At 71.9% G+C, this 115343-nt stretch carries 99 protein-coding genes and 1 riboswitch (2 of these 100 cut by a window edge); of the genes, 52 read left to right on the top strand and 47 right to left on the bottom strand.

The window, feature by feature from the left end; all coding sequences use genetic code 11:
* From KZC57_RS14425 to KZC57_RS14410, 4 genes are all read left to right on the top strand, one after another.
* Positions 1–117: the 3' portion of a branched-chain amino acid ABC transporter permease gene (locus KZC57_RS14425; RefSeq protein WP_101846949.1), read on the top strand. 744 nt of this gene lie to the left of the window's left edge; 117 of the gene's 861 nt are visible here — the last part of the coding sequence; its start codon lies off the left edge, out of view; the stop codon is at positions 115–117.
* A complete protein-coding gene (locus KZC57_RS14420) occupies positions 104–1876 on the top strand; it encodes an ATP-binding cassette domain-containing protein (RefSeq protein ID WP_060922469.1) in 1773 nt (590 codons plus the stop codon). Before KZC57_RS14425 ends, KZC57_RS14420 begins: the two co-directional genes overlap by 14 nt.
* Entirely contained in the window at positions 1873–2565 is a 693-nt protein-coding gene (locus tag KZC57_RS14415; RefSeq protein ID WP_071327384.1) for an ABC transporter ATP-binding protein, read from the top strand. Before KZC57_RS14420 ends, KZC57_RS14415 begins: the two co-directional genes overlap by 4 nt.
* Positions 2566–2676: 111 nt before the next feature.
* The gene (locus KZC57_RS14410; protein ID WP_082750076.1) at positions 2677–3327 is read left to right on the top strand and encodes an HAD-IA family hydrolase; all 651 of its coding nucleotides are present in this window, start codon (positions 2677–2679) and stop codon (positions 3325–3327) included.
* A gap of 34 nt (positions 3328–3361) precedes the next feature.
* On the opposite strand, the gene KZC57_RS14405 is transcribed toward KZC57_RS14410, so the two are convergent.
* Entirely contained in the window at positions 3362–4177 is an 816-nt protein-coding gene (locus KZC57_RS14405; protein WP_060922471.1) for an SDR family NAD(P)-dependent oxidoreductase, read from the bottom strand.
* 53 nt (positions 4178–4230) lie between these two features.
* Positions 4231–4980: an SDR family NAD(P)-dependent oxidoreductase gene (locus KZC57_RS14400; protein ID WP_247642044.1), complete on the bottom strand. Its 750-nt coding sequence runs from the start codon at positions 4978–4980 to the stop codon at positions 4231–4233.
* Positions 4981–5223: 243 nt separating this feature from the next.
* Between KZC57_RS14400 and KZC57_RS14395 the strand changes: the two genes are divergently transcribed.
* Genes KZC57_RS14395 through KZC57_RS14375 form a run of 5 tightly spaced genes read left to right on the top strand, consistent with a single transcriptional unit; the run spans position 5224 to position 9984 of the window.
* On the top strand, positions 5224–6678 hold the full coding sequence (locus tag KZC57_RS14395) for an APC family permease (protein ID WP_247642043.1): 1455 nt from the start codon (positions 5224–5226) through the stop codon (positions 6676–6678).
* Positions 6679–6717: 39 nt separating this feature from the next.
* Entirely contained in the window at positions 6718–7557 is an 840-nt protein-coding gene (locus KZC57_RS14390) for a molybdenum cofactor biosynthesis F family protein (RefSeq protein ID WP_247642042.1), read from the top strand.
* 1 nt (position 7558) lies between these two features.
* Positions 7559–9202, top strand: a complete 1644-nt coding sequence (locus KZC57_RS14385) for an amidohydrolase (protein ID WP_247642041.1) — start codon at positions 7559–7561, stop codon at positions 9200–9202.
* Positions 9203–9227: 25 nt separating this feature from the next.
* The gene (locus KZC57_RS14380) at positions 9228–9584 is read left to right on the top strand and encodes a YidH family protein (protein WP_025103854.1); all 357 of its coding nucleotides are present in this window, start codon (positions 9228–9230) and stop codon (positions 9582–9584) included.
* Positions 9585–9597: 13 nt separating this feature from the next.
* Positions 9598–9984 (top strand): DUF202 domain-containing protein, encoded by a 387-nt coding sequence (locus tag KZC57_RS14375; RefSeq protein ID WP_144880773.1) that lies wholly within the window; start codon positions 9598–9600, stop codon positions 9982–9984.
* A gap of 66 nt (positions 9985–10050) precedes the next feature.
* Here the strand turns inward: KZC57_RS14375 and KZC57_RS14370 are convergent, their stop codons facing one another.
* The 4 genes from KZC57_RS14370 to KZC57_RS14355 form a co-directional block, all read right to left on the bottom strand.
* Positions 10051–11541, bottom strand: coding sequence for an FAD-dependent oxidoreductase (locus KZC57_RS14370; protein WP_247642040.1), 1491 nt, complete (start codon positions 11539–11541; stop codon positions 10051–10053).
* 2 nt (positions 11542–11543) lie between these two features.
* Positions 11544–13022 (bottom strand): aldehyde dehydrogenase family protein, encoded by a 1479-nt coding sequence (locus KZC57_RS14365; protein ID WP_234024218.1) that lies wholly within the window; start codon positions 13020–13022, stop codon positions 11544–11546.
* Between the two features lie 48 nt (positions 13023–13070).
* Positions 13071–14699, bottom strand: a complete 1629-nt coding sequence (locus tag KZC57_RS14360) for an HNH endonuclease signature motif containing protein (RefSeq protein WP_247642039.1) — start codon at positions 14697–14699, stop codon at positions 13071–13073.
* A 163-nt stretch (positions 14700–14862) separates the two neighbouring features.
* Positions 14863–15300 (bottom strand): Lrp/AsnC family transcriptional regulator, encoded by a 438-nt coding sequence (locus KZC57_RS14355; RefSeq protein ID WP_071327392.1) that lies wholly within the window; start codon positions 15298–15300, stop codon positions 14863–14865.
* Between the two features lie 150 nt (positions 15301–15450).
* Between KZC57_RS14355 and KZC57_RS14350 the strand changes: the two genes are divergently transcribed.
* From KZC57_RS14350 to paaZ, 8 genes are all read left to right on the top strand, one after another.
* A complete protein-coding gene (locus KZC57_RS14350) occupies positions 15451–16563 on the top strand; it encodes a thiamine pyrophosphate-dependent enzyme (protein ID WP_247642038.1) in 1113 nt (370 codons plus the stop codon).
* Positions 16560–17588 (top strand): alpha-ketoacid dehydrogenase subunit beta, encoded by a 1029-nt coding sequence (locus KZC57_RS14345; RefSeq protein ID WP_247642037.1) that lies wholly within the window; start codon positions 16560–16562, stop codon positions 17586–17588. Before KZC57_RS14350 ends, KZC57_RS14345 begins: the two co-directional genes overlap by 4 nt.
* Complete coding sequence (locus KZC57_RS14340) at positions 17585–19003, top strand: dihydrolipoamide acetyltransferase family protein (protein WP_247642036.1); 1419 nt, start codon at positions 17585–17587, stop codon at positions 19001–19003. Before KZC57_RS14345 ends, KZC57_RS14340 begins: the two co-directional genes overlap by 4 nt.
* Positions 19004–19137: 134 nt before the next feature.
* Positions 19138–20457, top strand: coding sequence for an MFS transporter (locus tag KZC57_RS14335; RefSeq protein WP_247642035.1), 1320 nt, complete (start codon positions 19138–19140; stop codon positions 20455–20457).
* A gap of 119 nt (positions 20458–20576) precedes the next feature.
* Entirely contained in the window at positions 20577–21767 is a 1191-nt protein-coding gene (locus tag KZC57_RS14330) for an acetyl-CoA C-acyltransferase (RefSeq protein WP_105949416.1), read from the top strand.
* Entirely contained in the window at positions 21764–22510 is a 747-nt protein-coding gene (locus tag KZC57_RS14325) for an enoyl-CoA hydratase/isomerase family protein (protein ID WP_247642034.1), read from the top strand. The genes KZC57_RS14330 and KZC57_RS14325 overlap by 4 nt, the downstream gene beginning before the upstream one ends.
* Positions 22507–23382 (top strand): 3-hydroxyacyl-CoA dehydrogenase family protein, encoded by an 876-nt coding sequence (locus KZC57_RS14320; RefSeq protein WP_247642033.1) that lies wholly within the window; start codon positions 22507–22509, stop codon positions 23380–23382. Before KZC57_RS14325 ends, KZC57_RS14320 begins: the two co-directional genes overlap by 4 nt.
* Before the next feature lie 14 nt (positions 23383–23396).
* Entirely contained in the window at positions 23397–25478 is a 2082-nt protein-coding gene (gene paaZ / locus KZC57_RS14315) for a phenylacetic acid degradation bifunctional protein PaaZ (protein ID WP_247642032.1), read from the top strand.
* 85 nt (positions 25479–25563) lie between these two features.
* Here the strand turns inward: paaZ and KZC57_RS14310 are convergent, their stop codons facing one another.
* From KZC57_RS14310 to dhaK, 7 genes are all read right to left on the bottom strand, one after another.
* Complete coding sequence (locus KZC57_RS14310) at positions 25564–26172, bottom strand: TetR/AcrR family transcriptional regulator (protein ID WP_247642031.1); 609 nt, start codon at positions 26170–26172, stop codon at positions 25564–25566.
* Positions 26173–26235: 63 nt separating this feature from the next.
* Positions 26236–27552, bottom strand: coding sequence for a phenylacetate--CoA ligase PaaK (gene paaK, locus KZC57_RS14305; protein WP_060923120.1), 1317 nt, complete (start codon positions 27550–27552; stop codon positions 26236–26238).
* Between the two features lie 33 nt (positions 27553–27585).
* Positions 27586–28011: a hydroxyphenylacetyl-CoA thioesterase PaaI gene (paaI, locus tag KZC57_RS14300; protein WP_060923117.1), complete on the bottom strand. Its 426-nt coding sequence runs from the start codon at positions 28009–28011 to the stop codon at positions 27586–27588.
* Positions 28012–28117: 106 nt separating this feature from the next.
* Positions 28118–29425: a sensor domain-containing protein gene (locus tag KZC57_RS14295; RefSeq protein ID WP_247642030.1), complete on the bottom strand. Its 1308-nt coding sequence runs from the start codon at positions 29423–29425 to the stop codon at positions 28118–28120.
* Positions 29426–29596: 171 nt separating this feature from the next.
* On the bottom strand, positions 29597–32140 hold the full coding sequence (gene ptsP, locus KZC57_RS14290) for a phosphoenolpyruvate--protein phosphotransferase (protein WP_247642029.1): 2544 nt from the start codon (positions 32138–32140) through the stop codon (positions 29597–29599).
* Positions 32137–32778, bottom strand: a complete 642-nt coding sequence (gene dhaL, locus KZC57_RS14285; RefSeq protein ID WP_083371088.1) for a dihydroxyacetone kinase subunit DhaL — start codon at positions 32776–32778, stop codon at positions 32137–32139. The genes ptsP and dhaL overlap by 4 nt, the downstream gene beginning before the upstream one ends.
* Positions 32778–33770 (bottom strand): dihydroxyacetone kinase subunit DhaK, encoded by a 993-nt coding sequence (gene dhaK, locus KZC57_RS14280; RefSeq protein ID WP_060923637.1) that lies wholly within the window; start codon positions 33768–33770, stop codon positions 32778–32780. The genes dhaL and dhaK overlap by 1 nt, the downstream gene beginning before the upstream one ends.
* 148 nt (positions 33771–33918) lie before the next feature.
* On the opposite strand from dhaK, the gene KZC57_RS14275 reads away from it, so the two are divergent.
* Positions 33919–34686 (top strand): IclR family transcriptional regulator, encoded by a 768-nt coding sequence (locus tag KZC57_RS14275; protein WP_247642028.1) that lies wholly within the window; start codon positions 33919–33921, stop codon positions 34684–34686.
* 30 nt (positions 34687–34716) lie between these two features.
* Here KZC57_RS14275 and KZC57_RS14270 read toward each other — a convergent pair whose 3' ends face one another.
* On the bottom strand, positions 34717–36843 hold the full coding sequence (locus tag KZC57_RS14270; protein WP_247642027.1) for a RecQ family ATP-dependent DNA helicase: 2127 nt from the start codon (positions 36841–36843) through the stop codon (positions 34717–34719).
* 89 nt (positions 36844–36932) lie between these two features.
* Here KZC57_RS14270 and KZC57_RS14265 point away from each other — a divergent pair, with 89 nt between their 5' ends.
* The 8 genes from KZC57_RS14265 to KZC57_RS14230 all read left to right on the top strand — a co-directional run bounded on the left by KZC57_RS14265 (position 36933) and on the right by KZC57_RS14230 (position 43706).
* Positions 36933–37352: a hypothetical protein gene (locus KZC57_RS14265; RefSeq protein ID WP_060923570.1), complete on the top strand. Its 420-nt coding sequence runs from the start codon at positions 36933–36935 to the stop codon at positions 37350–37352.
* Positions 37353–37439: 87 nt separating this feature from the next.
* The gene (gene paaA / locus KZC57_RS14260) at positions 37440–38426 is read left to right on the top strand and encodes a 1,2-phenylacetyl-CoA epoxidase subunit PaaA (RefSeq protein ID WP_060923571.1); all 987 of its coding nucleotides are present in this window, start codon (positions 37440–37442) and stop codon (positions 38424–38426) included.
* The gene (paaB, locus tag KZC57_RS14255; protein ID WP_025103829.1) at positions 38426–38755 is read left to right on the top strand and encodes a 1,2-phenylacetyl-CoA epoxidase subunit PaaB; all 330 of its coding nucleotides are present in this window, start codon (positions 38426–38428) and stop codon (positions 38753–38755) included. Before paaA ends, paaB begins: the two co-directional genes overlap by 1 nt.
* Before the next feature lie 122 nt (positions 38756–38877).
* Entirely contained in the window at positions 38878–39660 is a 783-nt protein-coding gene (paaC, locus tag KZC57_RS14250; RefSeq protein ID WP_247642190.1) for a 1,2-phenylacetyl-CoA epoxidase subunit PaaC, read from the top strand.
* Complete coding sequence (gene paaD / locus KZC57_RS14245) at positions 39654–40157, top strand: 1,2-phenylacetyl-CoA epoxidase subunit PaaD (protein WP_247642026.1); 504 nt, start codon at positions 39654–39656, stop codon at positions 40155–40157. Before paaC ends, paaD begins: the two co-directional genes overlap by 7 nt.
* A complete protein-coding gene (gene paaE, locus KZC57_RS14240; RefSeq protein ID WP_247642025.1) occupies positions 40157–41320 on the top strand; it encodes a 1,2-phenylacetyl-CoA epoxidase subunit PaaE in 1164 nt (387 codons plus the stop codon). The genes paaD and paaE overlap by 1 nt, the downstream gene beginning before the upstream one ends.
* A 9-nt stretch (positions 41321–41329) precedes the next feature.
* The gene (locus tag KZC57_RS14235; RefSeq protein WP_247642024.1) at positions 41330–42100 is read left to right on the top strand and encodes an enoyl-CoA hydratase/isomerase family protein; all 771 of its coding nucleotides are present in this window, start codon (positions 41330–41332) and stop codon (positions 42098–42100) included.
* 67 nt (positions 42101–42167) lie between these two features.
* Positions 42168–43706 (top strand): ATP-dependent DNA ligase, encoded by a 1539-nt coding sequence (locus KZC57_RS14230; protein WP_247642023.1) that lies wholly within the window; start codon positions 42168–42170, stop codon positions 43704–43706.
* On the opposite strand, the gene KZC57_RS14225 is transcribed toward KZC57_RS14230, so the two are convergent.
* A complete protein-coding gene (locus KZC57_RS14225; protein ID WP_247642022.1) occupies positions 43707–44216 on the bottom strand; it encodes a phosphoribosyltransferase in 510 nt (169 codons plus the stop codon).
* Between the two features lie 160 nt (positions 44217–44376).
* Here KZC57_RS14225 and KZC57_RS14220 point away from each other — a divergent pair, with 160 nt between their 5' ends.
* Together KZC57_RS14220 and KZC57_RS14215 are read left to right on the top strand one after the other, a co-directional pair.
* Positions 44377–46104 carry a thiamine pyrophosphate-binding protein gene (locus KZC57_RS14220; protein ID WP_247642021.1) on the top strand — a complete coding sequence of 576 codons (1728 nt, stop codon included), beginning with the start codon at positions 44377–44379 and terminating at the stop codon, positions 46102–46104.
* Between the two features lie 25 nt (positions 46105–46129).
* Positions 46130–46978 (top strand): PhzF family phenazine biosynthesis protein, encoded by an 849-nt coding sequence (locus KZC57_RS14215; protein ID WP_144880754.1) that lies wholly within the window; start codon positions 46130–46132, stop codon positions 46976–46978.
* Between the two features lie 42 nt (positions 46979–47020).
* Here the strand turns inward: KZC57_RS14215 and KZC57_RS14210 are convergent, their stop codons facing one another.
* From KZC57_RS14210 to KZC57_RS14185, 6 genes are all read right to left on the bottom strand, one after another.
* Entirely contained in the window at positions 47021–47401 is a 381-nt protein-coding gene (locus tag KZC57_RS14210; protein ID WP_025103820.1) for a VOC family protein, read from the bottom strand.
* A gap of 76 nt (positions 47402–47477) precedes the next feature.
* The gene (locus KZC57_RS14205; RefSeq protein ID WP_247642020.1) at positions 47478–48104 is read right to left on the bottom strand and encodes a response regulator transcription factor; all 627 of its coding nucleotides are present in this window, start codon (positions 48102–48104) and stop codon (positions 47478–47480) included.
* Positions 48101–49228, bottom strand: a complete 1128-nt coding sequence (locus KZC57_RS14200; RefSeq protein WP_247642019.1) for a sensor histidine kinase — start codon at positions 49226–49228, stop codon at positions 48101–48103. The genes KZC57_RS14205 and KZC57_RS14200 overlap by 4 nt, the downstream gene beginning before the upstream one ends.
* Before the next feature lie 29 nt (positions 49229–49257).
* Positions 49258–50019: an ABC transporter permease gene (locus KZC57_RS14195; protein ID WP_247642018.1), complete on the bottom strand. Its 762-nt coding sequence runs from the start codon at positions 50017–50019 to the stop codon at positions 49258–49260.
* Position 50020: 1 nt separating this feature from the next.
* Positions 50021–50995: an ABC transporter ATP-binding protein gene (locus KZC57_RS14190; RefSeq protein ID WP_247642017.1), complete on the bottom strand. Its 975-nt coding sequence runs from the start codon at positions 50993–50995 to the stop codon at positions 50021–50023.
* Between the two features lie 80 nt (positions 50996–51075).
* A complete protein-coding gene (locus KZC57_RS14185; protein ID WP_144880750.1) occupies positions 51076–52938 on the bottom strand; it encodes an FAD-dependent monooxygenase in 1863 nt (620 codons plus the stop codon).
* A gap of 128 nt (positions 52939–53066) precedes the next feature.
* Here KZC57_RS14185 and KZC57_RS14180 point away from each other — a divergent pair, with 128 nt between their 5' ends.
* On the top strand, positions 53067–53774 hold the full coding sequence (locus tag KZC57_RS14180; protein ID WP_247642016.1) for an IclR family transcriptional regulator: 708 nt from the start codon (positions 53067–53069) through the stop codon (positions 53772–53774).
* A gap of 60 nt (positions 53775–53834) precedes the next feature.
* Here KZC57_RS14180 and KZC57_RS14175 read toward each other — a convergent pair whose 3' ends face one another.
* Positions 53835–55214 (bottom strand): MFS transporter, encoded by a 1380-nt coding sequence (locus KZC57_RS14175; RefSeq protein ID WP_144880748.1) that lies wholly within the window; start codon positions 55212–55214, stop codon positions 53835–53837.
* A 143-nt stretch (positions 55215–55357) separates the two neighbouring features.
* Here KZC57_RS14175 and KZC57_RS14170 point away from each other — a divergent pair, with 143 nt between their 5' ends.
* The 8 genes from KZC57_RS14170 to KZC57_RS14135 all read left to right on the top strand — a co-directional run bounded on the left by KZC57_RS14170 (position 55358) and on the right by KZC57_RS14135 (position 63860).
* Positions 55358–56830, top strand: coding sequence for a fumarylacetoacetate hydrolase family protein (locus KZC57_RS14170; protein ID WP_247642015.1), 1473 nt, complete (start codon positions 55358–55360; stop codon positions 56828–56830).
* Entirely contained in the window at positions 56827–57513 is a 687-nt protein-coding gene (locus tag KZC57_RS14165) for a GntR family transcriptional regulator (protein ID WP_105949397.1), read from the top strand. Before KZC57_RS14170 ends, KZC57_RS14165 begins: the two co-directional genes overlap by 4 nt.
* Positions 57510–59009: a 5-carboxymethyl-2-hydroxymuconate semialdehyde dehydrogenase gene (gene hpaE / locus KZC57_RS14160; RefSeq protein ID WP_247642014.1), complete on the top strand. Its 1500-nt coding sequence runs from the start codon at positions 57510–57512 to the stop codon at positions 59007–59009. The genes KZC57_RS14165 and hpaE overlap by 4 nt, the downstream gene beginning before the upstream one ends.
* A 30-nt stretch (positions 59010–59039) precedes the next feature.
* Complete coding sequence (hpaD, locus tag KZC57_RS14155; RefSeq protein ID WP_060922854.1) at positions 59040–60206, top strand: 3,4-dihydroxyphenylacetate 2,3-dioxygenase; 1167 nt, start codon at positions 59040–59042, stop codon at positions 60204–60206.
* A 9-nt stretch (positions 60207–60215) separates the two neighbouring features.
* A complete protein-coding gene (locus tag KZC57_RS14150) occupies positions 60216–61001 on the top strand; it encodes a fumarylacetoacetate hydrolase family protein (RefSeq protein ID WP_060922855.1) in 786 nt (261 codons plus the stop codon).
* Positions 60986–61789 (top strand): HpcH/HpaI aldolase/citrate lyase family protein, encoded by an 804-nt coding sequence (locus KZC57_RS14145; RefSeq protein ID WP_144880745.1) that lies wholly within the window; start codon positions 60986–60988, stop codon positions 61787–61789. The genes KZC57_RS14150 and KZC57_RS14145 overlap by 16 nt, the downstream gene beginning before the upstream one ends.
* Before the next feature lie 81 nt (positions 61790–61870).
* Positions 61871–63115: an MFS transporter gene (locus KZC57_RS14140; RefSeq protein WP_247642013.1), complete on the top strand. Its 1245-nt coding sequence runs from the start codon at positions 61871–61873 to the stop codon at positions 63113–63115.
* A 22-nt stretch (positions 63116–63137) separates the two neighbouring features.
* Positions 63138–63860 (top strand): DUF6882 domain-containing protein, encoded by a 723-nt coding sequence (locus KZC57_RS14135; protein ID WP_247642012.1) that lies wholly within the window; start codon positions 63138–63140, stop codon positions 63858–63860.
* Positions 63861–63940: 80 nt separating this feature from the next.
* Here KZC57_RS14135 and KZC57_RS14130 read toward each other — a convergent pair whose 3' ends face one another.
* Together KZC57_RS14130 and glyA are read right to left on the bottom strand one after the other, a co-directional pair.
* Complete coding sequence (locus tag KZC57_RS14130; RefSeq protein ID WP_247642011.1) at positions 63941–64819, bottom strand: bifunctional methylenetetrahydrofolate dehydrogenase/methenyltetrahydrofolate cyclohydrolase; 879 nt, start codon at positions 64817–64819, stop codon at positions 63941–63943.
* Positions 64816–66090 carry a serine hydroxymethyltransferase gene (glyA, locus tag KZC57_RS14125; RefSeq protein ID WP_025103803.1) on the bottom strand — a complete coding sequence of 425 codons (1275 nt, stop codon included), beginning with the start codon at positions 66088–66090 and terminating at the stop codon, positions 64816–64818. Before glyA ends, KZC57_RS14130 begins: the two co-directional genes overlap by 4 nt.
* 38 nt (positions 66091–66128) lie before the next feature.
* A riboswitch (ZMP/ZTP riboswitch) is annotated at positions 66129–66213 on the bottom strand.
* 117 nt (positions 66214–66330) lie between these two features.
* Between glyA and KZC57_RS14120 the strand changes: the two genes are divergently transcribed.
* From KZC57_RS14120 to KZC57_RS14095, 6 genes are all read left to right on the top strand, one after another.
* Positions 66331–67842, top strand: a complete 1512-nt coding sequence (locus KZC57_RS14120) for a family 20 glycosylhydrolase (protein WP_247642010.1) — start codon at positions 66331–66333, stop codon at positions 67840–67842.
* Positions 67839–69011: an N-acetylglucosamine-6-phosphate deacetylase gene (locus tag KZC57_RS14115; protein WP_247642009.1), complete on the top strand. Its 1173-nt coding sequence runs from the start codon at positions 67839–67841 to the stop codon at positions 69009–69011. The genes KZC57_RS14120 and KZC57_RS14115 overlap by 4 nt, the downstream gene beginning before the upstream one ends.
* A 505-nt stretch (positions 69012–69516) precedes the next feature.
* A complete protein-coding gene (locus KZC57_RS14110) occupies positions 69517–71574 on the top strand; it encodes a sigma-70 family RNA polymerase sigma factor (RefSeq protein ID WP_247642008.1) in 2058 nt (685 codons plus the stop codon).
* 9 nt (positions 71575–71583) lie between these two features.
* Positions 71584–71955: a YrdB family protein gene (locus KZC57_RS14105; RefSeq protein ID WP_060922849.1), complete on the top strand. Its 372-nt coding sequence runs from the start codon at positions 71584–71586 to the stop codon at positions 71953–71955.
* A gap of 10 nt (positions 71956–71965) precedes the next feature.
* Complete coding sequence (locus tag KZC57_RS14100) at positions 71966–73330, top strand: FAD-binding oxidoreductase (RefSeq protein WP_247642007.1); 1365 nt, start codon at positions 71966–71968, stop codon at positions 73328–73330.
* Positions 73323–73730, top strand: coding sequence for an NUDIX domain-containing protein (locus tag KZC57_RS14095; RefSeq protein WP_060922847.1), 408 nt, complete (start codon positions 73323–73325; stop codon positions 73728–73730). Before KZC57_RS14100 ends, KZC57_RS14095 begins: the two co-directional genes overlap by 8 nt.
* A 10-nt stretch (positions 73731–73740) precedes the next feature.
* On the opposite strand, the gene nagB is transcribed toward KZC57_RS14095, so the two are convergent.
* The 5 genes from nagB to KZC57_RS14070 form a co-directional block, all read right to left on the bottom strand.
* A complete protein-coding gene (gene nagB / locus KZC57_RS14090) occupies positions 73741–74520 on the bottom strand; it encodes a glucosamine-6-phosphate deaminase (protein WP_060922846.1) in 780 nt (259 codons plus the stop codon).
* Positions 74513–75478, bottom strand: a complete 966-nt coding sequence (locus KZC57_RS14085; RefSeq protein WP_105949387.1) for an ROK family protein — start codon at positions 75476–75478, stop codon at positions 74513–74515. Before KZC57_RS14085 ends, nagB begins: the two co-directional genes overlap by 8 nt.
* Before the next feature lie 31 nt (positions 75479–75509).
* The gene (locus KZC57_RS14080) at positions 75510–76697 is read right to left on the bottom strand and encodes an ROK family transcriptional regulator (RefSeq protein WP_060922844.1); all 1188 of its coding nucleotides are present in this window, start codon (positions 76695–76697) and stop codon (positions 75510–75512) included.
* A 79-nt stretch (positions 76698–76776) separates the two neighbouring features.
* A complete protein-coding gene (locus KZC57_RS14075; protein ID WP_247642006.1) occupies positions 76777–80046 on the bottom strand; it encodes a family 20 glycosylhydrolase in 3270 nt (1089 codons plus the stop codon).
* Positions 80037–81260, bottom strand: a complete 1224-nt coding sequence (locus tag KZC57_RS14070; RefSeq protein ID WP_247642005.1) for an alanine racemase — start codon at positions 81258–81260, stop codon at positions 80037–80039. The genes KZC57_RS14075 and KZC57_RS14070 overlap by 10 nt, the downstream gene beginning before the upstream one ends.
* Positions 81261–81285: 25 nt before the next feature.
* Between KZC57_RS14070 and KZC57_RS14065 the strand changes: the two genes are divergently transcribed.
* On the top strand, positions 81286–81690 hold the full coding sequence (locus tag KZC57_RS14065) for a RidA family protein (protein ID WP_025103791.1): 405 nt from the start codon (positions 81286–81288) through the stop codon (positions 81688–81690).
* 114 nt (positions 81691–81804) lie between these two features.
* Complete coding sequence (locus tag KZC57_RS14060; protein ID WP_247642004.1) at positions 81805–83292, top strand: L,D-transpeptidase family protein; 1488 nt, start codon at positions 81805–81807, stop codon at positions 83290–83292.
* Positions 83293–83377: 85 nt separating this feature from the next.
* Here the strand turns inward: KZC57_RS14060 and KZC57_RS14055 are convergent, their stop codons facing one another.
* On the bottom strand, positions 83378–85597 hold the full coding sequence (locus KZC57_RS14055) for an NADP-dependent isocitrate dehydrogenase (protein ID WP_060922842.1): 2220 nt from the start codon (positions 85595–85597) through the stop codon (positions 83378–83380).
* Between the two features lie 165 nt (positions 85598–85762).
* Here KZC57_RS14055 and KZC57_RS14050 point away from each other — a divergent pair, with 165 nt between their 5' ends.
* On the top strand, positions 85763–86221 hold the full coding sequence (locus KZC57_RS14050) for an N-acetyltransferase (RefSeq protein ID WP_060922841.1): 459 nt from the start codon (positions 85763–85765) through the stop codon (positions 86219–86221).
* 84 nt (positions 86222–86305) lie between these two features.
* Here KZC57_RS14050 and KZC57_RS14045 read toward each other — a convergent pair whose 3' ends face one another.
* The 8 genes from KZC57_RS14045 to KZC57_RS14010 all read right to left on the bottom strand — a co-directional run bounded on the left by KZC57_RS14045 (position 86306) and on the right by KZC57_RS14010 (position 97011).
* The gene (locus KZC57_RS14045) at positions 86306–87127 is read right to left on the bottom strand and encodes a hypothetical protein (RefSeq protein WP_247642003.1); all 822 of its coding nucleotides are present in this window, start codon (positions 87125–87127) and stop codon (positions 86306–86308) included.
* Between the two features lie 99 nt (positions 87128–87226).
* Positions 87227–89038 carry an ABC transporter ATP-binding protein gene (locus KZC57_RS14040; protein WP_060923216.1) on the bottom strand — a complete coding sequence of 604 codons (1812 nt, stop codon included), beginning with the start codon at positions 89036–89038 and terminating at the stop codon, positions 87227–87229.
* A complete protein-coding gene (locus KZC57_RS14035) occupies positions 89035–90981 on the bottom strand; it encodes an ABC transporter ATP-binding protein (protein WP_060923215.1) in 1947 nt (648 codons plus the stop codon). Before KZC57_RS14035 ends, KZC57_RS14040 begins: the two co-directional genes overlap by 4 nt.
* Positions 90982–91288: 307 nt before the next feature.
* The gene (locus tag KZC57_RS14030) at positions 91289–91786 is read right to left on the bottom strand and encodes a methylated-DNA--[protein]-cysteine S-methyltransferase (protein ID WP_105949384.1); all 498 of its coding nucleotides are present in this window, start codon (positions 91784–91786) and stop codon (positions 91289–91291) included.
* Positions 91783–93291: a DNA-3-methyladenine glycosylase 2 family protein gene (locus KZC57_RS14025; protein ID WP_247642002.1), complete on the bottom strand. Its 1509-nt coding sequence runs from the start codon at positions 93289–93291 to the stop codon at positions 91783–91785. Before KZC57_RS14025 ends, KZC57_RS14030 begins: the two co-directional genes overlap by 4 nt.
* A 144-nt stretch (positions 93292–93435) precedes the next feature.
* Positions 93436–95043, bottom strand: a complete 1608-nt coding sequence (gene purH, locus KZC57_RS14020; RefSeq protein ID WP_060923212.1) for a bifunctional phosphoribosylaminoimidazolecarboxamide formyltransferase/IMP cyclohydrolase — start codon at positions 95041–95043, stop codon at positions 93436–93438.
* A 32-nt stretch (positions 95044–95075) separates the two neighbouring features.
* Positions 95076–95663, bottom strand: a complete 588-nt coding sequence (gene purN, locus KZC57_RS14015) for a phosphoribosylglycinamide formyltransferase (RefSeq protein ID WP_060923211.1) — start codon at positions 95661–95663, stop codon at positions 95076–95078.
* Positions 95664–95724: 61 nt separating this feature from the next.
* Positions 95725–97011, bottom strand: a complete 1287-nt coding sequence (locus tag KZC57_RS14010) for a DUF6350 family protein (protein WP_247642001.1) — start codon at positions 97009–97011, stop codon at positions 95725–95727.
* Positions 97012–97102: 91 nt separating this feature from the next.
* On the opposite strand from KZC57_RS14010, the gene KZC57_RS14005 reads away from it, so the two are divergent.
* Positions 97103–98578, top strand: coding sequence for an NCS2 family permease (locus tag KZC57_RS14005; protein WP_247642000.1), 1476 nt, complete (start codon positions 97103–97105; stop codon positions 98576–98578).
* 130 nt (positions 98579–98708) lie between these two features.
* On the opposite strand, the gene sucD is transcribed toward KZC57_RS14005, so the two are convergent.
* Positions 98709–99611 carry a succinate--CoA ligase subunit alpha gene (gene sucD, locus KZC57_RS14000; protein ID WP_025103778.1) on the bottom strand — a complete coding sequence of 301 codons (903 nt, stop codon included), beginning with the start codon at positions 99609–99611 and terminating at the stop codon, positions 98709–98711.
* A gap of 18 nt (positions 99612–99629) precedes the next feature.
* Positions 99630–100796 (bottom strand): ADP-forming succinate--CoA ligase subunit beta, encoded by a 1167-nt coding sequence (sucC, locus tag KZC57_RS13995; RefSeq protein WP_025103777.1) that lies wholly within the window; start codon positions 100794–100796, stop codon positions 99630–99632.
* A gap of 173 nt (positions 100797–100969) precedes the next feature.
* Between sucC and KZC57_RS13990 the strand changes: the two genes are divergently transcribed.
* The 3 genes from KZC57_RS13990 to KZC57_RS13980 all read left to right on the top strand — a co-directional run bounded on the left by KZC57_RS13990 (position 100970) and on the right by KZC57_RS13980 (position 103348).
* A complete protein-coding gene (locus tag KZC57_RS13990) occupies positions 100970–101254 on the top strand; it encodes a hypothetical protein (RefSeq protein WP_060923023.1) in 285 nt (94 codons plus the stop codon).
* A gap of 125 nt (positions 101255–101379) precedes the next feature.
* The gene (locus tag KZC57_RS13985; RefSeq protein WP_060923022.1) at positions 101380–102045 is read left to right on the top strand and encodes a TetR/AcrR family transcriptional regulator; all 666 of its coding nucleotides are present in this window, start codon (positions 101380–101382) and stop codon (positions 102043–102045) included.
* Positions 102046–102112: 67 nt separating this feature from the next.
* Positions 102113–103348, top strand: a complete 1236-nt coding sequence (locus tag KZC57_RS13980) for an acyl-CoA dehydrogenase family protein (protein WP_105949379.1) — start codon at positions 102113–102115, stop codon at positions 103346–103348.
* Here KZC57_RS13980 and KZC57_RS13975 read toward each other — a convergent pair.
* Positions 103345–103896, bottom strand: coding sequence for a GNAT family N-acetyltransferase (locus KZC57_RS13975; RefSeq protein WP_060923020.1), 552 nt, complete (start codon positions 103894–103896; stop codon positions 103345–103347). The genes KZC57_RS13980 and KZC57_RS13975 overlap by 4 nt on opposite strands.
* Complete coding sequence (locus tag KZC57_RS13970) at positions 103896–104378, bottom strand: hypothetical protein (protein WP_060923019.1); 483 nt, start codon at positions 104376–104378, stop codon at positions 103896–103898. The genes KZC57_RS13975 and KZC57_RS13970 overlap by 1 nt, the downstream gene beginning before the upstream one ends.
* A 65-nt stretch (positions 104379–104443) precedes the next feature.
* On the opposite strand from KZC57_RS13970, the gene KZC57_RS13965 reads away from it, so the two are divergent.
* Both KZC57_RS13965 and KZC57_RS13960 read left to right on the top strand, forming a co-directional pair.
* Entirely contained in the window at positions 104444–105895 is a 1452-nt protein-coding gene (locus tag KZC57_RS13965; protein WP_247641999.1) for an NAD(P)/FAD-dependent oxidoreductase, read from the top strand.
* Between the two features lie 43 nt (positions 105896–105938).
* On the top strand, positions 105939–106982 hold the full coding sequence (locus KZC57_RS13960) for an ATP-dependent DNA ligase (protein WP_060923017.1): 1044 nt from the start codon (positions 105939–105941) through the stop codon (positions 106980–106982).
* Between the two features lie 7 nt (positions 106983–106989).
* On the opposite strand, the gene ligD is transcribed toward KZC57_RS13960, so the two are convergent.
* From ligD to KZC57_RS13935, 5 genes are all read right to left on the bottom strand, one after another.
* On the bottom strand, positions 106990–108060 hold the full coding sequence (gene ligD, locus KZC57_RS13955; RefSeq protein WP_060923016.1) for a non-homologous end-joining DNA ligase: 1071 nt from the start codon (positions 108058–108060) through the stop codon (positions 106990–106992).
* 63 nt (positions 108061–108123) lie between these two features.
* Complete coding sequence (locus tag KZC57_RS13950) at positions 108124–109263, bottom strand: SseB family protein (RefSeq protein WP_083371020.1); 1140 nt, start codon at positions 109261–109263, stop codon at positions 108124–108126.
* 44 nt (positions 109264–109307) lie between these two features.
* A complete protein-coding gene (locus KZC57_RS13945; RefSeq protein ID WP_247641998.1) occupies positions 109308–111761 on the bottom strand; it encodes an ATP-dependent helicase in 2454 nt (817 codons plus the stop codon).
* A gap of 84 nt (positions 111762–111845) precedes the next feature.
* Positions 111846–114986: a lamin tail domain-containing protein gene (locus KZC57_RS13940; protein WP_247641997.1), complete on the bottom strand. Its 3141-nt coding sequence runs from the start codon at positions 114984–114986 to the stop codon at positions 111846–111848.
* 133 nt (positions 114987–115119) lie between these two features.
* A protein-coding gene (locus tag KZC57_RS13935; protein WP_247641996.1) for an ABC transporter permease crosses the window boundary here: on the bottom strand, positions 115120–115343 show its 3' end. The gene runs 793 nt beyond the window's last position; only the last 224 of its 1017 coding nucleotides appear in the window; its start codon lies beyond the right edge, outside the window; it ends in the stop codon at positions 115120–115122.

Genomic DNA, 115343 nt, shown 5'->3' with positions numbered 1-115343 from the left:
GGACTCGTCGCGCAGATCGACGAAGTGGCGCTCGTGCGCAACTTCCTGCCGTTCCTGTTCATCGTCGTCCTGCTGCTGTGGACGCAACGCAAGGAGGTGTGGGATGCCGCTCGCTGACCGCCCCTGGTTCCGGATCACCTGGCCGTTCGCCGTCGCCCTGGTCGGCATCGGCGTGGGTGCGCTCCTCAGCGCCGCCCTTCCCGGCTACTTCGTCTTCCTCGCGATCAGCGCCGTCACGGCCGCGATCGCGATCCTCGGACTCGGCATCGTCACCGGCTCGGCCGGCATGATCGCCCTCTGCCAGCTCACGTTCGCCGCGGTCGGCGCGTGGATCGTCTCGCTGCTGAACGTGATGCAGGCGCCGGGCGGCTTCCTCGTCTGGCTCGTGCTCGGTGGCGTCGCGGCCGGTCTCGTGGGCATTCTCGTCGGGCTCCCCGCCCTGCGGCTGCGCGGGGTGAACCTCGCGGTGGTGACGCTCGGCTTCGCCGCGGCGGCCGACGTCACGCTCGTGCAGATCCAGTTCCCCGGCTCCGCGGACGGCATCGCGATCGAGCGCCCGGCACTGTTCGGGAGCGACCGGGAGTTCTTCTTCCTCTCCATCGTCGTGCTCGCCGTCTGCGGCCTGGCGGTGTTCTTCCTGCAGCGCGGCCGGTGGGGCGCGAGCTGGAAGGCCGTCGCGTTCTCCGAGCGGGGCACGGCCGCGGCCGGGCAGAGCGTGCGCACCGCGAAGCTCACGGCGTTCGCGGTGTCGGCGGCCCTCGGCGGCATCTCCGGCGGGCTGCTCGCCGGACAGGTGCAGCTCCCCTTCGCCTCGAGCTTCACGCCGCTGCAGTCCCTCGCCCTGTACGTGCTGGCGATCATGTCCGGCGCGCACCTCATCGACATGGCCATCTTCGGCGGACTGCTCTGGGTGCTCGTGCCGGAGCTGCTCAAGCGGTGGGGCGTGCCGCAGGACTGGGGCTTCGTCGTGTTCGGCGTGCTGGGAGTGCAGGCGCTCACGAGCGGCACGAACCTCGGCCAGGGCATCCGCAACCTCCTGTACCGACGGGCCGACCGGCGCACGGCCAGCGCGAAGCTCACGGCGCTCCCGCCGGACGCGGGAACCGATGCGGCGGCGATCACCACGACCACGACGGCCACCGTCGACGAGGCCGCCCTCGACGGCGCCCCGGTGCTCACGGTCGACGGTCTGACCGTGCAGTTCGGGGCGCTCAAGGCCCTCGACGACGTCTCGTTCACGGTGCCCGCCGCCTCGATCATGGGACTCATCGGTCCGAACGGCGCCGGGAAGTCGACCTTCGTCGACGCCATCAGCGGCTTCCTCCCCCAGCACGAGGGCCGCGTGCTCCTCGGCGACCGCGACCTCGCCGGGCTCTCCCCCACCCGGCGTGCGCGACTCGGACTGCGACGGACCTTCCAGCAGGACCGCGTCCCTCCGGCGCTGACCGTGGGCGGCTACGTGCGCTTCGTGGCCAGACGGCGGCTCGCCGCGGCGGACATCGACGAGGTCCTCGCGTTCTTCGGGTGCCCGCCCGCCCGGGCGCGCCTCTCGAGCGTCGACGTCGGCACCCGGCGGCTCGTGGAGGTCGCGGCGAACGTCGCCGCCCGCCCGCGACTGCTCATCCTCGACGAGCCCGCCGCCGGCCTCTCGCACGAGGAGCATCTGGCACTCGCGGCTCGCCTGCGCGAGCTCCCCGGGCGCTACGGCGTGGCCCTCATCATCATCGAGCACGACCTGGACCTCGTCCGCTCGGTGTGCCCGACCCTCACGGTCCTCGACTTCGGCCGCGTCCTGGCGAGCGGCCCGCAGGCGGAGGTCCTCGCGAACCCCGACGTCGTCAAGGCGTACATGGGAGAGACGGAGCTGCTGAAATGAGCGCACTGGTGCTCGACGGCGTCACGGTGAGCCGCGGCGCCGGGCCGGTCATCTCGGACGTCTCGCTGCGGGTCGCCGGCGGCGAGGTCCTGGCCCTGGTCGGCCCCAACGGGGCGGGCAAGACGAGCCTGATCGAGGCGGTGTCCGGCGTGACGCCGCACTCGTCCGGGTCGATCCTGCTGGACGGGGATCCGATCGACCGGCTCTCCCGCGTGGCGCGGGCCCGGCGCGGCATCGTGCACATCGAGCAGGGGCGGGCCGTGTTCCCGTCGCTGACCGTGCGCGAGAACCTCTCCCTCACGGCGCGCACCGCCGGGGAGATCGAGGCCGTGCTGGCGCAGTTCCCGGAGCTGGAGAAGCGCATCGACTCCCCCACGGCACTGCTGTCGGGTGGGGAGCAGCAGATGGTGGTGCTGGCACGGGCGTTCGCAGCGAAGCCCCGGGTGCTGCTCATCGACGAGATGTCCCTGGGCCTCGCGCCGGTGGTGTTCCTGCGCCTGATGCCGATCGTGTCGTCGATCGCGGAGTCCGGGGTGGCGGTGCTGCTGGTGGAGCAGTTCACGCAGCTCGCCCTCGGTCTCGCGCAGGAGGCGGTCGTCGTCGCCGGCGGCCGTGTGTCCTTCCAGGGCGCGCCGCAGGCCCTCCAAGACGACCCCGCCCTCCTCCACCGCGCCTACCTCGGGGGCTGATTCCCCGTCGACCCACCCCGTTGCGTTCATCCCGGCCCCTTGCGCGCGTTCGCAAGGGGCCGGGGCGCGCGAAAGGGGGTGGGTCGGCGGCGTGAGGGTTAGCCTGAGGGAGTGACCGAGATCCTCCACGCCCGCGCCGCCCTCCTCGACATGGACGGGACCCTCGTCGACTCGACCGCCGTCGTGGAGCGCCTCTGGCTCGCCTGGGCGGAGCCGCACGGGATCGACCCCGAGACCGTCCTGCGCACCGTCCACGGGCGCCAGGGTCACCAGAGCATGGCGATCCTGCTCCCCGAGCGCGACCACGCCATCAACCTCCGTGAGAACGAGGTCATGCTCGCGACCGAGGCCTCCGACGTGGACGGTGTGATCGGCATCCCGGGCGCCGAGGACCTGCTCGCCGCGCTGGAGCCGTTCCCGCACGCGGTGGTCACCTCGGCCAACGTCGCGCTCATGACCGCGCGGATGGGCCAGGCCGGGCTCACGGTCCCCGAGCTCGCCGTCACGGCGGAGAACGTCTCCGCCTCGAAGCCCGATCCGGAGGGCTTCCTCCTCGCCGCCCGCACGCTCGGCATCGACCCCGCGGACTGCGTCGTGTTCGAGGACTCCGGCGCCGGCATCCAGGCCGCCCACGCCGCGGGCATGCGCGTGATCGGCATCGGTCCGCACGCGGGAGCCCACGCCCCGACCGCACACGTCGACGACCTCACGCACGTCGCCGTGGTCCCGACCGACGACGGCTTCGAGCTCCGGATCAACTGATCTCGGGGCGACGGCCACCGCCCCTGACCCGGCGCTACATCCCGGCGTGGTCGAAGGCGATGGTCGGCACGTCGACCACGTGCGACCCGCCGTCCGCCACGATCACGGCGCCGGTGATGTAGGACGACTCCCCCGACCCGAGGAACCGCACGACGGAGGCGATCTCAGCGGGCCGCGCCGGGCGGCGCAGCGGCACGTCGGCGGTGACCGTCGCGTAGCCCTCCTCCCGGGAGCCGAGACCGGCGTGCGCCGCGAACTCGTCCATCTCCTCGTCGGCCATCGGCGTCTGCACCCACCCGGGGCAGATCGCGTTGACGCGCACGCCGTGGCGCCCGTAGTCGCGCGCGAGCGTCCGGGTGAGGCCGATGAGGGCGTGCTTGCCGACCGTGTATCCGGCCACCGACGGCCCCGCGAAGAGCCCGGCCAGCGAGGAGACGATCACCACCTGCCCCTTGGCCTCGATCAGCGCCGGCAGCGCTTCCCGCGCCATCACGAACGCGGTCGTGAGGTTGGCACGGATCGCGGCGTCCCAGCTCGCGTCGTCGGTCTCGGCGACCGGGGAGAACCCGTGTCCTCCGGCGTTCGCGACGAGGACGTCGATGCGGCCGAACCGCGCGAGGATCTCGGCGATCGCGGCCTGCGCCGACGCGGTGTCCGCCGCATCCGCGACGATCGGCAGCGCCCCGACGGCCCGCTCGACCTCGTGCAACGGCTCCGGCCGGCGACCCACCACGACGACGTGCGCCCCTTCGGCCGCGAAACGTTCCGCGACCGCCGCGCCGATGCCCGTGCCGCCTCCGGTGATGACGACGACGCGTCCGGAGACGCTCGATCCGACCACGGTTGCCATGTGTGCTCCTGTGTGTTCTGCGCGCGTGCGCGGTGGGGCCGGACGCGGGCGCGTCAGGCGGGGAATCCCGACCGGGCGGTGTACCCGAAGTCGCTGAGGAGGGTGGTGCCGTTGACCGCCCGGCTCCGCGGGGAGAGGAGGTAGGCGACGTGCGCGGCGACCTCGTCGGCGCTCTGCACGGGGAAGGCGGGCTCGTCGAACGCCGCGGCGCCGAGGTCGCCCCGGCTCATCGGCGTGTCGACGATGGACGGTGACACCGCGTTCACCCGCACCCCGGTACCCGCGAGGTCGACCGACAGCGCCCGCCCGAACTGGACGAGCGCGGCCTTCGAGGCGGCGTAGGGGGCCATGCCCGGGGTGGCCACGACAGCCGAGTCGCTCGCGAGCAGCACGACGGATCCGGCGGCGGACTCCCGGAGCGCCGGCATCGCGTGCTTGAGCACGAGGAACGCGCCGGTGACGTTCACGGCGAGGACGCGGTTCCACGCCTCCAGGGGGGTCTCCTCGATCGGCGTCCCGACCGGGCCGGAGATCCCGGCACAGCAGACCACCGCGTCGAGACCGCCCAGCGCGCGGACACCGGCGTCGACGGCGGCGGCCACCTGCTGTTCGTCCGTGACGTCGGCGGCGAGCAGCACCGGATCGATGCCGGCCTCCCCCGCCGCGTCCCGGAGCGCGGCGGCGTCCCGGTCGAGCAGCGCGACCCGCACCCCCTCGGCGGCGAGCGCCCGGGCGACGGCACGACCGATGCCGGAGGCAGCCCCCGTGACGAGGGCCGTCGTGCCGTCGAGCTGCAGGTCCATCGCATCCTCCGACCGCGGCCCGGCGCCGCGCGGCGCCGACGAGACAGCGGTGTCGTCCCGGTCATCCTGCTCCGCGGGGCGGAGGGCCCGCACGCTCGACGCCGGGGTGTGCGCGGTGGCACCATCGTCCTTCGCTCACGGTCAAGCGTCGGAACGGGGCGGCGAGCAGACTCGCTCTATCGACGATTCCCCTCGTCGTCGATGCCGTGTCCACACGGCCGTCACCCGAGCAAAGGAGCCGACGTGGCAGAGCAGACCTCCGCACCCACGACGCCGCACCACACCTCCCTCCGCCCCGGCGCCCTCGGCGTCGCCGGCATCGTCTTCCTCGTCCTGGCCGCCGTCGCGCCGCTGACCGGGATCGTCGTCGTCGCCTCGCTCGCCATCGCGCTGGGCAACGGCGGCGGCACCCCGATGTCGTTCTTCCTCGTCGCGGCCATCCTGCTGCTGTTCGCGATCGGCTACGCCCAGATGTCGAAGCAGCTGGTGAACGCCGGAGGCTTCTACGCCTTCGTCGTGAAGGGCCTCGGCCGCACCGGCGGACTCGTCGCGGGCCTCATCGCGACGCTCGGCTACAACTTCTTCGTCGTCGGCACGATCGGCACCAGCGGCTTCTTCATGCAGACGATCATCCGCGACCTCACCGGTCTGGACGTGCACTGGCTCGTCTGGGGCCTGCTGTCGATCGTCATCTGCTTCGTTCTCGCCCGGATCGGCGTCGACTTCAGCTCGAAGGTCCTCGGCGTGTGCCTCGTGCTCGAGGTGCTCATGCTCGTCGTGTTCGACGTCTCCGTGCTCGTGCAGACCGGCTACGACGTGGCGGCGTTCAGCCCGGAGGCCGTGTTCTCCGGCTCGCTGCCCATCGGCCTGCTCCTCGCCGCGACCGGCTTCCTCGGGTTCGAGGCCACCGCGCTCTTCAGCGAGGAGGCCAAGCAGCCGCTGCGCACCATCCCGCGGGCGACCTACACCTCGATCATCGCGATCGGCGTGATCCTCGGCGTCACGACCTGGGCCGTGGTGAGCGCGACCGGCGTCGCACAGGCGCAGGCCACCGCGCTGGAGCACCTGCCCACGGGCGACCTCATCTTCTCGCTCTCGCAGCAGTACCTGGGCGGCCCGCTCACGACCGTGATGATGGTGCTGCTCCTGGTGAGCCTGTTCGCGGCGATGCTCGCGTTCCACAACTCCGCCACCCGCTACCTGTACTCGCTGGGACGCGCGAAGATCCTCCCGCAGGCCCTCGCCCGCACCCGCCCGAACGGCGCCCCGCAGCTCGCGGGCATCGTGCAGGCCGGCTTCGCGGCGATCGTGGCGATCCTGTTCGCCCTCGCCGGTGCCGATCCCATCGTCACGCTCGTGCCCGCGATGCTCGGCTTCGGCACCCTCAGCGTGCTGATCCTGCAAGGACTCGCGGCGATCTCGATCGTCGTGTACTTCCGGCGCCGGAACGACCCTCGGTGGTGGAGCACGTTCATCGCTCCGGGCATCGGCTTCCTCGGCATCGCGGCCATCTCGATCCTGGCGATCGTGAACTTCAACATCGTCGCCGGCTCCGAGGAGCTCGCGATCCGTCTGATGCCGCTCCTGCTCGTGCTCGCCCTGATCGGCGGCATCGCCTACGCCGCCTACCTCCGCCGTGCGAAGCCCGCCGTCTACGACGGTCTCGCGACCGACCTGGAGCGGTTCAGCGACCGCTGACGCCCGCGCCGACCCCGTTCTCCGAAGGAAGGAAATCCCATGACGACCCTCAACCCCGCCGACACCTCCACCTGGCTGCCGCTGGAAGGACTCGCCCCCGGCTTCGACGCCAACAAGGCCACGCACAGCACCGCCCTGAGCGGTCGGGAGATCGCCGTCGTCGACGACCGCGGCACGCGCATCGTCCACCGCTTCGACGACTCGACGGTCGCCTGGGAGTACCAGCCCGGCGCCGAGGACCCCACGGAGGCCGCGTCCGACACCGACGACTACGAGGCGTTCGAGGTCGACGACGAGCTCTACTTCGTGCAGTTCCACCACCGCTACCTCCCGAACGAGGCCGTCTCGCTCGTCCTCGACCTGCGGCACGGACGCTCCCTCGCGGTGATCTCCGAGATCCTCCCCGCGCCCGAGCAGGGCCGCACCCGCGTGCAGCACCACTTCGCCCCCGGCACCATCGAGGGCGCCGACGTCACCGGCGCCGAGGCCGCCCCCACGACCACACTCATCGGCCGTCGGGTGGAGTGGGTCTACAGCGAGGAGCACGCCTACGAGCACGTGTACCTCTCCCCGCGCTGGTACTCGTGGCAGTGCCTGGCCGGTCCCGAGCGCGGGCTCGCCGACACCGACGAGAACAGCGTGTGGGAGGTGCGCCCCGGGATCTACGTCTTCGCGTGGCGCGAGAAGGTGATCCCGTGCGCCTCGGTCACGATCGCCGACCACCGCGACGTGAACGCGATCCGCTCCCACGGCGTGCTGTTCGGACTGGACGAGAGCGGTGAGGTGCCCACGCACTTCACGTTCGGCGCACACGGCCGCCTGCTGTCGACCACCCACCACACCCCGTCGCTCGAGCCCGCGACCTTCGGAGACGCCTGACATGACCGACGTCGCCGACCTCATCGTCACCGGTTCCGTGATCCGCACGTCGGACCGCGCCCGTCCGCGTGCCGAGGCCTTCGCCGTACGAGACGGACGGATCCTCGCCGTCGGCGACCGCGCCGACGTGGAGGCGTTCCGCGGCCGCCGCACGCGGCTGGTCGAGGTCGGCGACGCGGCGGTCTACCCCGGGTTCGTCGACGTGCACAACCACCACGCGCTCGCCGGACGGACCGAGCTCTTCGAACTGTCGCTCGCCCCCTCCCTCACGGTCGACGAGATCCTCGACCGGGTGCGGGAGAAGGCGCAGGCGCTGCCGGAGGACGCGTGGATCGTCGGCGGCGCCGTGGCCACGACCCTGCTTCCCACCCTCGCCAACACCGCCACGCGATTGCGTCTCGACGAGGCAGCGGGCGGACGGCCGGTGGCGCTCATGGAGGACTCCCGCCACAACCGCTGGGCCAGCACCCGGGCCCTGGAGCTGGCCGGCATCACGGCGGACAGCATCCCGACCTCCGGGGTGACGGTGCTCGACCCCGACGACGGCACCCCCACCGGCGTGCTCCTGGAAGCCGCCGGCATCCCGGTGCAGGAGGCGTACGACCGCAGCGGCGGACTCACCGCGGAGCAGCACGCGGCCGCCTCCCGTCGCGGGATCGAGCTGCTGAACTCGTTCGGGATCACGGCGTTCCAAGACGCGGGGGTCTCCGTCGACATCCTCGCCGCGCTCGCCGGACTCGACCGCGCCGACGAGCTGCACGCCTGGGTGGTCTCCTCGCTCCTCATCAACGACGAGATCTTCGGGTTCGACCCCATCGGCGCGCCCCTGCTCGACCGGGGCGAGGAATTCCGCACCCCGCACCATCGCCCGGACTTCGTGAAGATCTTCCTCGACGGCGTGCCGCCCGCCCGCACCGCCTCCTTCCTCGACCCGTATCCGGCGGATCCGGTGCACGGCGCGCACTTCCACGGCGAGACGACCATGACCCTCGACGAGCTCACCGACTGGCTCCGGGCCGTCGCGGCGCGCGGTCTCGGGGCCAAGGTGCACTGCACCGGCGACGGGTCGGCACGCCTCGTGCTGGACGCCGCCGAGCGCCTGCGCGCGGACGGATTCACGACGCCGGTGCAGATCGCGCATGGGCAGTTCCTCGCGGAGAGCGACATCCCCCGACTCGCGGCGCTGGACGTCTCCGCCGACATCTCCCCGTTCATCTGGTACCCGGGCGTCATCCCCCAGGCGCTGGCGGACGTGCTGGGAGAGCGTGCCGAGCACTCGCAGCCCAACCGCGCGCTCCTCGACGCCGGGGCCCTCGTGGCCGGCGGCTCGGACTGGCCGGTGAGCGAGTCGCCGAACACGCTCGAGGGCTTGCAGGGGCTCGTGACGCGGGCCGATCCGCTCGGCCGCGCCCCCGGCACGCTGTGGCCGGAGCAGGCGATCTCGGCCGAGGAAGCGCTGGAGGTCTTCACGATCAACGCCGCGACGGCGATGGGACTCGGCGCGGAGACCGGTTCCCTGACCCCCGGCAAGTCGGCCGACTTCGTGATCCTGGAACGGGATGCGATCGGCGGACCGGCGGAGGAGATCGTGCACACCGAGGTCGTCTCGACATGGTTCGCCGGGCGCGCGGTGCACGAGCGCTGAGCGCGCCGCGCCGTACGATGGGCGCATGCGCCGCTTCCCCGCCTCCGTCTACCGGGTCGGGGACGAGCCCGATCCCCGGTTCTCCCTCGCCAACGAGCGCACGTTCCTGGCGTGGACCCGAACCGGCCTGGCGCTGATCGCGGGTGGCGTCGCGCTCGAGGTCCTCGGCCTCGACCTGCACCCCGGGTTCCGGCTGGCCGCCTCGCTGCTGCTGATGATCGCCGGCACGGCCGTGGCGCCGCTCGCCTGGTTCGAGTGGATGCGGGCCGAACGCGCCCTCCGGCAGGGACGACCGCTGCCCGGCGCGCTGTCGGCGGTGGTGCTCGCGGTGGTCGTCGTGACGACGGGGCTGCTCGTCCTCGCCGGGGTGCTGTGGCGCTGAGCGAGGCCTGCCGATGACCGCCCCCGAGACCCCGGTGCCCGACACCTCGGCGCCCGATCTATACGACCCCGGGCTGCAGCCGGAGCGCACGGAACTGGCCTGGCGGCGCACGGCCCTCGCGATCGCGGTCGGCTCGCTGCTGTCGCTGCGGGTCTTTCCTCTCGTGCTGCCGAGCGGCGCCGAGGGGTGGGGCCTCGTGCCGGGCGTGCTGGGCGTCGGCACGGCGGCGCTGCTCTGGATCGCCGCTCGCCGTCGGCAGCGTCGGACGACCGCGGTACTCACCGCGCGGGCGCGCGGGCCGCTGCCGGGCGGCGCACTCCCGCTCGCGCTGACGGTGTTCGCGACCGGGTTCGGTCTCGTCGCCCTCGTGCTCGTGGCGGTGACGCTGCTCACGCACTGACACCCAGGAGCGCGGGGCGATCACGACAGATGCCGTGACCGCCCCGCCTCCCCTCGCCGCCCTCCCTCAGTCCGCGAGGAGGAACCGCGCGCCGCGTTCGCCGATCATGGCCGCGGGCGCGTTGGTGTTGCCGGTGGGCACGGTCGGCATGACCGAGGCGTCGATCACCCGGAGCCCCTCGATCCCGCGCACCCGGAGCTGCGGATCGACCACCGACTCCGGGTCGGAGCCCATGCGACAGGTGCCGACCTGGTGGTGATAGGTGATGGCGGTGCGGCGCACCCACTCCTCCACGTCGTCGTCCGCCACGTCCGGCCCGGGGTAGACCTCGACCGCTCCCCACTCCTCGGCGAGCGCGGGCTGCGTGCCGATCCGGCGGCACTGGCGCACCGAGGCCGCGAGGGCGTCGGCGTCTCGTTGATCCTCCAGCGCCGCCAGGTCGATGTGCGGCAGATCGTCGAGGCCGGGACCGGTGAGGAGCAGCTCGCCGCGGCTGTACGGCGTCACCAGGCCCGCCATGAGCGTGAACCCGTCGGTGCCCTTCGGCTCGAGCTCTCCCCACATCGGGACGGAGAAGTGGATGGGCTGCGTGTCCGGCTGCGCGAGGCCGTCGCGGCTGCGCCAGAACAGGTGGCTCTGCGTGACGGAGACCCCCGGCTGCGGCGGGCCGACGGGCTTCTTCTCGGTCGCGAAGACGACCGGCGACAGGAGGTGGTCGTGCAGGTTCTTGCCCACAGCGGGGGCGTCGAGCACGACGGGAATGCCGAGCGCACTCAGCTCGTCGGCGGGACCGATGCCCGAGCGGAGCAGGATGACAGGAGTGCCGAGTGCGCCCGCCGAGAGGATGACCTCGTCCGCGAACACCTCCTCGGTCTCGTCGCCCTCCCCCAGCCGGATACCGACCGCACGACCATCGCGCACGATCACGGAGTGGACCGCGCGGCCGGTGAGGATCGTCATCCGGTCGGCGACGGGCTGCGCGTACACGGTCCAGGTGTTGACGCGCCGTCCGTCCTTGATCGTGACCTGCTCCTGGGAGACCCCGTCGAGCGTGCCCCCGTTGTAGTTCGGGTTGCGCGGCAGCCCCTCCTCCACGGCGGCGTCGATGATCGAGGCCTGGATGGGCGCGAGCGCGTAGTCATCGGTCACGGGCAGCAGGTCGTTCTCGATCGCGTCGTAGATCGGCTCGACCTCGGCCCAGCCCCATCCGGTCGCGCCGGCCGCCTCCCACGCGTCGTAGTCGGAGGCCGCGCCGCGCACCCAGATCATGGCGTTCAGCGCGTGCGACCCACCGGTGACCTTGCCGCGAGGAAGATGCAGCCGACGACCGGCCGCGTGCGGCTGCGGCACAGTGAAGAAGTCCCAGTCCTCGGCGGAGTGCCACAGCTCGCCCGCCCGCGAGGGGTCGTGGATGGCCGGGTTCGTGTCGTAGCCGCCCGCCTCGACGAGCGTCACCGCGACACCGGCGTCGGTGAGACGCCGCGCGACGATGGCGCCCGACGTACCGGCCCCGACGACGATCGCGGAGCGCACCGCACCGTTGTTCGCCGCGGTCACGCTCACGCCTTCCGGCCGGGTCCGGAGACGACCTGGGTCACGGCGACGGACTTGAGCCCCTCGACGCCGAACTCCAGCCCGTAGCCCGAGCTCTTCACGCCGCCGAACGGCACCATCGGGTGCAGCCCGCCGTGCGAGTTGATCCACACCGTGCCGGACTGCATGCGCGCTGCGACGGCGCGGGCCTCCTCCGGGTCGCTCGCCCACACCGAGGCGCCGAGACCCACGTCGAGGGCGTTCGCGAGCGCGAAGGCCTCGTCGACGTCGCTGTACCGGATGACGGGGAGCGCGGGACCGAACTGCTCCTCCTGCACGAGCGCCGCGTCGTTGTCGATGTCGGCGACGATGGTGGGCCGGTAGAACAGCTCGCCGAGGTCGGCGGCCGGCTCTCCACCGGTGACGATCCGGGCGCCGCGGCTCCGCGCATCGTCGACGAGGCGACTGACGATGTCGAACTGCGGGCGGTTCTGCAGCGGCCCGAGCACGTTGCCCTCGTCGAGCCCGTTGCCCATCGGCACCTGCGCGGCGATGGCGGCGAGCGCGTCCACGACCTCGTCGTACACGGAGTCGTGCACGTAGAGGCGCTTCATGGCGGCGCAGGTCTGTCCGGTGTTGATGAACGCCCCCCAGAAGAGGTCTTCCGCGATCGCGGACGGGTCCGTGCCGGGGAGCACGATGCCCGCGTCGTTGCCGCCCAGTTCGAGCGTGAGGCGGGCGAGGTTGCCCGCGGAGCTCTCGATGATGCGGCGCCCGGTCGCGGTGGAGCCGGTGAACATGATCTTGGCGATGTCGGGGTGCGAGGAGAGGCGCGCACCCACCTCGCGGTCGCCGGACACGCCGATGAGGACGTCGGCGGGCAGCACGTCGTTCATCACGGCGAGCATCGCCAGGACGCTCAGCGGGGTGTACTCGCTGGGCTTCGCGACGACCGTGTTGCCCATGCGCAGCGACGGCCCGATCTGCCAAATGGTGATCATGAGCGGCCAGTTCCACGGCCCGATGGCGCCGACCACGCCGGCCGCTTTGTACACGAGCTCGGCGTGCAGCGTCTCGTCGTCGACGAGGACCTGCGGCTCCAGGACGGTGGTGGCGTTGGTGCGCAGCCAGGCCGAGCAGGCGCCGAGCTCGAACCGCGCGTTGGGGCCGTTCAGCGGCTTCCCCTGCTCCCGCGACAGGAGGTAGGCGAGCCCTTCGGCGTTCGCGTCGATGGCGTCGGCCGCGGCGAGGAGGAGCGCGCTCCGCTTCTCGTGTCCGAGCGCCTCCCACGCGGGCTGCGCGGCCTTCGCGCGGGCGATGGCGTCGTCGAGGTCGGAGACCGTGGCCACGGGCGCGCGTCCGATGACCTCCCGCGTCGCGGCGTCGGGGATCTCGCGCCCCTCGCCCTGCGGGGCCTGGATGCGGTCGAGCAGCGCCGCAGCGGCGGAGGCCGCGGAATCGGCTGGTCCGTGGTCGACGGCTACGGGAACGGCGGAATCGGACATCGGTGTCTCTCCTTCGAGCGGGTCACGGCGCGGACGCCGGTCTTCTTCTCATTCTCGGTCGGCCCTTCCCGCCGCACTTGTCGCGGAGCGCGCCGGAGATGTCCCCGCGCGAAGGATGCGCTCCCGCGCCGGTCCCGCGTGAGCGAATCGGGCCCCTGTGAGCGAATCGGCCGCCGTCCGGTCCGTGAAGCCGCGAAGCACCGGGCGCGGCATGCGCCATCGTCGCCGCGGATCCCACCACGCCGGCCCTCGCACCTGCGGCACTCCCCCGCGCATGCGGATCTGCCACCCCGAGGTGTCCAGGGTGCGGTGGTGATGCCAGCACAGCGCGACCCCGTTGTCGGTGTGCGTCGGGCCCCCGTGCGCGTGCTCCGTGACGTGGTGGATCTCGCACCAGGCGGCGGGGACGTGACACCCGGGGATGAGGCACTCGCCGTCCCGCACGCCGATCGCCCGGCGCTGCGCCGGGGTGAAGATCCGGTCGCTCGACCCGAGCCCGACGATCCTCCCGCCTGCCCCCAGCACGACCCGCTGGACCGTCCCTCCGCACGCCGTGTGTGCGGCCACCCGCGTCGACACCGGCGTCTCGACGCCCTCGACCCGCGCCCAGCCGCGCCCCGTGGCATAGTCCTCGGCGCCGACCGTGACCACGAGTGTCGGGGCCCCACCGCCCAGCCGTGGCATGTCGTCGTGCCGGGCCGCGATCCCCAGGGCCGCCGCGAGCGCGTCGTGCTGCTTCTGTGCCCGCGTGCGCCCGTCGACCATCCCGCCGGGATCGCCGGCCGGGAGCACGTCATCGTCCAGGGACATCGCAGTGTCCCGCCGCTCGGCATCGAGTTCCGCGGACGGGACGAAGTGCACGCCGGGAAGCGGCGGACCGTCGACCTTCGGGTTCAGGTACGCGTCCCAGATCCGCTGCAGCTGCCCCGCGACCTCGGGCAGCAGCGCTCCTCGGACCGGGATCACACCGTCCTTGGCGCGCCCCAGCACCACACCCCGCGCTCGCAGCGCGATGTCTTCCGCGGGCTCCGCGCCGTCGGGGTCGAGGTACTGCACGATCAGCTGCGCCCGCACCCGCAGATCCTCGGGCGTCGGCGCCGGACCGGGCTCGTTCTCGTCATCATCAGTGTTCTGGACGTCATAACTGTTCTCGTCGTCGTCGCTCTCCTCGCCACGAGCGACCTCCGCGAGATACGCGTCGGCCTCCCAGCGGTCGGCGAGGCGCACGCGAGGGCCAGCCTGCTCGATCGGCCCGGTCGCGGCCAGCAGCCCGGTCACGCCGATCGCCCCGTCGAGGAGCGCTTCACGCAGCGCCGGCCACCGCGCCGGCAGCCACTCCCCGGAGGAGAGATCGGCCTCGCGTCGCACCAACCGCGCAGCCTTCACCAGGCGCGCGGCGGACGCGCCGTCGGTGCGGAGCACACGCTGCAGCAGCTCGTTCATCGAGCGGCAGCCGAACCGTCCGCAGAACGCCGGTTCCCCGGACCCCGCCGGACGCGGATCGACGCTCGCCACCGCGTCGACGATCACGGCCTCCACGCGTCGCTGGATCTCGCCCGCGACCCGCAGCAGGTCCATCATCGCCCCGGCATCGAGAGCGCCTACGGTGCCGGACTGCAACACGGCGTCGAGAGCGACGACCGTGCCGTCGAGAACCGCTGCCGGGGTGCTTTCCATACGACGATTCAACAGAGGACCACCGACATTGCGAGGCCGGATTACCCCTGCTCAGAGCGATATTCCAGTACGCGCGAAGGACTCCTCCTGCACGCGAAGAGACGCGCAATCACCTCTCCACACCACTGCCGCACCCCAACGAACCCGTCGCGGGAGACGACCGTCACGCCCGGTCGAAATCCTCGAAGATCAGGATCGTCCGTGTCGAGCGGATCGACGGGATCGCCTGGATGTCCTCCAGCACGATGCGGCGCAGGTCGCGGGCGTCGTTGGCGCGCACGAGCAGCAGCACGTCGAAGTCGCCGCCGACGAGGGCCATGTGCTCGATCTCCGGGATCGCCCGGAGCCGCGCGCTCACCTCCTGCCACGTGGCCTGCTCGATCGCGAGCGTCACGTACGCGCTCGCATGATGCCCTAGCAGCACGGGATCGGTGCGCACGGTGTACCCCGTGATCACTCCGGCGTCGGTGAGGCGCTTGATGCGGGCATGCGCCCCCGCGCGGGAGATGTGCACCGCCTCGGCGATCGCGGTCATGGACGCCCGCGCATCCCGCCGCAGCTCCGCGAGGATCGCGCGATCCGTCTCGTCCAGCGCCGCCATGGCACCCCTCTCGCGTCCGGGAAATCCTGACATTTCGGAAGCCATTGTGGCATGTCCCGAGCAATCGTCCACGATCCCTCGACGGATCTTGGATGAGTGTCGCACGCGCGGCATGCTGTCCTCATCGAGTTCGGCAAGGAAGGCGGACGGATGCACCCCCACAACATGCTCCCGCGAGACACCGCGGTACGACTGATCGCCGAGGACGGGACCACCGTCCGCGACGAGACCTACGCGCTCCCCGCCGCCGACGTCCTGCTCGCGGCCTACCGCGGCCTCGTCGAAGGCCGTCGCATCAACGATCAGGCCGGCGCGCTCGTGCGCCAGGGCCGCCTCGCGGTCTACCCGTCGTCGCACGGCCAGGAGGCCTGCCAGGTGGCCGCGGCGATGGCACTCGGCGACACCGACTGGCTCTTCCCCACCTACCGCGACTCGGTCGCCGTGATCGCCCGCGGCGTCGCGCCTGCGGAGGCGATGGTGCTCCTCAAGGGTGACTGGCACTCGGGCTACGACGTGCGCGCGCACCGCGTCGCCCCGCAGGCCACCCCGCTGGCGACTCAACTCCTGCATGCGGTCGGCTTCGCGCAGGCGGCGAAGCACCGCGGCGAGGACACCGTGGTGCTCGCGCTCTGCGGCGACGGCGCGACGAGCGAGGGCGACTTCCACGAGGCGATGAACTTCGCGGCGGTGTTCCACGTGCCCGTCGTGTTCTTCGTCCAGAACAACGAGTTCGCGATCTCGGTCCCCCTCTCCCGGCAGACCGCCGCCCCCTCCCTCGCCCACAAGGCGGTCGGCTACGGCATGCCGGGGCAGCGCGTCGACGGCAACGACGTGGCCGCGGTCCTCGCGGTGCTCATGGAGGCCGTGGACCGCGCCCGCGCCGGTGGCGGCCCCTCCCTCGTCGAGGCGCACACCTACCGCATGCAGGCGCACACCAACGCCGACGACGACACCCGCTACCGCGAACGCGAGGAGGTGCAGGCCTGGCTCGCCCGCGATCCGCTGCTCCGCCTGCGCGCGCACCTCACTGCGACCGGCGCTCTGGACGACGAGGCAGAGTCGCGCTTCGCCGCGGGCGCGGAGGAGATCGCCGCCGCCATGCGCACCGCCCTGAACACCGACGCGGAGCTCGACCCGGAAGACCTCTTCCGCTTCGTGACCGCGACCCGTTCGCCGCAGCGTGAGGAGCAGTGGCAGCTCCTCCGGGACGAGATCGCCCGTTCCCTCCCCGCCGAGACGATGACGACCGGAGGCCCCCGATGACCATCGCCGAGCACGAGACGTCCGTCGCGACGGACGCCGGCACCACGACGACCATGACCATGGCCGCCGCTCTCAACCGCGCTCTCGCCGACGCCCTCGCCGCCGACTCTGACGTGGTCGTGTTCGGAGAGGACGTCGGAGCCCTGGGCGGCGTCTTCCGCATCACCGACGGACTCACCGCCCGCTTCGGCGAGGACCGCTGCTTCGACACCCCGCTCGCGGAGTCCGGCATCATCGGCACCGCCGTCGGCATGGCGATGAACGGGATGCGCCCCGTCGTCGAGATGCAGTTCGACGCCTTCGCCCTGCCCGCGTTCGAGCAGATCGTCAGCCACGTCGCGAAGCTCGGCAACCGCACCCGCGGCGGGATGCGCATGCCGCTCGTGATCCGCATCCCGTTCGGCGGCGGCATCGGGGGCGTGGAGCACCACTGCGACTCGTCCGAGGCGTACTACGCGCACACGCCCGGCCTCACCGTCGTGAGCCCGTCCACCCCGCAGGACGCCTACTCGCTGCTCCGGGCAGCCATCGCCTCGCCGGACCCGGTGGTCTTCCTCGAGCCCAAGAAGCTCTACTGGTCGAAGGGCGAGGTCGACACCGCGGTGACGGCGGAGATCGGCGCGGCGCGCATCGCCAGGGAGGGCTCCGACGTGACCCTCCTCGCGTACGGAGCCTCCGTGCCGCTCGCGCTGGAGGCGGCGGAGGTCGCCGCGGGCGAAGGGCGCAGCGTGCAGGTGGTCGACGTGCGCTCCCTCTCCCCCTTCGACGATGAGACGGTCACCGCGGCGGTGCGGTCCACGGGACGCGCGGTCGTCATCGCCGAGGCCCCGGGATTCGTCAGCGTCGCCTCCGAGATCCAGGCCCGGGTGTTCGAGCGCTGCTTCGAGTACCTGGAAGCCCCCGTGCGGCGGGTGACCGGGTTCGATACCCCGTACGCGCCGCCGAAGTTCGAGCACTGGTACCTGCCGGACGTCGATCGGGTGCTCGACGCGATCGACACGCTGCACTGGGAGGACGACGTATGAGCACCCCGGTGAAGACCGCGACCCGCGTGTTCCGCCTCCCCGACCTCGGCGAAGGACTCACCGAGGCCGGCCTCGTGCAGTGGCTGGTGGCCGTCGGCGACACGATCGCGACCGATCAGGCCATCGCCGAGGTCGAGACCGCGAAGAGCGTCGTCGAACTGCCCTCGCCGTTCGCGGGTGTCGTGACGGCGCTGCACGGCACGCCCGGCGACACCATCGACGTCGGCGCCCCGGTGCTGGAGGTCGCCGACCCCGGCAGCGAGGAGACCGCGTCCGCGCGGCAGGCCCCCGCCGCGCAGCCCGAGCACGAGGCGTACCGGCAGGAGGAGCGTGCGGGGTCGGGCAACGTCCTCATCGGATACGGCACCTCCGCGTCCGCCGCGACGGGTCGGCGACGTCGCCCCGCGGCACCACGCCCCACACCGGCACCCGCCTCGACAGCGCCCGCACCGGCGGCCCCCGCCGCGACCGCTCCGGAGTCGCCCGCACCGGCCTCCCGCGAGCCCGCGCGACCCGCGCCGGTCGCCGTGCGGTCGCCGCTCGTGCGGCGCCTCGCCCGCGACCTGGGCCTCGACGTGCACGCGATCTCCCCCACCGGAGCGGACGGGGCGATCACGCGCGCCGACGTGCTGCGCGCCGCCGTGGACCACGCGGTGGACGGCGTCGCCGCGGCCCCGACGCCGACCTCCGCGACCGCTCCCACCGGCGAGATCGACGGCCTCCCGGTTCGCAGTCGCGAGCGCCTGTCCCCGCTGCGCCGCACCGTGAGCGCCCGGCTCGCCCGCAGCCGCTCGGAGATCCCCGAGGCCACCGTGTGGGTCGACGTCGACGCCACCGAGCTCTGGAATCTCCGCGGGCAGATGGCTCCCGAGGGCGCGAAGGCCCCGTCGATCACGGCGCTGCTCGCGCGCTTCGTGCTGCTGGCACTGGAGGACTACCCGGTGCTCGCCTCCCGGCTCAGCGACGACGGCTCCGAGCTGATCTCGTTCGAGGGCGTGAACCTCGGCGTCGCGGCCGACACCGAACGCGGCCTCCTCGTCCCGGTCGTCCCGCACGCGCACCGGCTCACGGTCACCGACCTCGATGTCGCCCTGCGCGAGCTCGCGGCCACCGCGCGCACCGGCACGCTGCCGCCCGAGCGCCTCCGCGGATCGACCTTCACCCTCAACAACTACGGCGGGTTCGGCGTCGACGGCTCCGCGGCGATCATCAACCACCCCGACGTCGCGATCCTCGGCATCGGCCGGATCATCGAGCGCCCCTGGGTCGTGGACGGGGCGATCGTGCCGCGTCGCATCGTCCAGCTCTCGCTCGTGTTCGACCACCGGGTCTGCGACGGCGGGTATGCGGCCGGATTCCTCCGCCGCGTGGTGGAGCTCATCGAGCATCCGCTCCGCGCCTTCGGGCGGGTCTGAGGTCGACCCGGCCGGCGAACCCTCGTGGGCGGAGCGCCGATACGCTACGCTCGGCGATTACTGACCGATCATTTGGTAAGTCATCGCCGACGTACCCGCGTCGGCGCTCCCCCTCGCAGAACAACGGAGTTCGCATGACCTCAGCCACCGCAGCCGCCTCGTCGACCGGAAGGATGCCCGCCGAGGAGCGGCGCGTCCTCGCCGGCACCCTCGTGGGGACGTCGATCGAATGGTACGACTTCTTCATCTACGCCCAGGCGGCGGGCCTCGTGCTCGCCCCGCTCTTCCTCGCTCCCATCGCGGAGTCGAGTCCCGGGCTCGCTCAGGTGCTCTCCTTCGCGACCATCGGCATCTCGTTCCTGTTCCGCCCGCTCGGCGCGATCGTCGCCGGACACCTCGGCGACAAGCTCGGCCGGAAGAAGATGCTCGTCTTCACCCTCGTGATGATGGGGCTGTCCACCTCCCTCATCGGCCTGCTGCCGACGTACGCCGCCATCGGCGTCGCCGCCCCGATCCTCCTGATCCTCCTGCGCATCCTGCAGGGCTTCTCGGCCGGCGGCGAATGGGGCGGCGCGGCGCTCATGGCCGTCGAGCACGCCCCGACGGCGCGACGCGGCCTCTTCGGCGCGTTCCCGCAGATCGGCGTGCCGGTCGGCATGATCCTCGCCACCTTCACCCTCTGGGCGCTCACGAGCTCGATGTCCCCCGAGGCCTTCCTCGAGTGGGGCTGGCGCATCCCGTTCCTGCTCTCGATCGTGCTCATCGCGGTCGGCTACGTCATCCGTCGCGCGGTTGACGAGAGCCCCGTGTTCGAAGACCTGCGTCGCCGCCGCAAGGAGGCCTCGGCCCCGCTCGGACAGCTCTTCCGCACGCACACGAAGCAGGTCGTGCTCACGGCCGTCATCTTCATCGCGAACAACGCCGCGGGCTACCTGCTGATCGCCTTCTTCGCGACGTACGCCGTCACGGCTCTCGGCATGGAGCGCCCGCCGGTGCTGCTGGCGACCACGCTCGCCTCGTTCGGCTGGCTGATCTTCACGCTGTGGGGCGGCGCGCTGTCCGACCGCCTCGGCCGCATCCGCACGTTCCAGATCGGGTACGTCGCCCTCGCCGTGTGGGCGATCCCGATGTGGTTCCTCATCGACACCGCGAACATCGTCTGGTACTTCGTGGCCCTGTTCGTCATGACGTTCGCGCTCGGACTCTCGTACGGCCCGCAGGCGGCGCTGTACGCCGAGATGTTCCCCGCGAACGTGCGCTACTCGGGCGTCTCGATCGGCTACGCCCTCGGGGCCATCCTCGGCGGCGCGTTCGCACCGATGATCGCGGAGGCGCTGCTGAACCAGTTCCACGCCGCGTGGACGATCGGCGTGTACATCGCCGTCGCGTCGATCATCTCGCTCATCGGCGTCTCGCTGGTGAAGGAGACGAAGGGCGTGGATCTCAGCGTCTGACTCCTGGTCCGGGATCGCGGCCGGCCGTATGCCTGTGCCATAATTACCTTACGATCGGTCAGTAATTCACGACCGGCCGCTCCCGGACCACACCAGGACGACGAAGTCAGGAGATCCGCATGCCAGAGGCCTACCTCGTCGGAGGCGTCCGCACCCCCGTCGGCCGCTACGGCGGCACCCTCTCCGCCGTCCGTCCCGACGACCTCGCGGCGCTCGTCGTCGGCGAGGCCGTGCGCCGCGCCGGGCTCGACCCGGCGCGTACGGAGCTGGACGAGGTCATCCTCGGCGCCGCCAACCAGGCCGGAGAGGACAACCGGAACGTCGCCCGGATGGCGGTGCTCCTCGCCGGTCTCCCCGACACCGTGCCGGGCATCACGGTCAACCGCCTGTGCGCCTCCGGGATGTCCGCCGTCACCATGGCCGCGCAGGCGATCCGCGCGGGCGACGCCGATCTCCTCGTCGCCGGGGGCGTCGAGTCGATGACCCGCGCCCCCTGGGTGCAGGCCAAGCCGGAGAAGGCGTGGGCGAAGCCCGGAGCCGCGTTCGACACCTCGATCGGCTGGCGCTTCCCGAACCCGCACCTCATCGCGCGGGACAAGGCCACCTTCACGATGCCGGAGACGGCGGAGGAGGTGGCCCGCGTCGACGGCGTCACGCGCGCCGAGGCCGACGCCTTCGCCGTCCGCTCGCAGCAGCGCGCCGCCGCCGCGATCGCCGCCGGCCGCTTCGCCCCGGAGATCGTCGGCGTCCCGGTCCGCGACGGCGAGGTGCTCGTCGACGAGGGCCCGCGCCCGGATACCACCCTCGAGGTGCTCGCGCGCCTCCGTCCCGTCGTGGCCGGCGGAGAGGTCGTCACGGCCGGCAACTCCAGCGCCCTCAACGACGGCGCCTCGGCCGTGCTCGTGGCGAGCGCCGAAGCCGTCGAGCGCCACGGCCTGACGCCCCGCGCGCGGATCGTCGTCGGCACCTCCGCCGCCCTGGCGCCGGAGATCATGGGACTCGGACCGGTCCCCGCGACGGAGAAGGCGCTGCGCCGCTCGGGGCTCTCCCTCGACGCCATCGGCGCCGTGGAGCTCAACGAGGCGTTCGCCTCGCAGTCGCTCGCCTGCATCCGGCGGCTCGGCCTCGACGAGGACCGCGTGAACGCCGACGGCGGCGCCATCGCTCTCGGCCACCCGCTCGGCTCGTCCGGCTCGCGCCTGCTCGTGACGCTGATGGGACGCATGGAGCGCGAGGACTCCCGTTACGGCCTCGCCACGATGTGCGTCGGCGTCGGCCAGGGCGCGGCCGTGATCCTGGAGAAGGTGTGAGGGGCGCGGACGAGCCGCTGCTCGTCACCCGCACCGCGGACCGCGTCGTCGCGACCCTGAACCGTCCGCACAAGCGCAACGCGATCGACCAGGCCACGATCGACGCCCTGCACGCGCTGTGCGCCGAGCTGGAGGAGACGCCGCGCACGCTCATCCTCACCGGCGCCGACGGGGTGTTCGCGGCGGGCGCCGACATCGCCGAGCTTCGGGACCGTCTCGCCGACGACGCCCGTCGCGGCATCAACGCCCACGCGTTCGTCCGCGTCGCGGAGCTGCCGATGCCCGTGATCGCCGCGATCGACGGCTACGCGCTCGGCGGTGGCGCGGAACTCGCGTATGCCGCCGACATCCGCCTCGCGACGCCGACCCTGAAGATCGGCAACCCGGAGACCGGCCTGGGCATCCTCGCCGCCGCCGGAGCGAGCTGGCGGCTCAAGGAGATCGTGGGCGACGCCCGTGCCATCGAACTGCTGCTCACGGGGCGCACCGTGCACGCCGAGGAGGCCCTCCGCATCGGGCTCGTCTCCTCGCTGCACGAACCCGCCGATCTCCTCGGCGCCGCCCACGCGGTCGCCGACCGCATCGCCCGCAACGACGCCGCGGCGACCATCGCGACCAAGCGGGTGTTCCGGGCGCCGCGCGACCAGCACCCCGCGGTCGACCTCGAGGAGCAGGCCGCGCTGTTCGAGAGCCCGGAGAAGCACCGTCGCATGACCGCCTTCCTGGAACGGAGAGACCGATGAGCACGCCCTCCTCCCCCGAAGCCGCAGCCCCGGCCCGTGTCGGCGTGCTCGGCGGCGGACGCATGGGCGCCGGCATCGCCCACGCCTTCCTCCTCGCCGGATCGCCCGTGACCGTCGTCGAGCGGGACGACGCCGCGGCCGCGGCCGCCGCGGCCCGCGTGTACGGGTCGATCGAGGCCTCGCTCGCCCGCGGCACGGCGATCGAGACGGCCGAGGCCTACCGGGCGCGGTTCGCGACCGGGACCGACGCCGCCCTGTTCGCGGACTGCACCCTCGTCATCGAGGCCGTCCCGGAGGAGCTGTCGCTGAAGATCGACGCCCTCACCCGTGTCGAGCAGCACCTCGCGGACGATGCGGCGCTGGCGTCCAACACCTCGTCCATCTCGATCGACGAGCTCGCCGCGGTGCTCGACCGCCCGGCGCGCTTCCTCGGGATGCACTTCTTCAACCCGGTGCCCGCCTCGACCCTCGTGGAGGTGGTCCGTGGCGGCGCGACCGCGGAGACTCTCGTCGCGGACGCGGCCTCCTGGGTCCGCGCGCTGGGCAAGACGCCCATCGTCGTCGCCGACGCCCCGGGTTTCGCGTCCTCTCGCCTCGGCGTCGCCCTCGGCCTCGAGGCGATCCGGATGCTCGAGGACGGCGTCGCCTCCGCGGCCGACATCGACGCGGCCATGACCCTGGGCTACAAGCACCCGGTGGGACCGCTCCGGCTCACCGACATCGTCGGGCTGGACGTCCGGCTCGGCATCGCCGAGTACCTCGCGGCACAGCTCGGCCCGCGCTTCGAACCCCCGGCCGTGCTGCGCCGCCTCGTCGCCGAGGGGCACCTCGGCCGCAAGAGCGGTCGCGGCTTCTACGAATGGGACGACTGATGAAGGGAACCCCCATGACCGAGATCCTCCCCAGCTACGTGCAGGGCTCCTGGTGGACGCCCGCCTCCGACGCGGACGCCACCGCGGTGCGCGACGCCTCGACCGGGGAGACGGTGGCCCGCGTCTCCACCGCCGGTCTCGACCTCGGTGCGGCGCTCGACTTCGCCCGCACCACCGGTCAGGCGGCGCTCGGCGAGCTCACGTTCCACCAGCGCGCCGTCCTGCTCAAGCAGCTCGCGCTCGCGCTGACCGCCCGCAAGGAGGAACTGTACGCGCTCTCCAGCCGCACCGGCGCCACCGCGCAGGACTCCTGGGTCGACATCGACGGCGGCATCGGCGTGCTCTTCGCGTACTCCAGCAAGGGCCGCCGCGAGCTGCCGAACGCGAAGGTCTACGTCGACGGCGCCGTGGAGAACCTGTCGCGGGACGGCTCCTTCCTCGGTCGGCACATCTACACCCGGCTGCCCGGGGTGGCGGTGCAGATCAACGCTTTCAACTTCCCCGTGTGGGGCTCGCTGGAGAAGTTCGCGCCGGCCTTCCTCGCCGGTGTCCCCACGGTCGTGAAGCCCGCCACTCCCACCGGCTACCTCACCGAGGCCATGGTGCGGGTGATGGTCGAGTCCGGACTGCTGCCCGAGGGATCGTTGCAGCTCGTCTCCGGCAGCGTCCCGGACCTCTTCGAGCACCTCCGGCTGGGCGACCTCGTCGCGTTCACCGGTTCCGCGTCGACGGCGGAGCGGCTGCGGGCGCACGACGCGGTGCAGACCGGCGGAGTCCGCTTCACCAGCGAGACCGACTCGATCAACGCCTCGGTGCTCGGCACGGATGCGACCTCCGGCACTCCGGAGTTCGACGCCTACGTGAAGCAGCTCGTCGCGGAGATGACGTCGAAGGCCGGACAGAAGTGCACCGCGATCCGGCGGGCGATCGTGCCCGAGGACGCGGTGGACGACGTGATCGCCGCGGTGCGCGACCGGCTCGCCGCGCGGATCGTCGTGGGCGACCCGCGCGCCGAGGGCGTGACGATGGGACCGCTCGCCTCGACGGCCCAGCGCGACGAGGTGCTCCGGCAGGTGACGCGGCTCCGCGAGGGCGGCGGCGAGCTCGTGATCGGCTCCCCCGAGACGCCGACGGTCCGCCGTGCGGACGGCAGCGAGGGCCCCGCGGAGGACGGCGCGTTCGTGGCGCCGATGCTCCTGCGCTTCGCCGATGCGACCAGCCCCGCCGTGAACGAGATCGAGGCGTTCGGCCCCGTCTCCAGCATCCTCGGCTACCGCACGCTGGACGAGGCGGCGGCGCTCGTGGCCCGCGGCGGCGGCTCGCTTGTGACGAGTGTCGCGACGCACGACCCGGAGGTCGCGACGACGCTGGCCGCGGGGATCGCCGCGTACAACGGTCGCGTGCTCTTCCTCGACCGCGACGACGCCCGCAGCTCGACGGGCCACGGCTCCCCGCTCCCGAACCTCGTGCACGGCGGTCCCGGTCGCGCCGGCGGCGGAGAGGAGCTCGGCGGCATCCGGGCGGTGCTGCACCACATGCAGCGCACCGCGGTGCAGGGCTCCCCGGAGATGATGACCGCGCTCACCGGGGTCTGGCACCAGGGGGCCTCGGCCCGTCCGTTCGACACCGGCGACGGCGTGCACCCCTTCCGCAAGTCGCTGGCGGAGCTGCGCATCGGGGATCAGGTCGTCAGCCCCTCGCGCACCGTCACCCTCGACGACATCGAGACGTTCGCGGCGTTCACGGGCGACACGTTCTACGCGCACATGGACGAGGCGTCGGCGGCGGCGAACCCCTTCTTCCCCGGACGCGTGGCCCACGGCTACCTGCTGGTGTCGTGGGCGGCGGGGCTCTTCGTCGACCCGGCTCCCGGACCCGTGCTCGCGAACTCCGGGCTGGAGAACCTGCGCTTCGTGACGCCGGTCTCCCCTGGCGACGAGATCCGCGTCGAGCTCACCGCCAAGCAGATCACGCCGCGGGAGACCGACGAGTACGGCGAGGTGCGCTGGGACGCGGTCCTGAAGAACCAGGACGACGAGCTCGTCGCGACCTACGACGTCCTGACCCTCGTCGCGAAGGAGCTCACCCCCGCCTGACCCCGAGACCCCGGGTTCTCGTCGAGGCCCCGCCCTTCCCACGCGGAGAGGGCGGGGCCTCGGCGCGAAGACGGGGTTTCGCGAGTCAGGGGCGGCGGAGGCCGTCGAGGGCGATCGCGACGACGTCGTCGGCGAGACGGTCGGCGCCCTCGCGACCGCCGGGGCGGTACCACTCGACGATGGAGTTGATCATGCCGAACGTCAGGCGGGCGACGACGGCCGCGTCGATGTCGGAGCGCAGGGCCCCCTCGGCTTGCGCCTCCGCGACGAGGGCCGTGATGCGGCGGTCGAACGCCCGCCGCCGGGTGAGGGCGCGGCGCTCGACGTCCGTGTTCCCGCGCACGCGCAGCAGCAGCGTCACGGCGGGGAGCTGGTCCACGAGCACGTGGACGGCGCCGCGGAGCACGTGCTCCAGGCGGGCGACCGCATCGACGGCTCCCTCGCCCTCCGGAAGGGGCGCGTCGACCACGGCTTCGAGCCCGCCGAGAGCACTGTCGAGGGCCCGGTCGAGCATCTCGTCCTTCGACCCGAAGTGATGGTAGATCGCCGACTTCGACAGCCCGAGGCGCTCGGCGAGCATCCCGATCGAGGTCGCGTCGTAGCCGTGCTCGTTGAAGGCGGCCACCGCGACGGCGAGGATCCCCTGCTGGTCGTACCCGGGGCGGCCGCGCCGCGTGGTCTGCATCTCGGACATCCCCCTCAGTCTCGCACCGCCCGCGCCGCGCACCGCGGAAGACGGGTGCGAGACCCCCGCGTGTCAGCGCAGGTCGTAGACGCGCTTGTACTTGCCCTCGCTGCGCGGCAGCGCCCCGGGCTCCTCCAGCCGGACGGCGACCGACGAGCCGATGAACACCTTGATGCGCTGCACCAGCACCTGCGCCGCCGCCTCGCACGTCTCCACGGACAGGTCGGGGTGGCGCTCGATGCGCACCGTGAGGGCGTCCATCCGGCCCTCCTTCGTCAGCTCCAGGATGAAGTGCGGCGTGAGCTGCTCGATCCCGAGCACCAGCTCCTCGATCTGCGTCGGGAAGAGGTTGACGCCGCGCAGGATGATCATGTCGTCGTTGCGCCCGGTGACCTTCTCCATCCGCCGCATACCCGGACGCGCCGTGCCGGGGAGAAGGCGGGTGATGTCGCGCGTGCGGTAGCGGATGACGGGGAACGCCTCCTTGGTGAGCGAGGTGAAGACGAGCTCGCCCCGTTCGCCGTCCGGCAGAGCCTGCAGGCTGTCGCCGTCGATCACCTCCGGCAGGAAGTGGTCCTCCCACAGGTGCGGGCCGTCCTTGGTCTCGAGGCACTCGTTGCCGACGCCCGGCCCCATGACCTCGCTGAGCCCGAAGATGTCGAGGGCGTCGATGCCGAGCCGCTGCTCCAGCTCGTGCCGCATCTCATTGGTCCAGGGCTCCGCGCCGAGCACCGCCACCTGGAGCGAGGTGGACCGCGGGTCGATGCCCTGCGCCGCCATCGCGTCGGCGATCGTGAGCAGGTAGCTCGGGGTGCACAGGATCGCGTCCGGCTCGAAGTCGCGGATGAGCTGCACTTGGCGGGCGGTCTGTCCGCCCGACATCGGGATCACGGTGGCACCCAGGGCCTCGATGCCGGCATGCGCCCCGAGCCCGCCGGTGAACAGGCCGTACCCGTAGGCGTTGTGCACCTTCATGCCGCGCCGGATGCCGCTGGCGCGGAGCGACCGGGCCACCAGCGTCCCCCAGCGGTCGAGGTCGCCGCGCGTGTAGCCGACGACGGTCGGGCGGCCCGTGGTGCCGCTGGACGCGTGGATGCGGGCGACGTCGGCCATCGGCACCGCGAACATCCCGAACGGGTACGTCTCGCGCAGGTCGTCCTTGGTGGTGAAGGGCAGCCGGTGCACGTCGTCGAGCGTGCGGATGTCGTCGGGATGCACGCCCGCGTCGTCGAACTTCCGCGTGTAGAGCGGCACGTTGCGGTAGGCGTGCTGCACGGTCCACTGCAGGCGCTCGAGCTGGAGCTGCTCGATCTCGGCACGGCTCAGCCGCTCCTCGGGATCGAGCTCCTCAGTCGTCGGCGGGCGGAGGGCGGAGGCGGGGGCGGTCATCGTCGACACGGGGACTCCTCGGAACGGGTGGGATCAGAAGGTGCGGGAGGTGGTGCGGGAGCGGCCGCGGAACTCGGCGACGGCGTCGCCCTGCTCGTCCACGACCGTCACGTCGTAGAGGCCGGAGCGACCGGTGCGGGTGCGGCGGACGGCCGTCGCGGTGAGCGTCTGCCCCGCGACGGTGGGCTTGAGGAACGAGATGTCCGCACCAGCGGCGACGGTCACCCGATCGTCCTCGTTGCAGGCGATCGCGAAAGCGGTGTCGGCGAGCGCGAACACGAGGCCACCGTGGGTGATCTGGAAGCCGTTGGTCATGTCCTCACGGACGCGCATGGACACGACCGCGTGTCCCGGGTCGTCGCGTTCGACCACGAGCCCGAGCATCGCCGAGGCCCGGTCGCGTTCCATCATCGCCCGGTTCGGCCGCACGGCCTCCGCCGTATCCGTCGCCTCCGTCATCGCCGACCTCCTCGTCGTGCTGGGACGGGACCACCGCGTCCCGTCCGCCCATACTAACTGAACGATCGGTCAGTAACGCAAGGAGGTCGGGACGACGGTCGACGGTTCACCTGATCGTGAGCGGCGGCCAGAGGGTCGCGTCCTCCACGGTCACCCCGGTGATGACGGCCGCGGGGTCCGCCGCATCCCGATCGGCGCGGAAGCGGATGATGCCCCCGTCCCGCGTCGCTGACTGGTAGAAGTACTCCCCCGACGAGACGATGCGGATGAAGGTGCCCTCCGGGAATGCGGCAGTCGCCTCCGTCACCGGCGCGCCGATGCGGACTCCGCCCGTCGCGGGCAGGTCGGCACCGTCCGGCTCGACGTCGCCCTGCACGTTCGCGATGCCGGCGGTGATCCCCGCGAGCGTCGTGCCATCGTCCGTGAACTGCAGCAGAAGCGTGCTCGCGTCGTCCCCGCTCGTGAGGCGCACCAGCGTGTCCGTTCCGCCGGCGGCCTGCGCGGTCGTCCCCGGGACCGCCGCCAGCGCCTCCTCGCGAGACATACCCAGCTGGAGCGGTCCGACACCCGTCGCGGTCATCTCCCATTCGCTCCACGGGGCTGCGGGGTCGGCCGTCTCCGGCGTCGGCGTCGCGGGCGGCGTGGCGGTCAGCTTCTCCACGAAGGCGGTCTTCGCCTCCCCCGCGCGGTCACGCAGGAGCAGCGCCGCACGCTCGGCGTCGAACTCCGAACCGTCCCTGGCCGGCTGCCACAGGTGCACGATGACGTTCCCCACCGCGGCGAAGCCGTGGTGGGCCCGCCAGGCGCTCTGCCCCGAGCCCATCTCCAGGGTTCCGGCGAAGGCCCGGACGCCGTCCGTCTCCGGCGCCGCGACGGCCGCGAAGGTCCCCGCCCCCTGCGCATCGAACTGCGCGCACTGCTCGACGGTGTCGACCAGGTCGTCCATGCGCGACGCGGCGATGTCTTCCGACGGGAACTGCAGGATCTCCTGCTTCCCGCTCATGCCCGTGTCGTCCGCGTTCACCCACGGCACGGTTCGCGCGCCGATGCTGCCCATGGAGGCTTCCATGATCAGCAGCACGCAGACCGCCGGCGTGAACTCCGGGCCGCCGCCGTCGGAATACTGCAGCAGCGTGTCCTCGACCTCCGTCGCCGGAGGCGCGGAGGGAAGAAGACCGGCGACCTCGGCGGGCGTGAGGGCGAACGCGTCGAGCTCGTCCCCGACGAAGAGGAGGGGCCCGGAATAGGGATCGGGAGTGGGCGTCGGGGTCTCCGGCGCCCGTGATGCGGTCGCCGTGGGTGTCGCCTCGGGCGTCGCCGCGCACCCCGGGAGCACCACCAGCACTCCCGCCACCACCGCCGCGAGGAGCGCCGCTCCTCGCAGCTTCCATCCGCCGTGCACCGTCGCCGACATGAACCCTCCGCATGATCATGTGCGCCGTGAACACGGCGCCCCCTGACGGAAGAGTAGCGGTCGGGAGACGCCCAAAGCCCGCCCGCCCACGGTCGATATGCGAACGAGACAATAGTCATGCCACGGAAGGCATACAAGCCATGCCGATCGCAGCCGGAAGAGCCGTGCGGCTCAGCCGGCGCCGCCTCCGCCGAGCACGAGAGCTGCTGCCTGCCGTGCCTCTGCAGCGGTCGCTGCGCGGCTCGCACCGTCAGCCGCCCGACGGCACTCGTCCGGGCCCGCCGCGTCGAGCGCGGCCGCCACCCGCCCGAGTGCGCGAGGCGTCATCGACAGCGAGGTCGCGCCGAGCCCCACGAGCACGGGGGCGAGTGCCGGGTCACCGGCCGCCTCCCCGCAGATCCCGACCGGCTTGCCCGCCGCCCGTCCCGCTGCCCCGACCGTCCCGATCAGCCGCAGCACCGCCGGCTGCCAGGGATCGTTGAGATCGGCGAGCGCACTGGACAGCCGGTCCGCAGCCAGGGTGTACTGCGCGAGGTCGTTGGTCCCGAGACTCACGAAGTCCACGACCTCGAACAGCTCGGCGGCCAGCAGCGCCGCCGCCGGGGTCTCGATCATGATCCCCGCTCTGTCCAGGCCCGCGGCACGGCACCGTGCGGCGAAGTCCGCCGCCTCGTCGACCGTGGCGACCATCGGGGCCATGACCTCCACCTCGGCGGACTCCGTATCGGCGGCCCTGGCCAGCGCGTGCAGCTGGTCGTCGAGCAGGGCGGGCCGGCGACGGGAGAGGCGCAGACCCCGGACGCCGAGCGCCGGGTTGTCCTCGTCGTCGTCGTTCGCGAACGGCAAGGGCTTGTCGCTCCCCGCATCCAGCGTGCGCACGACGACCTTCCGCCCGGGGAACGCCCGCAGCACCCCGCGGTACGCCTCGACCTGCTCCTCGATGCTCGGCGCCTCCGTCCGGTCGAGGAAGCAGAACTCGGTGCGGAAGAGTCCGACCCCCTCGGCGTGCGCAGCGGCCGCGCTCCCGGCGTCCACGGCCCCTCCGACGTTGGCCAGGAGCGGTACGCGGGTCCCGTCCGCGAGACGGCCCCGTCCGTCGAAGGTCACCACGACCGCCGCGGCCCGCGCCTCAGCGATCTCCGCCTCGTCCGGGTCGACGTGGATCGTGCCGCGATCCCCGTCGACGAGGAGCATGGCCCCCTCCGGGATGCCGGTCGCCCCTGGCACTCCGACCACGGCCGGGAGCCCCAGCGCCCGCGCGATGATCGCCGTGTGCGACGTGGGTCCGCCGTCCGCGGTCACGAGAGCGACGCAGCTCCCGCCGTCCAGCGCTGCCGTGTCGGCGGGAGCGAGGTCGGTCGCGACGAGCACGAACGGCTCGTCTCGTTCGGGGACGCCTGGCATGTCCACCCGGAGGATCTCGGCGATCATGCGATCGCGGACGTCACGGATGTCGGCGGCGCGTTCCGCCATCCTTCCGCCGAGCGCCGCGAGCGCCGCCTCATGCGCCGCGGACGTCTCCCAGACCGCCCGCGCCGCCGTCCGCCCCTGTGCGCGCACGAGGGCGGTGGCTTCGGCGACGAGCTCCGGGTCCGAGGCGAGGAGCCGGGACGCGTCCAGGATCGCCCGCGCCTCTCCGCGGGCCCGTTCGGCGCGCGAGCGCAGCTGATCGGCGACGGCGACCGCCGCCCACTCGATCGTGGAGACCTCCGCCTCCCGACCCTCCGGCGGGACGACGGTCTCGGCATCCGGTTCCGGGAGTGCCGGCGCGAGGGACACCGCCCTCGCGGCCACACGTCCCGGGCTGACGCCGCGGCCCTGCAGCACGGATCCGGAGACGATCTCCGGCGTCGGCGCCGACTCGTGGTCGGCCCGGGCTCCCGCCTGGTCGTCGCCGGCGGTGGCGCGCGCGGGCGCGGTTCCGGGGCTGCCGGCGGCGCCCTCGTCCGTCTCGACGCCCTCGCCGAACCCGCCCTGGAAGAGCGACACCAGGCGGTCGATCGCCGCCTCCGCGTCGGCTCCCCGACCCGTGAGCTCGATCTCGGTCCCCTGACGTGCTCCGAGTGCGAGCAGCCGGGTCAGGCTCCCGGCCGCGGCTTCCGGGCCGTCCGGCAGCCGCCGCAGGCGCACGTCCGCGCCCGCCGCCGATTCCGCGATCAGGGCGGCGGGCCGGGCGTGGATGCCGAGAGGGTTGCGCACCCGCACACGACGGGACACCGTCTCCCCGGCCGGCTCCGACCCGTCAGGAGCGGGCTCCGCGGGCGACGTCTCGGTGTCTTCTGCCGTCGCATCGTCCGTCGGGCCGAGCTGACCTGTCTTCGCGGCGAGGGCCGACGCGGCTTCAGCGGCGACCGCATCGAGGTCGCCCCCGGCCGCCGCGGCCACGACCGCGGCGAGGAGCCCCTCGACGAACGGCGCGGGCGCGAGCCGCACCGGCACGTCGCTGCTGCGCAGTTCCAGCGCGAGCTCGGCGCTCAGCACGGCCGAACCGAGGTCCATGAGCACGAGCACGCCGTCGACCTCGCCGGCGAGCTCGTCGATCGCCGCCGAGACCGCGACGGCGTCCGTCCCCAGGATCGGCGCGCCGTTCGCGTCCACGCCAGCGCCGGCCGCCACGCGGACCTGCACGCCGCCGCCCGGCACCATCTGCAGGGCGAGTTCGAGTGCCGCCTCCCCGAGCCGGGCACTGTGGGAGACGGCGACGATCCCGATCATCCGGCGTCCGCGAGGGCCGCCGCGAGCGCCTCGAACAGGAGCGCGGTCGAGGCGGCACCGGGGTCGAGGTGACCGGCGCTGCGCTCACCGAGGTAGCTCGCTCTGCCCTTCCGGGCGACGAGGGGCACCGTGGCGTCACGACCGGCGGCCGCGGCGTCCGCAGCCGCCCTGGCCGCCGCCGCCGCGTCCGCTCCGCCGGCGAGGGCGGCATCGAAAGCGTCGACCGCGGGGGCCATCGCGTCGAACATCGTCTTGTCGCCGGCCTCGGGCTTGCCCCGCGCGACGATGCCCTCGAGCCCCGCCCGGAGCGCGGCGGCGAGCGCCGGTCCGTCCAGTGTCGTCACCGCACCGGCCGACATCCCCATGCGCAGGAAGAACGTGCCGTAGAGGGGGCCGCTCGCGCCGCCCACCGAGCTCACCAGCGTCATGCCGACGGTCTTGAGCAACTCGTCGATCGTCGCGGGCGTCGTCGCCGCGAGCTTCTCCCCGACCGCCGTGAAGCCCCGCGCCATGTTCGCGCCGTGGTCGGCGTCCCCGATCGCGGAGTCCAGTTCCGTGAGCCAGTCGCGCTGCGCGGTGACGGCCTCGCGGTACCGGGAGATCCAGTCGACGAGGACGTCGGTGCCGACGGCCGCCATCACGCGCCCCACCGCAGGCCGGGGGTGTTCACCGGGGCGTCCCACAGGCGCAGCAGCTCGTCGTCGGCCTTCAGCACCGTGACGGAGCACCCGGCCATGTCGAGGGAGGTGATGTAGTTGCCCACCAGGTTCCGCGCGATCTGCACGCCGGACTTCTCCAGCATCGCGGCGACCTCGCCGTACATGAGGTAGAGCTCGATCAGGGGCGTGGCGCCCATGCCGTTGAGCATCACGATCGCGGGTCCTGCCGCATCGAGGTCGCCGAGGATCGGCTCGACGAGCTGCCGGGCGATCTCCGACGCGGGGGCGAGCGGCTCACGGTGTCGGCCCGGCTCTCCGTGGATGCCGATGCCGATCTCCATCTGGTCGTCGGGGAGGTCGAACGTGGGCTTGCCCGCGGCGGGGACCGTGCAGCTGGTGAGGGCCATGCCCATGGAGCGCCCCTGACCGTTGATGCGCTTCGCGAGGTCGACCACGGCCGCGAGGTCGCGGCCCTCCTCCGCGGCTGCCCCCACGAGCTTCTCCAGCAGGACCGTGAGGCCGACGCCTCGGCGCCCCGCGGTGTAGAGCGAGTCCTGCACGGCCACGTCGTCGTCCACGACGACCGTGCCCACCTCGATCCCTTCCATGGCGGCGAGTTCGGCGGCCATCTCGAAGTTCAGCACGTCGCCCGTGTAGTTCTTGACGATGTGCAGCACGCCGGCGCCGCGGTCGACCGCCTGGGTGGCGACCTGAACGCGGTCGGGGGTGGGCGAGGTGAAGACCTCGCCGGCGACGGCCGCGTCGAGCATGCCGGTGCCGACGTAGCCGCCGTGCAGGGGCTCATGGCCGGATCCGCCGCCGGAGACGACGGCCACCTTGCCCTGCGCCTTCGGTGTCGCCCGGGTGATGACGTGGTTCTCCAGGTCGACCGAGAGTTCGGGGTGCGCGGCGGCGACGCCCTTCAGGGACTCGACGAGGACGTCCTCCGGGGCGTTGATGAGCTTCTTCATCCTGCGATCTCCTTTGATGCGGCGTGAGTCTCGAGCGAAAATCCGAAAAGGATTCGTCAATGTCGAATATGCTCGGAGCCTGCCGGGTTGTCAAGATCGATCCGGCGACCGGAAACCCGGCTCGACGACGACCGGAAGGAGGACGCGCATGATCCAGGCGATCGACCGCGCGGCGAAGATCCTCGACCTGCTCCAGGGCGCCCGCCACCTCGGCATCACGGACCTCTCCGCGGCCCTGGGCCTGCCGCCGTCGACCGTGCACGGCCTCGTGAAGTCGCTGCGCGCGCACGGCCTTGTCGCGAAGGAGCGCGGCGGACAGCGGTACATGCTCGGCCCCACCCTGCTGCGACTGAGCAACGTGTACCTCGACACCCTGGACGTGCGGGCGCGGGCGATGCGCTGGACGCAGGACCTGGCGCGGCGGACGGAGCTGTCCGTGCGTCTCGGCGCCCCGCACCTCACGGACGTCCTCGTCATCCATCACAACCTCCGCCCCGACGACAGCCCGCAGATGCTGGAGACGGGGATGGCGGTCCCCGCGCACGCCTCCGCGATGGGGAAGGTGCTGCTCGCGTACGACCAGGGCTTCCAGCAGAGCGTGTTCGCCGAGCCCCTGCGCAGCCTCACCGGCGACACGGTCACCGACGTGGCGCGACTGACCCTCGAGCTGCCGGGGATCGCGGAGCGCGGGACGGCGGCGGAGAGCGATGAGGCCGTCCTCGGCGAGTCGTCCCTCGCGGCGCCGATCGCCGACGCCTCGAACACGATCGTCGCCGCGGTGGCCGTCGTGCTCCCGACCGCGGAGGCACCGGCATCCGACACCGTCGTGCACGCGCTCCGCGAGACGGCACGGAACATCTCCCGCGAACTCGGCGCGACGTCCTGGCCACCGCCCGTGGCCCCCGCCGAGGACTGACGGCGGGCGCGTCCTCCTCGATCCCGGCGGTCAGCCGCGCAGGCCGAGCGCGAACGGCAGCACGGCCGTGGCCCCGGCCTGCCGCACCGCGCGCGCCGCGACCGTCAGGGTCCAGCGACTGTCGATGAGGTCGTCGACGAGCAGCACCGGACCGGCGGGCACCTCGAGCTGCGCCGCGTCGAACCGGTCCCACACCCCCGCGAGCCGGAACACGCTGTTCCCGCCCGCCTGCCCCGAAGGCCCTCCGCCGCGCCACTCCAGCGCGCCGAGGTACGGCAGCCGCCCGATCTCGGACAGCCCGCGGGCGAGGGAGTCGACGAGCTGCGGATGCGACCGCGACGGCATCGCGACCACGGCCACCGGTCGCTCCGCCCAGTCCCACCCGGCGAGCACGCGCACGCAGGCCTGCAGCAGCGCCGGGCTGATCGGCGCGTCCGCGGCACCCGCGGCGAAGATCTCGCGCAGCGTGCCACCCCACCCGAGGTCGGTGAGCCGGGCGAGGGCACGCCCCTCATCGGCCTGCTCCCCCGCGGGGATGCGGCCGCGCACCGGCACATCGAGGCGGTCGGCCCCTGTCGGCCACGCGCGACGCGGCTCGACCGGCACGCCGACCCGGTCGAGGGAGGCCGCCGCCTGCACGCTCGCCGTCTGCGCGACCTCCGCCGGGAACCACACGCCCGCACAGTTGTCGCACCGGCCGCAGGGGGCCGCGGTGTCGTCGTCGAGAGCCCGTTGCAGGAAGGCCATGCGACAGCCGTCCGTGCGCTCGTACTCCAGCATGTGCTCCTGCTCCGCGACCCGCTCGGCGGCGATGCGCTCGTAGCGTTCGGCGTCGTACGTCCACGGCTGTCCCGTCGCGACCCACCCACCCTGCACGCGACGCACGGCACCATCCACGTCGAGCACCTTCAGCAGCAGCTCGAGGGGCGTGCGGCGGATGTCGACGAGGGCCTCCAGCGCCGGCGTCGAGATCGGAGTGTCGCCGAGCGCCGCGATCACCCGTTCGGCACGCTCCCGATCCGGCATCGACGCGGTCGCGAAGTAGTGCCAGATCTCACGGTCTTCGACACCGGGGAGCAGGAGCACGTCGGCGCTCTCGCTGGCACGCCCCGCTCGTCCCACCTGCTGGTAGTACGCGACGGGCGAGGACGGTGCTCCGAGGTGCACGACGAATCCGAGGTCCGGCTTGTCGAACCCCATGCCGAGGGCGCTGGTCGCGACGAGGGCCTTCACCTCGTTGCGCTTGAGCATGCCCTCCGACTCCGCACGCTCCTCGGCGTCGGTCTGCCCCGTGTAGGCGCGCACGTCATGGCCGTGATCGCGCAGGAACCGCGCGGTGTCGACCGCCGCCGCCACCGTCAGCGTGTAGATGATCCCGCTGCCGGGGAGGTCGTCGAGGTGGCTGAGCAGCCAGGCCAGGCGGCTCGCCGAGTCCTTGAGGCGGAGCACCCCGAGCCGCAGCGAGGTGCGGGCGAGGGGCCCGCGGATCGTGAGCACGGGCACCGTCTCCGCTTCGCCCGCGCCGCCAGGCAGCGCCCCGAGCTGCTCGGCCACGTCTGCCACCACGCGGGAGTTCGCCGTCGCGGTCGTCGCCAGCACCGGCACATCGGCGGGCATCTGCGCGATGAGGTCGCGCAGTCGGCGGTAGTCCGGGCGGAAGTCGTGCCCCCAGTCGCTGATGCAGTGCGCCTCGTCGACGACGAGCATGCCGAGCCGCGCCACCAGCGCGGGCAGCTGCTCCTCTCGGAAGGCCGGGTTGTTCAGCCGCTCCGGCGAGACGAGCAGCACGTCGACGTCGTCTCCGGCGAGCCGCTCCTGCACCTCTGCCCACTCGTGGGCGTTCGTCGAGTTGATCGCCACGGCGCGCACGCCCGCACGCTCGGCCGCGGCGATCTGGTCGCGCATGAGCGCCAGGAGCGGGGAGACGAGCACGGTGGGGCCGGCTCCCTGCCGGCGGCGGAGCAGGGTCGCGACGAAGTACACCGCCGACTTCCCCCACCCGGTGCGCTGCACAACGAGCGCGCGGCGACGCCCCTCCACCAGTGCCTCGATCGCCTCGAACTGGCCGTCGTGGAAGTCGACGTCGGGACGACCGACGAGTTCGCCGAGGGCGGCGCGGGCGGCCTCGCGGAGGGGGACGGCGGTCGGAGAGGTCATGCCCTCCACTCTGCCGCAGACCTCGGACAGGACTCCGACCGCCGCCCGCTCTCGGTGGATGACCGGTGGGAAGGCCGTAGCGTGGAGGAATGATCACCCGCGAACTCGCCGTCGCGCTCCGCGATGCCGGTCTGACCTGGAAACCCGCGGAGGGTGACCGGTTCCAGCTCGATCTGCCCGACGAGGTGGAGCTGGAGGCGGAGGCCGACGTCTTCACGGTGAGCGCGATGACCATCGAGGCGAGGCAGACGCCGGCCGGCACGGACCTCGCCTTCAACGGCACGACGGAGTGGGCGCTCGACGCCGTGACCCTCGCCGATGCGGTGTGGCTGCCGCGCGAGGACCAGCTGCGCGACCTCCTCCGCGGGACGTTCCGCACCCTCACCCGCCTCCCTGACACGTTCCGCGTCGAGATCGAGCTCGCCGGTGCTCCCCTGCGGTTCGAGCACCCGGATCCGGCGGAGGCTTACGGCCGCGCGCTGCTGGCACTGATCTCGCGCTCCCGTTGACACGCCCTGTTGAATCGGGCCGTCGCGTGTGTCAGAATTACCTAACGATCGGTCAGTAAAGAAGGACCGGAGCCCGAGGAGTCGACGATGACCAGTCCCGCAGACCTGTCCCTCGTGGACGGCGAGACCTCCGACGAGGAACGCCTGTTCGACGAGCTGATCGCGAACGAGCAGCGCATCGAGCCGCGCGACTGGATGCCCGAGGCCTATCGCAAGACGCTCATCCGGCAGATCTCCCAGCACGCGCACTCCGAGATCATCGGCATGCAGCCCGAGGGCAACTGGATCACCCGCGCACCGAGCCTCAAGCGCAAGGCGATCCTCATGGCGAAGGTGCAGGACGAGGCCGGGCACGGCCTCTACCTCTACTCCGCCGCGCAGACCCTCGGCATCACCCGTGACGAGATGATGGACCAGCTCATCTCCGGCAAGGCGAAGTACTCGTCGATCTTCAACTACCCCACCCCGACCTGGGCCGACATGGGCGCGATCGGCTGGCTCGTCGACGGCGCCGCGATCTGCAACCAGGTGCCGCTGTGCCGCGCCTCCTACGGCCCCTACGGCCGCGCGATGGTGCGCATCTGCAAGGAGGAGTCGTTCCACCAGCGCCAGGGGTTCGAGATCCTGCTCTCGCTCATGCGCGGCACCGACGAGCAGCGGCAGATGGCGCAGGACGCGGTGGACCGCTGGTACTGGCCGAGCCTGGCGATGTTCGGGCCGCCCGACGACCAGTCCCCCAACTCCGCCCAGTCGATGGCGTGGAAGATCAAGCGCTTCTCCAACGACGAGCTGCGTCAGCGGTTCGTCGGCATGCTCGTGCCCCAGGCCGAGATCCTCGGCGTCACCCTCCCCGACCCGGACCTGCGGTTCGACGAGGAGACCGGTCGCTACGAGATGGGCGAGATCGACTGGGACGAGTTCTTCCAGGTGCTGCGCGGCAACGGCCCCTGCAACGCCGAGCGTCTGGAGCGCCGCCGCACGGCGCACGACGAGGGCGCGTGGGTGCGGGAGGCCGCCGCGGAGTACGCCCGCAAGCAGCGTTCCCGCCTGACCCCTGAAGGGGCGGTGGCGTGATGGCGACCCCCGGTGCGGACCCTTCGACGAGCTCAGGGACCCAGGGCCGCGAGGTCTGGCCCCTGTGGGAGATCTTCGTGCGGGCGAACCGCGGGCTGAGCCACGTGCACGTCGGCTCGCTGCACGCCCCCGACGCCGACATGGCCATCCGCAACGCGCGCGACCTCTACACCCGCCGGGGCGAGGGCGTGTCGATCTGGGCGGTCCCCGCCGAGGCGATCACCACGAGCGACCCCGATGCCAAGGGAGCGTACTTCGAGAGTCCCGCCGGCAAGAACTACCGGCACGCGGTGTACTACACCGCCTCCGAGGGGGTGCCGCACCTGTGACCCTTCGACAGGCTCAGGGCCCCAGCTCCGCTCAGGGCCCCAGCTCCGCTCAGGCCCCCGGCTCCGCTCAGGGAGCCGGCGCCGTCCACGGGGAAGCGCATGGCGACGTCTCCGTCGACGAGCTGCGGCTCAGCGAAGAGCTCGCCGGCGCGGGCACGACCGCGGCGAGCGCCGACATCGCCGAGTACGCCCTGTGGCTCGGCGACGACGCCCTCATCCTGTCGCAGCAGCTCGGCGCCTGGATCTCCCGGGCCCCCGAGCTCGAGGAGGACGTGGCGCTCGGCAACATCGCCCTCGACCTCCTCGGCCACGCGCGCTCCTTCCTGCACTTCGCAGGCACGTGGGACGGCCGTTCCGAGGACGACCTCGCGTACTTCCGCGACGAGCCGGAGTTCCGCAGCGCCTGGATCGTGGAGCAGCCGAACGGCGACTTCGCGCAGACCATCGCGCGCCAGCTCGTCGCCTCGGTCTACCTGGTGGAGCTCTACGCCGCCCTCCGCGCGAGCACCGAGCCCACGTTCGCCGCGATCGCGGAGAAGGCGCTCAAGGAGGTCGACTACCACCGCGACCACGCCGTGCAGTGGGTGCTGCGCCTGGCGGGCGGCACGGAGGAGTCCCGGCGGCGGATGATCCGTGCCCTCACGGATGTGTGGCCGTACGTCGACGAGCTGTTCCGCGACGAGCCGCTGATCGATCGACTCGGTGATGCCGCCGTGCGCCCGTCGAGCCTCCGGGCCCCGTTCGACGCGGTCATCGCCACCGTGTTCGCCGAGGCCGGGATCGCGGTTCCGGAGGTCTCGGCGTCGTCGGCGGGCGGCCGGAACGGCGCGCACGCGACCCCCTTCGGCCACCTCCTCGCCGAGATGCAGGTCCTGGCGCGACGACACCCGGGGGCGTCATGGTGAGCCGGACCACCGCCGACACGACGGCCGAGGCGTGGCGGATCGCCGCCGCCGTGCCGGACCCGGAGGTGCCGGTGCTCACGATCGAGGACCTCGGCGTGCTGCGGGCGGTCGAGCTCCGCGGCGAGCGCGTGGTCGTCGACATCACGCCGACCTACAGCGGGTGCCCGGCCATGGACACGATCCGCGACGACGTGGTCCTCGCGCTCACGGCCGCCGGCTTCGCGGACGTCGAGGTGCGGCTCGTGCTCTCCCCCGCGTGGACCACCGACTGGATGAGTGACGCCGGGAAGCAGAAGCTCCGCGCGTACGGGATCGCGCCGCCCAGCGGCCGCGCGGCCGTACCCGCCGGTCCGATCCGGCTCGCCCTGAGCGTGCGCTGCCCCCGATGCGGCTCGCTCGACACCAGGGAGGTCTCCCGCTTCGGGTCGACCTCGTGCAAGGCGCTGTACGAGTGCCGGGCATGCCTGGAACCCTTCGATCACTTCAAGGTGCACTGATGTCGCTGTTCTCCCCGGCCCCGACGACGACGCCGGCGTCCTCTCCCGCCTCCGCCTCCCGGGCGCGGAGCCGTGCCCGGTTCCACACGCTCGAGGTCGAGGACGTCCGTCCGCTCACCGAGGACGCCGTCGAGGTGACCTTCACGGTGCCCGCGGAGCTCGCCGACGACTACGACCACCTCCCCGGGCAGTACGTGGCGCTGCGCACGACGCTGGACGACGTGGAGGTGCGGCGCTCCTACTCGCTGTGCCGGGCGCCCGAGCATCGCACCGACGGGGCGCCCACCCGCCTGAGCGTCGCCGTGAAGCGCGACGAGGGCGGGATGTTCTCCACGTGGGCCCAGACCGGCCTGCGCCCGGGCTTCCGCATCGACGTCATGAGCCCCCAGGGCACGTTCACCTCCGGTCTCGACGATCTGGACGAGAAGCACGTCGTCGGCATCGCGGCCGGCTCCGGGATCACACCGCTGATGGCTCTCGCGCACACCGTGCTCTCCCGCTCGCAGACCTCGCGGTTCACGCTCCTCTACACGAACCGGTCGACGCTGGACGTGATGTTCCTGGAGGACCTCGCCGACCTCAAGGACCGCTACCCGACGAGGCTCACGCTGCACCACGTGCTGTCCCGCGAGCAGCGGACCGCGCCGGTGCTCTCCGGCCGCATCGACGAGCCCAAGCTGCGGACGATCCTCGACGCGCTGATCGACCCGGCCGACGTGGACGAGTGGTTCCTGTGCGGACCGCTCGCGCTCGTCGACCTCTGCCGGGAGGTGCTGGCCGACGTGGGCGTGCCCCGCGAACACGTGCGCTTCGAGCTGTTCACGACCGGCGACGAGCCGGTGCGGGCCGCTCGGCCGGTCACAGTGCGCTCGGGCGAGAAGACGGTGCGGATCGAGGTGAACCTCGACGGCGTCTCGTCCACGGTGGAGAGCCCGGTCGCGGCGCGCGAGTCGGTGCTGAACGCCGCGCTGCGGGTGCGGCCGGACGCGCCGTTCGCGTGCGCGGGCGGCGTCTGCGGCACCTGCCGCGCGCGCGTGCTCGAGGGCAGCGTCACGATGACCGAGAACTACGCTCTGGAGCCCGACGAGCTGGAGCGCGGCTACGTGCTCACCTGCCAGTCCCATCCCACCAGCGACCGCGTGGTCGTGGACTACGACGTCTGAGGAGTCCTGATGATCGATCTCGCCATCGCCGACGACGTCGCCACCGTGGTGCTCGACGCCCCCGCGAAGCTCAACGCCCTGGACGAGGCCGCCCTCGCCGAGCTCGACGCCGCGTACCGGGAGGCGGAGGCCGCCGGGGTGCGGGCGCTGCTGCTCCGCGGTGAGGGGCGGGCGTTCTGCGCCGGGCGGGACATCTCCGCCGTCGATCCGCGCGACGACGACGTGCTCGGCTACCTCGGCGGACGCGTGACGCCCCTGCTGCAGCGGATGTCCCGTTTCCCGGCGCCGACCTTCGCCGTCGCCCACGGCGCCTGTCTCGGCGTGGGCCTCGGGCTGCTCATCGCGACGGATGTCGTCTACGTCGCGGAATCGGCGAAGATCGGCTCGCCGTTCGCCGCGCTCGGCGCGACCCTCGACTCCGGCGGGCACGCGCTGTTCCTCGACCGGCTCGGCCCGCACAAGACGCTCGACCTCATCTACACGGGGCGGCTCATGAGCGGCACGGAGGCCGTGCGCTCGGGGCTCTTCTCTCAGGTGTTCCCGGACGACGAGGTGCGGGCGGCCGCGGCGGCTGCCACCGCGGCCGCTGCCCACGGCGCCACGGCCGCCTTCCGGGCGAGCAAGGAGCTCGTCGCCCGCATCCGCGACGAACGCCTCACCCTGTGGGAGTCCATCGACGTCGAGAACGCGGCGCAGGCCGCCCTGTGCGACACCGAGGACTACCGCGAGGGCTTCGCCGCGTTCCAGGAGAAGCGGAAGCCGGAGTTCCGCGGGCGCTGACGTCACGGCCCTGTCGTCGCTGTCAACCGTCTCGTGCGGTGTCCGACCCCGGTGGGAGGATGCCCGCATGCTGCTCTCGGAGCTCGTCACCACCACCGACCAGGTCGCCGCGACCTCGTCTCGCCTGGCCAAGATCGAGGCGATCGCGGCGCTGCTCCGCCGGGCCGACGCCGACGACATCCCACCTCTCGTGGGACTGCTCCTCGCCGCGCCGCGCCAGGGTCGCCTCGGCGTGGGCTGGCGGGGGCTGACGAACCTCGCGATCGAGCACAGCGCGACCTCGACCCTGACCATCGCGGAGGTCGACCACGTCTTCGACACCCTGGCGCACACCTCGGGCTCCGGTTCGGCCGGCGTGCGCAGCGAGCTGCTGCACGACCTCGCCGCCCGGGCCACTGCTCCCGAATGGGACTTCCTGACCAGGGCGATGCTCGGGGAGCTCCGCACCGGAGCGTTGAGCGGCGTGCTCCTCGACGCGATCGCCCGCGCCGCCGAGGCCCCGCCTGCCACGGTGCGACGGGCCGCCATGCTCTCCGGCGACCTCGGCGAGACGGCGCTGCTCGCGCTCACCGGTGCCGAAGGAGCGCTCGACGAGGTCGGGCTCCGGGTGGGACGCCCCGTGCTCCCCATGCTCGCGGCCACGGCGCCGACGCCCACGGCCGCCCTGGAGATCACCGGACGCGCCTCGGTCGAGTACAAGCTCGACGGCGCGCGGATCCAGGTGCACCGCCGCGGCGATGAGGTCGGCATCTACACACGGAGCCTCGCAGACGTCACCCACCGGCTGCCCGAGATCGTCGAGGTCGTCCGCGGTCTTCCCGCGCAGGAGGTCATCCTCGACGGCGAGACCCTGGCGCTCGACGAGGACGGCGGTCCCCGGCCGTTCCAGGAGACGATGTCCCGGTTCGGCGCGGATGCCGCGCGCGAGCTCGCCCTGCGACCCTGGTTCTTCGACGTCCTGCACGTGGACGGCCGCGACCTACTGGACGAGCCACTGTCGGTGCGTCAGGAGGTCCTGGCCGAGGTCGCCGGCGAGTGGCGCATGCCCGGCATCGTGACCGACAGCGCGGAGGAGGCCGAGCGCCTGTCCCGCGAAGCCCTGGCGGCCGGTCATGAAGGCGTGCTCGTGAAGGCCGTGGATGCGCCGTACGCCGCCGGCCGTCGCGGCAAGTCCTGGGTCAAGGTGAAACCCGTCCTCACGTTCGACCTCGTCGTGCTGGGCGCCGAGTGGGGGTCGGGGCGCCGCCGCGGATGGCTGTCGAACCTGCACCTCGGTGCCCGGGATCCGGACGGCGACTTCGGCGACCCCGGCGGGTTCGTGATGGTGGGGAAGACGTTCAAGGGCCTCACCGACGCGCTGCTGCAGTGGCAGACCGACGAGTTCCCGGCGCACGAGACCCGTCGCTCCGCGTCGACGGTTTTCCTCCGGCCGGAGCTCGTGGTCGAGATCGCGATCGACGGCGTGCAGCGGTCCCCGCGCTACCCCGGCGGCCTCGCCCTCCGGTTCGCCAGGGTCAAGGGCTACCGTCCGGACAAGAGCGCTGCGGAGGCCGACACGATCCAGACCCTCCTGGCCCTGCGGCGCGGTGCGGCGGACGACTCCTGATCAGGCCGTGGGCGGGAGTCCTTCGTCCTCCTGACGCACCGTGCCGCGGAACGACCAGGGGAAGTCGATCCAGAGGTCGGTGTCCTTCCACGCGAAGTCCGGCTGGATGATCGTCGAGGGCTTCGTGTAGATCGTGACCGAGCGGACGTCGGCGCCCTTCTCCTGCAGCAGCTGCACCGCGAGCGCCAGCGTGCGACCGGAGTCGGCGACATCGTCCACGAGCAGCACGCGGCGACCGTCGAGGTAGGCCATGTCGAGCTCGGGCGGCAGCACCTCCGGGGCCTCCAGCACGGTGCCGATGCCGGTGTAGAACTCGACGTTGATGGCGCCGCAGTTCTTCACGCCGAGTCCGTACGCGATGGCGCCGGCCGGGAGCAGGCCGCCGCGCGCGATCGCCACCACGACCTCCGGCTCGAAGCCCGTCGCGATGATGTTCCGCGCCAGATCGCGCGTCGCCGCGCCGAAGCCGTCCCACGTGAGCGTCTCGCGCTCGATCGATGCATCCGTCATCGTTCCATTCTCGCGCATCCGCTCCGTCCGAGCCGCCGCTAGACTGAGCAGGTCCGGCCCCGCCGGTGCCTGAAAAAGAGGCACGAAGCACCTCGCATCGCCGCGAGGGCGAGACACATACGGATCCCCCTTCTCCGTCCCTGTCTCGAAAGGCTTCCCCATGCCCTCCGTCTCCGCGCACGTCGCCCTCACCCTCGCCCAGCACGTCGATGCCGTCTTCGGCGTCATGGGCAACGGCAACGCCTACTTCCTCGACGCCCTCGAGACGCAGACGGACGCCACCTTCACCGCCGTCCGTCACGAGCAGGGCGCGGTCGTCGCGGCCGACGCGCACTTCCGCGCCTCCGGCCGCATCGCCGCGGGCACCTCCACCTACGGCGCCGGCTTCACGAACACGATCACGGCGCTGGCCGAGGCCGTGCAGGCGCACGTGCCGCTCGTCCTCGTCGTCGGTGACGAGCCCACATCGGGGCCGCGGCCGTGGGACGTGGACCAGATCGCTCTGGCCTCGGCGGTGGGCGCGCGCACCTACACCGTCGGGCGGACCGATGCCGCCGCGACCACCGTCATCGCCGTCGAGCACGCCCTCACCTATCGCGTGCCCGTCGTGCTCGCCATCCCCTACGACGTGGCCGCCCTCGAGGCCGGCGCGGTGCCGGCGGCCCCGGCTCCCCGCCTCCCCGCGCCGCTCGCCCCGCGCGGGGACTTCGCCGAGGGCATGCTGGATGAGATCGCCGCCGCCCTGCGCGACGCCGAGCGCCCGTTCCTCCTCGCCGGCCGCGGGGCCTGGCTGGCCGGCGCGGGCGAGGCTCTCGGCACCCTCGCCGCGCAGACCGGGGCCCTCACCGCCTCCTCCGCCCTCGGCCGCGGCATCTTCCCGGACGCCCGGTACGACCTCGGCGTGACGGGCGGCTTCGGCGCCGAGGGGGCGATGGAGCTCGTGCGGACCGCCGACGTCGCGGTGGTCTTCGGCGCGAGCCTCAACCAGTTCACGATGCGCTTCGGCGAGCTGTTCGCCCCGGGCACCCGGGTGTACCAGATCGACACCACTCCGGCCGCGACCCATGCCCACGTCGGCGGCTTCGTGCGCGCCGACGCCCGCCTCGCCGCCGAGGCCCTCGTCACCCGCCTCTCCTCCGGGCACGACTTCGGAGATGCCGCCGGACTCGCCGGGGCCACCCCCGACTCCGGCGGCGTGTCGGGCGCGGGCTCCGACGTTGTGCCCGCCCGACCCTGGAGGGAGACGGTCGACGTCGCCGCGGCCCGCGCGTACGAGCCCGGAGACGAGCTCGCGCCGGACGGCCGCCTCGACCCGCGTTCCGCCGCGCGCCGGATCGCCGAGCTCCTCCCCGAAGACCGCGTCGTGGTCTCGGACGGCGGGCACTTCATCGGCTGGGCGAACATGTACTGGCCGGTCGCCGCGCCCGACCGGATGATGATGATCGGCACCGCGTTCCAGTCGATCGGACAGGGCTGGCCCAGCGTGGTCGGCGCCGCCCTCGCCCGTCGTGACGCGACCATCGTGCTCACCTCCGGCGACGGCGGCGGGCTCATGGCGATCGCCGACCTCGAATCGGCCGTGCGGGCAGCGGGCGGACGCGGCATGGCCGTGGTCTGGAACGATGCCGCGTACGGCGCCGAGGTCAACCTCTACGGGCTGAAGGGGCTGGCCGAGGGACCGATGCGCATCCCCGAGGTCGACTTCGCCGCCTTCGGGGCCGCGGTCGGTGCGGAGGGCGTCGTCGTGCGGACGCTGGACGGCCTCGATCGCCTCGCCGCGTGGGCCGGGGAGGACCCGGCGACCCGGCCCTTCCTCGTCCTCGACCTCCGGATCTCCGGCGACGTGATCGCGCCGTACCAGCAGGAGATCATCCGCGTGAACTCCTGACCGCGCGGGCCGATAGGCTCCCGGAATGACGGATGCTCCCGAGGTCCTGCGCTACAGCGCCTTCGCCGCGACGCCGGACGGCGGCAACCCCGCGGGGGTCGTCTTCGACGCCGACGGGCTCGATGAGGCGGACATGCAGCGGGTCGCGGCCGAGGTCGGCTACTCCGAGACCGCGTTCGTACAGGAGGCCGCGGCGGACGACTCCCGCTTCCGCGTGCGCTACTGGTCGCCGGCTGCGGAGGTGCCGTTCTGCGGGCATGCGACGGTCGCGACCGCGGTGGCCCTCGCCGAGCGGCAGGGTCCGGGGGCGGTCGTGTTCGAGACCGCGGCCGGAGACGTGTCCATGGAGTCCTTCGCGGACGCCGACGGCCGGGTCACGGTGTCGTTCACGAGCGTCGAGCCGGAGGTGCGCGACCTCGACCCCGTCGTGCGTGACCGCCTCCTCGCTCTGCTGGGGATGGAGCCGGGCGATGTCGACCCGCGCTTCCCGGTCCGCGAGGCGTTCGCGGGCAACTGGCATCCGATCGTCTTCGTCGCCGACCGGGAGCTCTTCCACCAGTTCCGCTTCTCCCCCTCCGACGTCGCGGCCCTCATGCGCGCACAGGGGTGGCACGGCACGGTGACGGTGCTGCACGCCGACGATCCGGCCGAGATCCAGGCCCGCAACCTCTTCCCCGTGGGGCGCATCACGGAGGATCCGGCGACAGGGTCCGCGGCCGCTTCCGTCGGCGCCTATCTCCGCGCCCAGGGCTATCCCGGCGACACCGTCCGCATCCATCAGGGCGCCCACGTCGGTCGCCCGAGCGAACTCCGCGTCGCGATCCCGTCCTCCGGCGGCCTCGTCGTCTCCGGCGGAGCCACCCGCCTCCCCTGACCTCCCGGACCCGACCCGGGAGCCGAACCGGACCCGGACCCGTCAGCCCTGGGCGCTGTAGTCCGGGAGCTCCTGCAGGGTCCAGGTGTTGCCATCGGGGTCGTCGAAGCGCACGAATCGCCCCCAGTCCTGCTCGTCCACGCCCTCCGCCTCCACGCCGAGGCCGCGCAGGTGCGCGAGAGCTTCGTCGGCGTCGGGGACGACCACCTGGATGGTGTTCTGCTGCCCCGGCTCCAAGCCGCTGGTCAGCCCCGTGCCGAAGGCGATCGAGCAGGCCGATCCCGGCGGGGTCATCTGCACGAACCGCAGCCCCTCGTACGGCACCTGATCATGGTCGGCGTGGAAACCGATCTTCACGTAGAAGTCCTTCGCCCGGTCGACATCGCTGACCGGGACGAAGATGAGCTCGATCTTCCAGTCCATCACGCACTCCTCCTGTCGGGCTCCGTCACCCGACGGCCCTCACAGTACGCGCGGCCTCCGACACCCGCCAGAGGAGTCAGAGCCAGCCCTTGTCGGACGCGATCCGCACCGCCTGCGCCCGGTTCTCGGCACCGGTCTTGCCGATCGCGGCGGAGAGGTGGTTGCGCACGGTGCCCGCCGATAGGAACACCTCCGCCGCGATGGCCGCTGCGGATCGTCCATCGGCGGCCAGCCGCAGCACCTGCCGCTCCCGGTCGCTCAGCGGGTTGGCTCCCTCGAACAGGCTCTCCTCGGCGAGTTTCGGATCGAGCACCCGGAGTCCGGCGTGCACGCGGCGTACGGCCGCGGCGAGTTCCTCGGCCGGGGTGTCCTTCACCACGAACCCGCTCGCCCCGGCGTCGAGCGCCGCGCGCAGGTACCCGGGTCGCGCGAACGTGGTCACCACGAGCACGCGCGTCTGCGGACTGGCCGCGCGGATCTGTTTCGTCGCCTCGACGCCGTCCACGCCCGGCATCTGGATGTCCATCAGACACACGTCCGGCTGCAGGTCCTCCGCCAGGCGCAGCGCCTCCGCGCCGTCCGCTGCCAGGCCCTGCACCGTGAGATCCGGCTCCAGGTCGAGCAGGGCCCCGAGCGCCCCGCGCACGAGTGCCTGGTCGTCGGCGATGAGCAGCCGGATCGGAGCCGTCGGGGCCGCCGTCACCACGTCACCTCCACCCGCGTGCCCGCCACCTCGCCGGGCCGCACGGTGAACCCGGCGCCGGCCGCCGCCGCGCGCTCCCGCATCCCCCGGATGCCGTTGCCCTCGCGATGCCCGGTCGCGGACGCGGGCCCGACACCGTCGTCCTCCACGGTGAGCACGCCCGGAGCGATGCGCACACGGACGGCCGCGGCCCCGGAGTGCCGCAACGTGTTGGTCGTCGCCTCGCGGAGGATCCAGCTCGCCGTGATCGCCTGGACCGGCGAGAGGGCGTCCGGAGTCCCGTCCACGACGAGCGCGATGTCCGCGGCGCGCAGCGAATCCTCGGTCGACGCGAGCTGCTCGACGAGGGTCGTCGCCCGCGCACCGGCGACGGTCTGCCGCACTCCGGCGATGGCCTCCGCGGTCAGACGTTCGATGTCGGCGAGCTCGGCCTTGGCGCGCTCCGGGTCGGAGTCCATCAGCCGCCGCACGAGCTGTGCCTTGAGTCCGACGACCGTCAGCGAGTGGCCGATGAGGTCGTGCACGTCGCGCGCCACGGCTTCCCGCCCCTCGCTGGTCGCCAGCTCCCTGCCCAGCTGCTCCGCCTCCGCCGAGCGCACGATGAGCCAGGTCGAGACCGTGTTCACGACGCCGAGGAGGGTGACGATCGCGAGGACGGACAGGTAGGAGAGGTTGTCGGGGATGAGGAAGACGCAGCCGGCCGCCACCACGAGCGCGGCGATGGTCGTGATCCAGTGCCAGGCACGGGTCAGTCCGTACGAGGCGAACGACATGATGAACGGCAGGAAGCTCAGCGCCGACCCGCCCACGGCCGGGATCGTGACGAGCGCGCAGGCGATGAGCGCGGCGAACGTGATCCACTGCCGCCGCGAGGGGGCGCGACCGAGGCCGCCTCCGCCGCGCATGCCGTGCAGGAACCCCGTCACATAGAGGACGATGAACGCGACCAGCGCCACCCATCCCGTGACGACCCACGCCGGCGGAGCGGCGGAGGCGAGCAGCGCGAGGACCGGGTAGATCAGGAACACGAGCCAGACGACGGCCATCAGCCAGCCGAACCGCGCCCAGGGGTCCTTGCCCGTCCCGGATCGGACGTCCGCCTCCCGGCCCTCCTGCATCGTCATCCGTCCAACCTACTGTCGCGCCGGGGCGCTCACCGCCGTGACCGCGAGCGCCGCACGCCCATCGTCACCAGCACCGCGAAGACGACGAGCCAGACCGCGACGTTGAGGAGCAGCATCCACAGCTCATCCGTCTGCCCCGTCGTCAGCACGCCCTCCGTGAGCGGCCACCGGCTCAGGGCGACGAAGCCGTACAACGGGGTGAACCGGGCGATGTCGAGCATGACGCCGTCGAGCGGCATGAACACGTTGCCGAAGAAGGCGAAGAAGGTCATCGAGATGGACGCGAGCGCGGCGGCGGAGTCGGAGCCGAAGAACAGGCCGACCCCGAGCCCGTAGAGGCCGAACATGAGGCCGATGCCGAGGATGAGGGCGGCGGTCACGACCCAGCGCCAGGCGCCCTCCGCCTCCGCGCCGGTGAGCAGCCCGGCGACGAACACCGCGACGAGGGCGAGCGCCGCGAACGACACGGCGGTGAGCAGCTTCGTCAGGGCGTAGCCGGTGGTCGTCAGCGGCGTCATCGCGAGCTGCCTTCCCCACCCCTGCTTGGCCTCGGTGGCCGCGAGCGAGGTGAGCGAGCTCATCGCCACCGCGGTGCCGTAGGCCGCCATCGAGACCATCACGTAGAAGGAGACGTTGCCGTTGCCGGCGGAGAGCGTGCCGTACCCCATGCCCGCACCGAAGAGCAGGTACATGGCCACGGGCATGGCGAGGGTGAAGGCGAGCGTGTAGGGGTTGCGCAGTTGGCGCAGCCCCTCGATGCGCAGCATGGTGGGCGAGACGCTCGTGGTCATGTCAGTCCTCCGTGAGGGCGGTGAAGGCGGTCTCGAGCGTGGGGGCGGCGATCTCCAGGTCATGCGCTCCCCCGTCGAGCAGCAGGCGGGCGGCGGCGTCGGAGTCGGTGGCGCGGAGGCTGAGGCGGTCCCCGTCGATGCGCACGCCCGTCACGCCCTCCGCGGCGGTCAAGGCTGCGACCAGCGCGTCCGCCACGGCGGGCGCGGTGGCGGAGACCGTGCGCTCACCGAGGCTCGCACGGAGCAGGGCGGTGGGCGCGTCCGCGACGACGGTGCCCCGATGCATGACCACCGTGCGGCGGGCGAACTGCTCCGCCTCCTCCAGATAGTGCGTGGCGAACACGATCGTGCGCCCGGCGTCCGCGTCGGCACGCATCACGTCCCAGAAGTGGCGCCGCGCGGTGACGTCCATGCCGGCGGTCGGCTCGTCGAGCACGAGGATGTCGGGATCGGAGATCATCGCGAGCGCGAACTTCACGCGCTGCTGCTCGCCGCCCGAGCACTTGGACACCCGGCGGCGCGCGAGACCGGCGAGGTCGGCACGGCGCATCACCTCCGGCACGCGTGCGAGGGCTTCCCGCCCGTACAGCGAGGCGATCAGCCGCACGGTCTCGCCGACGGTGAGGTCGCCGAGCAGGCCCCCGGTCTGCAGCACGGCCCCGATGGCCCCGTTCGCGGTGGCCCGTTCCGGAGCCGCCCCGAGCACGCGCACGGTCCCGCTGCTGGGGGCGGTGAGCCCGAGGAGCATGTCGAGCGTGGTGGTCTTGCCCGCGCCGTTAGGGCCGAGCAGGGCGACCACCTCGCCGCGCCGCACGGAGAGGTCGACACCGTCGACGGCCGGCACGCGGCGCTCGCCGCTGCCGAAGTGCTTGCGCACGTCGATCAGCTCCAGCGCCACGGGTCTGTCATCGACGGCGGGGGACGCGGAGGACGACGCGACGCGCGGTGCCGCCTCCTGCACGGATGTCTCGTTCATGCCTCCAGCCTCGCGCCGGAGCGGGCGGCCGCCCGGAGGGCGGTGTCATCTCCTCGGCATGACACGTGTCATGCCGAGGTTCAGCGCGCGGGAAGCAGCGCCCCGTCCAGGAAGCCCGCCAGCTCGTCCACGCCGTCGAGCGGGAGGATCGCGGCGACGTACTGGTCCGGGCGCACGACGATCACGACGCCGTCGCGGGACAGCTCCCGCGCCTCGAAGATGTCCGTTCCGCACCACTTGCTCGGGCCCGCAGCGTAGACCTTCTCCCAGTCGGTGAGTCCGAGCGGGCCGGTCTTCGGCTGGAAGAGCTCGGGCGTCGTCGTGACCTCGACCTCCTCGAAGGGCTGCTGGTACACGGCCTTCACGTCGAACACGGCGTCGGCGTCGGCATCAGCCGGGGTGAACCGTGCGAACACGGGCGCCGCCTCCTCCGCCCACGCGGCGAGCGCCTCGCCGGTCCGGTCGCCGAACGCATAGACCCGCCACCGGCCGTCGGCCTTCGCGTGGTGTCCGAGGTGGACGACGTTGCCGTCCCCGACCCGGACGACCTCCGCCGACTTGAAGCGCTTGCCCAGCGGGTACCCGACCGCGAGCGCCTGGTGGGCGTCGGTGCCGGTGATCATGGAGGACGTGTACTGGGTCATGAACCCGGACGGGAACTCGGCCGTCGCCAGGTAGTACGTGGCCAGCTCGTTCGGGTCGGAGATCTCCTCGGGCTTGCGCGCCATGAGGCTGGACCACTCGCGGTCGAAGTCGATGAGCTGCTGCGCGACGGGACGACGCTCGGCGCCGTACGTGGCGAGCAGCGACTCGGGCGCCCGGCCGCTCAGCACGGAACCGAGCTTCCAGCCGAGGTTGAACCCGTCCTGCATCGACACGTTCATGCCCTGGCCGGCCTTGGCGCTGTGGGTGTGGCAGGCGTCGCCGGTGAGGAAGACGCGCGGGCTGCGGTCGGCGCCGGGGTCCACGTCGTCGAAGCCGTCGGTCACGCGGTGGCCGACCTCGTAGACGCTGTGCCAGGCCACCTGCTTCACATCGAGCGTGTAGGGGTGGAGGATCGCGTTGGCGCGCCGGATGATCTCCTCGATGGGCGTCTGCCGCACGCGGTGGTCGTCGTCCGCCGCGACCTCGCCGAGGTCGATGTACATGCGGCTGAGGTAGCCGCCCTCCCGCGGGATGTGCAGGATGTTGCCGGCCTTCGAGTTGATCGCGCACTTGGTGCGCCAGTCCGGGAAGTCGGTGTTGACGAGCACGTCCATGACGCCCCAGGCGTGCGCGGCGCTCGCGCCGACGTGCGTGCGGCCGATCGCCTGCCGCACGCCGCTCCTGGCGCCGTCGCAGCCCACCACGTACTTCGCCCGGACGACGCGTTCGTCGGCCTCGCCGACATGGCGGACGCGCACCTCGACCGGGTACTCGCCCTCCTCGTGCACGGTGAGCCCGAGGAATTCGACGCCGTAGTCCGGCACGATCCGTCCGGGGCCGTCGGCCGCCGCCTCGGCGAAGTAGTCGAGCACGCGGGCCTGGTTGACGATGAGGTGCGGGAACTCGCAGATGTCGTAGGCGTAGTCGGCGGTGCGGGTGGTCCGCACGATCCGATCGGGGTGCTCGGGGTCGGGGCCCCAGAAGTTCATCCAGCCGATGTTGTAGGCCTCGGCGATGATGCGCTCGGCGAAGCCGAAGGCCTGGAAGGTCTCCACGCTGCGGGGCTGGATGCCGTCGGCCTGTCCGAGGACGAGGCGGCCCTCGCGCTTCTCGATGATGCGGGTCGTGATGTCGGGGTACTGCGACATCTGTGCCGCGAGCAGCATGCCCGCGGGCCCGGAGCCGACGATGAGGACGTCGACCTCGTCGGGCAGGGCGGCGGGGCGGTCGATCCCGGTGCCGGCGGCGTCCTGCACGCGCGGGTCTCCGGACACATAGCCGTGGTGGTGGAACTGCATCGTCGTCGATTCCTTCCGGACGTCTTCGTCGGGTGTTGCGTCCAGGAACCCCGTGTTCTATATTCGAACACAGTGTTCTACTATTGAACACAGCCTAGACCGGTGCCTCGCGCATCGCAAGGAGAGCCATGTCCGAGCGCCCCGCCGCCCCCGCCTCGCAGACGCTGAGCCGCGGCATCCGCATCCTCGAGGTGCTCGCCGACGCCCGCAGCGCGCTGACCATCGACGACATCGCCGGCCGCCTCGAAGTGCATCGCTCCATCGCCTACCGCCTCCTCCGCACCCTCGAGGATCACGGTCTCGTCACCCGCGACGCGAGCGGCGCCGTGAGCCTCGGCGCCCGCATGGCCGCTCTCGCCGCCGGTGTCGCCCACGACCTCCAGGCCGAGGCCCTGCCGGAGCTCACCGCCATCGCGAACGAGCTCGGCATGACCTGCTTCCTCGCCGTCCTCGACGGGGCCGAGTGCATCACCCTCGCCAGCGTCGAGCCGCGGCACGCCGTCGCCAGCGTCGCGCAGCGGCCCGGTGCCCGGCACTCCGTCACGGTCGGCGCCCCCGGGAAGGCGATCCTCGCGCAGCTCGACGGCGCGGAGGTGCCCGTCGGCATCTCCCCCGCCCTGCGCGCCGACGTCGACACCGCCGCCGCACGCGGGTACGCGACCAGCCACGACGAGGTCATCCCCACGGTGCAGTCCGTCGCCGTCCCGCTGCGTCTGCGCGGCCAGCGTCCCGCCGCGATCGCCGTCGTGCACGTGGCCACCGACCTGGACGACGGGGAGATCGCCGCGCGACTCCAGCGTTCCGCCGCCCTCATCCGCGAAGCCCTCGACGGCTGAGCCGGAACGCCCGAGAGCGCACGCCCCGGGACGGGACGTGCGCTCTCGTGGCAGGGGGTGTCAGACCTTCGCGAGCCCGCGGATCGGGCTGACCGACTGCTCCTCCTCATGGTCCGGACCGAGCGGGATGCCCGAGCGGTCGCGCAGCAGGAGCGTGGCGACGAGGCCGAGGAGGGTCATGCCCGCGAGGTACCAGGTGACCGCCTCGGTGGAGCCGGTCTGATCGACGATGAACGTCGCGATCGTGGGCGCGAAGGCGCCACCGGCGATCGCGCCGATCGCGTACGAGATGGAGACGCCGGAGAACCGGATGCTCGCGGGGAACAGCTCGGTGTACAGCGCCGCCTGCGGCCCGTAGGTGAAGCCCAGGCCGATCGTGAGGATCGCGAGACCCGCGAACAGCAGCCCCACGTCACCCGTGTTGACGAGCGGGAACAGCGTGAACACGCCGACGAGCTGGAGCACCCAGCCGATGAGGTAGGTCGTGCGACGGCCGATGCGGTCGGACACCCAGCCGGCCAGCAGCGTGGTGAGCAGCCAGGTCACGGCCGATCCGGTGACCGCCCACAGCACGGGCCCGCGCTCGAGGCCGATGGGCCCCTCGGGGTTCGTGGCGTAGCCCTGGATGTAGCCGCCGGTGGTCATGTAGCCCACGGCGTTGTTCCCGGCGAAGACGAGGGCCGCGATGATGACGAGCAGCAGGTGCTTGCGGAAGAGCTGCACGATCGGCATCTTCGCCTTCTCCTTGCGCTCGGCGAGCTCGGCGAACACCGGGCTCTCCTCCACCCGACGGCGGACGTAGTAGCCCACGAGGATCAGCACGACGCTCAGCAGGAACGGCACGCGCCAGCCCCACGCGAGGAACTGGTCGCCCGGAGCGATCGCGGTCATCAGCGCCATGACGCCCGACGCCAGCAGCAGGCCGAGCGGCACGCCGATCTGCGGGGAGGCGCCGAAGATGCCGCGCTTCTTGCGCGGGGCGTGCTCGACGGCCATCAGCACCGCGCCGCCCCACTCGCCGCCGGCCGAGATGCCCTGCACGATGCGCAGCAGCACGAGGAGGATCGGCGCCATGACGCCGATGGTCTCGTAGGTGGGGAGCAGTCCGATCAGGGCGGTCGCGGCCCCCATGAGGATCAGCGTCCACATCAGCACTGCCTTGCGGCCGAGCTTGTCGCCGTAGTGGCCGGCGAGGAACGCGCCGAGGGGACGGAAGAGGAAGCTCACACCGACCGTGGCGAAGCCGACGAGAGCGCTGTTGGCGCCGAGCGGAGCGAAGAAGAGCTGTCCGAAGACCAGCCCGACCGCCGTGGCGTAGATGAAGAAGTCGTACCACTCGACGGTGGTCCCGACGACGGTGGCGAAGACGACGCGACGCCGGTCGGCCGCCGTCGCGATGGTTCCGGTGGGCGTGAACCCACCCTGTGACTGCCCGCTCATGGGGTGTCTCCTTTGTGCTTGTGACCGCGTTGTCACGGCGCGCACGGACGTGAATCCGATCTGCTTGCCGAGGGGTGAGACGATGATATATGATTTCGGATACGACGCACAACGCGTCCCGACGAGCGCGAGGAGGCGCATCCGTGACGGACACCATCGCCTGCCCGGGGAAGATCATCGCGATCCACCTGAGCTACGCCTCGCGGGCCGACCAGCGTGGTCGACGCCCCGCCCACCCCTCCTATTTCTTCAAACCGGCCAGTTCGGTCGGGGTCTCCGGCGGCACCGTCGAGCGCCCCGCCGGTACCGAGCTGCTCGCGTTCGAGGGGGAGATCGCGCTGATCATCGGCGCCCCGGCCCGCCGGGTCGCCCTCGCCGACGCCTGGGACCACGTGCAGTGGGTGACCGCCTCGAACGACCTCGGTCTCTACGATCTGCGCGCCAACGACAAGGGCTCCAACGTCCGCTCCAAGGGCGGCGACGGGTACACCCCGCTCGGCCCCGAGCTGATCGACGCCCGCACGGTCGACCCGGCGGCCCTCCGCGTGCGCGCCTGGGTGAACGGCGAGCTCCGCCAGGACGACACCACCGCCGGGCTCATCTTCCCGCTGGCCCAGCTCGTCGCCGACCTCTCCCAGCACTTCACGCTGGAGACCGGCGACGTGATCCTCACCGGCACCCCCGCGGGCTCGTCGGTCATCGTCCCCGGCGACGTGGTCGAGATCGAGGTCGACGCCCCGGACACCCCCGGCGCCCCCACGTCCGGCCGTCTGGTCACGACCGTCACGCAGGGGGATGTCCCCTTCGACGGCGACCTCGGCTCGCTCCCCGCGGTCGACGACCTCCAGCGCACCGAGGCCTGGGGCTCCCGCGAGCTCGCCGGCCTGCCCGTCGAGGACACGGCGCCCACGCTCACCCCGGAGCTCCGCGCGCAGCTCCTCGAAGCCCCCACCGCGGGCCTCTCGGCACAGCTGCGCAAGCGCGGACACCACTCCTGCTTCATCGACGGGGTCTCCGCCAACCTCCCGGGCACGAAGATCGTCGGCACCGCGAAGACCCTCCGCTTCGTGCCGTTCCGCGAAGACCTCTTCCGCACCCACGGCGGTGGGTACAACGCCCAGAAGCGCGCGTTCGACGCGGTCGCCGAAGGCGAGGTCATCGTCATCGAGGCCCGCGGCGACGCGACCACCGGCACGCTCGGCGACATCCTCGCCCTGCGCGCGCAGACCCGCGGCGCGGCGGGCGTGGTCACCGACGGCGGTGTGCGCGACTTCCAGGCCGTCGCTGAGATCGGGCTCCCGGTCTTCTCGCAGGGCGCGCACCCCTCCGTGCTCGGCCGCAAGCACGTGCCGTGGGACGTCGATGTGACGATATCGTGCGGCGGTGCCACCGTGCAGCCCGGCGACATCATCGTCGGCGACAGCGACGGCGTGATCGTGATCCCCCCGGCTCTCGCCGCCGAGGTCGCCGCCGACGCCGTGGCCCAGGAGATCGAGGACGCCTGGATCGCCGAGCAGGTCGCCGCCGGGCACCCGGTCGACGGCCTCTTCCCGATGAACGCCGAGTGGCGCGCCCGCTACGAGCAGGCGACAGGCACCGGAGCGGAGCGGAAGTGAGCACGGTCGAGAGCGCCAGCAAGTCGGAGCAGGCGTACGCCTGGATCCGCGCGCGCATCTCGGCGCACACCTACGGTCCCGGCTACCGCCTGGTCCTCGGTCCGATCGCCGAGGAGCTGGGGATGAGCGTGGTCCCGGTGCGCGAGGCGATCCGCCGCCTGGAGGCCGAGGGGCTCGTGACCTTCGAGCGCAACGTCGGCGCCCGCGTGACCCTCGTGGACGAGGGCGAATACGCGCACACCATGCAGACGCTCGGACTCGTCGAAGGGGCGGCCACCGCGCTCTCCGCTCCCCTGCTCGACGCCGACGCGCTCGCGCAGGCCGCGGAGGTCAACGAGCGCATGAGCCGCCTGCTCGACCATTTCGACCCGCACACGTTCACCGAGCTCAACCGGCAGTTCCACTCCGTGCTGTTCGAGCCGTGCCCCAACCCGCACCTGCTCGACCTCGTGCACCGCGGCTGGGCCCGGCTGTCCGGCATCCGCGACTCGACCTTCGCCTACGTACCCGGCCGCGCCCACCACTCGGTCGACGAGCACGCCCAGATCCTCGAGCTGATCCGCGACGGCGCCGAGCCGCTGGAGATCGAGCTCGCCGCCCGCAACCACCGGTGGCGCACGAGGGACGCGTTCCTCGACGCCCTGCACACCCGTTCCGTCCCCGCCGAAGGAGAAGCATCATGACCGACTCCCGCATCCCCGCCGACCTGCCCGACCACATCCAGCACTACATCGACGGCGCCTTCGTCGACTCGATCGACGGCGACACGTTCGACGTGCTCGACCCGGTGACGAACCAGACCTACACGACGGCCGCCGCCGGCAAGAAGGCCGACATCGAGCGGGCCGTCGCCGCCGCCAAGCGCGCCTTCGACGAGGGGCCCTGGCCGCGCATGCTCCCCCGCGAGCGCTCGCGCGTGCTGCACAGGATCGCCGACATCGTCGAGTCGCGCGACGCCCGCCTCGCAGAGCTGGAGTCCTACGACTCCGGCCTGCCGATCACGCAGGCCCTCGGTCAGGCCCGCCGCGCCGCCGAGAACTTCCGCTTCTTCGCCGACCTGATCGTCGCCCAGGCCGACGACGCCTTCAAGGTGCCGGGCAAGCAGATGAACTACGTCAACCGCAAGCCGATCGGCGTCGCCGGGCTCATCACCCCGTGGAACACGCCGTTCATGCTCGAGTCCTGGAAGCTCGGCCCCGCGCTCGCGACCGGCAACACGGTCGTCCTCAAGCCGGCCGAGTTCACGCCCCTCTCCGCCTCGCTGTGGGCGGGCATCTTCGAGGAGGCGGGCCTGCCGCAGGGCGTCTTCAACCTCGTCAACGGCCTCGGCGAAGACGCCGGCGACGCGCTGGTGAAGCACCCTGACGTGCCGCTCATCTCCTTCACCGGCGAGAGCCGCACGGGGCAGATCATCTTCGGCAACGCCGCGCCGTTCCTCAAGGGCCTGTCGATGGAGCTCGGCGGCAAGTCGCCCGCCGTGGTCTTCGGAGACGCCGACCTGGAGGCCGCCGTCGACGCCACCATCTTCGGCGTCTTCTCCCTCAACGGCGAGCGCTGCACCGCCGGGTCCCGCATCATCGTGGAGCGCTCGATCTACGACGAGTTCGTGGAGCGCTATGCCGCGCAGGCGCAGCGCGTCAAGGTCGGCTACCCGCACGACCCCGAGACCGAGGTCGGCGCGCTCGTGCACCCCGAGCACTACGACAAGGTGATGTCCTACGTCGAGATCGGCAAGACCGAGGGCCGCCTGGTCGCCGGTGGCGGTCGTCCCGAGGGCTTCGAGGAGGGGAACTTCGTCGCCCCGACGGTGTTCGCCGACGTCGCCCCCGACGCCCGCATCTTCCAGGAGGAGATCTTCGGCCCGGTCGTCGCCATCACCCCGTTCGACTCCGACGAGGAGGCACTGGCGCTCGCGAACAACACGAAGTACGGCCTCGCCGCTTACATCTGGACGAACGACCTCAAGCGCGCCCACACGTTCGCGCAGTCCGTCGAGGCCGGCATGGTGTGGCTGAACAGCAACAACGTCCGTGACCTCCGCACGCCGTTCGGCGGCGTGAAGGCGTCGGGCCTGGGCCACGAGGGCGGCTACCGCTCCATCGACTTCTACACCGACCAGCAGAGCGTGCACATCACGCTCGCCTCGACCCCGCACAACCCGACGTTCGGCAAGAACTGACGCCCGCCGGACACAAGCAAGGACGCTGACATGACCGACAAGACCGCCAAGACCCTCACCTCCTCCGGCTACTACGTGAGCCAGGAGGCCCCGATCCAGAGCGACAACCCCGTCGCGACGCCGAAGAGCACGCCGCCGGACATCCTGCGCTGCGCGTACATGGAGCTCGTCGTGACCGATCTGGCCGCCTCGCGGCAGTTCTACGTCGACATCCTGGGCCTGTACGTGACCGAGGAGGACGACGAGGCGATCTACCTGCGCTCGACCGAGGAGTTCATCCACCACAACCTCGTGCTGCGTCAGGGGCCCATCGCCGCGGTCGCCGCGTTCTCGTACCGGGTGCGCGCCGCGGAGGACCTCGACCGCGCCGTGGAGTTCTACACGGAACTCGGCTGCGACGTCCGTCGTCAGGAGAACGGCTTCGTGAAGGGCATCGGCGACTCCGTGCGCGTCGTCGACCCGCTCGGCTTCCCGTACGAGTTCTTCTACGCCACCGAGCACGTGGAGCGCTTGTCGTGGCGGTACGACCTGCACACCCCCGGCGAGCTCGTGCGCCTCGACCACTTCAACCAGGTCACCCCCGACGTGCCGCGCGCGGTGCGCCACTACCAGGACCTCGGCTTCCGCGTGACGGAGGACATCCAGGACGACGAGGGCACCGTGTACGCCGCGTGGATGCGCCGCAAGCCCACCGTGCACGACACCGCGGCGACGGGCGGCGACGGTCCGCGCATGCACCACGTCGCCTTCGCGACGCACGAGAAGCACAACATCCTCGCGATCTGCGACAAGCTCGGGGCGCTGCGCCGCTCCGACGCCATCGAGCGCGGCCCCGGCCGGCACGGCGTCTCCAACGCGTTCTACCTCTACCTGCGCGACCCGGACGGCCACCGCGTCGAGATCTACACGCAGGACTACTACACGGGCGACCCGGACAACCCGGTCGTCACCTGGGACGTGCACGACAACCAGCGCCGCGACTGGTGGGGCACCCCGGTGGTTCCCTCCTGGTACACCGATGCCTCGCTCGTGCTCGACCTCGACGGCAACCCGCAGCCCGTCGTCGCCCGCACGGACTCCAGCGAGATGGCCGTGACGATCGGCGCCGACGGTTTCTCCTACACCCGCGCGGATGAGGGCGAAAAGTCGATGCCGGAGTACAAGCAGGGCGAGTACAAGCTCGGCCACCAGCTCTAGGAGACGCTCATGCTGTCTGAGGAGACCATCGCGCAGATCGCCGCGGAGCTCGCGGAGGCCGACCGCACGCACGGGGTGATCCCGCGCATCACGGCGCGGTACCCCGAGGCGACCGTGGAGGACTCCTACGCCATCCAGGGCGTGTGGCGGGATTCGCAGGTCGCGGCCGGCCGCCGGCTGGTCGGGCGCAAGATCGGCCTGACCTCGAAGGCCATGCAGCAGGCGACGGGGATCACCGAGCCCGACTACGGCGTCATGTTCGACGACACCGTGTACGAGTCCGGCGCGGAGATCCCCACGGATCACTTCTCCAACGTCCGCATCGAGGTCGAGCTCGCGTTCGTGCTCAAGGAACCACTGGAGGGCCCCGACTGCACGCTGGAGGACGCCCTCGCCGCGATCGACTACGCCGTGCCGGCCCTCGAGGTGCTGAACTCGCACATCGAGCTCGAGGGCCGCACGATCGTCGACACCATCAGCGACAACGCCGCCTACGGGGCGATGGTGCTGGGGACGGTGCGCAAGCGCCCGGACGAGATCGACCTGCGCTGGGTGCCCGGCGTGCTGTCCCGCAACGGGGAGATCGAGGAGACCGGCGTCGCCGCCGGGGTGCTCGGGCATCCGGCCACCGGAGTGGCGTGGCTCGCGAACAAGTTCCATCAGCACGGCGCGCGTCTGGAGGCGGGCGAGATCATCCTGGCAGGATCGTTCACACGCCCGATGTGGGTGTCGCGCGGCGACGAGGTGCTGTGCGACTACGGACCGATGGGGACCATCACATGCCGCTTCGTCTAGATCCGTCCTTCCGCGCGCAGCTCGCCGCGTCCGATCGTCCCTTCGTGGGGATGTGGGTGTGCTCCGGCAGCCCGCTGCTCGCCGAGGTCGCCGCGGGCTCCGGACTGGATTGGCTGCTCATCGACATGGAGCACTCGGCGAACACGCTCGAGTCCGTGCTGACCCAGCTCCAGGCGGTCGCGGCCTATCCTGTCGCCCCGCTCGTCCGGGTGCCCTTCAACGATGCGGTCGCGATCAAGCAGGTCCTCGACCTCGGCGCGCAGAACCTCATCGTGCCGATGGTGTCGTCCGCCGACGAGGCCAGGGCCGCCGTGGCCGCGACCCGCTATCCCCCCGAGGGCGTCCGCGGGGTCGGCAGCGCGCTCGCCCGCAGCGCCCGCTGGAACCGCGTCGACCGCTACCTGCAGGAATCCGCGCAGCACGTGTCGCTGACGGTGCAGATCGAGACGGCCGCGGGGGTCGAGGCCGCCGCCGACATCGCCGCGGTCGACGGGGTGGACGCGGTGTTCGTCGGGCCCTCCGACCTGTCCGCGTCGATGGGCCTGCTCGGACAGCAGACGCATCCGGACGTGGTCGCCGCCGTCGAGTCGGTGTTCGCCGCGGTGCGTGCCGCAGGGAAGCCCGTGGGCGTGAACGCCTTCGACCCCTCCGCCGCCGACGCGTATCTCGCGGCGGGTGCGGACTTCGTGGCCGTCGGCGCCGACGTCGCCCTCCTCGCCCGCGCCTCCGAGGCCCTCGCCGCCCGCTTCGTCGCCCGCTCCGACGCCTCCGGCCGCCCCAGCTACTGACTTCGAGTCGCGCACCTGGCTCCATCCGCGGCCGGAATGGGGCCATTTGCGCGATTCGAAGCGGGCGGGAAGGATGAGCCGGTGCACAGACTGGCGGCGATGCAGGACCGCAACTTCCGGTGGTTCTTCCTCGCACGCGCCCTGACACTCGTCACGGGCTCGATGTCGGCCATCGCCCTCGCGTTCGCCGTGCTCGAGATCGACAACGACGCCCGGTCGCTCTCGATCGTGCTCGCGGCCTTCACGATCAGCAACATCGTGTTCGTCCTGTTCGGGGGCGTCGTCGCCGACCGTCTCCCCCGCGCCCTCATCATCCAGTCCTGCTACGTCGTGGACATCCTGTCGGTCGGAGCGATGGCCGCTCTCCTGTTCACCGGCACGGCCACCGTCCCGCTCCTCGCCGTGCTCTCCGCGATCAACGGCGCCTCGTCCGCGTTCGTGCTCCCCGCGATGCAGGGCATCATCCCGCAGCTGACCACCCCCGCGCACCTCCAGCAGGCGAACGCGATGCTGTCGTTCGTCCGCTCGGCCGTCACGATCGGCGGCCCGGTCATCGCCGGGGTCCTGGTGGCCGCCGCGGGACCCGCGTGGGCCATGGTCGTGCAGGCGGCGGGCTGGCTGCTCGCGATCCCGGTCCTCGCGCTCGTGAAGCTCCCGCCCCCCGCGGCCTCCGGCGGCACCACGATGTTCCACGACCTCCGGGTGGGATGGCACGAGTTCTGGAGCCGCTCCTGGCTGTGGACCATCGTGCTCGCCTTCATGATCATGAACGCGATCCACGTCGGCGCCTGGGGCGTCGTCGGCCCGTACATCGCGAAGAACGACGATCGCCTCGGCATCTCCGGCTGGGGGTGGGTCGTGAGCGCAGAGGGTGCAGGGGTCCTCGTGATGACCCTGCTGCTGATGTGGTTCCCGCTCCGCCGGCCTCTGCGCTACGGGATGATCGGGATGGCGGCGTTCGCCCTGCCGCTCACCCTCCTCGGCGTGCACCCGGCCGTGGTCCTGCTCGCGATGGCCGCGTTCGTCGCCGGGGCCGGGGCCGAGGTCTTCGCGACCGGCTGGAACCTCGCGATGATGGAGAACATCCCCGGGGAGAAGCTCTCGCGGGTCGCGAGCTACGACATGCTCGGCAGCTTCGTCGTGATGCCCATCGGCACGCTCGTGTACGGCTGGCTCGTCACGCACGCGGAGCCGGCCACCGTGCTCACCACCTCCGCGGTCCTCTATGCGGCGATCGCCCTGATCACCCTGCTCGTCCCCTCGGTGTGGCGGATGGGGCGGCCCGCGGCGGCCGTCCCGGAGCGCGCGGGAGTGGCGGATTCATAGCAATCCCGGCGAGACTGTGGGCATGACCTTCCCCCCGCTGCAGCCCCTCGCCGACCGTGCCGCCCTCTTCACCGCGCTCCGCCAGGACGCCCTCTCCGCGGCCGCCGATGCGCTCGGCGAGCACCGGTGGGACGCCGACCTCGCGGCGGGGACCCTGACCTTCACCGCGAACGACGACCCGACCCGGCAGCTCGTGACCCGCGCGCACCTCATCGCCACGATCGCCCCCGGCCCGCGCTCGCTGCTGTGGGCGTGGGCGCACCCCCAGGGCGACCCCCAGGGCGTCGCGGCGCAGCTCCGCGCGTACGGCGAGCAGCACGGGATCGCCGAGCTCACCGCCCCGGAGGTCCCGTTCCCGGCCGATGCCCCGGGCGACGCGGAGTGGATCGCCCGCGCGGCGCACGCGATCGGCGGCGTGGCGGTGGAGCTCACCGGACGCTCCCCGTACTACTCGGCCCCCGTCGACGGCGGCACCCGCGCGGTGTTCCTGCTCGACGCCCCGCTCGCCCCGCTCACGGTCGCCGACACGGTGGTGGCCCTCCCCCGCACCCTCGCGCAGACGCCCCTTCCCGACGCCCGCACGGCGGTCTGGGACCTCGCTCGTCTCGCCGGGTGGACCCTCGCCTGGACGGATGAGTCCTTCTCCGGCGCCACGGTGACCGACGCCTCGGGCACCGCGACGATCCGCTTCGACGAGCAGGCCCGGATCAGCGGCGTGGAGAGCTCGCTGCACGGCCAGGTCTGAGTCCGCAGAATCGCACGAACGCCGCAGGGATCCCGGGGATCCCTGCGGCGTTCGTGTGAATCTGCGACGTGGTGGGGAGGTCAGACCGTCCGCTCGGCCGCCTCGACGACGTTGGTCATGAGCAGGGCGACCGTCATCGGCCCCACCCCTCCGGGATTCGGCGACAGGTACCCGGCGACCTCGGCGACCTCGGGAGCGACGTCACCGAACACGAGGTTCTTGCCGGTCTCCGGATCGGTCTCGCGGGTGACTCCCACATCCAGCACCGCGGCTCCGGGCTTGACGTCCTCGGCGCGGATGAGGCGCTTGACCCCCGCGGCCGCGACGATCACATCGGCCTCTCGCAGGTAGCGCGGCATGTCGACCGTGCCGGTGTGCGTCAGCGTGACCGTGGCGTTGAGGTCGCGACGGGTCAGCAGCAGCCCGATCGAGCGCCCGATCGTGACACCGCGACCGACGACCACGACGTGCTTGCCCTTGAGGTCGTAGTCGTTGCGCAGCAGCAGCTCGATGACACCGCGCGGGGTGCACGGCAGCGGCGTGTGGATCGGCGCGTTGACGTTGAGGACGAGGCGCCCGAGGTTGGTCGGGTGCAGCCCGTCCGCGTCCTTCGCCGGATCGATCCGCTCCAGGACCGCGTCGGTGTCGAGGTGCTTCGGCAGCGGCAGCTGCACGATGTACCCGTGGCAGGCGGGATCGGCGTTGAGCTCGTCGATCAGCGCCTCGACGTCGGCCTGGGTGGCATCAGCCGGCAGCTCGCGCTGGATCGAGTTCATCCCGATCGCCTCCGACTGCCGGTGCTTCATGCCCACGTAGAGCTGCGAGGCGGGGTCGGCTCCCACCAGCACCGTGGCGATGCCGGGGGTGACGCCCTTCTCCTTCAGCGCGGCGACCCGCTCCGTCAGCTCGGCACGGATCTCGGCCGCCGCCGCCTTGCCGTCGAGGACGACCGCGGTCACTGCTGCAGGTCCGGGTAGAGCGGGAAGGCCGCGGCGAGCGCGTCCACGCGAGCGCGGAGCGCCTCGATGTCGGCACCCGGGAGCAGCGCGAGGGCGATGATGTCGGCCACCTCGGTGAACTCGGCGTCGCCGAAGCCGCGGGTCGCGAGCGCCGGCGTGCCGATGCGGAGACCCGAGGTCACCATCGGCGGACGCGGGTCGTTCGGCACGGCGTTGCGGTTCACGGTGATGTGGATGTCGTGCAGGAGGTCCTCCGCCTGCTTGCCGTCGATCTCGGCGTCGCGGAGGTCGACGAGCACGAGGTGCACGTCCGTCCCGCCCGAGCGCACGGCGATGCCGGCGTCCTTCACGTCCTGCTGCGACAGGCGCTCGGCGATGAGCTTCGCCCCGCGCAGCACGCGCTCCTGGCGCTCCTTGAACTCCGGCGTGCCGGCGAGCTTGAACGCGGTCGCCTTCGCCGCGATCACGTGCATGAGCGGACCGCCCTGCTGACCGGGGAAGACCGCGGTATTGATCTTCTTGGCGAGGTCGGCGTCGTTGGTGAGGATGAAGCCCGAGCGGGGGCCGCCGATGGTCTTGTGCACCGTGGAGGACACGACGTGCGCGTGCGGCACCGGGTTGGGGTGCAGGCCGGCGGCGACGAGGCCGGCGAAGTGCGCCATGTCGACCCAGAGGATCGCGCCCACCTCGTCGGCGATGGCGCGGAAGGCGGCGAAGTCCATCGTGCGCGGGTAGGCGGACCACCCGGCGATGATGACCTTGGGCTTGTGCTCGATCGCGAGGCGGCGGACCTCGTCCATGTCGATCGTCGAGGTCTCGGCGTCGACCCCGTAGGCCACGATGTCGTACAGGCGCCCGGAGAAGTTGATCTTCATGCCGTGCGTGAGGTGGCCGCCCTGGTCGAGCGAGAGGCCGAGCAAGGTGTCGCCGGGGCGGGCGATCGCGTGCAGCACAGCGGCGTTCGCGGACGCACCGGAGTGCGGCTGGACGTTCGCGAACTCCGCGCCGAACAGGCTCTTGGCGCGGGAGATCGCGAGCTCCTCCGCGACGTCGACCTCCTCGCAACCGCCGTAGTAGCGGCGGCCGGGGTAGCCCTCGGCGTACTTGTTGGTGAGCACCGAGCCCTGCGACTGCAGGACCGAGACGGGGACGAAGTTCTCCGAGGCGATCATCTCGAGGAAGGTCTGCTGGCGCTTCAGCTCGCGATCGAGGACCTCGGCGATCTCCGGGTCGACCTCGGAAAGCGGGGCGTTGAAGTAACGGTCGGTCATGACGTGCTCCTTTTGACGACGGATTCGAAAAGGGTGTTCCTATCGGCCCAGGCGCGCGGTCGAATTCCGTGGTCAGTCGCTCCCCGGTGGTTGTCCACCCAGACGCCAGTCGCGACGGTTACGAGCATAGCCGATGCGCGACCCCGCGCACGCGGCCGTTTCGGGCACCGTGCCCGCCGTCCGCAGAATCGTTTCGATCCCCCTGTTCCCTTGCGGCGATTCGACGGCTAGGTTTTGTTCATGGTCCTACCTCTTGATCTGCCCCTCGTTCCCGCTCCGGTGTCCGCGAAGGCCAGGGAGGGACGTCTGCCGCTCGCCGCGACGACGCGCGTGCTCGGCTCCTCCCCCGCCGCCGGACAGCTGATCGACGCCGTCGAACGTCGCACCGGCCTCCGCCTCACCGCGGTGGACTCCGGCCCCGCCGAGATCGAGCTCTTCGTCGACGCGGCGTCGTCCGCGCCGGAGGGCTACACGCTCGAGGTCGGCGACCGCGCCATCCTCGTCGGCGCCGACGAGGCGGGGCTCTTCTACGGGGTCCAGACGCTGCTGCAGCTGCTTAGGGAAGACGACACGGGCTGGGCGCTGCTCCGCGCCGACATCGCGGACGCCCCGCGCTTCGCCCGCCGCGGCGTGATGCTCGACGTGGCGCGGCACTTCTTCGGCGTCGAGGACGTGAAGCGGTTTATCGACAGCACGAGCGCGCTGAAGTTCAACCACCTGCACCTGCACCTCACCGACGACCAGGGCTGGCGCGTGCACATCGACTCGTGGCCGCTGCTCACCGAGCGGGCCGCCGCCACCGCGGCCGACGGCGCCCCCGGCGGCTTCTACACCAAGGACGACTACCGCGAGATCGTGGCGTACGCGGCCGCACGCCACATGATCGTGATCCCTGAGATCGACCTTCCCGGCCACACCCACGCGATCGGCGTGGCTTACCCGGAGCTGGTCGAGGCCCCGGTCCTGAACGACGCGCTGGTCACGCAGTCCGAGCAGCTCGGCCAGCCGCTCCCCGTGGCCGGAGAGCCCTACCTGGGCTGGGGCGTCGGGCACTCCAGCATGCGCATCCACGAGGAGGAGACGTACCGGTTCGTCCGCGACGTCGTCCGCGAGCTCGCCGAGATGACCCCGGGGCCCTACATCCACATCGGGGGCGACGAGTCCCTCGGCACGCCCCAGGCCGACTTCGACCTCTTCGCGGAGCGCGCGACGGCGATCGTCGTCGAGGAGGGCAAGACCCCGGTCGCGTGGCACGAGATGGGGTCGGCAGCCGGCATCGCCCGCGGCACGATCGGCCAGTACTGGGGCATGACGACGCCGACGGGCACGCATGCCGAGGAGGCCGCGCACTTCGTCGGGCGCGGCGGAGCCCTGATCATGTCGGCGGCGGATGCGACATACCTCGACATGAAGTACACCGCCGAATTCCCGCTCGGCCTCACCTGGGCCGCGATCATCGACGTCCGTCGCGCGTACGAGTGGGAGCCGACCGCCGTGCTCGCCGTGCCGGACGAGGCGATCCTGGGGATCGAGGCGCCGCTGTGGTCCGAGACCACCCGCACGCTCGACGAGGTGGAGCAGCTCGTGTTCCCCCGTGCCGCCGCGCAGGCCGAGATCGCCTGGTCGCCGCGCGAGGGCGTGGGCCGCACGTGGGAGTCCTTCCGCGCCCGGGTCGGCGCCCTCGCGCCGCTGTGGAAGGCTGAGGGGGTCGATTTCCACCCCGCCCCCGAGATCCCCTGGAGCGCCCGTTGAAGACCCTCTCCTCCGCGACCGGTTCCCTGGTCATCCACTCCGTCCGCCTCGTCGACCGCGGGGAGATCGTCGAGGACGGCTGGGTGCGCATCGAGGACGGCGTCGTGGCGTCCCGCGGCACCGGAACGGACTGGGAGCCCGCGACCGAGGTCGCGGACGGCGCGGCCGTGGCGGGCGCGGGCGCGCTGCTCACGCCGGGCTTCGTCGACATCCACGGTCACGGCGGAGCGGGCGCGGCGTACGACGACGGTGTGGACGCGATCCGGACCGGACGGGATCTGCACCGCGAGCACGGCACCACCAGGGCCGTCATCTCGCTCGTCACCGGCACGATCGACGACCTCGCCCGCAGTGTCGCCCTGATCGCCGCCCTGACCAGGACCGATGCGGACGTGCTCGGCTCGCACCTGGAGGGGCCGTTCCTCGACCCCGGTCACCACGGCGCCCATGAGACCTCACTGCTGCGGCACCCCGTCGCGGCCGACGTGGCCCGTCTGCTGGATGCCGGAGAAGGCACCGTCCGTCAGGTCACCATCGCGCCGGAGCTCCCCGGCGGGATCGACGCCGTCCGTCAGATCGTCGCGGCGGGGGCCGCGGCAGCGGTGGGACACACCGACGCCGACGCCGCCATGGCCGTCGCCGCCTTCGAAGCCGGCGCCTCGCTGCTGACCCACGCGTTCAACGCGATGCCCGGCATCCACCACCGCGCCCCCGGTCCGGTGCTTGCCGCGGCCGCCGATCATCGAGTGATCCTGGAGGCCATCGCCGACGACGTGCATCTCGATCCGCACGTCGTCAAGCTCGTGTTCGACGCGGCGCCGCGTCGGGTGGCGCTCATCACCGACGCCATGGCCGCGGCCGGGAGCGCCGACGGCAAGTACGACCTCGGTGCGGTGAAGGTCACCGTCGAGAACGGCGTGGCCCGCGCGGACGACACCGGCTCGATCGCCGGCTCCACGCTGACTCAGGATGTCGCCCTGCAGCGGGCGGTGGCGGCCGGCGTCCCCCTTCCGGAGGTCGTGCGGGCGCTCACGGAGACCCCGGCCCGCGCGATCGGACGCGAGGCGCACCTCGGCGCGCTGCGGCCCGGCCTGCTCGGCGATGCCGTGCTTCTGGACGCGGAGCTGCGCGTCGCGCGGGTCTGGTCGGGACCGGCGCTGCCCGCCTAGGAGGACAGCGCCGCGCGCGACGCGCAGCGCTGCGGTCTCCGGTCGATCGGACGAGATGCGGCGCCGGATTCCCCAGATCGGCGTCGCGCGTCTCGCAAGGTGGGAGTGGAGGGCCGCCGTTCTCCCCAGATCGGCGGCCCTTTCCCTCCCGCTCGAGCGGGCGGGGCCGGGAGCTCCTCCCCCGAGGATCCCGACCCGCCCACTGGTGCAGTACCCCCCGCACCAGCGCCGGAACTCCGCCCCCCGGTGGAGTCCATTTCGGCTGTCTCTACGGGATGAGACGAAGGGGCGGCCGGTTCATTACGCGGTTCTCTGAAAAAAGTTCAGAAAACTTTCCGGGCGGTCTGCGCCGGGCACCGCGGAGCCCTCCCGAGCATCTCCTCCGAGTCCGCACCGGGGCTGGCCACCATGCCGATTTCGCGAGAGAATGGTCTGACCGCGTAATGAAAGACGCCTTCTCGCGTCTCTCCTCCTGGGGACGGCTGTGTGCCCCGGGACCAGATGGATGACAGTGCACCGAGAGAACACCACACCAGACGAGACCATCGGCGATGCCGATCTGATCCTCCGCGTCCGCTCCGGCGACAAGGGGGCGTTCGGGGAACTCTGGAGACGGCACTACCCGTCCGGCATGGCCGTCGCGCGATCGGTGACATCCTCGATCGATCCGGACGACCTGGTGCAGGAGTCCTATACCCGCATCTACCAGGCGATCCTCAAGGGCGGCGGCCCCAACGGCTCGTTCCGCGCCTACCTCTTCACCAGCATCCGCAACACCGCGGCCGCATGGGGACGCGCACGCCGCGAGACCGCGATCGACGAGCTCGACACGGTGGCCGACCCGGACAGCACCGAGCACGCCACGAACGAGGCCCTCGACCGCAGTCTCACCGCGCAGGCCTTCCGCAGCCTCCCGTCGCGATGGCAGGAAGTGCTCTGGTACACCGAGATCGAGCAGATGAAGCCCCAGGAGGTGGCCCCGCTCCTCGGCATGAAGGCGGGCGCGGTCTCGCAACTCGCCTTCCGCGCCCGTGAAGGGTTGCGTGAGGCCTGGATCCAGGCGCACCTGCGCAGCGCGAGCCCCGGCTCTGAATGCCAGTGGACCATCGAGCACCTCGGTGCCTACTCGCGCGGCAACCTCGCGACCCGCGACCACCGTCGCCTGGAGCTGCACCTCGACGAGTGCGCCCGCTGCATGATCGTCGCGGCCGAGGCCAAGGACGTCTCCAAGCGCCTCGCACTCGTCCTGCTCCCGCTCGTCCTCGGTGCCACCGGCGCCTCCGGGTACCTCGCAGCTCTTCAGGGCGGTGCGCCGGTCCTGGCAGTGGCGGGGATGTCGTCGACCATTCCGGGTGCGGTCTTCGTCGGCGACGGCGGCATCGGTCAGGCCGCGGCAGCCGGCTCCGGCGCCGCCGGGTCGGGAGCCGGCTCCGCCGGCGGCACGGGCGCGAGCACGGGTGGCGTCTTCACGGGCATGGGCGCCGTCGTCGGTGCCGGGTCCGCCGCCCTCGTGGTGGCCGGAGTGGTCGCCGCTGCGGCGATCGTCCCCGGCCTCACCGGTTCGAACCCGGCGACCTCGCTGCCCAGCGCCTCCGACACCGATCCGTCGTCGATCACGACCGACATCGCGCCGGACTCGTCGCTCGACCTCGACGAGCCCGTGGTGATCGAGACGCCGGACGTCGAGCAGCCGCCGGCTCCGCCCGCAGAGGACGAGGCGGCTCCGCCGGTCTTTTCGGAGACCGGACCCGACGCGGCTCCCGCTGCCCCCGTGGTCGTCCCCGCGCTTCCTGAGGCCACGCTGCCGCCCGTCGCTCCGGTGGACCCGGTCGACCCCGTCGACCCGGTAGACCCCGTCGACCCGGTAGACCCCGTGGACCCCGTCGACCCGGTGGACCCCGTGGACCCCGTCGACCCGGTGGACCCCGTCGACCCGGTGGACCCCGTCGACCCGGTAGGCCCCGCGATCCCCACGGACCCGCCCACCTGGAGCACCGCCGACGTCTGGTTCGGCGACGATCTGCACTGGTACTACTTCGTGCCGATCGCAGGCGCCCCGGGTGCGATCGTGCAGGCCCTTCTCGCTGGCGAACTCGCCGACAGCGTCGTCCTGGGCGAGGCTGGCACCGGCACCCTCGAGCTCCGCGCTTCGTGGGACCAGTTCTTGATCGCCGACCTCGTACCGGTGACGTTCCGGTACTACCTGCCGTCCGGCGAGGCGGGCCCCTCGTCCGACACGACGCTCTACGCACTGGAGCCCCAGGGCGCGGGCGCGGATGAGCGCACGGCGGCCTCTGCTCCCTTCGAGCAGACGGCGGTCGTCATCGACGAGGCCGAACCGGTGGCCCCTCCGGTCGATGAGGTCACGGCGCCCACCACCTCCGAGGAGAACGCGACACCGGTCGACGAGGCCGCGGACACCGTTGAGCCGGAGCCTGCTGCAACGGCGCCGACGGAGCCCGCACCGGCCCCCGAAGCTGCACCGGCTGCGCCCGCCCCGGCCGAGGAGGCCCCGGCCGGGGAGGCCCCGGCTCCGGCGGAGGACGCTCCGGTCGCGGAATAGACTGGACGCATGACCCCGGATTCCTCCCCTGTCGCCGGCGTCGATCGTCCGGCCCTCACGGCCCTCGACATCGTGCGCGTGGTCGTCCTCATCGCAGCGATCGCCTCGCTCGCCCTGTGGGGGTTCGCCAGCTGGGAGCTGCCGTGGAACATCGTGATCGGCGTGGGGGCGCCCGTCGTCGCCCTCCTGCTGTGGGCGCTCTTCCTCTCCCCCCGTCCCGTGCTCCGGGTGCACCCCTTCCTCCGCGCCGTCGTGGAGCTCTTCATCTACGTCGGCGTGACCATCGCGTGGTGGTCCATGGGCCAGGCCCTCATCGGCACGGCCTTCGCGCTGGTGGCCGTCGTCGCCGGGGTCCTCAGCGGACGCCGCGCCCTGGCATGAGCGCACGGTCGTGAGCACCGTCTCGCTGCTCCGCGACGCCCTCGGGGCGCGCGTGGACGTCAGCGAGCAGGCGAGACATGACGCCACGGCCGACCGCTCCGGCCATGCCGCGGTGGGTCTCCCCCTGGCCGTCGTCCACGCGGAGAGCGTGGACGACGTGCAGCAGACCATGCGCATCGCCACCGCCACGCGCACCCCCGTCGTCGTGCGCGGCGCCGGGACCGGGCTCGCCGGGGCCGCCAACGCCGGCGATGGAGAGATCGTCCTTTCCCTCCGCCGTATGGACGCCGTTCTCGAGGTGCGGCCGGACGACCTCCTCGCCGTGGTCGAACCCGGGATCCTCAACGCCGACCTCAACGCGCATCTGGCGGCCCAGGGACTCTGGTGGCCGCCCGACCCCGCCAGTCGTGACATCTCCACCGTCGGCGGCAACATCGCGACCGGAGCCGGCGGACTGCTGTGCGCGAAGTACGGCGTCGTCCGCGATGCGGTGCTCGGCGTCGACCTCGTCCTCGCCGACGGGCGCCTGTTGCACCTCGGGCACCGCAGCGTGAAGGGCGTCACCGGGCTCGACCTCACCGCCCTCGTCGTGGGGTCGGAGGGAACGCTCGGCGTCGTCGTCGGGGCCACGCTCAAGCTGCGCCGCCTGGTGCCGGGCGAGACCTGCACCGTGACGGCGACCTTCCCCGGCGTGCGCGCGGCGGCCGCAGGATCTGCGGCGGTGACCGCCGCGGGGATCCAGCCCGCCATCATGGAGCTCATGGATGCCGCGAGCCTCGCCGCCGTCCACGCCCTGCTCGCCCTCCCCGCGCCGACCCCGGGCGCCGCACAGCTGACGATCCAGACCGACGGTCCGGCCGCGCGCGCGGAGGCGGACGCCATCGCCGCGATCCTGAGCGCCCACGAGGGCGTTCCCGTGGTCTCGCACGACCACGTCGAGGGCGATCGTCTGCTCGCGATCCGACGGTCGATGCACGCCGCGATGGCGTCCCTCGGGACCACGCTCATCGAGGACGTCTCGGTACCGCGGAGCGCGATGCCGGCCATGTTCGACGAGATCGCCCGGATCGAGCGGCAGTTCGACATGGTGATCCCGACGGTGGCCCATGCCGGCGACGGCAACCTGCACCCGAACTTCATCTTCGAGGGCCCGGAGACCCCGCCGCAGGTGTGGGCGGCGGCCGACGAGCTCTTCCGCGCCGCGATCCGGCTGGGCGGAACCCTCACCGGCGAGCACGGCATCGGCGTCCTCAAACGGCGCTGGCTGGCCGACGAGCTCGGCGAGGATCAGTGGCGCCTCCAGCGCGACATCGCCGCGGTCTTCGACCCGCTCGGCATCCTCAACCCCGGAAAGGTCTTCTCCCCCGATGCCTGACATCCATGTGAGCGCCGCCGTGATCGTCGATACGCAAGGGCGGGTCCTCGTCGTCCGCAAGCACGGCACGACCCGCTTCATGCAGCCCGGAGGCAAGCCGGAGCCGGGCGAGTCGCCCGTCGAGACCCTCATCCGCGAGCTGCACGAGGAGCTCGGCCTCGAACTCGCGGAGTCCGACCTGCGCCCTTTGGGCCGCTTCGTGTCGGCGGCCGCCAATGAACCGGGTCACCGCGTCGTGGCCGATGCCTTCGCGACCTCGGTGGATCCGGCGACGGTGCAGGTGCAGGCCGAGCTCGCCGAGCTGCGCTGGATCACCCCGGACGACGCCGCAGCGCTCCCGCTGGCCCCGCTGAGCGTCGAGCATCTGCTGCCGCTCGCGTGGCCGGCCGGAGCGCGCTAGCGCCCCCGGATCAGATGCCCTGCCAGGCCGGCTTGTTCGCGAACGTGTAGCGGTAGTAGTCGGCGAGCTGCAGCTTCGAGGCGGCGGCCTCGTCGACGACGACGGTCGCGTGCGGGTGCAGCTGGATGGCCGACCCGGGCAGCAGCGCGGTGACCGGCCCCTCGACCGCACCGGCCACGGCCTCGGCCTTGCCTTCGCCGAACGCCAGCAGCACGAGGTGGCGCGCTTCCAGGATGGTCCCCAGCCCCTGCGTGATGCAGTGCATCGGGACATCGTCGATCGAGTCGAAGAAGCGGGCGTTGTCCTCGCGGGTCTGCTCCGTCAGGGTCTTCACCCGGGTGCGGGAGGCGAAGGAGGATCCGGGCTCGTTGAACCCGATGTGCCCGTCGGTGCCGATGCCGAGGATCTGCAGGTCGACCCCGCCCGCCGCGGCGATGGCCGCGTCGTAGTCCTCACCGGCGTGCTGGATGGTGGCCTCCGCGCCGTTCGGCACGTGGATGCGCTCCGGGTCGAGGCCGAGCGGCTCGACCACCTCGCGCGTGATCACCGATCGGTAGCTCTCCGGGTGGGACGGGTCGATCCCGACGTACTCGTCGAGCGCGAAGCCGCGCACCTGCGAGACGTCGCGCCCCGCCAGGCGGCTGCGGAGTGCCTGGTAGACGGGCAACGGCGTCGATCCGGTCGCGAGCCCCAGGACGGCGTCCTGGCGACGGTCGATGAGCTCGACGATCTCGGTGGCGACCAGGGCGCCGGCGGCCTCGGCATTCTCGACGATGACGACCTCAGCCATGCGGAACGATCTCCTTCTCAGAAATGGATGCGCCCACCAGAGCGGCGCCGAAGGCGGCGGCGGGGGAACCCGCGGGGAGCAGTTCGATTCTCTCATCCAGCCGCAGGGACTTCAGGAACGGTGACGCCTGGGCGCCCGCGTGCAGGGCGGCGCGGATGCCGTCCGCGAGCCGACCGCCGAGCGCGGTGAGACCGCCGCCGATGACCACGGTCTCGACGTCGGCCGACAGCACGAGCACGCGCACGGCCGCTGCCGCGCCGAAGAAGAGGTCCGCCTGCAGCGCCAGAGCGTGCGGATCGCCCGCGTCCGCCGCCTCGACGATGTCCTTGACGGGCAGTGCGCCGGGACGCCCCCAGGCCTTGGCCAGCGCCCCGCCGCCGCAGAAGGTCTCCACGCAGCCGCGCTGTCCGCAGCCGCACAATCGACCGCGCGGGTCGACCGAGAGGTGCCCGACCTCCCCCGCGGTCCCCCGCGCGCCGCGCCAGATGCGGCCGTCGACGACGATGCCGGCTGCGACGCCGGTGCCGAGGTTCAGGTAGGCCATCGAGCCAGCGACGTCGCTCAGGACGGCGGCGCCGAGCGCAGCCGCCTTCACGTCGTTCTCCACCCGGAAGGGGACGCCCAGCGCCTGCTCGGCGCGCGCCGCGAGGTCGAGCGACTCCACGCCGAGGTTCACGGCGTGGAGCACACGGCCGGTCTCCGCGTCCACGAGACCGGGGATGCCGATGCCGGCGGAAGCGACGGCGGACAGCGGCAGCCCGCTCTCCTCGGCGAGGGCGGCGACGGTGGAGACGATGCTGTCGACGACGGCGTCCTCTCCCCACCCGGTCGGGCGACGCAGGCGGGCGAGGATCGTCCCGGCCGGGTCAACGGCGACGGCGTCGATCTTGGTGCCGCCGACGTCCAGACCCACGCGAAGGGGCCGACCGGCGCGGTCGGCCGAGGCGGGGACGATCATCGGATGCCGTTCCCGGTCATGGTCGCGGAGGTCACGACACCCCCAGCTGCCCCGAGAGCACCATCACCGCGGCGCCTCGGAGCACGATGTCGTCCTGACGGGTGAGCCGCACCATGACGTCCTCGAAGACGCCTTCGAGCGTCCGCGCGTGGAGCGTCTCGACGGCCGCGTCGATGAGCGTGCCGTCCAGCAGCTCAGCGGGCCCGGAGAGCACGACCTCGGACAGGTCCAGGGCGGCGACGATCGGGGCGATCGCGATCGCCATGCGGGTCCCGGAGTCGCGGAGGATCTCCTCGCGCGCGGCCGGGTCGGCGTCGAGCGCCTCCTGCATGCGACTCACGCTCAGCCAGGCCTCGAGGCAGCCGATCTTGCCGCACGCGCAGCGAGGCCCGCCGTCCGTGCCGACGACGACGTGACCGATCTCCCCTGCGGCGAAACGGCTGCCGAGGAGCGGCTGGCTGCCGGTGATCAGCCCTGCGCCCACGCCTCGGCCGATCTTGATCAGCATGAAGTCGGCTTCCGCCTCGCCGAACGTGTACTCGGCGAGGACCGCGGCATTGGCGTCGTTCCGCGCCAGCACGGGCAGGTCGAGGTCGGCGCTGAGCTTCGCCTCCAGCGGGAAGTCGGTCCAGCCGAGGTTGGGCGAGCTGAGGACGAGGCCGTCCGGACGCACGACACCCGGGGTGCCGATGCCCACGCCGAGCACCGGCTGCGTGGCGATCTCGACGAGGGTCTGCGCGAGGCCGCGAAGCGCGTCGTACGCCGCGTCGCCGTCCGGCGTCTCCGGACGCGGCACCTGCCGCCGCTCCAGGACGTCGCCGTCGAGGCTGAGCACGGCCCCCTCGAACGCGGTCGGTCCGGACAGGTCGAGCCCGATGATCTGATGCCCCACCCGGTCGATGTCGATGAGGATCGGCGGCTTTCCGGGCCCGACCGCCTCGCGGACGCCGATCTCGACGACGATGCCGTCGGCGATGAACTCCGCGACGAGGTCGGAGATCGTGACCCGCGTGAGGCCCGTCTCGCGGGAGAGGTCAGCGCGGCTCATCGCACCCGAGTGGTAGAGCGTCTGCAGCACGAGCGCGCGGTTATGGCCGCGGGCGTGCTCGGGGAGCACCTTGGTGCGCGAACGGAGATGCCGCGCAGGGCCGAAGGCGTGCGCGTTCGCGGCGACGAAGTCTGTCGTCGCCGCGGGGCGCTGATCATCCGAAACGGACATGTTTGTTAGTAGACCTTACGAACAGGAATTGTGCAACTGTCCCGCGCGATTCCGCGGGCAGGGTTACCGAAACGTGACATCAAGCCGACCGCGGATCCTCGACAGCCGCCCGGCTGAGCAGGCGCTCGACGAGGCCGGCGACGATCCCCTCCCTGGTCTCCACCGTCATCGGCTTGCCGGGAACCCCTGGTCGCCGCTGCTCGGGCGACGGACCGTCCAGCGGACGATACCGCACCCCCGCGGCGGCGAGGCGTCGCAGATGCGTGGGCAGCCGCCGTGCGAAATCGGCGAACGGTGCGGGCTCTCCCCCATCCCAGAGACGCTCCGCGATCGCGGCGAGGCGCGGGAACATCGCGAAGTCGACCCGGTCCCTGCTCGGCAGGTGCTCCGTCCAGACGTTCGCCTGCCCGCCGACCGCGCCCTCGACGACCTCGAAGGAGTACGCGCGCTCGATGGTCAGCGGGGGCCCGACGCGGATGGGCTCCTCGGGCGATTCGGACTGCGGGTAGTCGAGGTAGACCTCGAGATCCGGACATCCCACGACCGGGATCCCCCGCCGCAGCGCCTCGCGCATGGCGACCGGCCCGCGCCAGGCGAGGATGCGGACGCCCTCGGGGACGTCGCCCTCCAGCACCTCGTCCCAGGCCAGCGCGGTGCGCCCGCGGCGGCGGACGTGGTCCACGAAGTGCGCCGTGAACCACGGCTGCACGTCGTGCGCCGTGGCGAGCCCCAGCTCTCGCATGCGTGCCGCGGCGGCTGCACTCTCCGCCCACTCGGTCACCGGCACCTCGTCGCCGCCGATCCCGATCCATGCGGACGGGAACACGTCGCACAGCGCGTCGATGGCGGCACGACCGAAGGCCAGCGCCTCCGCGGTCGGCGCGAGGGTGCGGGCGTTCACGCCGAATCGCTCCCACGGCCCGGTGGGGGGCGTCCCGACGTCGAGGTTGCCCAGCTCCGGGTAGGCGGCGAGCGCGGCCTGGATGTGCCCTGGCAGCTCGACCTCGGGCACGAGCGTCACGAAGCGCTCCTCCGCGTACCGCACGAGGTCGCGGAGCTCGGCGGAGGTGTAGAAGCCCTCGTGCGCGCCGGGCTCGACCGTGGCCTCCGGTCCGTGACCGCGTTGCGTGGCCTCGCGCCGTGCGCCGACCTCGGTCAGACGCGGGTAGCCGGGCACCTCGAAGCGCCATCCCTGATCGTCCGTCAGGTGCAGGTGCAGGATGCTGAGGTGGTGATCGGCGAGCAGGTCGACGAGGCGACGCACGTCCTCCACGGGGCGGAAGTGGCGCGCCACGTCGAGCATCACTCCGCGCCAGGCCGAGGCGGGAGAGCCCTCCCAGCGCCCTGCCGGGATCGTCGCGGGGAGAGCGGGGTCGTGGTCCGGGTCGCGGAGCTGGCGGAGCGTGGTCGCGCCGCGGAAGACCCCCTCCGGCGTCGCCCCCGCGATCTCGATCCCGGAGGCCGTCACCGACACCCGGAAAGCCTCGGGCCCCTGCCGCCCCGCCGCGGAGGCCGCGGCACCCAGCTTCTCGTCGATCAGAAGGCGGATGGCGGGCAGGGTGTCGTCCCCTCCCGCGCCGCCGAGCCGTGCGACCGCGGCCGCCAGCTCCGGCGCGCCGAGGATCGGGGTCGAGGGCGTCCACCGGAAGCCCGGAGCCAGGGAGTCGATCTCCGCGGCGATGTGCGGCACCGTCGCCCGCGGCGCCGACGGAGGCATCCGCAGCGCACGGCCGGCGACGGCACCCGTGGGGTCGCCGTCGATGACGACCGGCACGCCGCCGACGAGCACCTCGCGCACGCCCTGCGGCGCACCGTGCGGGTCGTCGAAGGTGGCGCCGGCCGCGATCGTCTCCGGGTTGAACAGCACCAGGTCGGCGGTGGCGCCCTCGCGGATCACGCCGCGCGGTGCGTCGCCGCGGTCGAGGCCGAGCCGGGCAGCCGGGTTGCCGGAGAGATGACGGACGGCCTCCTCGAGGCTCAGCACCCCCAGCTCCCTGACGTAGTGCCCGAGGTAGCGCGGGAACGTGCCGCGGCCGCGCGGGTGCGGGCGCGCGCCGATGAGGATGCCGTCGCTGCCGCCGGCGTGCCGCGGGTGCCGCATGATGGCCCGGACGTTGTCCTCGTCGCCGATGTGCATGAGCACACCCGTGGCGCCCGCATCGGCGAGGATCGTGTCGATCACGACATCGACGGCGCGCTGCCCGGTCTCCGCCGCGATGTCGGCGATCGTCCGGCCGACGAGCCCGGCGAGATCCGGGTGGGCCGTCCCGGAGATCTGGATCGCCGACCAGTCCGCCGCCTCGCCGTGGAATCCGTCGCAGCCGATCTCCTCCAGCTCGACGCGGACCGCCTCGCGTCCCTCGGCGTCGAGGGCCCCCAGGACGCCGAGCAGGTCGCCGGTCGCCGCCAGCCTGCTCGGCAGCAGGGCGGAGAGGGTCGTGGCCCCCGGAAGGTAGGGGTAGGTGTCCAGGGTCACGTCGACACCGTCGGCCGTCGCCGCGTCGACGAGCGCCAGCAGCTCGGCGGCGCGCCCGCGGTTCGGGGCGAAGTTCATGGTCGCGTGGGTGAGATGGACGGGGCACCCGGTGCGGCGGCCGATCTCGATGGCCTCGCGATACGCGTCCAGCGCCGCCCGCCCGTAGCTGCGGGTGTGCGGCGCCCAGTAGCCGCCGCGCTCCGCCACCACCCGGCAGAGGGCTTCGAGCTCCGCGGTGTCGGCGTACATCCCCGGCGTGTAGGTCAGGCCGCTCGACATGCCGAAGGCTCCGGCATCCAGGGCCTGGCCGAGGATGTCGGCCATCGCCGCGATCTCGGCAGGGGTCGCCCGGCGGTCGTCGTGCCCGACCACCATCATCCGGAGGTTGCCCTGCGGCACCAGCACCGCGGCGTTCGCCACCGCGGCGACGTCTATCGCCTCCAGGAAGTCGTCCATCGACCGCCACGGGACCTCCGCCGGCCGCCCGTTCCAGCCCGCGATCTGGGCGGGGATGACGGCGGCGGTCGCCTCGTCCAGCGGCGCGTAGCCCAGGCCGTCCTGCCCGAGCACCTCTGTCGTGACCCCCTGCCGGATCTTGGCGTCGTGCGCGGCGCCCTGGAGCACCGCGAGGTCGCTGTGCGCGTGCATGTCGATGAAACCGGGCGCCAGGACGAGGCCGGACGCGTCGACCTCGACCGCGCCGTCCGGCAGCTCGAGCGTCGTCCCGTCGCCGTCGCGGACGACGGCGACGACCCTTGCCCCCTCCACCGCGACGTCCGCGACGAAGCGCGGCGCGCCGGTGCCGTCGACGACGGTCGCCCGCCGATAGACGCGCACCAGGCCGGCGGCGGCCTTCTCGGCGCTCAGAAGCATGTCGCCACCGCGTCGATCACCCGGGGGTCCTCGGCGTCGGGGTCGTCGATCACGGCGACGACGCGCCACTTGTCGAACGCGGTGCACGGATGCGAGAGACCCAGCCGCACGACCTCGCCCACCGCGACGGTCGCCCCCTCGGCGGGTCGGAGGAAGGCGTGCTGGTCGTTCAGGGCGGTCACGGCGCCGGCGACCGACTGCGGCACCGGGAGGTCGATGTCGAACGGCACGTCCCGCCGCCCGGCGTCGAGCAGGGCGAGGCCGGGTTCGGGCTGGGAGACCACTCGCGACCACGCGTGCATCGCGGAACGCAGCGGGGCGGTGTCCGTGAGCGGGCCGAACGGCGACATGCGGGAGTAGAAGCCGTCGTCGTGGATCTGGAAGGCACCGGAGCGCAGCACGACCTCGGCGTCCGCTCCCGCGGCCGCGGCGCCGAGGACCGCGGCGGCGCGATCGGGGAAGGAGCTGCCGCCCGCGCTGAGCACGGGGCAGACGCCGTCGGGGTACTCCAGTCGGCGGTGCAGCTCGACGAGCGTGGCCAGGAAGCCGTCGACCGCGGCGACCGAGGCCGCGGAGCGATCGGGACCGAAGGGCCCCTCGTAGCCCGTCACCCCGGCCAGGCGGAGACCAGGGGCGGCCGCGATCGCCGCGGCGATGCGCTCGCCCTCGGCCACGGTCCGCGCCCCCGTCCGTCCCTGCGCGCCGCCCAGCTCCACGAGCACGTCCAGCGGCCGCGGGGCATCGGCGAGCGCGTCGGCGAGGATCGCGACACCGGCGAGGGAATCCGCGCCGCAAAGGATCCGCAGGTCCTCGTCGGCGGCGAGCATCGCTCCGAGCTCGCGGGCCGCGGCGCCATCCGTCACCCCGTTGGCGATGAGCACCGTCGGCACGCCGGCGTCGACGGCGACGCGGGCCTGCCACGGCGTCGCGACCGAGATCCCCCAGGCTCCGGCGTCGAGCAGCCGCTGCCAGAGCGCGGGCGCCATCGTGGTCTTGCCGTGCGGGGCGAGGCGGACGCCCTCGCGCATGGCCCAGCCGAACACCGTGTCCTCGTTGTGCGCGATCGCGTCCGCGTGCACCGTGAGCACCGGAGTACCGAGGTCCGAGAGACGCAGACCGGCCGCGCCGACCTCCGACAGACGCAGCCCCGCGGCGTGCGCCGGGAACCCCTTCGCCCAGGCGCCGAGGACGGGATCCGGAATTTGTAGAGGCATCTAACAAGGCTACTAGGCTGGCGGCATGACCGCGAAGACACGAGTTTCCACCGACGCAGCCCCCGCCCCCGCGCACACCTTCTCGCAGGGCGTCCGCAAGGGCCCGATCGTCCAGGTCTCCGGCCAGGGCCCCGTCGACCCGCAGACGAACGAGTACCTGTACCCGGGCGACGTCGCGGCGCAGACCACCCGCACGCTGGAGAACGTCAAGGCCATCGTGGAGGCTTCCGGGGCCACGTTCGACGATGTCGTGATGCTGCGCGTCTACCTCACCAAGCGCGAGGACTTCCCGATCATGAACGAGGCCTACGGCGCCTTCGTCGAGGCCCACACGACCAGCGGCGTCCTGCCCTCGCGCACCACGGTGTTCACCGGCCTCCCCCGCGAGGAGATGCTCGTCGAGATCGACGGGCTCGCCGTCGTCGACTGACCCACCCGCCCCGGGCGAACGGGGAGGCACCTTATCAGGACCGTTGCCTCCCCGTTACCAGCCATCCCGTACCATGGACGACAGGACACGTCGAGACTGCGGGGGGTGTAGTTCGTGACCGATCTGATTTCCACGCCGGGCGCTGCAACGGGGGCACAGCCCGACGATGCGACACCGACGAGCGTCCTGACGCCGGAGGCGGCGACCGACACGGCCCCGCCGCAGACCGGCGAGCAGCCCCTGGCCTGGGCTCCCGTCGAGCCCGCCCCGAAGAAGCGCCGCCTCGGCCTGTGGATCGGTCTCGGCCTCGGCGTGGTCGCGCTCGGCGCCGGCGCCGCCTCGATGATCCTCATCGCCCCCGGCACCACCGTCGCGGGCATCCCGGTCGGCTGGATGACTCCGGGCGCGGCTGCCGAGGCGATCAGCTCGCACCTCGCCCAGACCGAGGTCACCCTCACGGGCGATGGTGATGACGCCGTGCTCACCGGCGCCGACCTGGGCGCGACCGCCGACGCCACGGCCCTCGCCGATGCCGCGTTCGCCGCCCACCCGATGTGGAACCTCGGGTCCTGGATGGGTGACCCCGTGTCGGCCGACATCGTGCTCGACCAGGAGACCGCCACCGCAGCTCTCCGCGGCGCCGTCCCCGCCAGCTTCGTCGACCCGGTCGACGCCGGAGTCGTCTTCGATGCCGCGAAGGGCACCTATACCGTGACGCCCTCCGTTCCCGGCACCGGTATCGACGTGGCCGATCTCAACGCCGCGTTCGTCGAGGCCGTCGGCGACGGCCGCACGACGTTCGACTACCCCGGCGGACCGGCGGAGGCCCTGCCCGCGGTGTCCGACGAGGACGCGACGGCGACCGCCACCACGCTCAACACCATGCTCTCCTCCATCGGCTTCTACGTCGGGAAGGAACGGACCGTCCCGGTCTCCCCCGCGGTCGCCGCGTCCTGGCTGACGGTGGTCGACGACGAGGGTCAGCTGCGGATTGAGGCGGACCCGGCGGCGATCCAGACCACCGTCGACACGCTCGCCGCCGCGGTGGACCGCGCCCCTGTCAACGCGACCAACATCGTCGACTCCGCGGGGAACGTGCTGCGCGCCGAGAAGGAGGGCGCCACCGGACGCGCCCTCGGCGACACCGACGGCATCGCCGACGACTTCGCGACGCAGCTCGCCGCGGGAGACGGCGTCTTCGCCCTCTCCGTGACGGAGACCCCCTTCGAGACCACGAACCTGTTCCGCCGCGCCGAGATCAACCTCAGCACGCAGCGCGCCTACCTGTTCGAGAACGACAAGGTGGTGCAGTCCTGGGCCGTGTCGACCGGTCTCCCCGGAACGCCCACGCCGACAGGCAACTTCAAGGTGTTCGCACACACCGCGATGCAGGACATGGGCTGCTACGAGGGGGCGCCGTACTGCACCGAGGACGTGCCCTGGATCACGTGGTTCGCCCCGAACATCGGCTTCCACGGCACCTACTGGCACAACAACTTCGGCAACCGGATGAGCCACGGCTGCGTGAACCTGCCGATCGACCTCGCCAAGTACGTCTACGACTGGTCCCCCGTGGGCCTCGAGGTCTCCGTCTACAACTGATCCGGAACCCTGCACCGGGCGAAGCCGGCAGGGGAAGACAGCAGAAGGGGGCGGATGCCGCAGCATCCGCCCCCTTCTCGTCGTCTCAGCGCAGGGCGTCGACGATCTCGTTGAGCGTCGTGGACGGGCGCATGACCGCCTCGACGAGCTTCTCGTCCGGACGGTAGTAGCCGCCGATCTCCACCGGGGAGCCCTGCACCGCGTTGAGCTCGGAGACGATCGTCTCCTCGTTCGCGGCGAGCTTCTCGGCGATGGGCGCGAAGGCGGCGGCGAGCTCCGGGTCCTTCGTCTGCTTCGCCAGCTCCTGCGCCCAGTACAGGCCGAGGTAGAAGTGGCTGCCGCGGTTGTCGATCGTGCCGAGCGCACGGCCGGGCGAGCGGTCCTCCTCGAGGAACGTGCCGGTCGCGGCGTCGAGCGTCTCCGCGAGCACGCGGGCCTTCTCGTTACCCGTGCGGTCGGCGAAGTGCTCGAGGGAGGCCGCCAGCGCGAAGAACTCGCCCAGCGAGTCCCAGCGCAGGTAGTTCTCCTCGACCAGCTGCTGCACATGCTTCGGCGCGGAGCCGCCGGCCCCCGTCTCGAACAGTCCGCCGCCGGCGAGCAGCGGCACGATGGAGAGCATCTTGGCGCTCGTGCCGACCTCGAGGATCGGGAACAGGTCGGTGAGGTAGTCACGCAGCACGTTGCCGGTCACCGAGATGGTGTCCAGGCCGTGACGCATGCGGGCGAGCGTGTACCGCGTGGCCTCCTCCGGCGCGAGGATCGTGATCGTCAGACCCTTGGTGTCGAGCGTGGCGAGACCCTGGTGCACCTTCGCGATGATCTGCGCATCGTGCGAGCGGTTCGCGTCGAGCCAGAACACCGCGGGGGCACCCGTCGCGCGGGCACGGCCGACCGCGAGCTTGACCCAGTCCATGACCGGGATGTGCTTGGTCTGCGTCGCGCGCCAGATGTCGCCCTCGCCGACCTCGTGCTCGATAAGGACGGTGCCCTCACTGTCGAGCACCTGGACGATGCCGTCGGCGGCGATCTCGAACGTCTTGTCGTGGCTGCCGTACTCCTCGGCGGCCTGCGCCATGAGGCCCACGTTCGGCACGGTGCCGATCGTGGCGGGGTCGAGCGGGCCGTTCGCGATCACATCGTCGATCACGGCCTGGTAGACGCTCGCGTAGGACGAGTCGGGGATGACCGCGATGGTGTCGGCCTCCTCGCCGTCCTTGCCCCAGAGCTTCCCGCCGTTGCGGACGAGAGCGGGCATGGACGCGTCGACGATGACATCGCTCGGCACGTGCAGGTTGGTGATCCCCTTGTCGGAGTTCACGTACGACAGGCGCGGCCCCTCGGCGATGGCCTTGTCGAACGCCGCGGCGATCTCCTCGCCACCGGCGACGTCCGCCAGCCCCGCGAGGATCGAGCCGAGACCGTCGTTCGCGCTGAGTCCGGCCTCGGCGAGCTGCGTGCCGTACTGGTCGAAGACGTCCTTGAAGAATGCCTTCACGACGTGACCGAAGATGATCGGATCGCTGACCTTCATCATCGTGGCCTTGAGGTGCACCGAGTAGAGCACGTCGTCGGCCTTGGCCTCCGCGAGCGTGTCAGCGAGGAACGCGTCCAGCTCCTTGGCGGACAGGAACGTGGCGTCGATGATCTCGCGCGGGAGGACCTTGAGCCCCTCCTTGAGGACCGTGACGGTGCCGTCCTTCGCGGTGTGGCGGAAGGAGAGGACGTCGTCGTGCGCGGCGACCCAGGAGCGCTCGTTGTGCTTGAAGTCGTCGTGGCCCAGGGTCGCGACGCGGGTCTTCGAGCCCTCCGCGAACGGCTTGTTGCGGTGCGGGTGCTTCTTGGCGTAGTTCTTCACCGCCAGCGGCGCGCGGCGGTCGCTGTTGCCCTCGCGCAGGACGGGGTTCACGGCGGAGCCCTTGATGCGGTCGTAGCGGGCGCGGATGTCCTTCTCCTCCAGCGACGAGGGCTCGTCCGGGAAGTCGGGGACGTCGTAACCCTGCTGCTGCAGCTCCGCGATGGCGGCCTTGAGCTGCGGGATCGACGCGGAGATGTTCGGCAGCTTGATGATGTTCGCCTCGGGGAGCGTGGCGAGGCCGCCCAGCTCCGCCAGCGCGTCGCCGACCTGCTGCTCGGGGGTGAGCTTCTGCGGGAACGCGGCGAGGATGCGGCCGGCCAGAGAGATGTCCCGCGTCTCGAATTCGATACCCGCCTGGCCCGTGTAGGCCTGGATGATCGGCAGGAAGGAGGCGGTGGCCAGTGCCGGTGCCTCGTCGGTGTAGGTGTAGATGATGGCGTCGTCGGTCACCGGGACGTTCTCCGTTCACGAGGGCTATTTGTCTCGATACCAAGATACCTGAGCGTCCCGGACCCCGAAGCGGCGGTCCCACCGAAGAGACTCCCTCGGACGAACGGTCCGTGAAAAGTCCGCCCGAGTGATGAATGCGGTGAGCGGAGGGGCTAGCCTGGGGGCATGTCCGAACTGCGCATGGTCGAACTCTCCGCCGCGACGATCGTCGCCGTGAACAACCTGTCGCTCAAGCCCGGACAGGAGCAGTTCCTCGCCCCCGTCTCGTACGGCATCGCGGCCACCGTCATCAACCCGCAGACCTCCTGGCAGCGGGTGATCCTGGACCGCAACGAGGTCGTGGGATTCGTGAGCGCCAACTTCGATGACGAGGCGCCGGAGGAGCACTTCCGCTCCGTGCTGTGGCGCATCAACGTCGACGCGGACGACCAGGGTCGCGGCATCGGCCGCTTCGCCGTCGAGAACCTCATCGACGAAGCGCGCAACCGCGGCGTCGACCACGTCAACGTCATCTACGAAGCCGGCGAGGACGGCCCGGAGGCGTTCTTCCGCCGCGTCGGGTTCACCCCCGTCGGGGAGACGGCCTACGGCGAGGTCATCGCCGAGATCCGCGTCCCCTCCTGAGACCGGCGGCGGGGTCTCGAATCCCCTCCCCCATCGAGACTCCGTCGCCCTCGGACCTGCAGGGCGGCGTGCTCTCGATCCTCCTCAGCGCTGACCGCTGCCGTCCGGGGGCGTGCCCTTGCCCCGACGGCTGTTCCACGCGGCCAGCGCGGACGCGGCGGCACCCGCCGCCCGATCGATGGCCTCGGCGGAGCGGTGCAGCATGTCCTGCGCGGCGTCCTGCCAGGCCGGTGTGGGCGGCGCCTCCCCCGTCTGGACCTTCGCCGCGTGCTCGGCGGCCTCGAACGCCCGCTCCAGCTCCGCGACGGCGTCGCGGTAGGCCGCGTACTCGGCGGCGGTCACGCGGCCCGTCGTCTGCCGACGCGCCTCGACCGCCGCACCGGCGGCCCGCAGGTAGGCGGCCGTCTCCGGGCGCTTCACGTCAGTCATCTCGGGATAGGTGATCTGAAACGCGGTGTCGGTCTCGTACCGCATCCATCGCGCCGTCACCGCGTCGTGCTCCGCATACAGGCGCTCCAGCGGCCGCGGGGCGGAGCCGGCGGGGATCGCGGCGCGGGCGGCGTTCACCCTGACGCGTCGGGCGCGGACGTCGGCGGCCGCCGCTCTGGCGTCGCGTTCGCGCTCCTTGAGCATGCGCCGGGCGCCGGCCACCTGCTCGGCGCTCGCGCGTTGCGCGGCCCGCTCGGCGGAGACCCGCGCGAGGTCGGCTCGTGCCACCTTCAGCGCCGTCCGTCGCACCACCGCGCGCTGCTGGGCCTCGCGGAGGTCGTGCCGGGCGGCGTCGTACTCCAGTCGGCGGCCGCTGCGGGTGTTGCGACGACGCACCCCGATCGCGCCCGCGGTCACCCCGGCGGCGGCGGTCGGCGCGAGCCACCACCACTCCGCGACGAGGAGGAAGGGGTCCATCCTTCGATGCTACCGATCGCGGAGCACGCGCGCCCGGACGAGGAAGCCCCGGCATCCTGACGGATGCCGGGGCCGCTGTCGCGTCAGCGCGTCAGCGCGTCAGACGAGCGTCTCCTGCCAGGCCGCGTGCAGCTGGGCGAACTTCCCGGTGCCGCCGATCAGGGCGGCCGGGGTGTCGTCCTCGATGATCCGGCCGTGCTCCATCACGAGCACACGATCCGCGATCGCCACCGTCGACAGCCGGTGCGCGATGATGATCGCCGTCCGGTCGGCCAGCAGCGTCTGCAACGCGTCCTGGATCAGCCGCTCGGACGGGATGTCCAGCGAGGCCGTCGCCTCGTCGAGGATCAGCACCGCCGGGTCGGCGAGGAAGGCGCGGGCGAACGAGATGAGCTGTCGCTGCCCGGCCGAGACACGACCACCGCGCTTGTTCACGTCGGTGTCGTACCCGTCCGGCAGGGCCGAGATGAACGCGTCGGCGCCCACCGCCCGCGCCGCCTCGCGGATCTCGTCGAGCGTCGCGTCCGGGCGCCCGAGCGCGATGTTGTCGGCGACGGTCCCGCTGAACAGGTACGCCTCCTGCGTGACCATGACGATCGCACGACGGAGATCCTTCGGGTGCAGCGACCGCAGATCGACGCCGTCGAGCGTCACCGTCCCCGCGGACGGGTCGTAGAACCGCGAGATGAGCTTGGCCAGCGTGGACTTGCCCGCCCCCGTCGTCCCGACCAACGCGATCGTCTGCCCGGCGGGGATGTCGAGCGAGAAGTTCGGCAGGATCGTCTTGTCCTCGTTGTACGCGAAGGTGACCTCGTCGAAGCGGATGTGCCCCCGGGACTCCCAGAGGTCCACCGGCTTCTCGGGGTCCGGCACCGTCGGCACCTCCTCCAGGACGCCCGACACCTTCTCCAGCGCCGCGGTGGCGGACTGGTAGGAGTTGAGGAACATCGCGATCTCCTGCATCGGAGCGAAGAAGTTGCGCACGTAGAGCACGGCGGACAGCAGCACGCCGACCGTCAGCGCTCCTTCCGAGACCCGGATGCCGCCCCAGAGCACGACCACGCCGAGCACGAGCGCCGCGACGCCCATGAGCCCGGGCTCGAACGTGCCGAACAGCAGCATCGAGCGGCGGTTCACGTCGCGGTACTCGCCGGCCACGCCCTGGAAGGCCTCGTCGTTGCGCGGCTCCTTCCGGAATGCCTTGACCGCGCGGATACCCGTCATGGTCTCCACGAACTGCACGATCACCTTCGCGCTGATCACCCGGGACTCTCGGTACACGAGCTGCGAGCGCGAGTAGAACCAGCGCATGAGGAAGAACAGCGGCACGCCGCCGATCGCGAGGATCAGACCGGACTGCCAGTCCCACACGCACAGGGCGATGAAGGTGAAGACACCGAAGAGCACGCCGGAGACGAGCTCGTTCAGGCCGCCGTCGAGGAGCTCCTTGATGGAGTCCAGGTCGCTCGTCTGGCGCGAGATGATCCGCCCCGAGGTGTACGACTCGTGGAACTCCAGGCTCAGGCGCTGGGTGTGCAGGAAGATGCGCTTGCGCAGGTCGAGCAGGACGGCCTGGGTCAGCTTGGCCGCGATGATGACGTACCAGGCGATGAGCACGGCGGCGAGAGCACCCGCGAGCAGGTAGATCCCGCCGACGACGAACGTCGGCATCCAGTCGGCGTCGTCGAGCACCGCGGGGAGCGCCCGGTCGAGGCCGATGCTGATGAGGATCGGTCCGGCCACCTGCAGCGCCGTCGAGATCACGAGCACCGTGGCGGCGAGCACGATCTGCGGCTTGAGCGGGCGCACGAGCGAGCCGAGCAGCCGCAGCGAGCGGCGGCGGATCGCCCTGCTCTCCTCCGTGGTGAGGCGGGAGCGGTCCTCGTCCTGGGTTCCGGTGAGGGAGCTCATCGCTGCACCTCCTCTCCTGCGAATCGGGGGGCGCCTCCGGGCGCCTCGTCATCGGCCTCCTCGCGGATGCCTTCCTGCACGGTCTCGTGGATCTCGGCCTGCTCGTCGCGGATGATCGGGATGGCCCCGGTGCGGGCGGCCTCCTCGGCCTCCAGGCTGGAGATGACGTGCCGGTAGTGCCGACTCGTCTTCAACAGCTCGGTGTGCGTGCCGACGGCGGTGATCCGGCCGTCCTCCAGCAGCGCCACGCGGTCGGCGAGGGCCACGGTGGACGGACGGTGCGCGACGATCATCGCGGTGGTGTCGGCGAGCACGTGCCGCAGCGCCTCCTCCACGAGCGCCTCGGTGTCGACGTCCAGCGCCGACAGCGGATCGTCGAGGACGAGCACCCGGGGGTTGGCGGCCACGGCGCGGGCGAGGGCGAGCCGCTGGCGCTGTCCGCCGGACAGGCTCAGTCCCTCCTCGCCGATCACCGTCTCGACGCCCTCGGGGAGGGTGTCGACGAAGGCGGCCTGGGCGACGTCGAGCGCCTCGCGCAGGACGCGCTCGGCTTCGGGGCTGTGCACGTCGAGGTCGGCGCGGCCGAGCAGGACGTTCTCGCGGACCGAGGCCGAGAAGAGCGTCGCGTCCTCGAACGCCATCGCGATGTGCTCCCGCAGCTCGGCGAGCGTGAGGTCGCGCACGTCGACGCCGTCGAGCGTGACCCGCCCTCCCGTCACGTCGTACAGCCGCGTCGGCAGCGTCGTCAGCGTGGTCTTGCCACTGCCGGTGAGGCCCACGAGCGCCATGGTCTCGCCCGGCCGCAGCACGAGGTCGATCCCGTCGAGCAGGTCCCGCTCGTCGGCCGCCGCATCCTGGTAGCGGAAGTGCGCGTTCTCGAACGCGAGCTCGCCACGCGGGTTCTCGATGTGCACCGGGTTCTCCGGATCGGTGATGGTGTTCGTCTCCGAGAAGATGTCGAAGACGCGGTCCGTCGCCGTGCGCGCGTCGAGCATGAACGAGAAGAGGAAGCCGATCGACTCGATGGGCCAGCGCAGCACGACGGCCATCGCGAAGAAGGCGAACAGCTCCGCCGACGTGATCGCGTCCTGCGAGATGAGCCAGATGCCCGACATGAGGCTGAGGCCGAAGGCGATCTGCGGCATGAGGTCGAGCCAGAACCAGATCGAGGCGATGGCCCCGGCCTTGCTCATCTCGGTCTCGCGCAGCGTCTCGGCCTGACGGCTGAAGCGGCGGAGGGCGTGCGTGCCGCGGCCGAACGCCTTGAGCACGCGGATGCCGTGCACGCTCTCCTCGACGCTCGTGGCGAGGTCACCCGCCTGGTCCTGGCTGCGGCGGGTGAGGGCGCCGTAGCGCTTCTCGAACAGGTAGCCGCGGATCCACAGCGGGACCGCCGTCACGAGAAAGATCGTGCCCAGCAGCCAGTGCCAGCGGAACAGCAGCACCGAGCCGATGAGGATCGTCAGCACGTTCACGACCAGCAGCACGAGACCGAAGGCGAGCCACCGGCGGATCAGGCCGATGTCCTGCATCATGCGGCTGAGCAGCTGCCCGGACTGCCACCGGTCGTGGAACGCGACGGGAAGCGTCTGCAGGCGTGAGTAGAGCTCGGTGCGCATGCGGTACTCCACCTGCGTGGCGGGGAAGAGCACGAACTGCCGACGGAGCCACACCATGAGCGCCTCGCCGAGGCCGAGGGCGAACACGGCGAGCGCTCCCCAGACGATCGCGTCGAGCGCCCCAGACTGCACCGGCCCGCCGATGATCTGCTCGAGCACGATGGGGATCATCAGCGCGATGAGGGCCGCCGCGAGCGCGCTGGCGGCACCGCCGGCGAGACGCCAGATGACCGGCTTCACGAACGGCTTGAGCCGCCACAGCGCGGCGGGCGTGGAGAGGGAGGAGGAGGGGGACGGGTTCTGCGCGGAAGACGAGGAAGACATGTCTCTCAGAGGAGTCGAAGGGGAGAAGAGCGGGGGAACGGATGCGAGAGCGAGCTCACGGAGCCCGGCATCCGGTGCAGAAGGGGGGCGGAGGCTCTAGGAGAGCGGGCGCGCCGGGGTCGAGCCGAGGGTGGCGATCCGCGCGGTGGCGATCGTGGTCATGGTGTCCTCCTCAAGGGCTCGGCGAGGTCGTCCGGTTGGCGCGACAGCCCATCAGCCTATTCCTGTGAACGAGCTGAGCGCAAGGGGAATTCCCGGGACGGCGAAGAGCCCGCTCCGTCCGGAGCGGGCTCCTCGGCTCGGGAGGTCAGCGGGCGGCGTGTTCGCGCGCCAGAAGGCTCTCCTTCACGGGCAGCCCCCAGGCGAAGCCGCCGAGGGAGCCGTCCGTGCGGAGCACGCGATGGCAGGGCACGAACAGGGCCGGGGCGTTGCGGGCGCAGATCGACGCCGCCGCGCGCACGGCCTGGGGGTTGCCGAGTCGGGTCGCGAAGCCCGTGTAGGTCAGGGGCTCCCCCGGTGCGATGGTGCGCAGCGCCGCCCAGCCGGCGAGCTGGAGGGCGGTGCCGGTCTGCGCGACCGCGACCCCGTCGATCGCCGCGACGTCGCCCGCGTAGTACGCGCGGACGGCGCCCGCCGCGTCCGTCTCGGCCTCGCGCACGGCATCGGGGCGTACCCGGGCGGGAAGACGGCCGAGGATCGCCTCGACGTCGTCCGTCCAGCCGGACACGAGGACCCGCTGGCGGTCGTCGGCAAGGATCGTGAAGGGACCGTCAGCGGTGTCGAGGGTCTGGATGAGAGCGGTCATGAGGTCTCCTCGGTGTCGGATGCGATGTCGCGGGCGGGCCGGACGGTGGATCTGCGCCGCGGTCCGACGGGACGGATCGGGGCGGCACGCCACAGGTGCCCGCTGAGGTAGCTCCGCCACGGTGCGGCGCGCTCCGCCCAGGCGGTGAGGGTCTTCGGTTCGGCGGGCAGCCCGGACGCGGCAGCACCGGCACGGAGAGCGACGTCGCCGGGGAGCAGCACGTCCGGATCGCCGAGCACCCGCATCCGCACGTAGTCGGCGGTCCATGGTCCGATCCCCGGCATCGCGAGGAGGGCGGCGCGCTGCGTCGGGCCGTCATCGCCCACGGTGAGGGTCAGGCTCCCGTCCGCCAGGGCCGCGGCGGCTCCCGTGATGGCGCGGATCCGGGCGGCGGGCCCGCGCAGCACCTCCGCGCCGTGGGCCGCGATGGCCGACATCGTCGGGAACAGCAGGCCCTCGGGGGTCCGCTCCCCCAGCGCGTCGGTGAGCGCGGTGAGCGCGGTGCGGGCGGCGACGACCGTGATCTGCTGCCCGATCATCGCGCGGATGAGCATCTCGTGCGGATCGGCAGCCCCGGGCACGCGGATGCCGGGGGTCCGCGCGACCAGGGGCGCGAGGGGCGGGTGCGCGGCCAGGGCCTCGTCGACCGCGAGAGGGTCGGCGTCGAGGTCGAAGATGCGGCGTGCGGTGGCCACCAGCGGCGCGAGGTCGCCGAGTTGCGCGACCCGGGCCCGGAGGTGCAGGCGCTCCGTCTCCTCCTGACGCACCTCGAACCACGCGGGGCCGCCCGGCATCCGGAGATGACGGGAGAACGACGTCGCCGTGGCCTCCTCGACGCCCGTCACGGCTCGCGCGGCCATCCACGCGAAGACCCCGGCCGCATCCAGGGGACCCCGGTACGGCAGGACGAGGTCGATCGTTCCGGGGACGGCCGCGGAGGGCGTGCGGCGGCGGGCACGCAGCTCGCCCGGCGTGAGCCCGAACACCTCGCGGATCGTGTCGTTGCCCTGGCGGATGCTGTGGAAGCCGGCGGCGAAGGCGACATCGGCGATGGGCATGTCGGTTCCCACGAGCAGCATGCGGGCGGTGTGGGCGCGGTGCGCTCTCGCCAGCGCGAGCGGTCCGGCGCCGAGCTCGGTCGTCAGCAGCCGCGTGAGATGACGGCTCGAGTAGCCGAGTCGCGACGCGAGTCCTGGCACCCCCTCGCGCTCGACCACGCCGGACGCGATCAGGCGCATGGCCCGCGCGGCCGTGTCTCCGCGGACGTCCCACGCGGGCGACCCTGGGGCGGCCTCCGGCAGGCACCGCTTGCACGCGCGGTAGCCGGCCTCGTGCGCCGCGGCACTCGTCGGATAGAACGTGACGTTCTGTGGCTTCGGCGTGCGCGCGGGGCAGCTGGGCCGGCAGTAGATCCCTGTCGAGCGCACAGCGGTGACGAACTGCCCGTCGAAGCGGGTGTCCCGAGCGCTGATCGCCCGGTAGCGCTCGTCGAAGGAGGGGCTCATGTCCTCCACTCTCTCACCCCCGCGCGGCTACGGCTGGCGGAAATCGGACATCGCGGTTCTCTCCCCGAGACCCCGCCTACGCGCCGAGACCCCGGCGTGCAGACGTGCGCACGCCGGGGTCTCGGCAGAAGACCGGGGTCTCGGTCAGTGGAAGAAGTGGCGCTCCCCCGTGAAGAACATCGTGACGCCGGCCTTGCGCGCGGCATCCACGACCTCTTCGTCCCGCACGGAGCCGCCGGGCTGCACGATCGCCGTGACACCCGCGTCGATGAGCACCTGGGCACCGTCCGCGAACGGGAAGAACGCGTCGGACGAGGCTACGGATCCGGCGGCACGGTCGCCCGCACGCTCCACCGCGAGGCGGCACGAGTCGACGCGGTTGACCTGGCCCATGCCGACGCCGACCGTCGCGTTGTCCTTCGCCAGCACGATCGCGTTCGACTTCACGGCCCGGCACGCCTTCCACGCGAAGATCAGGTTCTCCATCTCCTCGTCGCTCGGACGCTCCCCCGACACGAGCTCCCAGTTCTTGGCGACGGAGACGATGTCGTCCGGGAAGCGGTCCGCGTCCTGGAGCAGGAGACCGCCGGACACGAGGCGCACGTCCATGCGCTCCTGCTGCCAGTCCTCGGGCAGCTGCAGCAGCCGCAGGTTCTTCTTCGCCTTGAACACCTCGAGGGCCGCGGGCTCGAACGACGGCGCGACGATGACCTCGGTGAAGATGTCCTTCAGGTTCTCGGCCATCTTCAGCGTCACGGTGCCGTTCGCGGCGATCACGCCGCCGTACGCCGACACGGGGTCGCACTCGTGGGCGCGGAGGTGCGCGCTGGCGATCGGGTCGAGGGCGTTCGGCGCGGTCGTGGCGATCCCGCACGGGTTCGCGTGCTTGATGATCGCGACCGCCGGCTTGACCATGTCGTAGGCGGCGCGCAGGGCGGCGTCCGCGTCGACGTAGTTGTTGTACGACATCTCCTTGCCCTGCAGCTGCGTGGCCTGAGCGATGCCGTGGCCGCCGGCGCGGGTGTAGATGGCGCCGCGCTGGTGGGAGTTCTCGCCGTAGCGCAGCGTCGCGAGCCGCTCGGCCTGGATCGTCAGGTGCGCCGGGAGGTCGCCCGGGTCGTTGAGCGTGCCCTCGGCGAACCACTGCGCGACGGCCGTGTCGTAGGCCGCGGTGTGCGCGAAGGCCCGCGCCGCGAGCTCCCGCCGCTGGGCGAGAGACGTGCCGCCCTGTGCCACGGCCGCGACTATCGCCGGGTAGGACTGCGGCGACACGACGATCGCGACGTTGGCGTGGTTCTTCGCCGCTGCACGCACCATGGCGGGGCCGCCGATGTCGATCTGCTCCACCACGTCGTCACCCTCGGCGCCCGAGGCCACGGTCTCCACGAACGGGTAGAGGTTGACGACGACGAGCTCGAACGGCGCGATGTCGAGGTCGGCGAGCTGCCGCTCGTGATCTTCCAGGCGCAGGTCGGCGAGCAGCCCGCCGTGCACCTTCGGATGCAGGGTCTTGACGCGACCGTCGAGCATCTCGGCGACACCCGTGACCGCGGCCACATCCGTCACCTCGAAGCCGGCGTCGCGGATGGTGGACGCCGTCGACCCGGTCGAGACGATCTCGACGCCCGCCTCCGCGAGCGCAGCGGCGAGCACGAGCAGGTCGGTCTTGTCGCTGACCGAGACGAGAGCGCGCCGGATCGGCACGGTGTCGCGATCGCGGTAGAGCGTGGGGTCGTGGCGGGGGCCGGCCATGATGGGCTCCTTCGTGCGGGGGCGTCGGGGGGTCAGGGGGCGGAGGTCAGGGAGAGGTCGCCGGTAGCGATGCGCCGGACGACGTCGATGAGGAGCCGGCGCTCGACCGGCTTGATGCGCTCGTGCAGCGTGTGCTCGGTGTCGTCGGCCCGGATCGGCACGCGCTCCTGGGCGAGGATGGGGCCGGTGTCGACCCCGTCGTCCACGACGATCACGCTGGCGCCGGTCTCGCGGACGCCCGCGGCGAGGGCGTCGCGGACGCCGTGCGCTCCGGGGAACTCCGGGAGGTACGCGGGATGGGTGTTGATGATCCGCGGCGCGTAGGCGGCGACGAGGGAGGACGGCAGCAGGCGCATGAGGCCGCTGAGCACCACGAGGTCGGGCGACCAGACGGCGAGCTGACGGCCCAGCTCCTCGCCCCACGCCTCGCGGCTCTCGTGTTCGTGCCACGGCACGGTGAAGCTGGGGATGCCGAACTCCTCGGCATGGGCCAGCCCGTCGGCTTCGCGATCCGCCCCGACGACGACGACACGCGCCGGGAAATCGGGGTGACGAGCGGCCTCGAGGAGGGCGCGAAGGTTCGAGCCGGCGCCCGAGATGAGTACGGCGACCGTGAGCACGCGCCCAGTCTACCGGCGTGCCGATGACGCTCCGACCGGCGTCGCCGGAGGCCCGGGGCGGCTAGCGGCGGTCGTCGTCAGCGTGCTCCTCGGAGGCCCGTTCGGACATCTCCGCGATCCAGCGATCGGTGCGCTCCTCCGCGAGCTCGTCGCGGTTGCGGGGGGACAGCAACAGGATCGCCGCCCCGACGAGCACCTCCGCCCCCAGAGACAAGGCGAACGGCAGTATCGCCGGACCGACGACCTCGAGTCGGCCCGGGCCCATCGAACCGTTCGCGAAGGCGGCGGCGAGCGCGGCAACGCCGCCTGAGACCGCGGCGATTCCGACCGCGATCACGACGCGCTGCAGGAGCCCCAGTGGCGTCCCCTCCCATACGAGCCGCGAGCGCACGGCCCACCCGGCGAATGCCCCGGCGGCCACCGGGATCAGGATGACGATGAGCATCCAGAACGAGGAGTTCTCCGGCAACAGACCGAACGCCGGGATGCCGGGCACGACGCCGAGCTGGGTGCCGGCGGGCGACACCGCGGTCCCGGCCCCGACCGCGAACCCAGGGCCGGCCAGCCACGCGGCCGCCCACACCACGAAGGTCGGCAGATATGCGAGCTGCCCGAGGGTCAGCACGGTCGCCCCGAGGGCGTCGACCCGCGCCGCCTGGAACAGCGCGACGACCTCTCCGCCCCGCGTGAGGACCGACAGGGCGACGGCCAGGGCGGCGGCCCCGGTCACGCCCACGAGCGCGAACGCGGCGCCCCGCACGATCGCGGCGGGCACCGGCGCCCAGTCCTCCCGGGAATCCAGGATGTCGTGGATGCGGTCGAGCAGCCCGCCGTCGCCGTCCTCCCATGCCACCCGCACCGCGCCGCACACCGCGCCCACGAGGTACACGACGGGGGGCAGCAGGATGGCGAGAGCCAGCGGGACCCGCGCGGCGCCGAGCGCCGATGTGAGAGCGACGACCGTCGAGATCACGGCGAACACGACGGTCCCCGACAGGGATCCCGGCACCCACGCGCCGGATCGTGCGGCCCGGGCGCCGGAGCGCGCCGCGAAGAGCAGAGTGAGCAGCAGGAACGCCATCGGCGTGACCGAGATGGCGAACCGCGCGGCGTCTGCGGGAATCGCCAGGGTGACGAGCAAGGCGTCCGGGATCGTGATCTCCAGCGGCACGCCGTGGCCGAACTGCCACAGCGTTCCGGTGAGCGGCCACAGCGCTCCCCAGTCGGCGGTCACGCCGAAAGCGAGTGTCCAGAGGAGCGTCAGCGGCGCCAGCAGCACGGCCAGACCGACGGCAGCCGTGATGGCGGCGTCGAGGGCGGCGAGGAGCGCGACGAGGAGGCGTTGCATAGCGCCTTCGAGACTACGACGAGTTCCCCTTCGGCCCCCGTGGGCGCGCGCGAGGCGGACGACACGGTAGCGTTTCTCCGGAGGTTTCCCGATGACTACTGCCCCACCCGCCCCGGCGTCCACCGGACCCACCGGTACCCTGGACCGCTTCTTCGAGATCAGCAAGCGCGGATCGACGATCGGCACCGAGATCCGTGGAGGCCTCGTGACGTTCGTCACGATGGCCTACATCGTGATTTTGAACCCGATCATCCTGTCCGGAAAGCCGGACGTCGCCGGCGACATGCTCGACTTCAACGCCGTCGGCGCCGCGACGGCCCTGACCGCCGGCATCATGACGATCCTCTTCGGTGTCGTCACCCGCCTGCCGTTCGGCTTCGCCGCCGGTCTCGGCATCAACGCCTTCGTCGCGTTCTCCGTCGTCGGCCAGGTCACCTGGCCCGAGGCGATGGCGCTCGTGATGATCAACGGCGTCGTGATCGTGCTGCTCGCCGCCACCGGGCTGCGGAAGGCGATCTTCGATGCCGTGCCCTTCCAGCTCAAGATCGCGATCACGGTCGGCATCGGCCTCTTCATCGCCTTCATCGGCTTCGTGAACTCCGGCTTCGTCACCGCGACCGGTGCCTCGTCGCCGCCCGTCGGCCTCGGCGTCAACGGCTCCGTCGCGACCGTGCCGAGCCTGCTGTTCGTGATCACCCTGCTCCTCACCGGCATCCTCGTCGCGCTCCGCATCAAGGGCGGCATGCTCATCGGCCTCATCGGCGGCACCGTGCTCGCGGTCATCGTCGAGGCGATCTGGCACATCGGCGCCCGCGGCGTCGATGACGAGGGCAACGTCGTCAACCCCGGCGGCTGGGGCCTCACCGTCCCTGCGCTGAACGGCTCCCCCGTCAGCGTCCCCGACCTGAGCCTCATCGGCGCCGTCGACTTCTCGTTCGACCTCGGCAAGGTCAGCCTCGTCGCGCTCGTGATGATCGTCTTCACGCTCCTCTTCACGAACTTCTTCGACGCCATGGGCACCATGACGGGTCTGGCGAAGGAGGCGAACCTCGCCGATGACAACGGCGACTTCCCGCGCATCAAGTCGGCGCTGGTGGTCGAGGGCGTCGGAGCGATCGCCGGTGGTGCGACCTCGTCGTCCTCCAGCACGGTCTTCATCGAGTCCGGAGCCGGCATCGGGGAGGGTGCCAGGACGGGTCTCGCGAACGTCGTGACGGGCATCGTCTTCCTCATCGCGATGTTCCTCACGCCGCTGACCTCGATCGTCCCGACCGAGATCGCCGCCGCGGCCCTGATCATCGTCGGTGCGATGATGATGGCGCAGATCCGGCACATCGACTTCGGCGACTTCCGGGTGCTGCTGCCGGTGTTCCTCACAGTCTCGGTCATGCCGCTGACGTACTCGATCGCCAACGGCATCGGGGCGGGCTTCGTGAGCTGGGTGCTCATCCACGCCTTCTCCGGCAAGGCCAGGACCATCAGCCCGCTGCTGTGGGTGGTCGGCGCCGGCTTCCTCATCTTCTTCGCCCGCGGTCCCATCGAGGCTCTCTTCGGCGTCGGGATCTAGCCCCGCTTCGAATCGCGCAAATGGCCCCATTTCGACACGGAATGGGGCCATTTGCGCGATTCGAAAGTGTGGCGGCATGACGAAGGCCCCGGGGTGGAGCCCGGGGCCTTCAGGTCAAGCGTAGCTCAGATCAGAGCGACTCGATGATCTCGCGCATGAGAGCGGCGGTCTCGGACGGCGTCTTGCCGACCTTGACGCCGGCGGCCTCGAGGGCCTCCTTCTTCGCCTGCGCGGTACCGGCGGAACCGGAGACGATCGCACCGGCGTGCCCCATGGTCTTGCCCTCGGGAGCCGTGAAGCCCGCGACGTAGCCGACGACGGGCTTGGTGACGTTCGCCTTGATGTACTCGGCCGCACGCTCCTCGGCGTCGCCGCCGATCTCGCCGATCATGACGATGGCCTTGGTCTCCGGGTCGGCCTCGAACGCGGCGAGCGCGTCGATGTGCGTGGTGCCGATGACCGGGTCGCCGCCGATGCCGATGGCGGTCGAGAAGCCCAGGTCGCGCAGCTCGAACATCATCTGGTAGGTCAGGGTGCCGGACTTCGACACGAGGCCGATCGGACCCTTGCCGGTGATGTTCGCGGGCGTGATGCCGACGAGCGCCTCACCGGGCGTGATGATGCCGGGGCAGTTCGGCCCGATGATGCGGGTCTTGTTGCCCTTGCTCTGCGCGTAGGCCCAGGCCTCGGCCGAGTCGCCCACGGGGACGCCCTCGGTGATGACGACGAGCAGCGGGATCTCGGCGTCGATGGCCTCGATCATCGCGTCCTTCGTGAAGGCGCCGGGGACGAAGGCGATCGACACGTCGGCGCCGGTCTCCTTCATGGCCTCGGCGACCGAGCCGAAGACGGGGAGCTCGACGGCGTTGCCGTCCTTGTCCGTGTGCGAGACCGTGGTGCCGGCCTTGCGGGCGTTGACGCCGCCGACGACCTGGGTGCCGGCCTTGAGCATCAGCGCGGTGTGCTTGGTGCCCTCGCCGCCGGTGATGCCCTGGACGATGACCTTGGAGTCCTTGTTGAGGTAGATCGACATTCTTCTCGTCCTTCAGTCTCAGGCGTTGGCGAGCTCGGCGGCCTTGTCGGCGCCCTCGTCCATGGTTGCGGCCAGGGTGACAAGCGGGTGCGCGTAGTCGGCGAGGATCGCGCGCCCCTCGTCGACGCGGTTGCCGTCGAGGCGCACGACGAGCGGCTTCGAGGCCGTGTCGCCCAGCGTCTCCAGGGCGCCCTTGATGCCGTTGGCGACGGCGTCGCACGCCGTGATGCCACCGAACACGTTGACGAACACGCTCTTGACCTGCGGGTCGCCGAGGATGACGTCGAGGCCGGCGGCCATGACCTCGGCCGAGGCGCCACCGCCGATGTCGAGGAAGTTCGCGGGCTTGACGCCGTTGTGGTTCTCACCGGCGTAGGCGACGACGTCGAGCGTCGACATGACCAGGCCCGCGCCGTTGCCGATGATGCCGACCTCGCCGTCGAGCTTGACGTAGTTGAGGCCGGACGCCTTGGCCTTGGCCTCGAGCGGGTCGGCCGCGTCCTTGTCCTCGAGCGCCTCGTGCTCGGGGTGGCGGATCTCGGAGGCGTTGTCGTCGAGCGTGACCTTGCCGTCGAGCGCGATGATGTCGCCGTCTTCGGTGCGGACGAGCGGGTTGACCTCGACGAGCGTCGCGTCCTCACCCTTGTAGACGTCGTACAGCTTCACGAACACGTCGGAGACCTTCTCGACGAGATCCTCCGGGAAGTTCGCGGCGCGGGCGATCTCGACCGCCTTCTCCTTGTCGATGCCGGTCAGCGGGTTGACCTCGACGCGGGCGAGCGCCTCGGGCTTCTCGACGGCGAGCTGCTCGATCTCCATGCCGCCCTCGACGGAGCAGAGGGAGAGGTAGGAGCGGTTGGCACGGTCGAGCAGCACCGAGAAGTAGAACTCCTCGGCGATGCGCGCACCCTGCGCGACCATCACGCGCTTGACGACGTGGCCCTTGATGTCGAGGCCGAGGATGGCCTTCGCTGCCTCGTACGCCTCGTCGGGCGTCTTGGCGACCTTGACGCCGCCCGCCTTGCCGCGGCCTCCGGTCTTGACCTGGGCCTTGACGACCACGACACCGCCGATCTTCTCGGCAGCCGCCTTCACCTCCTCGGGGGTGTCCGCGACGATGCCGGCGAGGACCGGCACTCCGTACTTCTCGAAAACGTCTCGTGCCTGGTACTCGTACAGATCCACTGTGCTTCCTTCACTGGGCTGCGGTCTGGTCTGGTGATTCTCTCGATGTCGAGACATCGACCAGTCCCCCAGCCTACTACCGCAGGCTGAGCGCTCCGACGCCCGCGGACGTGGGCGACGCCCCGACTCCTCCGGTACGATCCTCAGTCTCGGAGCAGGACGGAGGAGACCACGTGAGCGACCTCACCGCCACCCAGGCGCAGCGCATCATCCGCGAGGAGAAGCTCACCGCGACCGCCAACTGGTTCGGCCCTACAGGCCGGCCTCAGTCGTCCGCCTGGATCGAGCGGGAAGGCGAGGAGTGGATCGTCTGGGAGGCCGATGAGCGCGGTGAGCGCTTCCATGCGCCGCTCCGCTTCCGCTCGGAAGCCGAGGCCCTGGACCTCTTCATACGGATCGCTCGGCGGTATCGGGCATCGGACTCGCGCGCGAGTCGGCGACCCTCGGACGCCTCGTGACCACAACCAGGATCAGCATGGACGGTCGCGCGCCCTCACGGAAACGCGGGTCCTGGAACTGCCGTAGCGGTGCGCTCCCGCGGGGACGCTCGGGCGCGAGCCCCACGGCGGTCTAGGATTTCGCCATGCACGAATCCGCAGAGCTGCGCACCGGGGGCGTCGTCGCCGCCGCGCTCGAACTCTTCAGCGCCCAGGGGTTCGACCAGACGTCCGTGGAGCAGATCGCCAAGGCCGCCGGCGTCTCCCGGTCGACCTTCTTCCGGCAGTTCGGCGGCAAGGAGGACGTGGTCTTCGCCGATCACGAGGTCCTGCTGGAGCAGCTCCGGGAGTTCCTCGACGAGGGGCACGACGATCCGTGGGGTGCGGTCTGCGCGGCATCGGAGTCCGTGTTCACGCACTTCGCGAACGACCCTCAGCTCGCGCGACGGCGCTATCAGATCGTGCGGGAGGTGCCGGTGCTCCGCGAACGCGAGATCATCACCGTGTTCCGCTACGAGCGGCTGTTCGACGAGTACCTGCGCAGCGCCCTGCCGGGAGTGGATCCACTGGACGCGGTGGGCTTCGCGGCCCTCGTGACGGCGGTGCACAACCACGTGCTGCGGCAGCTCCTGCGCGGGCGGAAGAAGGTGCCGCTGTCCACCCTCCAGTCCGCGCTCGCGGATGCGCGTCGGCGGTACGGCGTGGGCGAGGCCGCCGACGCGGGCGCTCCGGACGACGTGGTCGTGGCGGTCTTCCCCCGGTCGATGCCGATCGCCGAGGTGACCAGGAGGCTCCGCTCCGAGCTCGACTGAGCCGACCGGGGCGGTCGTGGTACCGAGTATCGAGGAGTACGATACCTGGTGTCACGAAGGAGCACCCATGAGCATTGAAGCCTCCCCCTTCCCCGGCGAGCGCGTCTCGTCCTACGACGTCACCGGACGTCAGGGCAGCGACTACTACGCGGTCTTCGCCGACATCCCCGCCGCCGACCGGGAGGCCTGGGACCGCGCGAAGGCGTACGTCGACGAGGTCGCCCCGCAGATGGCCGAGGCGTGGGACCGCGCCGAGTACCCGCTCGACGCCGCACGCCGCATGGGCGAGATGGACCTCGTCGTCGACGGCGTCGACCACCCCGCTCTGACCCGGCTCTCCCCGCTCGCCGCGGGCCTGGTCAACATGGAGATCTCGCGCGGGGACGGCTCCCTCGGCACGATCCTCGCCGTGCAGGGGGGCCTCGCGCTGCGGACGCTCGCCCTCTTCGGTTCGCCCGCCCAGCAGGACCGCTGGCTCACGGCACTCGCCGACGGCTCGGTGCTCGGGTCCTTCGCCTTGACCGAGCCCGACCACGGCTCCGACTCCGTCTCGCTGGAGACGGTGGCCCGCCGCGACGGGGACTCCTGGGTGCTCCGCGGCGCCAAGAAGTGGATCGGCAACGGCGCCTCGGGCGGGATCACCTTCGTCTGGGCGCGGGTCGAGGACGAGTCCGCCGCCGAGCACGGGGCGGTGCGGTGCTTCCTCGTCGAGCAGGACACCCCCGGATACACCGGCACCGTGATCCGCGGGAAGGCCTCCCTGCGCGCGATCCATCAGGCCCACATCCGCCTGGACGACGTGCGGGTACCGCTGGACGCAGTGCTGCCGGGGACGAAGAGCTTCAAGGACGCCTCGACCGTTCTCTACGCCACCCGGTCCGGGGTCGCGTGGTCGGCGCTGGGCCACGCGACGGCCTGCTACGAGGCGGCGCTGGCCTACGCGAAGCAGCGCGTGCAGTTCGGCAAGCCGCTCGCGAAGTTCCAGATGGTGCAGGAGCGGCTCACGCACATGCTCGAGGATCTGACGGCGATGCAGCTGTACTGCCGCCGGATGGCCGATCTGGAGCAGGCGGGGTCGCTGCGGCCGACGCAAGCCTCGCTCGCGAAGTTCCACAACACCCGGGCGGCCCGACGGATCGCCGCGACGGCGCGGGATCTCCTCGGCGGCAACGGCATCCTCCTCGAGAACGGCGTCATGCAGCACCTGGCCGACATCGAGGCCATCCACACCTACGAGGGCACCGAATCCGTGCAGGCGCTGCTGCTCGGCCGCGACATCACCGGGATGAGCGCTTTCGCCTAGCCCTTCGAATCGCTCACTTTGCTGGATTCGGCGGCCGGATGCAGCAAAGTGCGCGACTCGAAGCAGAGGAGGCGGTCGCGGTCGTCCCAGGGGTCGACGGGACGGAAGCCGCGGGAGGTGTAGAGCCGGATCGCGGCGTCGCGCCAGTCCCAGACCGACAGCCGCACCGCCCCCTCGGCCGCCGCCAGGACGGCGTCGAGCAGCGCGGAGCCGACGCCGCGGCCGCGGACCGCCGGATCCGCCCACAGTCGCTTGATCTCGGTGTACCCGGCATGCGGAAGAGCGATCACCACGCCGACCGGAGCCTCGTCGAGCTCCGCCACGAGCACCCGTCCTCCGGCGTACGCGGTCGCCGGATCACGGACCTCCGGCCGGTACCGCTCGGGGAGTTCGCCGTCGGGTTCCGCCGGATCGCCCAGGACGTCGTGCTTCTCCTGCTCGGTCTGCCGGAGGTACGTCGACACCGCGGCACCGACGAAGGCCGCGTCACCCGGCCACTCCGCCTCGCGGACGGTGACGCCACCGCGCGACGCGGAGGCGGCGGGCATCAGTCGCAGCCGCAGCCGCCGGCGGGCGTCTTCACCATGAAGCACACGTCGCACACGCCGTAGTCGCGCTCGACGGGCTTCGGAGCCGCGGGCGTGCGGGGAGCGGCGGGGGTGCGCGGCGTCGAGGAGCGCTTGACCTTGACCGGGGCCTGGGGGGCGAACTCGCTCGGGTGCGTGACGTAGAAGTAGGGCGCGCGTCCCTCGCTGGGCTGCAGGCGGAGGCGGGTGGACCCGACGGTCACGACCTCGTCCTCGGTGAAGCCGTTGGTGTACGTGCGGCCGATGTGCAGCGCCGCCCCCTCGCGGCGGATCGCCTCGATGTAGCGACCGCGATCGATCAGCGAGGTCACTCCCGCGGAATCGACGATCTCGGTGATGAACGCATGGTTCACCGGATCGATGCGGTGCGCGCGGAGCGCCTCGGAAAGCGAGCGGTACGGACGGGAGGTGCCGGCGGGGGTCGGGCCCTGGACTTCATTCATCCCTTCCAGGATCGCACGGCGCAACCCCCTCCGCCGACCGGGGGTTCGCGTGCGAGACTGACCGCATGGCACTCGCGACGATCATCGGATCCGGACCGAACGGCCTCGCCGCCGCCGTCTCCCTGGCCCGCGCCGGCTACCGGGTGCGCGTGCTCGAGGCCGCGGACACGGTCGGAGGCGGCCTGCGCACCCAGGAGGCCACCCTCCCGGGCTTCCGTCATGACGTCTGCTCGGCCGTCCACCCTGCGGCGGTGGCCTCGCCGTTCTTCCAGGCGTTCGGACTCGACGAGCGGATCGAGTGGATCCGCCCCGAGATCTCGTTCGCCCATCCGCTGGACGGGGGCCGTGCCGCCATCGCCTGGCGCGACATCGAGCGCACCGCGGCCGAGCTCGGCATCGACGGGGACGCGTGGCGGCGCCGGCTCCGCCCCCTCAGCACCCACATCGACGGCGTCACGGACTTCACCGGGAACCAGCTCCTCCGCCTCCCGCACGACCCGATCACCGCCGTGCGCTACGCCATCCGCATGCTCGATCAGGGCACTCCCCTGGCGCGCGCCGCCTTCCGCACCGACGAGGCGGCCGCGCTCATGGCGGGAGTCGTCGCGCACGCGAACTCTCCGCAGCCCACGCTCGCGGGGGCCGCGGCCGGGCTGCTGCTGGCCGGACTCGCCCACGCCGGCGGCTGGCCGTACCCCCGCGGCGGCTCGCAGGTGATCGCCGACGCCCTCATCGCCGACCTCGAAGCCCACGGTGGCACGATCGAGACCGGGGTCCGCATCGCCGATCTCGGAGCGCTGGACTGGGGCGACCCGGACAGCGGCGACGTGCTCCTGCTCAACACCTCCCCCCGGCTCGCCCTCACCCACCCGGACATCCCGGCGTCGTATGCCCGTGCGCTCCGTGGGTATCGTTACGGCGCCGCGGCGGCCAAGGTCGACTTCGCGCTCGACGGCCCGATCCCGTGGACGAACGAGCACGTGCGGAGCGCGCCCACCGTGCACGTGGCCGGGACGCGGGACGAGGTGTGGAACAGCGAGAACGCGGTCGCCGTCGGTCGCGTGTCCGAGCGCCCCTACGTCCTGGCCGTCCAGCCGTCGCTCTTCGACCCGACCAGGGCACCCGACGGCAAGGCCGTGCTCTGGGCGTACATCCACGTGCCGAACGGCTCCGACCTCGACCCGACCGAGCTCATCACCGCGCAGGTCGAGCGATTCGCGCCGGGGTTCCGCGACCGGATCCTCGCCCACCACGCGGTGCCGGCGTCCTCCCGCGAGGCGATCAACCCGGCCGAGATCGGCGGCGACATCTCCGGCGGCGTCTTCGATATGCGTCAGGCCCTGCGCCGCCCCGTCCTCTCCCCCGCGCCGTGGCGCACGCCGATGCCGGGCGTCTACCTCGCATCGGCCTCCACTCCGCCCGGGCCCGCGGTCAACGGCATGGCCGGGTGGCACGCGGCACACACCGTGCTCCGCGACGCCGGCACGCCTGCGGAACTCGACGACCTGTTCGGCTGACCCGGCTCTTTCCCCCGCTCGCCGTCCGGTCCAGGATGGGTGCATGCGCTACGAGATCCCGGCCCCCATGCTCGCCAAGGCCGTCGCGACAGTGCCCGACCCCGACAAGACACCGGGCGGGCTCCTCTACGAGCCGAAGTGGGACGGATTCCGCGGGCTCATCGCCTGGGACGGCGAGACGGTCGAGATCGGGTCTCGCGGCGCGAAGCCCCTCACGCGCTACTTCCCTGAGCTCGTCGACGCGATCCCGCAGCTGCTGCCGGTGCCCTGCCTCCTCGACGGCGAGATCGTAGTGGCCACGGGTCCGCACGGCGCGCAGCGTCTGGACTGGGAGGCCCTCAGCCAGCGCATCCACCCGGCCGCCTCCCGGGTCGCGAAGCTCGCCGTCGAGACCCCGGCCCTGTTCATCGCGTTCGACCTGCTCGCGTCCGGCGAGGACGACCTGCGCGACCAGTCGTTCGAGACGCGGCGGGCCCGGTTGGAGACGCTCATGGAGTCCGTGGAGCACCCGCTGCACCTGACGAGGACCACTCGCGATCGGGATGCCGCCGTCCGCTGGCTCCAGGAGTTCGAGGGCGCGGGGCTGGACGGCGTCGTGGCCAAGCCGCTGGCCCAGCCGTATGCACCGGGGAAGCGCACCCTCTTCAAGATCAAGCATGCGCGGACCGCCGACGTCGTCGCCCTCGGTTACCGCATCCACAAGTCCGGCACCGGGGTCGGCTCGCTGCTCGTCGGGCTCTACGACGCCGAGGGGACTCTGCGCCAGGTCGGCGGCGTCGCGGCGTGGAGCGACGCGAAGCGGAAGCAGCTCGTGGAGGAGCTCGCTCCGCTGGTCGAGCGCGACGAGGACGGCGCCGCCGTGACGGGTGAGGGTGAGCGGTCGCGGTTCAGCGGGTCGAAGGACGTGTCGTTCGTGCGGCTGCGTCCCGAGCGGGTGCTGGAGGTGCGGTACGACCAGCTCGAGGGCGCCCGCTTCCGTCACACCGTGCAGTTCGAGCGGTGGCGGCCGGACCGCGACGCCCGCTCCTGCACGTACGACCAGCTCGACACCGTCGAGGGCTACGACCTCGCCGACGTCCTGAGCTGAGCCCGGCTCAGTCGTCGACGGGGTTGCCGTCGGCGTCCCAGTTCGCGGCGTTCTTCTTGCTCGGCTGCACGCGCGGCGGCTCGCCCGGCATCTTCGGGAACTCCGGCGGGAAGGGCAGCTCCCCGAGGCCGTTCGCCGTGTCGCGCTCCCACCACTCCAGGAGCGTGTCGATGCGCCCGGGCCTCGCCTGCATGTCGGCCCACGGGTCGCCGACGTCCGCCAGCCGCTGCGGGATGCTGCGCACGGTGAAGGCGCGCGGGTCGAGATCGTCGAGCTCCTCCCAGTGCACGGGCGTCGCGACGGTCGCACCGGGGAGGGCACGCGGACTGTACGCGCCGGCCATCGTGCGGTCGCGGTTGGCCTGATTGAAGTCGACGAAGAGGCGCTCGCCGCGCTCCTCCTTCCACCAGTTCGTCGTGACCCGGTCCGGCATCCGGCGCTCGAGCTCGCGGCCGGCGGCGATCACGGCATGCCGCACGTCGAGGAACTCGTGGGTGGGCTCGATCGGGGCGAAGACGTGCAGTCCCCGGTTGCCGCTCGTCTTCGCGAACGCCTCCAGGCCGGCCTCCCGCAACACCTCCCGCAGAGCGTGGGCGGCGGGGACCGCCTCGGCGAAGCCGGTGCCCGGCTGCGGGTCGAGGTCGATCCGCAGCTCGACGGGGTTGTCGGAATCGGTCGCCAACGACGCCCAGGGATGGAAGACGATGGTGTTCATCTGCACCGCCCACACGATCGCGCTGGTGCGGTTCAGGACGATCTGAGGATGACGGCGGCCGCTGTTGTACGTGACCGTGACGGCGTCGACGAAGTCCGGAGTGCCCTTGGGCGGGTTCTTCGAGAAGAAGCCCTCCGGCCGCGGTCCTCCGGCGGTCCCCACGCCGTCCCGGAAGCGCTCCAGCGACACCGGCCGGTTGCCGTTCGCCGCGAGGAACGGCACCGACACGAGCTGCACGTACTCGGCGAGCTCGGCTTTGGTGATGCCGAGGTCAGGCCAGACGACCCGGTTCGGACTGGAGAGCGCGACCTCACGCTCTCCGTCGGTGTCGGCGACGGTCAGGGTCACGCGTTCAGAGGCCATGCTCCGACCCTAGGGGGCGGTCACGACCCGCGGAACCCCCGGCAGATCCCGGTGCGCGCGCCGTCAGTCCTCGATCCGCACCGCGCGCACGAGCACCGGCGCGAGGGCGTCGCGCTCCACCACCATGGAGGGCCCTGCGGAGTCGATGATGACGCCGGCCATCTCGGAGTGGCTCGACAGCACCTTCGCGAGCTGGTCCGGCTCGAACGGCAGCGGGCGGTCGCCCCGGCCGAGCGCGATGACCTCCAGCGGGTGCGAGAAGAGCTGGAGGAAGCGGCGGCCGTCGGCGGTCTGCGCCTCGGCGATGCCGACCTGCCCGGTGCCGGATCCGTCGTTCACGGCCACCCACATGCGCGTCGTGGCGAGAGCCTCGCCCACCTTGGCGGGCGAATCCTGCTCCCGCGGCGCCGCGAGCAGGGACTTCACGGTCATGTCGACGTCGGCCTGCTCGAGCGTCTTCTGCAGGAGCTCGGTGGGGAACACCACACGGTGCGGCGCGGACGCGTTGTCGATGATGAGACCCGCGAAGTCGCCGGAGACGACCTGCTGCATGACCGAGGTCGTCGGCTGGGCGACAGCGGAGGTCGCGGACGGATCGGCTTCCAGCTGCACGGAATCCCGGACGGCGGCCGCCGAGCTGAACGCCAGCATGAACTGGCGCTCCCCGTCGCGGACCACGGCGACGGCCAGCGGCTTGCCCTCGCTGATCTGCGCGCGGGCATCGCCGTTCACGCGGATGTAGAGGTGCCCCTGGAGAGCCTGGCGGAGCACCCCGAGGAGCTGCTCGTTCGAGGCCCCTGCCTCGATCTGCGCCAGGGACTCGCGCAGGAGGACGTTGTCCTTCATGCCGGCCACGGTCTCGGTCTGCTCGGGCGGGAGCGCGGGAGCGAGCGGGAGCTTCCGCTCGGCCGCCGGTGCCGCGGGCTCCGCGGTGGGGCTCGGCGGCGTCGGCGCGGCAGCGGGCGCTGCGGCTGCCGCCGCGGCCTCCGGATCGGGAAGCGCGACCTCGGGCCCGGCTTCGGCGCCGACACCGCGGAACGCCTGTACCGAGATGCCGACGGTGGGCGATGCCTCGGCCGTCGACGCCTCCGACTCCTCGGTCGCCGTGCTCGCGTCCTCCTCGCTCTCGGTGGCCGGAGCGGCGGTGGGGGCGGGAGCGACGGCGTCGTCGCCGGACTTCTTGCGGCGGGAGAAGAGGGCCATGGGAGCCAGCCTAACCGTGTCTCCCCGCCCTCTCCGCCGCGACGTCAGAGCTTCTGGATCGGGGCGACCTTGATGAGCAGCTTCTTCTGCCCTGCCGTGTCGAACCGGACATGGGCGATGCGCTTGGCGCCTTCGCCGGTGACGGCGTCGACCCGCCCCTCGCCGAAGTCGTCGTGCCGGATGCGGTCTCCGGCGGCGAGTTCGAGGTCGCCGTTGTCGCGCATCTTGGCGGTGACGCGGTTGGGGATCTTGTCCATCGCCGTCGAGAGCGGCTTGAGGGAGTCGCGGGGCAGGGCCTTCACGCCGAAGCGGTCGCCGGACCCGCCGGAGCGACGGGCGTTCAACGCACGCGACTGCATGCCCCCGCGGGAGTTCACGTCGCCCGGGGACTGCCGCCAGTCGATGAGGGAGGCCGGGATCTCCTGCAGGAACCGGCTGGGCATGGCGACCGTCACCTCGCCGAACTGCGCGCGGGTCATCGCCAGGGACAGGTGCAGGCGCTTGCGGGCGCGGGTGATGCCCACGTAGAACAGGCGCCGCTCCTCCTGCGGGCCCCCGGGCTCTCCCGCCGAGATGCGGTGCGGGATGAGGTCCTCCTCGACGCCGGTGACGAAGACGGCGTCGTACTCCAGTCCCTTGGCGGTGTGCATCGTCATGAGTGAGACCGACCCGGACTCGTCGTCGAGGTCGTCCGCGTCGGAGACCAGCGCGACCTCGGTGAGGAAGTCGGTGATGGTGCCCTCGGGGTTGTTGCGCGCGAAGTCGCGGGTCACGGCCACGAACTCGTCGAGGTTCTCCACGCGGGCCTCGTCCTGCGGGTCGCGGCTGGCACGCAGCGCGTCGAGATAGCCGCTCTTGGAGAGCAGCAGGCTGAGCCCGTCCGCCACGGAGGTGGGCGGCGGCACCTCCCCCGTCGGCGGGAGCATGATCGCCGTCGCCTCGGCGAGCACGGCGTCGAGCTGGGCGATGGCGGCCTGGATCTTCGGGCCGACGCCGAGCTGACCGGGCAGCGACAGGGCATCGCGGAAGGAGATCCCGTGCTCCTCGGCGAAACGGGCGATGGCGGTCTCGGTGACGTCGCCGATGCCGCGCCGCGGCTTGTTGAGGATACGGCGCACCGCCATCTCGTCGGCGGGGTTCGCGACCGCCACGAGGTAAGCCAAGGCGTCCTTGATCTCGGCGCGCTCGTAGAACTTCGTGCCGCCCATGATCTTGTACGGCACGGCCGAGCGGATGAAGATCTCCTCCAGCGCGCGGGACTGCGAGTTCGTGCGGTAGAAGACGGCCATCTCCGAGTACGGCATGCCCTTGCGGTGCAGGGCCTCGATCTCGTCGGCGACGAACTGGGCCTCGTCGTGCTGCGAGTAGCCGGTGAAGCCGATGATCCTGTCACCCTCGCCGCGGTCGCTCCAGAGCTTCTTGTCCTTGCGGTCGAAGTTGTTGCCGATGACGGCGTTCGCCGCGGAGAGGATGTTCTGCGTCGAGCGGTAGTTCTGCTCCAGGAGCACGACCTTCGCCCCCGGGAAATCGCGCTCGAACTCGCTGATGTTGCGGATGTCCGCGCCGCGGAAGGCGTAGATCGACTGATCCGAGTCGCCGACCACCGTCAGCGACGCTCCGGCCTCACCGGCTCCCGGCGCGGGCTCGGGGTCGGGCTCGAAGATCATCATGCCGTTGGCGGCATACGGCTCCGGTGTCGCGCCGACGCCGGACACCGGACGGGTGAGCTCGTGGATGAGCGCGTACTGCGCGTGGTTGGTGTCCTGGTACTCGTCGACGAGGATGTGCCGGAAGCGGCGGCGGTAGGTGTCGGCGACCTGCGGGAACGCCCGGAACAGGTAGACCGTCTGCCCGATGAGGTCGTCGAAGTCGAAGGCGTTGGCCTTCTGGAGCTGCCGCTGGTAGTCGGCGAAGACCTCGACGAAGACGCGCTCGGCCGGGTCGCTCATGTTGGCCTGTCGCGCGTAGGACTCGGCATCGGAGAGCTCGTTCTTGAGCTTGGAGATGCGCCCCTGGACCGCCGCCGGGGTGAGCCCGTAGGCGTCGGCCTCGTGCTCCTTGACCAGCCGCTTGAGGAGGGCGCGGGAGTCTCCGGAGTCGTAGATGGTGAAGTTCTTGGTGAACCCGAACTGCTGCGCCTCGCGGCGGAGGATGCGCACGCACGCGGAGTGGAACGTGGAGATCCACATGCCGCGCGCGGCGTCCCCGATGAGCCCTTCGACGCGCTCGCGCATCTCGCCGGCGGCCTTGTTGGTGAAGGTGATGGCGAGGATCTGGCTCGGCCACGCCTCGCGGCTGCGCAGGAGCGAGGCGATGCGACGCGTGAGCACGCTCGTCTTGCCCGAGCCGGCGCCGGCGACGATGAGCAGGGCGGGGCCGCGATACGTGACGGCCTCGAGCTGCTGGGGGTTGAGGCCGGCGAGGAGGTCGTCCTGCGCGGGGGCGCCGGAGGACTGCGGGCCGACGGAACCGGGGACGATGAGAGGGGCTTCGGTCATGACCTCTCGAGTCTAGGCGGCGGCACCGACATCGCGGTCCGCGTCGGGGAGGGATGCAGGCGACCGCCCGCACCCCTCCCCCGGTCAGGCGGTGCGCTTCCGACGGCGCAGCGCGAGGACCCCGGTCGTGAGGAGCATCAACGCGAGCGCGGTGGCGGCCACCGGCAGGTCCGCTCCCGTCGCGGCCAGCCCCTCGCCCGCGGCGGTGACGCGCAGGTCGGCCCAGCCGAGGAGCGTCCCATCCGCCGCGTAGACCGCGATGCGGTGCGCGCCCAGTGGCGCGTCCACCGGAACGGTGACCGTGAGCGCACCCGTCGCCGAAAGCGTCCCGGCAGCCAGGCGGACCGGGACGGAGTACATCCAGACCTCCGCCCGCGCTCCCGCGGCATCCGCGCCGACCGTGACGGTGACCCGCTGCCCCGGTGCGGCCACCGCCGGATCGACGGTGACGCCGTGGCGGTTGCCGTCCACGAGCTCCGTGCCGGGAAGCGGCGGGTTCTCCGCACCAGGGTTCTCCCCACCAGGGTTCTCGCCGCCGGGGTTCTCCCCACCGGGGTTCTCCCCACCGGGGTTCTCGGCGCCTGTGCCGCCCGGCAGCGTGCCGGTGCGCAGCGCCTCCGAGGCGAAGCCATCGGCGAACCACCACACCGGACGCTGTCCGTCGACCGCGAGCGACGCGGGAGCCGTCGCGAAGCCCTCGTTGTTGATGTCGGGCATGCCGGCGGGCCGCGCGTAGTGAGCGATCCCGGGCCGGGCGGTCCCGTTCAAGGTGAGCTCGGCGGAGCGGCCCTGGCAGCCGTCGTCGCACACCGCCCACAGGGTGCCGCGGACGGCATCCCAGTCGAGCGCCATGACACCGGTGAGCCCGGGGGAGATCTCGGAGACGAGCGTGGCCGTGCCGTCCGCGGCGAGCGCGAAGGCGTAGACGTGCCCGTTGTCCTCCACCGCGACGAAGAAGAGGCCGTCGCCGTGTCCCGGATGCACGGCCGGGTCGTAGGCGGTCCCGGTGGTGTCGTCGAAGAGCTTTCCGTTCAGCGCACTGTCCGGCACCCACTGCACGGCCTCGATGCCGAGGTTCGCGCCGACCGCCGGGAGCATCGCCGTGAGATCCCATTCCCGCTGCGCCACGAGATCGCCGGCCGCCGCGTCCGGATCGACCTGCAGCAGCACGTTCTGGTTCACGCCCTTGGCGCTGTTGTCGCGCTCGGACGCCACGTAGACCAGGCCCCTCCCGTCGACCGTGATGCCTTCGGTGTCCGGCCCTGCGGCGCCCGGGTTCCCGGCGTCCCTGGCGAAGCGCACACGCTTGCCCTCGTCCCAGCCCGCGGCCTTCTCCACCGAGCCGTCCGCGTGGGCCTCGAGCTTCCAGATGCGCCCCTCCCCGTTGTCCACGGCCCAGAGGAATGCCCCGTCCGCGGTCTCCTGCACGTCGAGGCCGGAGCTGTCCTCGAGGAACGTCGGCACGTCGTCGAGCACCCGCACTTCGGCCGACCCCGGCCAGGTGCCGACGGCGACCTCGCCCGCGCACACGTTCGGCGCGCCCTTCGTCGGCGTCGCGGTCGCCGCGAAGGCTCCCGTGGTGTCAGGGCAGCGGCCCCAGGAGGTCGCCGCGTGGCCCTCGCCCCAGGCGGTCTCGTCGATGAGCAGCTCACCGTCGAAGAGGCGGACGGCGTCGCCCGCGCCCAGCCCGAAGCCGAGGGCCGAACGCTCGATGACGAAGAAGCCTCCGGCCGGGATCGTCGTGCCGGCGGGAACGGTGTAGGCGTGGGCGTCGTCGTCGTCCTTCACGACGACGCCACCGATCTCGAGCGAGGCGCCGGTCGGGTTGACGAGCTCGATCCAGTCGTCCGGCGCGCCGCCGTCCGACTCGACCTCGTTGATCCGCACCGGGTTCCCGCAGGCGTTGCGCTGGCCCTTCGTCGCTGCCGGCGCGTCGACGAACGCGCCCGTCCCGTCGGCGCAGCGTGCCCAGACGCCGTCGGCGTGCGCGGAGTAGACGTGCTCGTCGATCATGAGTCCGTTCGCGTCCCGCAGCGTCACGGTGTCGCCGTTGCCCAGCCCGAAGACGAAGTCGGCGGGCTGATCGAAGACCCGGTATCCGCCCGGAGGCAGCAGCGTCCCCGCCGGCAGCGGCGTCGTCTCCGAGGCGTGTCCGACCGGATCGCCGTCCATGACGGTCCAGCCGGACAGGTCGACCGTGGTGCTGCCGGTGTTCACGACCTCGACCCAGTCGGTCGCGTCCCCGTTGGACTCGATCTCGTTGATCGCGACATCAGGGAGGACGCAGGAGTTCACCGCTCCCGGGGTCGCGTGCGCGAGCACGAAAGCGCCGGTACCGTCCGGGCAGCGCGCGAGCGTGGCGGCGGCGAAGTCCCCGTCGATGGCGGCGTGTCCCTCCCAGGGCTGCGTATCGTCGACGAGCGTGCCCGCGGTGTCGAAGAGGCGGATGCGGTCGGCGCTGCCGATGCCGATCGGGTCGCGGAACGCCGCCTCCACGCCGTCGACGAGCCCGATCGTGCCCTCATCGACGACGAGGAACGCTTCTGGTTCGATCGTGGTGCCCGGCAGGAAGCGCCACCGGTGGTCATCGGAGTTGTCGCGGATCTCGTACCCGGAGACATCGAGCGCCTCCGTCCCCGGGTTGTGGAACTCGACCCAGTCGGCCGGCTGCGAGTCGACCTCGTTGATGCGGATCGACCCCGCGACCGGCGCGACCTGACAGTCGTTGGGCGCGCCCGGTGTCGCCGCCGTGGCATGCGCCCAGTCGCCCGTCCCGTCGGGGCAGCGCGCCCAGACCGCCAGCGGCGCGGTGTTCGCGTAGGCGTAGGAATCGACCTCGACCCCCTCCGGGTCGTGGAGGACGACCTCATCCCCCTTGCCCAGCCCGAAGGCGAAGTCCACGTCCTTCACCAGGACGAGGAACGCGCCCGGCGCGAGCACCGTCCCGGCCGGTGCCGTGCCGAAGCTGTCGCGCTTCTCGTCCGAGACCCGCCAGCCCGTCAGGTCGACGCTCGCCGAGCCCGCGTTGTAGATCTCGATCTGGTCGGCGAGCCCGGTCGCCGCATCGTCGTAGACGATCTCGTTGAGGACGAGCCCTGCGTCGGCGGTCGGCGCGGGCTCGCCGGGAGGGATGGCACCGGAGGCGGCGACGGGGGCGGCGATCAGGGCGGCGGCGCTCAGCGCGCACGCCGCCGTGACGGCCGCCACGGAGTGCAGTCGGGGCATGGGGGCTCCTGGAAGATGGCTCGACTGAGCGCAGACGGGTACCCGTCCAGACCACCGCTGCCGCATGGCCGTCCGTCGACCCGTCGGTGGACGGCCGGTGAACGGTCGGTGGCGTCTTCCTCGGCCCCGCCGCTCAGGCGATCCGCGTGCCGGGCGGCAGCCGCCGCGCGGGCGTCCGGGTGCGAGCCCATGCTCCCGCGAACAGCGCTCCGGCGAGCACGACCTGCACGCCGAGCCCGACGAACCAGCTCGGCACGGTCTCGTCGATCACCTGTTCGGCCGTCTGCGAACCGCTCTCCGGATCGCAGTCGTCCCAGCGCTGCTCCAGCGGCGAGAGCTGCGCGCTGCGGACACCCC

It is taken from the genome of Microbacterium sp. KSW4-4 (genome assembly GCF_023091185.1).
Classification (GTDB): Bacteria; Actinomycetota; Actinomycetes; order Actinomycetales; family Microbacteriaceae; genus Microbacterium; species Microbacterium paraoxydans.
The sequence above is the reverse complement of the archived record's forward strand: the minus strand, read 5'-3'. Positions and strand labels throughout refer to the sequence as shown.

Excerpts from the sequence above, each read along its gene's own strand:
- KZC57_RS14420 (WP_060922469.1), top strand. The coding sequence starts at position 104 with ATGCCGCTCGCTGACCGCCCCTGGTTCCGGATCACCTGGCCGTTCGCC.
- KZC57_RS14415 (WP_071327384.1), top strand. The coding sequence starts at position 1,873 with ATGAGCGCACTGGTGCTCGACGGCGTCACGGTGAGCCGCGGCGCCGGG.
- KZC57_RS14405 (WP_060922471.1), bottom strand. The coding sequence starts at position 4,177 with ATGGCAACCGTGGTCGGATCGAGCGTCTCCGGACGCGTCGTCGTCATC.
- KZC57_RS14400 (WP_247642044.1), bottom strand. The coding sequence starts at position 4,980 with ATGGACCTGCAGCTCGACGGCACGACGGCCCTCGTCACGGGGGCTGCC.
- KZC57_RS14390 (WP_247642042.1), top strand. The coding sequence starts at position 6,718 with ATGACGACCCTCAACCCCGCCGACACCTCCACCTGGCTGCCGCTGGAA.
- KZC57_RS14385 (WP_247642041.1), top strand. The coding sequence starts at position 7,559 with ATGACCGACGTCGCCGACCTCATCGTCACCGGTTCCGTGATCCGCACG.
- KZC57_RS14380 (WP_025103854.1), top strand. The coding sequence starts at position 9,228 with ATGCGCCGCTTCCCCGCCTCCGTCTACCGGGTCGGGGACGAGCCCGAT.
- KZC57_RS14375 (WP_144880773.1), top strand. The coding sequence starts at position 9,598 with ATGACCGCCCCCGAGACCCCGGTGCCCGACACCTCGGCGCCCGATCTA.
- KZC57_RS14365 (WP_234024218.1), bottom strand. The coding sequence starts at position 13,022 with ATGTCCGATTCCGCCGTTCCCGTAGCCGTCGACCACGGACCAGCCGAT.
- KZC57_RS14360 (WP_247642039.1), bottom strand. The coding sequence starts at position 14,699 with ATGGAAAGCACCCCGGCAGCGGTTCTCGACGGCACGGTCGTCGCTCTC.
- KZC57_RS14355 (WP_071327392.1), bottom strand. The coding sequence starts at position 15,300 with ATGGCGGCGCTGGACGAGACGGATCGCGCGATCCTCGCGGAGCTGCGG.
- KZC57_RS14350 (WP_247642038.1), top strand. The coding sequence starts at position 15,451 with ATGCACCCCCACAACATGCTCCCGCGAGACACCGCGGTACGACTGATC.
- KZC57_RS14345 (WP_247642037.1), top strand. The coding sequence starts at position 16,560 with ATGACCATCGCCGAGCACGAGACGTCCGTCGCGACGGACGCCGGCACC.
- KZC57_RS14340 (WP_247642036.1), top strand. The coding sequence starts at position 17,585 with ATGAGCACCCCGGTGAAGACCGCGACCCGCGTGTTCCGCCTCCCCGAC.
- KZC57_RS14335 (WP_247642035.1), top strand. The coding sequence starts at position 19,138 with ATGACCTCAGCCACCGCAGCCGCCTCGTCGACCGGAAGGATGCCCGCC.
- KZC57_RS14330 (WP_105949416.1), top strand. The coding sequence starts at position 20,577 with ATGCCAGAGGCCTACCTCGTCGGAGGCGTCCGCACCCCCGTCGGCCGC.
- KZC57_RS14320 (WP_247642033.1), top strand. The coding sequence starts at position 22,507 with ATGAGCACGCCCTCCTCCCCCGAAGCCGCAGCCCCGGCCCGTGTCGGC.
- paaZ (WP_247642032.1), top strand. The coding sequence starts at position 23,397 with ATGACCGAGATCCTCCCCAGCTACGTGCAGGGCTCCTGGTGGACGCCC.
- KZC57_RS14310 (WP_247642031.1), bottom strand. The coding sequence starts at position 26,172 with ATGTCCGAGATGCAGACCACGCGGCGCGGCCGCCCCGGGTACGACCAG.
- paaK (WP_060923120.1), bottom strand. The coding sequence starts at position 27,552 with ATGACCGCCCCCGCCTCCGCCCTCCGCCCGCCGACGACTGAGGAGCTC.
- paaI (WP_060923117.1), bottom strand. The coding sequence starts at position 28,011 with ATGACGGAGGCGACGGATACGGCGGAGGCCGTGCGGCCGAACCGGGCG.
- KZC57_RS14295 (WP_247642030.1), bottom strand. The coding sequence starts at position 29,425 with ATGTCGGCGACGGTGCACGGCGGATGGAAGCTGCGAGGAGCGGCGCTC.
- ptsP (WP_247642029.1), bottom strand. The coding sequence starts at position 32,140 with ATGATCGGGATCGTCGCCGTCTCCCACAGTGCCCGGCTCGGGGAGGCG.
- dhaL (WP_083371088.1), bottom strand. The coding sequence starts at position 32,778 with ATGGCGGCCGTCGGCACCGACGTCCTCGTCGACTGGATCTCCCGGTAC.
- dhaK (WP_060923637.1), bottom strand. The coding sequence starts at position 33,770 with ATGAAGAAGCTCATCAACGCCCCGGAGGACGTCCTCGTCGAGTCCCTG.
- KZC57_RS14275 (WP_247642028.1), top strand. The coding sequence starts at position 33,919 with ATGATCCAGGCGATCGACCGCGCGGCGAAGATCCTCGACCTGCTCCAG.
- KZC57_RS14270 (WP_247642027.1), bottom strand. The coding sequence starts at position 36,843 with ATGACCTCTCCGACCGCCGTCCCCCTCCGCGAGGCCGCCCGCGCCGCC.
- KZC57_RS14265 (WP_060923570.1), top strand. The coding sequence starts at position 36,933 with ATGATCACCCGCGAACTCGCCGTCGCGCTCCGCGATGCCGGTCTGACC.
- paaA (WP_060923571.1), top strand. The coding sequence starts at position 37,440 with ATGACCAGTCCCGCAGACCTGTCCCTCGTGGACGGCGAGACCTCCGAC.
- paaB (WP_025103829.1), top strand. The coding sequence starts at position 38,426 with ATGGCGACCCCCGGTGCGGACCCTTCGACGAGCTCAGGGACCCAGGGC.
- paaD (WP_247642026.1), top strand. The coding sequence starts at position 39,654 with ATGGTGAGCCGGACCACCGCCGACACGACGGCCGAGGCGTGGCGGATC.
- paaE (WP_247642025.1), top strand. The coding sequence starts at position 40,157 with ATGTCGCTGTTCTCCCCGGCCCCGACGACGACGCCGGCGTCCTCTCCC.
- KZC57_RS14235 (WP_247642024.1), top strand. The coding sequence starts at position 41,330 with ATGATCGATCTCGCCATCGCCGACGACGTCGCCACCGTGGTGCTCGAC.
- KZC57_RS14230 (WP_247642023.1), top strand. The coding sequence starts at position 42,168 with ATGCTGCTCTCGGAGCTCGTCACCACCACCGACCAGGTCGCCGCGACC.
- KZC57_RS14225 (WP_247642022.1), bottom strand. The coding sequence starts at position 44,216 with ATGACGGATGCATCGATCGAGCGCGAGACGCTCACGTGGGACGGCTTC.
- KZC57_RS14220 (WP_247642021.1), top strand. The coding sequence starts at position 44,377 with ATGCCCTCCGTCTCCGCGCACGTCGCCCTCACCCTCGCCCAGCACGTC.
- KZC57_RS14215 (WP_144880754.1), top strand. The coding sequence starts at position 46,130 with ATGACGGATGCTCCCGAGGTCCTGCGCTACAGCGCCTTCGCCGCGACG.
- KZC57_RS14210 (WP_025103820.1), bottom strand. The coding sequence starts at position 47,401 with ATGGACTGGAAGATCGAGCTCATCTTCGTCCCGGTCAGCGATGTCGAC.
- KZC57_RS14200 (WP_247642019.1), bottom strand. The coding sequence starts at position 49,228 with ATGACGATGCAGGAGGGCCGGGAGGCGGACGTCCGATCCGGGACGGGC.
- KZC57_RS14195 (WP_247642018.1), bottom strand. The coding sequence starts at position 50,019 with ATGACCACGAGCGTCTCGCCCACCATGCTGCGCATCGAGGGGCTGCGC.
- KZC57_RS14190 (WP_247642017.1), bottom strand. The coding sequence starts at position 50,995 with ATGAACGAGACATCCGTGCAGGAGGCGGCACCGCGCGTCGCGTCGTCC.
- KZC57_RS14185 (WP_144880750.1), bottom strand. The coding sequence starts at position 52,938 with ATGCAGTTCCACCACCACGGCTATGTGTCCGGAGACCCGCGCGTGCAG.
- KZC57_RS14180 (WP_247642016.1), top strand. The coding sequence starts at position 53,067 with ATGTCCGAGCGCCCCGCCGCCCCCGCCTCGCAGACGCTGAGCCGCGGC.
- KZC57_RS14175 (WP_144880748.1), bottom strand. The coding sequence starts at position 55,214 with ATGAGCGGGCAGTCACAGGGTGGGTTCACGCCCACCGGAACCATCGCG.
- hpaE (WP_247642014.1), top strand. The coding sequence starts at position 57,510 with ATGACCGACTCCCGCATCCCCGCCGACCTGCCCGACCACATCCAGCAC.
- hpaD (WP_060922854.1), top strand. The coding sequence starts at position 59,040 with ATGACCGACAAGACCGCCAAGACCCTCACCTCCTCCGGCTACTACGTG.
- KZC57_RS14150 (WP_060922855.1), top strand. The coding sequence starts at position 60,216 with ATGCTGTCTGAGGAGACCATCGCGCAGATCGCCGCGGAGCTCGCGGAG.
- KZC57_RS14145 (WP_144880745.1), top strand. The coding sequence starts at position 60,986 with ATGCCGCTTCGTCTAGATCCGTCCTTCCGCGCGCAGCTCGCCGCGTCC.
- KZC57_RS14135 (WP_247642012.1), top strand. The coding sequence starts at position 63,138 with ATGACCTTCCCCCCGCTGCAGCCCCTCGCCGACCGTGCCGCCCTCTTC.
- glyA (WP_025103803.1), bottom strand. The coding sequence starts at position 66,090 with ATGACCGACCGTTACTTCAACGCCCCGCTTTCCGAGGTCGACCCGGAG.
- KZC57_RS14120 (WP_247642010.1), top strand. The coding sequence starts at position 66,331 with ATGGTCCTACCTCTTGATCTGCCCCTCGTTCCCGCTCCGGTGTCCGCG.
- KZC57_RS14110 (WP_247642008.1), top strand. The coding sequence starts at position 69,517 with ATGACAGTGCACCGAGAGAACACCACACCAGACGAGACCATCGGCGAT.
- KZC57_RS14105 (WP_060922849.1), top strand. The coding sequence starts at position 71,584 with ATGACCCCGGATTCCTCCCCTGTCGCCGGCGTCGATCGTCCGGCCCTC.
- KZC57_RS14095 (WP_060922847.1), top strand. The coding sequence starts at position 73,323 with ATGCCTGACATCCATGTGAGCGCCGCCGTGATCGTCGATACGCAAGGG.
- nagB (WP_060922846.1), bottom strand. The coding sequence starts at position 74,520 with ATGGCTGAGGTCGTCATCGTCGAGAATGCCGAGGCCGCCGGCGCCCTG.
- KZC57_RS14085 (WP_105949387.1), bottom strand. The coding sequence starts at position 75,478 with ATGATCGTCCCCGCCTCGGCCGACCGCGCCGGTCGGCCCCTTCGCGTG.
- KZC57_RS14080 (WP_060922844.1), bottom strand. The coding sequence starts at position 76,697 with ATGTCCGTTTCGGATGATCAGCGCCCCGCGGCGACGACAGACTTCGTC.
- KZC57_RS14075 (WP_247642006.1), bottom strand. The coding sequence starts at position 80,046 with ATGCTTCTGAGCGCCGAGAAGGCCGCCGCCGGCCTGGTGCGCGTCTAT.
- KZC57_RS14070 (WP_247642005.1), bottom strand. The coding sequence starts at position 81,260 with ATGCCTCTACAAATTCCGGATCCCGTCCTCGGCGCCTGGGCGAAGGGG.
- KZC57_RS14065 (WP_025103791.1), top strand. The coding sequence starts at position 81,286 with ATGACCGCGAAGACACGAGTTTCCACCGACGCAGCCCCCGCCCCCGCG.
- KZC57_RS14050 (WP_060922841.1), top strand. The coding sequence starts at position 85,763 with ATGTCCGAACTGCGCATGGTCGAACTCTCCGCCGCGACGATCGTCGCC.
- KZC57_RS14045 (WP_247642003.1), bottom strand. The coding sequence starts at position 87,127 with ATGGACCCCTTCCTCCTCGTCGCGGAGTGGTGGTGGCTCGCGCCGACC.
- KZC57_RS14040 (WP_060923216.1), bottom strand. The coding sequence starts at position 89,038 with ATGAGCTCCCTCACCGGAACCCAGGACGAGGACCGCTCCCGCCTCACC.
- KZC57_RS14035 (WP_060923215.1), bottom strand. The coding sequence starts at position 90,981 with ATGTCTTCCTCGTCTTCCGCGCAGAACCCGTCCCCCTCCTCCTCCCTC.
- KZC57_RS14030 (WP_105949384.1), bottom strand. The coding sequence starts at position 91,786 with ATGACCGCTCTCATCCAGACCCTCGACACCGCTGACGGTCCCTTCACG.
- KZC57_RS14025 (WP_247642002.1), bottom strand. The coding sequence starts at position 93,291 with ATGAGCCCCTCCTTCGACGAGCGCTACCGGGCGATCAGCGCTCGGGAC.
- purH (WP_060923212.1), bottom strand. The coding sequence starts at position 95,043 with ATGGCCGGCCCCCGCCACGACCCCACGCTCTACCGCGATCGCGACACC.
- KZC57_RS14010 (WP_247642001.1), bottom strand. The coding sequence starts at position 97,011 with ATGCAACGCCTCCTCGTCGCGCTCCTCGCCGCCCTCGACGCCGCCATC.
- KZC57_RS14005 (WP_247642000.1), top strand. The coding sequence starts at position 97,103 with ATGACTACTGCCCCACCCGCCCCGGCGTCCACCGGACCCACCGGTACC.
- sucD (WP_025103778.1), bottom strand. The coding sequence starts at position 99,611 with ATGTCGATCTACCTCAACAAGGACTCCAAGGTCATCGTCCAGGGCATC.
- KZC57_RS13985 (WP_060923022.1), top strand. The coding sequence starts at position 101,380 with ATGCACGAATCCGCAGAGCTGCGCACCGGGGGCGTCGTCGCCGCCGCG.
- KZC57_RS13980 (WP_105949379.1), top strand. The coding sequence starts at position 102,113 with ATGAGCATTGAAGCCTCCCCCTTCCCCGGCGAGCGCGTCTCGTCCTAC.
- KZC57_RS13975 (WP_060923020.1), bottom strand. The coding sequence starts at position 103,896 with ATGCCCGCCGCCTCCGCGTCGCGCGGTGGCGTCACCGTCCGCGAGGCG.
- KZC57_RS13970 (WP_060923019.1), bottom strand. The coding sequence starts at position 104,378 with ATGAATGAAGTCCAGGGCCCGACCCCCGCCGGCACCTCCCGTCCGTAC.
- KZC57_RS13965 (WP_247641999.1), top strand. The coding sequence starts at position 104,444 with ATGGCACTCGCGACGATCATCGGATCCGGACCGAACGGCCTCGCCGCC.
- KZC57_RS13960 (WP_060923017.1), top strand. The coding sequence starts at position 105,939 with ATGCGCTACGAGATCCCGGCCCCCATGCTCGCCAAGGCCGTCGCGACA.
- ligD (WP_060923016.1), bottom strand. The coding sequence starts at position 108,060 with ATGGCCTCTGAACGCGTGACCCTGACCGTCGCCGACACCGACGGAGAG.
- KZC57_RS13950 (WP_083371020.1), bottom strand. The coding sequence starts at position 109,263 with ATGGCCCTCTTCTCCCGCCGCAAGAAGTCCGGCGACGACGCCGTCGCT.
- KZC57_RS13945 (WP_247641998.1), bottom strand. The coding sequence starts at position 111,761 with ATGACCGAAGCCCCTCTCATCGTCCCCGGTTCCGTCGGCCCGCAGTCC.
- KZC57_RS13940 (WP_247641997.1), bottom strand. The coding sequence starts at position 114,986 with ATGCCCCGACTGCACTCCGTGGCGGCCGTCACGGCGGCGTGCGCGCTG.